The 106574-nt window shown below is 56.8% G+C and carries 99 protein-coding genes and 1 tRNA gene (1 of these 100 only partly in view); 48 read left to right on the top strand and 52 right to left on the bottom strand.

Going from position 1 to position 106574, the window contains the following annotated elements:
* Window positions 1-484: 484 nt before the first annotated feature.
* The 11 genes from AB1L30_RS14225 to AB1L30_RS14175 all read right to left on the bottom strand — a co-directional run bounded on the left by AB1L30_RS14225 (window position 485) and on the right by AB1L30_RS14175 (window position 7084).
* Window positions 485-1072 (bottom strand): hypothetical protein, encoded by a 588-nt coding sequence (locus tag AB1L30_RS14225; RefSeq protein ID WP_367014091.1) that lies wholly within the window; start codon window positions 1070-1072, stop codon window positions 485-487.
* A 117-nt stretch (window positions 1073-1189) separates the two neighbouring features.
* Window positions 1190-1468: a hypothetical protein gene (locus AB1L30_RS14220; RefSeq protein ID WP_367014090.1), complete on the bottom strand. Its 279-nt coding sequence runs from the start codon at window positions 1466-1468 to the stop codon at window positions 1190-1192.
* Between the two features lie 56 nt (window positions 1469-1524).
* Entirely contained in the window at window positions 1525-2121 is a 597-nt protein-coding gene (locus AB1L30_RS14215; RefSeq protein WP_367014089.1) for a hypothetical protein, read from the bottom strand.
* Window positions 2122-2335: 214 nt separating this feature from the next.
* Window positions 2336-3211: a hypothetical protein gene (locus tag AB1L30_RS14210; RefSeq protein ID WP_367014088.1), complete on the bottom strand. Its 876-nt coding sequence runs from the start codon at window positions 3209-3211 to the stop codon at window positions 2336-2338.
* A 56-nt stretch (window positions 3212-3267) separates the two neighbouring features.
* Complete coding sequence (locus AB1L30_RS14205) at window positions 3268-4278, bottom strand: hypothetical protein (RefSeq protein ID WP_367014087.1); 1011 nt, start codon at window positions 4276-4278, stop codon at window positions 3268-3270.
* 47 nt (window positions 4279-4325) lie between these two features.
* On the bottom strand, window positions 4326-4493 hold the full coding sequence (locus tag AB1L30_RS14200) for a hypothetical protein (RefSeq protein ID WP_367014086.1): 168 nt from the start codon (window positions 4491-4493) through the stop codon (window positions 4326-4328).
* 94 nt (window positions 4494-4587) lie between these two features.
* Window positions 4588-5808 carry a hypothetical protein gene (locus AB1L30_RS14195; protein ID WP_367014085.1) on the bottom strand — a complete coding sequence of 407 codons (1221 nt, stop codon included), beginning with the start codon at window positions 5806-5808 and terminating at the stop codon, window positions 4588-4590.
* A gap of 75 nt (window positions 5809-5883) precedes the next feature.
* Window positions 5884-6141: a carbon storage regulator gene (locus AB1L30_RS14190; RefSeq protein WP_367014084.1), complete on the bottom strand. Its 258-nt coding sequence runs from the start codon at window positions 6139-6141 to the stop codon at window positions 5884-5886.
* A gap of 66 nt (window positions 6142-6207) precedes the next feature.
* Window positions 6208-6453: a hypothetical protein gene (locus AB1L30_RS14185; RefSeq protein WP_367014083.1), complete on the bottom strand. Its 246-nt coding sequence runs from the start codon at window positions 6451-6453 to the stop codon at window positions 6208-6210.
* Between the two features lie 24 nt (window positions 6454-6477).
* Complete coding sequence (locus tag AB1L30_RS14180) at window positions 6478-6699, bottom strand: hypothetical protein (protein WP_367014082.1); 222 nt, start codon at window positions 6697-6699, stop codon at window positions 6478-6480.
* A gap of 70 nt (window positions 6700-6769) precedes the next feature.
* On the bottom strand, window positions 6770-7084 hold the full coding sequence (locus AB1L30_RS14175) for a hypothetical protein (RefSeq protein ID WP_367014081.1): 315 nt from the start codon (window positions 7082-7084) through the stop codon (window positions 6770-6772).
* 388 nt (window positions 7085-7472) lie between these two features.
* On the opposite strand from AB1L30_RS14175, the gene AB1L30_RS14170 reads away from it, so the two are divergent.
* The 8 genes from AB1L30_RS14170 (at window position 7473) to AB1L30_RS14135 (ending at window position 12333) form a co-directional block, all read left to right on the top strand.
* Window positions 7473-7868 carry a hypothetical protein gene (locus AB1L30_RS14170; RefSeq protein WP_367014080.1) on the top strand — a complete coding sequence of 132 codons (396 nt, stop codon included), beginning with the start codon at window positions 7473-7475 and terminating at the stop codon, window positions 7866-7868.
* Window positions 7869-7908: 40 nt separating this feature from the next.
* Window positions 7909-8439: a hypothetical protein gene (locus AB1L30_RS14165; RefSeq protein WP_367014079.1), complete on the top strand. Its 531-nt coding sequence runs from the start codon at window positions 7909-7911 to the stop codon at window positions 8437-8439.
* Between the two features lie 29 nt (window positions 8440-8468).
* Window positions 8469-8954 (top strand): hypothetical protein, encoded by a 486-nt coding sequence (locus AB1L30_RS14160; protein WP_367014078.1) that lies wholly within the window; start codon window positions 8469-8471, stop codon window positions 8952-8954.
* 54 nt (window positions 8955-9008) lie between these two features.
* Complete coding sequence (locus AB1L30_RS14155) at window positions 9009-9419, top strand: hypothetical protein (RefSeq protein WP_367014077.1); 411 nt, start codon at window positions 9009-9011, stop codon at window positions 9417-9419.
* Window positions 9420-9564: 145 nt separating this feature from the next.
* Window positions 9565-9990, top strand: coding sequence for a hypothetical protein (locus tag AB1L30_RS14150; protein WP_367014076.1), 426 nt, complete (start codon window positions 9565-9567; stop codon window positions 9988-9990).
* Between the two features lie 60 nt (window positions 9991-10050).
* On the top strand, window positions 10051-10998 hold the full coding sequence (locus AB1L30_RS14145; protein ID WP_367014075.1) for a hypothetical protein: 948 nt from the start codon (window positions 10051-10053) through the stop codon (window positions 10996-10998).
* 12 nt (window positions 10999-11010) lie between these two features.
* The gene (locus AB1L30_RS14140; protein ID WP_367014074.1) at window positions 11011-11574 is read left to right on the top strand and encodes a hypothetical protein; all 564 of its coding nucleotides are present in this window, start codon (window positions 11011-11013) and stop codon (window positions 11572-11574) included.
* 3 nt (window positions 11575-11577) lie between these two features.
* Entirely contained in the window at window positions 11578-12333 is a 756-nt protein-coding gene (locus AB1L30_RS14135) for a hypothetical protein (RefSeq protein ID WP_367014073.1), read from the top strand.
* 495 nt (window positions 12334-12828) lie between these two features.
* On the opposite strand, the gene AB1L30_RS14130 is transcribed toward AB1L30_RS14135, so the two are convergent.
* Window positions 12829-14154 carry a hypothetical protein gene (locus tag AB1L30_RS14130; protein ID WP_367014072.1) on the bottom strand — a complete coding sequence of 442 codons (1326 nt, stop codon included), beginning with the start codon at window positions 14152-14154 and terminating at the stop codon, window positions 12829-12831.
* Between the two features lie 140 nt (window positions 14155-14294).
* On the opposite strand from AB1L30_RS14130, the gene AB1L30_RS14125 reads away from it, so the two are divergent.
* Window positions 14295-14840, top strand: a complete 546-nt coding sequence (locus tag AB1L30_RS14125; protein ID WP_367014071.1) for a hypothetical protein — start codon at window positions 14295-14297, stop codon at window positions 14838-14840.
* A gap of 208 nt (window positions 14841-15048) precedes the next feature.
* On the opposite strand, the gene AB1L30_RS14120 is transcribed toward AB1L30_RS14125, so the two are convergent.
* Both AB1L30_RS14120 and AB1L30_RS14115 read right to left on the bottom strand, forming a co-directional pair.
* Window positions 15049-15942 (bottom strand): hypothetical protein, encoded by an 894-nt coding sequence (locus tag AB1L30_RS14120; protein ID WP_367014070.1) that lies wholly within the window; start codon window positions 15940-15942, stop codon window positions 15049-15051.
* Complete coding sequence (locus AB1L30_RS14115) at window positions 15939-16733, bottom strand: hypothetical protein (RefSeq protein ID WP_367014069.1); 795 nt, start codon at window positions 16731-16733, stop codon at window positions 15939-15941. Before AB1L30_RS14115 ends, AB1L30_RS14120 begins: the two co-directional genes overlap by 4 nt.
* A 137-nt stretch (window positions 16734-16870) precedes the next feature.
* Here AB1L30_RS14115 and AB1L30_RS14110 point away from each other — a divergent pair, with 137 nt between their 5' ends.
* Window positions 16871-17017 carry a hypothetical protein gene (locus tag AB1L30_RS14110; protein WP_367014068.1) on the top strand — a complete coding sequence of 49 codons (147 nt, stop codon included), beginning with the start codon at window positions 16871-16873 and terminating at the stop codon, window positions 17015-17017.
* On the opposite strand, the gene AB1L30_RS14105 is transcribed toward AB1L30_RS14110, so the two are convergent.
* The 7 genes from AB1L30_RS14105 to AB1L30_RS14075 all read right to left on the bottom strand — a co-directional run bounded on the left by AB1L30_RS14105 (window position 17014) and on the right by AB1L30_RS14075 (window position 23539).
* Window positions 17014-17934, bottom strand: a complete 921-nt coding sequence (locus tag AB1L30_RS14105) for a hypothetical protein (protein WP_367014066.1) — start codon at window positions 17932-17934, stop codon at window positions 17014-17016. The two genes, AB1L30_RS14110 and AB1L30_RS14105, sit on opposite strands and share 4 nt — an antisense overlap.
* Before the next feature lie 21 nt (window positions 17935-17955).
* On the bottom strand, window positions 17956-18816 hold the full coding sequence (locus AB1L30_RS14100; RefSeq protein WP_367014065.1) for a hypothetical protein: 861 nt from the start codon (window positions 18814-18816) through the stop codon (window positions 17956-17958).
* Window positions 18817-18847: 31 nt separating this feature from the next.
* Complete coding sequence (locus tag AB1L30_RS14095; protein ID WP_367014064.1) at window positions 18848-19690, bottom strand: hypothetical protein; 843 nt, start codon at window positions 19688-19690, stop codon at window positions 18848-18850.
* A gap of 19 nt (window positions 19691-19709) precedes the next feature.
* Complete coding sequence (locus AB1L30_RS14090; RefSeq protein ID WP_367014063.1) at window positions 19710-20558, bottom strand: hypothetical protein; 849 nt, start codon at window positions 20556-20558, stop codon at window positions 19710-19712.
* 30 nt (window positions 20559-20588) lie between these two features.
* Entirely contained in the window at window positions 20589-21431 is an 843-nt protein-coding gene (locus AB1L30_RS14085) for a hypothetical protein (protein ID WP_367014062.1), read from the bottom strand.
* A gap of 168 nt (window positions 21432-21599) precedes the next feature.
* Window positions 21600-21827, bottom strand: a complete 228-nt coding sequence (locus tag AB1L30_RS14080; RefSeq protein WP_367014061.1) for a hypothetical protein — start codon at window positions 21825-21827, stop codon at window positions 21600-21602.
* A 410-nt stretch (window positions 21828-22237) separates the two neighbouring features.
* Complete coding sequence (locus tag AB1L30_RS14075; protein ID WP_367014060.1) at window positions 22238-23539, bottom strand: WG repeat-containing protein; 1302 nt, start codon at window positions 23537-23539, stop codon at window positions 22238-22240.
* Window positions 23540-23786: 247 nt separating this feature from the next.
* Here AB1L30_RS14075 and AB1L30_RS14070 point away from each other — a divergent pair, with 247 nt between their 5' ends.
* From AB1L30_RS14070 to AB1L30_RS14060, 3 genes are all read left to right on the top strand, one after another.
* Complete coding sequence (locus AB1L30_RS14070; protein WP_367014059.1) at window positions 23787-24302, top strand: hypothetical protein; 516 nt, start codon at window positions 23787-23789, stop codon at window positions 24300-24302.
* Window positions 24303-24527: 225 nt separating this feature from the next.
* The gene (locus AB1L30_RS14065; RefSeq protein WP_367014058.1) at window positions 24528-24839 is read left to right on the top strand and encodes a hypothetical protein; all 312 of its coding nucleotides are present in this window, start codon (window positions 24528-24530) and stop codon (window positions 24837-24839) included.
* A gap of 244 nt (window positions 24840-25083) precedes the next feature.
* Window positions 25084-25497, top strand: a complete 414-nt coding sequence (locus AB1L30_RS14060; RefSeq protein WP_367014057.1) for a hypothetical protein — start codon at window positions 25084-25086, stop codon at window positions 25495-25497.
* Between the two features lie 129 nt (window positions 25498-25626).
* Here AB1L30_RS14060 and AB1L30_RS14055 read toward each other — a convergent pair whose 3' ends face one another.
* A complete protein-coding gene (locus AB1L30_RS14055; RefSeq protein ID WP_367014056.1) occupies window positions 25627-26130 on the bottom strand; it encodes a hypothetical protein in 504 nt (167 codons plus the stop codon).
* Between the two features lie 489 nt (window positions 26131-26619).
* On the opposite strand from AB1L30_RS14055, the gene AB1L30_RS14050 reads away from it, so the two are divergent.
* From AB1L30_RS14050 to AB1L30_RS14040, 3 genes are all read left to right on the top strand, one after another.
* The gene (locus AB1L30_RS14050; protein WP_367014055.1) at window positions 26620-27591 is read left to right on the top strand and encodes a hypothetical protein; all 972 of its coding nucleotides are present in this window, start codon (window positions 26620-26622) and stop codon (window positions 27589-27591) included.
* Between the two features lie 160 nt (window positions 27592-27751).
* Window positions 27752-28369, top strand: coding sequence for a hypothetical protein (locus AB1L30_RS14045; protein ID WP_367014054.1), 618 nt, complete (start codon window positions 27752-27754; stop codon window positions 28367-28369).
* Between the two features lie 106 nt (window positions 28370-28475).
* A complete protein-coding gene (locus tag AB1L30_RS14040; RefSeq protein WP_367014053.1) occupies window positions 28476-28958 on the top strand; it encodes a hypothetical protein in 483 nt (160 codons plus the stop codon).
* 55 nt (window positions 28959-29013) lie between these two features.
* On the opposite strand, the gene AB1L30_RS14035 is transcribed toward AB1L30_RS14040, so the two are convergent.
* A complete protein-coding gene (locus AB1L30_RS14035; RefSeq protein WP_367014052.1) occupies window positions 29014-30690 on the bottom strand; it encodes a GMC oxidoreductase in 1677 nt (558 codons plus the stop codon).
* A gap of 40 nt (window positions 30691-30730) precedes the next feature.
* On the bottom strand, window positions 30731-31198 hold the full coding sequence (locus tag AB1L30_RS14030; protein ID WP_367014051.1) for a hypothetical protein: 468 nt from the start codon (window positions 31196-31198) through the stop codon (window positions 30731-30733).
* Window positions 31199-31414: 216 nt separating this feature from the next.
* Between AB1L30_RS14030 and AB1L30_RS14025 the strand changes: the two genes are divergently transcribed.
* A complete protein-coding gene (locus AB1L30_RS14025) occupies window positions 31415-31855 on the top strand; it encodes a hypothetical protein (protein WP_367014050.1) in 441 nt (146 codons plus the stop codon).
* A gap of 52 nt (window positions 31856-31907) precedes the next feature.
* Here AB1L30_RS14025 and AB1L30_RS14020 read toward each other — a convergent pair whose 3' ends face one another.
* Genes AB1L30_RS14020 through AB1L30_RS14010 form a run of 3 tightly spaced genes read right to left on the bottom strand, consistent with a single transcriptional unit; the run spans window position 31908 to window position 34086 of the window.
* On the bottom strand, window positions 31908-32165 hold the full coding sequence (locus tag AB1L30_RS14020; protein ID WP_367014049.1) for a hypothetical protein: 258 nt from the start codon (window positions 32163-32165) through the stop codon (window positions 31908-31910).
* 60 nt (window positions 32166-32225) lie between these two features.
* Window positions 32226-32660 carry a hypothetical protein gene (locus AB1L30_RS14015; protein ID WP_367014048.1) on the bottom strand — a complete coding sequence of 145 codons (435 nt, stop codon included), beginning with the start codon at window positions 32658-32660 and terminating at the stop codon, window positions 32226-32228.
* Window positions 32661-32688: 28 nt separating this feature from the next.
* Window positions 32689-34086: a tetratricopeptide repeat protein gene (locus tag AB1L30_RS14010; protein ID WP_367014047.1), complete on the bottom strand. Its 1398-nt coding sequence runs from the start codon at window positions 34084-34086 to the stop codon at window positions 32689-32691.
* A gap of 384 nt (window positions 34087-34470) precedes the next feature.
* Between AB1L30_RS14010 and AB1L30_RS14005 the strand changes: the two genes are divergently transcribed.
* On the top strand, window positions 34471-35997 hold the full coding sequence (locus tag AB1L30_RS14005; RefSeq protein WP_367014046.1) for a hypothetical protein: 1527 nt from the start codon (window positions 34471-34473) through the stop codon (window positions 35995-35997).
* 124 nt (window positions 35998-36121) lie between these two features.
* On the opposite strand, the gene AB1L30_RS14000 is transcribed toward AB1L30_RS14005, so the two are convergent.
* From AB1L30_RS14000 to AB1L30_RS13990, 3 genes are all read right to left on the bottom strand, one after another.
* Complete coding sequence (locus AB1L30_RS14000) at window positions 36122-36784, bottom strand: ankyrin repeat domain-containing protein (protein WP_367014045.1); 663 nt, start codon at window positions 36782-36784, stop codon at window positions 36122-36124.
* A 271-nt stretch (window positions 36785-37055) separates the two neighbouring features.
* Window positions 37056-37721 carry an ankyrin repeat domain-containing protein gene (locus AB1L30_RS13995; RefSeq protein ID WP_367014044.1) on the bottom strand — a complete coding sequence of 222 codons (666 nt, stop codon included), beginning with the start codon at window positions 37719-37721 and terminating at the stop codon, window positions 37056-37058.
* Window positions 37722-38848: 1127 nt separating this feature from the next.
* A complete protein-coding gene (locus AB1L30_RS13990) occupies window positions 38849-39904 on the bottom strand; it encodes a hypothetical protein (RefSeq protein WP_367014043.1) in 1056 nt (351 codons plus the stop codon).
* 213 nt (window positions 39905-40117) lie between these two features.
* Here AB1L30_RS13990 and AB1L30_RS13985 point away from each other — a divergent pair, with 213 nt between their 5' ends.
* Complete coding sequence (locus tag AB1L30_RS13985; RefSeq protein ID WP_367014042.1) at window positions 40118-41476, top strand: hypothetical protein; 1359 nt, start codon at window positions 40118-40120, stop codon at window positions 41474-41476.
* Between the two features lie 23 nt (window positions 41477-41499).
* Here AB1L30_RS13985 and AB1L30_RS13980 read toward each other — a convergent pair whose 3' ends face one another.
* The 6 genes from AB1L30_RS13980 to AB1L30_RS13955 are packed head-to-tail and all read right to left on the bottom strand — an operon-like array spanning window position 41500 to window position 46192.
* On the bottom strand, window positions 41500-42423 hold the full coding sequence (locus tag AB1L30_RS13980) for a hypothetical protein (protein ID WP_367014041.1): 924 nt from the start codon (window positions 42421-42423) through the stop codon (window positions 41500-41502).
* The gene (locus AB1L30_RS13975) at window positions 42407-43276 is read right to left on the bottom strand and encodes a hypothetical protein (protein WP_367014040.1); all 870 of its coding nucleotides are present in this window, start codon (window positions 43274-43276) and stop codon (window positions 42407-42409) included. The genes AB1L30_RS13980 and AB1L30_RS13975 overlap by 17 nt, the downstream gene beginning before the upstream one ends.
* On the bottom strand, window positions 43266-44126 hold the full coding sequence (locus AB1L30_RS13970; RefSeq protein WP_367014039.1) for a hypothetical protein: 861 nt from the start codon (window positions 44124-44126) through the stop codon (window positions 43266-43268). The genes AB1L30_RS13975 and AB1L30_RS13970 overlap by 11 nt, the downstream gene beginning before the upstream one ends.
* Window positions 44116-44388, bottom strand: a complete 273-nt coding sequence (locus tag AB1L30_RS13965) for a hypothetical protein (protein ID WP_367014038.1) — start codon at window positions 44386-44388, stop codon at window positions 44116-44118. Before AB1L30_RS13965 ends, AB1L30_RS13970 begins: the two co-directional genes overlap by 11 nt.
* Window positions 44378-45280, bottom strand: a complete 903-nt coding sequence (locus tag AB1L30_RS13960) for a hypothetical protein (protein WP_367014037.1) — start codon at window positions 45278-45280, stop codon at window positions 44378-44380. Before AB1L30_RS13960 ends, AB1L30_RS13965 begins: the two co-directional genes overlap by 11 nt.
* 51 nt (window positions 45281-45331) lie before the next feature.
* Window positions 45332-46192, bottom strand: coding sequence for a hypothetical protein (locus AB1L30_RS13955; protein WP_367014036.1), 861 nt, complete (start codon window positions 46190-46192; stop codon window positions 45332-45334).
* A 290-nt stretch (window positions 46193-46482) separates the two neighbouring features.
* On the opposite strand from AB1L30_RS13955, the gene AB1L30_RS13950 reads away from it, so the two are divergent.
* On the top strand, window positions 46483-51882 hold the full coding sequence (locus AB1L30_RS13950) for a HEAT repeat domain-containing protein (protein WP_367014034.1): 5400 nt from the start codon (window positions 46483-46485) through the stop codon (window positions 51880-51882).
* Between the two features lie 58 nt (window positions 51883-51940).
* On the opposite strand, the gene AB1L30_RS13945 is transcribed toward AB1L30_RS13950, so the two are convergent.
* The gene (locus tag AB1L30_RS13945; protein ID WP_367014033.1) at window positions 51941-52723 is read right to left on the bottom strand and encodes an AraC family transcriptional regulator; all 783 of its coding nucleotides are present in this window, start codon (window positions 52721-52723) and stop codon (window positions 51941-51943) included.
* Between the two features lie 588 nt (window positions 52724-53311).
* On the opposite strand from AB1L30_RS13945, the gene AB1L30_RS13940 reads away from it, so the two are divergent.
* The 3 genes from AB1L30_RS13940 to AB1L30_RS13930 all read left to right on the top strand — a co-directional run bounded on the left by AB1L30_RS13940 (window position 53312) and on the right by AB1L30_RS13930 (window position 55689).
* Window positions 53312-54337 carry a DUF1559 domain-containing protein gene (locus AB1L30_RS13940; RefSeq protein ID WP_367014032.1) on the top strand — a complete coding sequence of 342 codons (1026 nt, stop codon included), beginning with the start codon at window positions 53312-53314 and terminating at the stop codon, window positions 54335-54337.
* Window positions 54338-54494: 157 nt separating this feature from the next.
* Complete coding sequence (locus tag AB1L30_RS13935; protein ID WP_367014031.1) at window positions 54495-54698, top strand: hypothetical protein; 204 nt, start codon at window positions 54495-54497, stop codon at window positions 54696-54698.
* 133 nt (window positions 54699-54831) lie between these two features.
* Window positions 54832-55689, top strand: coding sequence for a hypothetical protein (locus tag AB1L30_RS13930; RefSeq protein WP_367014030.1), 858 nt, complete (start codon window positions 54832-54834; stop codon window positions 55687-55689).
* 104 nt (window positions 55690-55793) lie between these two features.
* Here the strand turns inward: AB1L30_RS13930 and AB1L30_RS13925 are convergent, their stop codons facing one another.
* Both AB1L30_RS13925 and AB1L30_RS13920 read right to left on the bottom strand, forming a co-directional pair.
* Window positions 55794-56291 (bottom strand): carboxypeptidase-like regulatory domain-containing protein, encoded by a 498-nt coding sequence (locus AB1L30_RS13925; RefSeq protein ID WP_367014029.1) that lies wholly within the window; start codon window positions 56289-56291, stop codon window positions 55794-55796.
* Between the two features lie 163 nt (window positions 56292-56454).
* The gene (locus AB1L30_RS13920; protein WP_367014028.1) at window positions 56455-57552 is read right to left on the bottom strand and encodes a DUF1559 domain-containing protein; all 1098 of its coding nucleotides are present in this window, start codon (window positions 57550-57552) and stop codon (window positions 56455-56457) included.
* Window positions 57553-58202: 650 nt separating this feature from the next.
* Here AB1L30_RS13920 and AB1L30_RS13915 point away from each other — a divergent pair.
* Window positions 58203-59270, top strand: a complete 1068-nt coding sequence (locus AB1L30_RS13915) for a DUF1559 domain-containing protein (protein WP_367014027.1) — start codon at window positions 58203-58205, stop codon at window positions 59268-59270.
* Window positions 59271-59349: 79 nt separating this feature from the next.
* The gene (locus AB1L30_RS13910) at window positions 59350-59787 is read left to right on the top strand and encodes a hypothetical protein (RefSeq protein ID WP_367014026.1); all 438 of its coding nucleotides are present in this window, start codon (window positions 59350-59352) and stop codon (window positions 59785-59787) included.
* Window positions 59788-60216: 429 nt separating this feature from the next.
* On the opposite strand, the gene AB1L30_RS13905 is transcribed toward AB1L30_RS13910, so the two are convergent.
* Entirely contained in the window at window positions 60217-61764 is a 1548-nt protein-coding gene (locus tag AB1L30_RS13905; RefSeq protein ID WP_367014025.1) for an efflux transporter outer membrane subunit, read from the bottom strand.
* Between the two features lie 441 nt (window positions 61765-62205).
* Between AB1L30_RS13905 and AB1L30_RS13900 the strand changes: the two genes are divergently transcribed.
* From AB1L30_RS13900 to AB1L30_RS13885, 4 genes are all read left to right on the top strand, one after another.
* Window positions 62206-63450: an efflux RND transporter periplasmic adaptor subunit gene (locus AB1L30_RS13900; protein ID WP_367014024.1), complete on the top strand. Its 1245-nt coding sequence runs from the start codon at window positions 62206-62208 to the stop codon at window positions 63448-63450.
* A gap of 9 nt (window positions 63451-63459) precedes the next feature.
* Entirely contained in the window at window positions 63460-66684 is a 3225-nt protein-coding gene (locus AB1L30_RS13895; RefSeq protein WP_367014023.1) for an efflux RND transporter permease subunit, read from the top strand.
* Complete coding sequence (locus AB1L30_RS13890; protein ID WP_367014022.1) at window positions 66665-67429, top strand: hypothetical protein; 765 nt, start codon at window positions 66665-66667, stop codon at window positions 67427-67429. Before AB1L30_RS13895 ends, AB1L30_RS13890 begins: the two co-directional genes overlap by 20 nt.
* Window positions 67430-67579: 150 nt before the next feature.
* The gene (locus AB1L30_RS13885; protein WP_367014021.1) at window positions 67580-68254 is read left to right on the top strand and encodes a class I SAM-dependent methyltransferase; all 675 of its coding nucleotides are present in this window, start codon (window positions 67580-67582) and stop codon (window positions 68252-68254) included.
* Between the two features lie 160 nt (window positions 68255-68414).
* On the opposite strand, the gene AB1L30_RS13880 is transcribed toward AB1L30_RS13885, so the two are convergent.
* The gene (locus AB1L30_RS13880) at window positions 68415-68999 is read right to left on the bottom strand and encodes a hypothetical protein (RefSeq protein ID WP_367014020.1); all 585 of its coding nucleotides are present in this window, start codon (window positions 68997-68999) and stop codon (window positions 68415-68417) included.
* 476 nt (window positions 69000-69475) lie between these two features.
* Here AB1L30_RS13880 and AB1L30_RS13875 point away from each other — a divergent pair, with 476 nt between their 5' ends.
* The 4 genes from AB1L30_RS13875 (at window position 69476) to AB1L30_RS13860 (ending at window position 73025) form a co-directional block, all read left to right on the top strand.
* Complete coding sequence (locus AB1L30_RS13875) at window positions 69476-70351, top strand: hypothetical protein (RefSeq protein ID WP_367014019.1); 876 nt, start codon at window positions 69476-69478, stop codon at window positions 70349-70351.
* A gap of 184 nt (window positions 70352-70535) precedes the next feature.
* On the top strand, window positions 70536-71912 hold the full coding sequence (locus tag AB1L30_RS13870) for a HEAT repeat domain-containing protein (RefSeq protein WP_367014018.1): 1377 nt from the start codon (window positions 70536-70538) through the stop codon (window positions 71910-71912).
* A gap of 214 nt (window positions 71913-72126) precedes the next feature.
* The gene (locus AB1L30_RS13865; protein WP_367014017.1) at window positions 72127-72456 is read left to right on the top strand and encodes a hypothetical protein; all 330 of its coding nucleotides are present in this window, start codon (window positions 72127-72129) and stop codon (window positions 72454-72456) included.
* Between the two features lie 125 nt (window positions 72457-72581).
* Complete coding sequence (locus AB1L30_RS13860) at window positions 72582-73025, top strand: hypothetical protein (RefSeq protein WP_367014016.1); 444 nt, start codon at window positions 72582-72584, stop codon at window positions 73023-73025.
* A 476-nt stretch (window positions 73026-73501) separates the two neighbouring features.
* Here the strand turns inward: AB1L30_RS13860 and AB1L30_RS13855 are convergent, their stop codons facing one another.
* Window positions 73502-74143 (bottom strand): hypothetical protein, encoded by a 642-nt coding sequence (locus AB1L30_RS13855; RefSeq protein WP_367014015.1) that lies wholly within the window; start codon window positions 74141-74143, stop codon window positions 73502-73504.
* Window positions 74144-74442: 299 nt separating this feature from the next.
* Between AB1L30_RS13855 and AB1L30_RS13850 the strand changes: the two genes are divergently transcribed.
* Both AB1L30_RS13850 and AB1L30_RS13845 read left to right on the top strand, forming a co-directional pair.
* Complete coding sequence (locus AB1L30_RS13850) at window positions 74443-75372, top strand: metal-dependent hydrolase (RefSeq protein WP_367014014.1); 930 nt, start codon at window positions 74443-74445, stop codon at window positions 75370-75372.
* 2 nt (window positions 75373-75374) lie between these two features.
* Complete coding sequence (locus AB1L30_RS13845; protein ID WP_367014013.1) at window positions 75375-75770, top strand: hypothetical protein; 396 nt, start codon at window positions 75375-75377, stop codon at window positions 75768-75770.
* A gap of 191 nt (window positions 75771-75961) precedes the next feature.
* Here AB1L30_RS13845 and AB1L30_RS13840 read toward each other — a convergent pair whose 3' ends face one another.
* From AB1L30_RS13840 to AB1L30_RS13830, 3 genes are all read right to left on the bottom strand, one after another.
* Window positions 75962-76114, bottom strand: a complete 153-nt coding sequence (locus AB1L30_RS13840; protein WP_367014012.1) for a hypothetical protein — start codon at window positions 76112-76114, stop codon at window positions 75962-75964.
* Between the two features lie 190 nt (window positions 76115-76304).
* Window positions 76305-76484 (bottom strand): hypothetical protein, encoded by a 180-nt coding sequence (locus tag AB1L30_RS13835; protein ID WP_367014011.1) that lies wholly within the window; start codon window positions 76482-76484, stop codon window positions 76305-76307.
* A gap of 505 nt (window positions 76485-76989) precedes the next feature.
* Window positions 76990-77559 (bottom strand): hypothetical protein, encoded by a 570-nt coding sequence (locus AB1L30_RS13830; protein ID WP_367014010.1) that lies wholly within the window; start codon window positions 77557-77559, stop codon window positions 76990-76992.
* A gap of 310 nt (window positions 77560-77869) precedes the next feature.
* On the opposite strand from AB1L30_RS13830, the gene AB1L30_RS13825 reads away from it, so the two are divergent.
* Window positions 77870-77943: transfer RNA gene (locus AB1L30_RS13825), tRNA-Ile, on the top strand.
* 86 nt (window positions 77944-78029) lie between these two features.
* Here AB1L30_RS13825 and AB1L30_RS13820 read toward each other — a convergent pair.
* Window positions 78030-78899, bottom strand: a complete 870-nt coding sequence (locus tag AB1L30_RS13820; protein WP_367014009.1) for a GIY-YIG nuclease family protein — start codon at window positions 78897-78899, stop codon at window positions 78030-78032.
* 480 nt (window positions 78900-79379) lie between these two features.
* Between AB1L30_RS13820 and AB1L30_RS13815 the strand changes: the two genes are divergently transcribed.
* Window positions 79380-80168, top strand: a complete 789-nt coding sequence (locus tag AB1L30_RS13815; RefSeq protein WP_367014008.1) for a GIY-YIG nuclease family protein — start codon at window positions 79380-79382, stop codon at window positions 80166-80168.
* Between the two features lie 21 nt (window positions 80169-80189).
* On the opposite strand, the gene AB1L30_RS13810 is transcribed toward AB1L30_RS13815, so the two are convergent.
* The 4 genes from AB1L30_RS13810 to AB1L30_RS13795 all read right to left on the bottom strand — a co-directional run bounded on the left by AB1L30_RS13810 (window position 80190) and on the right by AB1L30_RS13795 (window position 86804).
* Window positions 80190-81242 (bottom strand): S1 RNA-binding domain-containing protein, encoded by a 1053-nt coding sequence (locus tag AB1L30_RS13810; protein ID WP_367014007.1) that lies wholly within the window; start codon window positions 81240-81242, stop codon window positions 80190-80192.
* A gap of 193 nt (window positions 81243-81435) precedes the next feature.
* Window positions 81436-83250: a hypothetical protein gene (locus tag AB1L30_RS13805; RefSeq protein WP_367014006.1), complete on the bottom strand. Its 1815-nt coding sequence runs from the start codon at window positions 83248-83250 to the stop codon at window positions 81436-81438.
* The gene (locus AB1L30_RS13800) at window positions 83250-85571 is read right to left on the bottom strand and encodes a hypothetical protein (RefSeq protein WP_367014005.1); all 2322 of its coding nucleotides are present in this window, start codon (window positions 85569-85571) and stop codon (window positions 83250-83252) included. The genes AB1L30_RS13805 and AB1L30_RS13800 overlap by 1 nt, the downstream gene beginning before the upstream one ends.
* Before the next feature lie 57 nt (window positions 85572-85628).
* A complete protein-coding gene (locus AB1L30_RS13795; RefSeq protein ID WP_367014004.1) occupies window positions 85629-86804 on the bottom strand; it encodes a patatin-like phospholipase family protein in 1176 nt (391 codons plus the stop codon).
* Window positions 86805-87111: 307 nt separating this feature from the next.
* Between AB1L30_RS13795 and AB1L30_RS13790 the strand changes: the two genes are divergently transcribed.
* Window positions 87112-90540 (top strand): hypothetical protein, encoded by a 3429-nt coding sequence (locus AB1L30_RS13790; RefSeq protein WP_367014003.1) that lies wholly within the window; start codon window positions 87112-87114, stop codon window positions 90538-90540.
* A gap of 92 nt (window positions 90541-90632) precedes the next feature.
* On the opposite strand, the gene AB1L30_RS13785 is transcribed toward AB1L30_RS13790, so the two are convergent.
* A complete protein-coding gene (locus AB1L30_RS13785) occupies window positions 90633-93320 on the bottom strand; it encodes an MBL fold metallo-hydrolase (protein ID WP_367014002.1) in 2688 nt (895 codons plus the stop codon).
* 783 nt (window positions 93321-94103) lie between these two features.
* On the opposite strand from AB1L30_RS13785, the gene AB1L30_RS13780 reads away from it, so the two are divergent.
* A complete protein-coding gene (locus AB1L30_RS13780) occupies window positions 94104-95021 on the top strand; it encodes a hypothetical protein (protein ID WP_367014001.1) in 918 nt (305 codons plus the stop codon).
* 166 nt (window positions 95022-95187) lie between these two features.
* Here AB1L30_RS13780 and AB1L30_RS13775 read toward each other — a convergent pair whose 3' ends face one another.
* Window positions 95188-96480, bottom strand: coding sequence for an aminopeptidase P family protein (locus AB1L30_RS13775; protein WP_367014000.1), 1293 nt, complete (start codon window positions 96478-96480; stop codon window positions 95188-95190).
* A gap of 229 nt (window positions 96481-96709) precedes the next feature.
* On the opposite strand from AB1L30_RS13775, the gene AB1L30_RS13770 reads away from it, so the two are divergent.
* The 9 genes from AB1L30_RS13770 to AB1L30_RS13730 all read left to right on the top strand — a co-directional run.
* Complete coding sequence (locus tag AB1L30_RS13770) at window positions 96710-97762, top strand: AraC family transcriptional regulator (RefSeq protein WP_367013999.1); 1053 nt, start codon at window positions 96710-96712, stop codon at window positions 97760-97762.
* Window positions 97763-98229: 467 nt separating this feature from the next.
* Window positions 98230-99171, top strand: a complete 942-nt coding sequence (locus AB1L30_RS13765) for a DUF1559 domain-containing protein (RefSeq protein ID WP_367013998.1) — start codon at window positions 98230-98232, stop codon at window positions 99169-99171.
* Window positions 99171-99653: a hypothetical protein gene (locus AB1L30_RS13760; protein ID WP_367013997.1), complete on the top strand. Its 483-nt coding sequence runs from the start codon at window positions 99171-99173 to the stop codon at window positions 99651-99653. Before AB1L30_RS13765 ends, AB1L30_RS13760 begins: the two co-directional genes overlap by 1 nt.
* 65 nt (window positions 99654-99718) lie before the next feature.
* The gene (locus tag AB1L30_RS13755; protein WP_367013996.1) at window positions 99719-100822 is read left to right on the top strand and encodes a thioredoxin fold domain-containing protein; all 1104 of its coding nucleotides are present in this window, start codon (window positions 99719-99721) and stop codon (window positions 100820-100822) included.
* Between the two features lie 854 nt (window positions 100823-101676).
* Entirely contained in the window at window positions 101677-102645 is a 969-nt protein-coding gene (locus tag AB1L30_RS13750) for a DUF1559 domain-containing protein (RefSeq protein WP_367013995.1), read from the top strand.
* A gap of 39 nt (window positions 102646-102684) precedes the next feature.
* Entirely contained in the window at window positions 102685-103632 is a 948-nt protein-coding gene (locus tag AB1L30_RS13745; protein WP_367013994.1) for a DUF1559 domain-containing protein, read from the top strand.
* 29 nt (window positions 103633-103661) lie between these two features.
* Window positions 103662-105185, top strand: a complete 1524-nt coding sequence (locus AB1L30_RS13740) for a DUF1549 domain-containing protein (RefSeq protein ID WP_367013993.1) — start codon at window positions 103662-103664, stop codon at window positions 105183-105185.
* Between the two features lie 10 nt (window positions 105186-105195).
* On the top strand, window positions 105196-106482 hold the full coding sequence (locus tag AB1L30_RS13735; protein ID WP_367013992.1) for a DUF1501 domain-containing protein: 1287 nt from the start codon (window positions 105196-105198) through the stop codon (window positions 106480-106482).
* Window positions 106482-106574, top strand: partial view of an EF-hand domain-containing protein gene (locus tag AB1L30_RS13730; protein ID WP_367013991.1) — the 5' end (the start) only. It continues 1320 nt past the right edge of the window; 93 of the gene's 1413 nt are visible here — the first part of the coding sequence; the start codon lies at window positions 106482-106484; its stop codon lies off the right edge, out of view. The genes AB1L30_RS13735 and AB1L30_RS13730 overlap by 1 nt, the downstream gene beginning before the upstream one ends.

The following is a 106574-nucleotide window of genomic DNA, read 5'->3' as shown; positions in this document are numbered from 1 at the left end:
ATCGTCGAACGAACGATCTCGTGGATCGGCAACTTCCGTCGACTGGTCGTGCGGTACGAACATCACTCGTGGATTTACCAAGCCTTCATACATGTAGCGTGCGGGCTCATTTGTTTACGTAGGTTTTGAAACAGCCTCTAGTGACAGGTATAGCGTCGTGTCTTGGACTGCTTGATATGCTAGTGGGGTTTTCGGTTTATGACTTCAGGACGTGGTTCAAGGGCTACATTCTGAAAAGACTGTTAGAACGTGAGTCTGTCGCTACCGGCATTAAGTTTAAATAGGAGCGTCAATCGCCCTGGCTACCTAACTCGGCCAGATCGTACAGTCGACGATGCCTTCCAGCACCCGCATCTTAGGTGTGCCACTGGCCTCTGGCCAGTTCCTTGATGACTAAAACCGGTTGCAACCTCTTCCCCACGTCGCACTGGCCAGAGGCCAGTGGCACACGTTGGCTGGTCGTCACCTCTTCAATCAGCTCCCCTCACTCCCCTTCCCCGGCCCTCAGCATGCGCAGCACCGCTTCGGCGGCTTGTTGTTCTTCTTTTAGCCACTCGGGCGGGGCGATTTGGAGGGCCTGGCAGAGGTCTTGGCTCGATTGCAGGCGGGTTTCGATGCAGCGTTTCAGGAAGCATTGTTGGTCGGGCGGGATCGGTTGTTGCAGGTCGGCCGGAAGTGGGATCGGCGTTGGTGTGTGGATGGTGCCGTCGATTTGCCAGTCGACGAATTCGTCAATCATCGTTTCGATGGCGGCGTCGAGTCGGGCGAATCGTTTCGGGCCGATGCCAGGGATGCGGCGGATGAACGTCTCGGTCGCGGCGCGGTACTGACCGACGGTGCGGATGCCGTTGTCTTCCAAAGCGTTCTCGACATCGAGTTCTAAATCGGCGAGCGCCAGCGGCACGACGTTCACGTTCTCGAAGCCGGCGAACTTGCTGACCGGCACGATCAACGTGTCGATGAAACATTCCAGCCGATGCATGCAGCCTGACAACGCTCCGGCTCGCAGTAGATTGAAGATCTCGCGACTGACTCGTTCGGCGTCGCGTTCGGTGGCACAAGCTTTCGGCATTTGGTTCTCGTAGATGTCAGGCCTGGGGAAAGGCGGCACGCCGCGAAAACAACTTGTCGGCATGCCGCCAGAAACTTCGCGCCGCCCACGTCGGCCGCGCGAAACGAACGAGGGTCGTTACAGCTCGCCGGGGCGAAGCTTCCGCACGCGGACGAACGTTTTGCTGCGCCGCTGCAGCTTCTCGCCACGCTCGTTCAGCGGAATTTCGGTGAGGTTGGCCTGCAGCATGTGCAGCAGAAGTTGCCCGCGCAGTTGGCGTTCGACCGCTTGTTGATCGCGGCGAGCATCACGGGCCGCCAGGTATCGTTCGACCAGGGTTCGCAGTGGGGCATCCGTTGCCGGCGGGGTCGATGGCGAAACGCTGGGGGCTGGTTTCGCATCGGTAGGGTCAAGCATTCAATCGGTTCCTTCAAGGCAAGGCGGCAATCGGCCAGGCATCGTGCAGGGGTCGATCACAGCAGAAAAGTTTCCAGCGGTTCGCTGGTTAGGCACATACATGCCGAATCAAAAACAAGTCGTGGCCAACGCATCCGCTGGCCTTTTTCGCAGTGGCAGCGAACACATTCGCGTTGATGCGGCGGGGTGATCGGCGGCAGGCATTGATCGATCGAATGTCGCGCGGCGTACATCGCTTCCAGCGACCAGATCAGCAGCACGCCGCGATCGTCGCACAAGGGACATTCGACCTCGACCGCCCATCGACGGTCGTCGCAAAAGAAACACCGCGGCTGCATCCGAAACCGTTTGCCGCACGCCGGATTCAAGCAGCGGCACCAGTTCGGCCGCCTGTCGAGATCGCGCGTGCGGCGGCTGAGCAAACGTTCGCGCATCGTCCGGGGAAGCTGGCTCATGTGGCTGGGTGGCTCGGCGATGCCGTCGTACATCTGGTCGAGCAGGTCGCGGGCCGCCTGATAGTCGAGCGGCAAGATCATGTCGGCCCACCGCCGCTTCAACTGGTTGGGGTCCTTCGCATGATCGAAGAAGTACCGCACGCTCGGGAAGAAGTCGTGTGCCCGATCAAACCAGGTTTCAAACTGATCCGGAGTCATCAGCAAATCCTGAACGAAGGAGAAGGAAGTGGTGAAGAACGGGTGATGTGTTGGTAATGAAAACTCTTGTCCCCTCGCCCTTCCCAAGGGAGAGGGTTGGGAAGCGAGTACCTCGGCTGCCCCTCACCCTAGCCCTCGCCCCGAAGGGGCGAGGGGACCGGAGGGGGGACATGAACGTCGTTTGATGGTACGAGCCTGGGTGTTCGAGGCTCAACTAATCGAAGGTTCGATCGGCGAGCAGTTCGGCGACGCTCTTCAGTTCGCCAGAACCACGTGGCACGTTGGCTGGGCGCGGGGGTTCGAAGATGCCGAGGTAGCCCGCCGTGAGCGAATGTTCGATCGCGGCCAGGGCTTTGGCTTCTCCCATCTGCTCGAGCTGCTGCAACTGCTTCTGGGCGGAACGGGCCTGCAGCGGCATGCGGCGTTCGAGCCGATGCTCGCACCACTGCGTCCAGGCCTGGCGAAACGGCTCGCCGGCGAACGGCATCGGCAAGGTGGTCGCGTCGAAGGTCGCCTGGCGAGCTCTTGCCGGCGGAGCCTTCTCCCCTTCCCCCCGACAGGACAAAAGGGGCCCCGCCGGGGCTTTTGTTTCTTCTGGTTCTTTTTGTTCTTCTCTTTCTTCTTCTATAGGGACCACCTCTGGTACACCGCGCGGTTCACTTGGTGGTACAGCTGCTGGTACACCCCGTGGTACAGTTGGTGGTACAGCCACTGGTACATCGCGTGGTACACCTGGTGGTTCACTTGCTGGTACAGCGGTTGGTTCCCATGTCGGATCGAGCTCTTGGTAAAGCGGATAGTTCTCGACGGTGACGCGCGTCGTCTGCGTCAAGTAATCGACCTTCAGGCATTCCCACTCTTCCAAGATGGACATCCACCGAATCAAACTAGTCCGCGAGCAACCCAGTTCTTCGGCGAGTGCTCGCTGGGTTGTGATAAACTGCCCGGCTTCGACCAGTTCGCCTTGGAAGTAGCCGGGGCGGAAGTTGGCTCGCAGCAGGCACAGCGTGAACAGTCTCCACAGGTTGGCGTCGCTGAAGACTCGGCTGTCGAGCGATTTGCGGTGAAGCTTGATCCAGCTACCGGACATGGTTGAACTCCTGCTTGATTGAGTGGAACAAAGTGCAGCGATCGGTTCGCCACGGTTCACGAAAACTTCCAACGAAACGTGGCGACCGCGCGGCCGGCCGATGTCTTCCAGTGGGGATGCTGAAGGTACATCCCGCTTGGCTTGCGGCCGGTCTTATACAGCCGGCGAAACTCCCACTTCGCCGAACGATTGCAGTGACCGATCACGGCCGGGTGGCCTGCGTTGATGGTGATCGACTCGGCCCCTGCCTCGCTCAGCAGCGAGCCCATTCCATCGAGCATCGCGCCGCCAAGGCCGACGCCTTGAAACTTCGGCAGCGTCACCAACCGGCTGATCCGCAATCGATCAGGTCGAAAGTGATTCAGCGTCGCGGCGAAGGTTGCCACCTCGCCATCAACCAGGCCGGCGTAACAGCGCGCGGCGTGATTCAGCTTGCTGGTCAAATAGTGATGCGGTGCAAACATGGGCCACACATCGTGGCGACAACGGAAGATCTCCAGGCGAAGTCGCGGTCGCCGAAGACACCTCCGCGTCAACGTTCCCGCTGGCATCCGCAGCACCCAGTCGGGCCGCAGCCAACGGGCCACATCTTCATGGCAGGTCACCGCGATCAACCGCTTGGCGAACGTCTTCCGGTCGAGCGCTCTTCGCACGGCATGACAAGCGAGCCTCGCGGCGGGGCGATCGACCACGCTGGTGAACTCATCCAGAACCAGCAGTTTGCCAGGGGAAGCGAGCCCGCGAGCCAGGTCGGCGCGAAACTGTTCGCCGGTCGACAACGTGTGATAAGGCCGACACCAGGCCGGCGGCGAACCTAAGCCACACGCGACAAGGGCCTGGGTGATGGCACGCGTCGACAAGCGGCGATCGAACCCGTCGACCACCGCCCGATCGCGCCGCCAGCGGAGTCGTTTTCGCAACCGGCGACCATACGCGGCGGCCGCCACGGTGGTCTTGCCGGAACCGGAAGGACCGACGATCAAGCCAACTTGCCACGGCTGATCGAGTCCCGGCAGTTCGACCTGAAATCGCCGCTCGGTGTGAGGCTCCGGCGGCAGATCGAACATTCCAGCAAGCTGCGAAACACGAAAGGTCGGCGCGATCGGGCACCGCACTACAGCATCAACAGTCGGCATACCAACCCCCGGGCAACCAGTTCTTCGAACAAAGCCCGCTGCTGCTCCTCGCAGTCGCACTCGACCACAACCTGAAGCAACTCTGGACAAACAGAATCAGGCGGCGAACTGCCAGGCAAACGCCTCTCGTCAGTCGGACGAGTCATGAAGAACTCCTGGAGACTAAGTGGATAGGTGTTGGAAAAATGTTCTGTCCCCTCGCCCTCTCCCCGAAGGGGCGAGGGGACATGATGGGGATGCTTAGAACGGGATGTCATCCTCGGGGATGGTTCGGATTGGTGGCGTTTGGAAAGCCTCGTTGGCTGGGGGGATTCGTTCTGGGTGGTCGGTGGGGCGGGCTGCTGGTACCGGCGTGGCGATGACATCTTCGGGCCTGGTGGCGGAAGGTGGTTGGCAGCACGAACCTTTCGGGCGATCGAATTCTCCCTGAAGCTCGGGATGCACATCGTCGAGGCGGACGAACCCGCGCGGGGTGCCTTGCTGCGGATCGAACTGCGACGTGCAAAGCGTGAGGAAGCTGCACAGCGAACAGGTATCGCGGCTGACCGTCTTGAACCAACGCTGTTTGTTTTGAGCGTCGCGGATCGTTTGCTGCACTTCCCACGCCTCGGACTGCATCTCGGCGATCTCTTCGTCGCGGCGCGAGATCACCTGGCGGGCGTAGTAAAACTCGGGCCGCTGGCCGATGTCTTCCAGCAGCTTCTCGCCCCATTCCAGCGGTGTCATCGGTCGCGTTTGCAGCGTGAAACCTTTCGCCGCATGGGCCGTTTGCCGTGGCTGGCCGTTGGGATTGAAGACGCGATGACCGCTGCGATCGACTACCACTTTGTGGCCTGCTTCGTCCAGCATCGGCAGCGTGCCAGGTCGAATGAGCGGCTTGCGAATCACGTCGAGCAGCACGCCGTCGAGCGTGTGCCCGAGCTGGCGACCGGCGTCGAGCAGATGCGTCACGCGATGATCAAGCTGCTGCCGCGTCCAGAACGAACCTTCGCTCGAAAGGTCTTCGGCGGTGAAGCGATGCTTGACGACCACCGTCTGCCCGTTGGGCATTTTCGCGATGCCATCCCACTGCCCGGCCGTGTCCCAGATGGTCGACGCGGCGCCGGTCTGCGGATTGATTACCGGCAACTGAAAGCGCTTCGGCCGGGCAATCATCGTCAACGGTTCGCCCCAACGCCAGCGATACCCGGCGATCAAACAGGCCACCGTCTCGCGTTCGTAATCCCACTCGCGACGATCGCTCGCCGGTGGGCAAGGTTCGTAGAAAGGTCGCAGCGCGTCGAGCGCCGCCACCAACGAACGTTCGTGCTGCAAGGCATGCAGCGCGGCACGCCCGGCGGTGGTGATCCGCAAGGACCGGGCATCGACCTGCTGCCGCAGACCGAGCTCGTACTCGAAGTAATGCTTGCGGCGACACATCTTGAACGACTGCATGCGATTGGTGGTCAAAATCTGTTTCATCGCGAGATTCCCTGGGCAAAGTGGCGAACGAGAAAGGGGCGAACCGAAGAAGCCGACAGCCTTCACGCGGCAGCGTTAATCGGTCTGCGGAGTCTCGTTCAGCGCCGGCGAATCACTTGCCGGTCGATCGATGGAAGCAGATGGGACAGAGCCTTCCAAAGCCGCGGCCGGTCCGCGAGCAGGGGGAGGCGTGAAGTCGTGACGTTCAATCCGCAGCGCGTGCGGAGCAGTGATCCCAAGGCGAACCTGGCCGCCGCGAACCGAAAGGACCGCCACGCGAATCTGGTCGCCAATACGGATCTCTTCCTGGGCACGTCGAGTAAGAACAAGCATGGTAATTCCTGGGGGAGAAAGAAAAACGAACGAAACCGAAACGAACGAGCACAGCCGGCCCAGCCATCAAGCTGGCGAGCCGTGACAAGGCGATTTCAATGCGGAACAACAACGGCTCTCCGCACCATTGGCCATCGCGTGAAGGTGTTCCTCCAGCGACTTGAGTGTTTGCTCGGCCTGATCCAAAGCGACCGGATCGCCCAGCGTGCGAAACGTGGCGAGACATCCCTGGGCACGCAGGGTCAGCTTCCAGCCGGCATGGGCTTTCTCGCGAAGCTGATGAACGCGCTGCTGCGAAATCAAATGCTGCATCGAACCAACCATCCTGAAGAAGAGTTAACGAGTCGGACGCGAACATTCATCTGCCGGCGGTACCTGTTGGCGCCGATCGGCCGAGGCTTCCGGCTGCTGCGCCTTCCACTCTTGGGTGAACGACTGCCGACGATGCCGACCGCCGGAGAATGTTTGCCCATCCTGCATCGCCAAGGCATCGTCCCAGGCCTGTTGCAGCCGCTGACGATCTTCCGCGAGAGGTGGATTGGTCGACGAATCAGACATGGGCGAGACCTTTCAAACCAAGGGACGAAACAAAACAACCGCAGCAGGCAAGCGAACCGACGCGATCGAGTCAGGTCGCTTCGCACGAAGGAGAAGTGCCAGCGGCGATGTCGTTGCTGTCGCCAGCTTCCGTAGACGCAGCCCCGCCGGTAAGTCGCTGCGCCAGCCCGACCAACCGACGGGCAAACCGGCAACGACCGCGACCTGCCTTGGCTTGCTGGCGACACATGCCAGACTGGGCGATGACCTCCCAGGTGAGCTCGGTCTGCTGAATGACACGCAGGGCGGCCTGGTAGTGGGAAGAACACAGCCCGCGAGCGTGAGCCGGCCGCTGGCAATCGTCCGCCATGCAGCGTGGCGGCAAGTTGGGATCGGTACGAGGCATCAAGAAGGCTCCGGTGAAAGAAGGAACGACCCTGAAACCGGCCACGCTGCCTGGCAGACAAAGCGAGTCGCGCGACAGGCCAAACAGCCCGGCCAAGGGTGTTTCGAGGGTCGAAAAACGGCGATCAACGAAGAAAGAAAACAACGTGAAAAATACCCTTCCAAATCAAGCCCAACGCGGGGCAACGTTCACTTAAAATGCCGCAAAATCCAGGGCCAAACGAAGGTTGCCACCGGCTGTTAAAAGCGTGACGCTTTAGCGACGCGTGTGTCATGATATGGAAAAGCGTGACGCTTTGTCAAACGCTTAGGTTTACATTGCGTAACGAAAGTGAGAACATGGTTTCAGACCAACTTCGGCAGCTTCCAGGACGAAAGCAATCCGCCCCATGGCCACCCGCAAAAAGAGCACCGCCTCCCCTTCCTCTGCCCCGAAAACCACCTCGGCCAAAGGGACGCCAGCGACCCCTCGCAAAAAGAAAGCCGCCAGCAAAGACAAGCTCGGCCGCGCGATCGCCAACCGCGCCGAGACGCTGACCGCCGAAGAGTTGGAAGCGCTGGCCGGGGAGTTCTATAAGGTGTACGACGTCCTGCACGAGTGCGCGTCGCTGATGAAGATGACCGAAGTCAAACAGATCGAAGCGATCGTTTCGGGCTTGAAGAAGAAAGCAGTCGACGCCCAGAAACTAGCCAACAGTCAGATCGGCCGCAAACTCGACGCGCTGGCCATCCAAAAAGGTTTCGAAGACCGCATGAAAGACTTCCGCGGGACTGGGAAGTCGTGAGCGTGACCGAGGCGGGGTCAATCCCAAACGAGATGATGAGATGCAGGGTGAAAACTTGAAACCAGAACAACTGCTGGCCGAAGCGCTGATGGAGGAGTCTTCCGCGGACGAAATCCATCGCTGGGCATGTCACCGTTTAGCCCTGGGGGACACATCCCAAGTCATCGAGTCGATGGTAGCGTGCGACCCGTGTTCACCCGACGCTCGGCAAACGCTGGTCGGCTTTCTACGGCAGATCGTCGCCACCGAGGTGCCAGCGTTCTCGGACATCGGAACGGAAGTCCAGTGTGTCGCCCGGCGGATTCTGGCGGAGCGGCTGCAGATGTTTCTCGATGGAAAGATTCGTCCCGCGGAGTTGTGCCGGACGGTGAACCGTTTCGATGCGCAGTTTCTCGAGGCAACGCCGGCGGCGACATGGCTCGGAGATCTTTATAATGGTTGCGATTGGATCGACGGCACTAGCTACGATCCTTCGCCAGGCGAGGTGCCTTACCTTGTCGAAGAAGCGCGACGAGTCTTGGCGAGCCTGACAAGCAGCCCAATATCGACGGAAGATTGCGAACCGCAGTAGCCGGCTCTGTTCGCGGAAGGAATCGATGGATGAACAACCTCGAAGGCATTCTGAACGAACAGTATCTCCGCTTGTACGATCCCAATCACTGGGAGCGTATCAACCAGCAATATCAGGCATCCGTTTATATTCCAGGGTATACCATCATTGGTTCGGTCGATGGCCCCGCAATACCGGGCGATGCCTTGTGCCTGGCAGGCGACCAGTCGGTATGGGCGATCCCTTTCATTCCGATGACTGCCCGACATGCGACCCCGTTTGCCTCTTCCCTCCAGTCGCTGCGTGACGCGACCGAGGCCCAGCTGATCGTGGCCGACGAGACGCACGCCCACTTCGGAAAGGAGCTTCACTTCGTCCAGCCGCTGGCGCTGGGAGGCAGCCCGACCGATCCACAGAACATTCAGTTGGTTGCGCCAGAAATTCATGCCGAGGCGTGCTGTTTCTGGAACAAGTTCTACTTCGAGAAGTTGAAAGAGCAGACAGCGAACGCGAACAGCGCCGACGAGAGCCGCTGACCTGTCACATTCATTAAGTGTCGCCGCCATCCCATTGCAAAAGGGAAACATGTCATGTCGTTTAACCTTCCGAAGGCGGAGCTGCTTCAAACCGTCATGCTGGTCCAAGCGGCATTGTGCGATGAGGCTGGTCCGCACACGCTTAGCAGCGGACGGTCGACGCACTTTACGATCGACGGCGGTGTCATGCTGGAAAACGAGGTTGGCTATTCGTTGCTGCAGCGGCTATTTGCGTTGCCGACCGGCGAGCCGTATCGTTGCCATGTGCCGCGCTATGCGATCTCGGCCGGGTTCGCCGACGGGGAATTTCTGGTGGTGGCGATCTGTTGGGAATGCAACAATATCTCGCTCAACGACTCCGGCCGATACGACTCGCGAACTTTCGATGGCGAGAGTCAGCAAGCTCAAGAACTGCTGCGGGACGTAAAGCGATATTTTGCCAGCCCAAGCGAAACAACCCCGTAGCGACGCCAGTCACAAAGTGCGCCGTGGCACACAGCAGCCGGAGCGTGTTGCCGAGGAAGCAGGCGAGTTGTTTGCGTGATTGCCGGCGCGGTAGAATCGTGCGTTTGGCGGAATGGCGGAAGTCGATCATGTGAAGGAACCTGGGATGGAAATGCCCGACGAGATTTACGACCAGTTGAACGAGCATTGCGAACGGGGCGAGGCGCTGTTGGCCGAGGGAGATGCCGACGCGGCGCTCGAGCAATATATGGCTGCCGAGGCGTTGATCCCCAGCCCGAAGCTGAACTGGGAAGCGGCGCTGTGGGTGTATGCGGCGATTGGCGACGCGTGGTTCGCGAAGCAAGACTTCGACCGGGCCCGGCAAGCGTTCAGCAACGCGGTGCTGTGCCCCGATGGCCTGGGCAATCCGTTCATTCACCTGCGACTCGGCCAATGCCAGTTCGAAGCGAACAACCTCGACAAAGCGGCCGACGAACTGACACGCGCTTACATGGCCGAAGGGCTGGCGATCTTCGACGAAGATGACCCGAAGTACCTCGCCTTCCTGCGAACCCGCATCGATTTGACGTAGCAAGCGATCGTCGCCAGGCTGTTGCCGGCCGACTTACTTCCCTCGGAGAGAGCAGCGTCCATGTCCCAGTGCCTGATGGTGCGATGGTTTGGCGATGGCGATCATCGCTCGGCGGGGGCGTTGTTTACCCAGCTGACCGAGTGCGTCGAAGCGTGGGAGTCGAAGCGGGACGCGTGGGAATCGGCGCGGATTCGGGACGGATTGAACCATAACGTTCGATTGCAAAGCCGCGAGACATGGACCTTGGCGGAACTGCACAAGGTGGCCGCGTGGAAGAAGACTCCGGCGGATGGATCGATCTTCGCCAGTGTGCCGATTGCTTGTCGGCGGAACGAAGGGGACACAATGGTCGACGGCTGGGGATGCCTCGACGTCGAGTGCTGGAACGAAGAGCACGCCTGCCGGCAATACGACATCTCGCTGGGTGGCCGGGCTGAGCTTTCGATCACGCCGGCCGAAGCGTACGTGCCGCTGCACGACGCAACCAAACATCCCGCCAGAGAGGCTTACAACCGCGGCGTCGCCGACAACATCGAAGCCCTGCGAACGCTACTGGTGCGAGTGATCGAAACGACCCGGCCGAGTTCGCTCAAGCTGTTTACCGAAGGAGGTTGGGACCTGCCGTTCAATGCGCATGCGACCTGGTTCGCCGACGAATCGGCCCTGCTCGACGACCTGGCCGTCATCCAGCGGCTGTGGGACGAAGGGCTCGAAACCTACCCGGTCACGCCCCCGCTCAAGACGTTCGATTCTCAGCAGCAGCGACTCGCGTGGCATACGTCCCGCTCGACCGTAGCGCAGCACGCGTTGTGGCAAGACTTCGCCAGGCTGTTGCCGGCCGCGAATCAGGTAACGCCCGAAGGCGTTCGCGAGACGCTCGACACAACCACGCTCGATGTCCAGCGCATCGGCGACGGATGGTTGCTAGGCAATCAGCCGTACCTTACCGATAAGTTCGTCGCGCAGATTTACCTGGAAGTGCTCGAGAACGCCCAGGGTCCGGCGTGACGGGGATCCACCATGGAAACGCGTGCTGAGTACGAAGCAAACTTGAACCGCCTGATGGGGTTCGTGATCGAACGGGTTACTTACTTCGAGCTCGACTATCAGGATGGCCAGTCTCACTTCCGTGATCGCGCGGAGACCGGCCACTTTCTGGACTTTGGTGTCGAACTGTGCGATCGCGCTGGCCGGTCGGTTTGCCTTGCCTGGGATGCGACCTTCTACCCATACGGGCTGGGCGTTTCGATCGATGTGCCTGTCGACAACGTCTTGGCCGGCGTGGCGTACGATGTCACCTCCGATCCGGAGTGGCTCCCCTTCCTCGGAAGCAGAATCAGCGCCGCCGCAAGCTACTGGTCGTGGGTGGGCGAGAGCATGGAGGCCGATGCGAAACGGACGTACTATCCGCAAGATATATGTCTGACGTTCGAGAATCAGCGCCGTCTCTATTTTTCGGCGGCGCAGTTTCTGGACGACTCCGATAAGCTGTATGGCATGGCGGACAACGTGCTGGTTGTGTTTGATGAGGCCGTCGCTACACGCCATCAGATGGGTCCCTGGGCAGAAACCTTCGATCGGTAACTCATGCACATGAAATCGCTGCTGCCCGCCATTCCGACCGTTTGCATCGCGGCGTTACTGGCGATCGATTTTGATGGCATGGTGTCGGGCTGGTACCTTTGGGCGATCGTGATCGTGCCAGGCTTTAGCCTCTTGGCGCTACTGCTTTATGGTGCTTGTGCGCTGATCACCAAGCGCTATCTCTCGACCGCGGCAACCACGTTTCTGACGCTGTTTCTCGCGTCGCTCGTGTTTCATGCCTGCTACGTGCCGGCGGCTGGCCTGGTGCGGAATCTGACTCCGTACAACGACGTGGTTGTGTCGGTGGAAGAGACCTACAAGAACCAAGACCAGGTCGATTGGACGATGGTGGCCCGCGGAAAGGGTGGTCACGATGACTTCACGTTCCGTTCCGGGTATGCGAATGGGTTCATCAATGGCAGTTACCAGCAGCAGGTGTCGCTCGACTTTTCCCTCAACCCGCAGATGCAGATCGAACTGCAGGCAGCGCTGGTTCCGGCCGACGAGCGAGCCATCGTGGCGGCTTTCGCGGCAAAAGGATTGGAAGCGTTTGCCTCCCCGGAGTACGCTTCGCAGTTTCAGGCCCGCTTGCGGGAACTTGCCTCGATCCACAACATGTCTGCTGCCGATCGAGCGCACATCGAACCGGAATTCTACCCCGATCGCAACCTCGTTTATCGCCTGATGTTCGCGACGGCGTCGGTGTTCGCTCTGCTGTTCTCGGCACTGGTAACCGCCAACCACCAAGGTGTGTCTTGACGCACGATGGGATAGACTGGAGACGAACGAAGCAACTGCCGGTCGTCCCCAATTTTAAGCCCAAAATAGGGAATCCTCCGTTCTCCCAACTCTTGAATTCACTATCAGGTTTGCGAAAATACGCTTGCTAAAAAAGGGCAATCCGCCTGGAGATTACCTACTTCGAACCAGCGGTTGGGCAGAAAGCGGCTTCAATCAAGAGGCTCCTTCCTCCTCAACCGCTGGTTGCCGATCAACCACCTTAGGGCTGGGGGGAAAGGAGTGCTTTGATAAGCATAGATTTAGGTAGCTTTAATTTAGAAGAGGTGCTACTTGTAATTACTTGGGTATTCTTTTTAAGAATTTTGATTCTTGTCGTCGAGAAATCCTTGGAAAACAAGTAACGCTGTACGAGCCCGTTCTCGTTGGGGACGGGTGACTTTTTACTCTCCTCTCGCTATCTATGCCTTAGCGACTTATTTGTAGGATTCTTCTAGGACCGATTCTCGGTTATTCTCACCCCAATAGTTCACGAAGCTGCTTTTCCGCTTCATGCAGAAATAAAATGGGACCACCTGAGGGGCAACCATGTTGCTCCCACAACTTCCCGGCCAATTGCTGCGACTTCTCCTGAAACACCCTTTGCCGCTTGGCTTCCACCTTCTCAAGCTCCCCAAGTCCAGGGTTTCGGAGTCGGATCGAATCCAATACGTCAGCAGTGACTTGATGTGTTTCGCAGTATTGCCGGAACCACCAGTTCATGACCTTGCCACCGTTTCCAATCTTCAAACTCGCTCCCCAAATTTCGGAAAGAAAAAGCCAAAACAACAACGGCTCATTCTCTTCAAGTTCAGTTAGGCATTCTCTGTATTGACGCTGCCTTCTTTCGTCTGGTTGATGAGCATATTGCGTATACAAGAAAACATCGATCAAACGCTTCTTGCTAAACTGGCACTCTCGAACCGCCTTGGACATTGGACAGTAGGGCGGTTTTGATAGGGATTGTTCATACGACTCCGCCAATCCCTTGACCCATGCCGCCAGAGGGTGCCCATTAATGGCTTTGCAAAAAACATCCACGGCTTTCAGAAAATTAGCTGGCTCTTTCTGCATATAAAGGCGACGAAAAATCGTTACGAAAGAACGGATCTCGTCATCCGATACAGCAGTTTTGATTTCCATCTGACCTTCTGGTAGCGAACCTCCTGCATGAATAGAGCCCGGCCCATCTTTCATGAATGCTGAGTCGGACAGTTCCTTGAGATCTCTACAGAAATAGCCAAGGATGCCAATGTCTTCAATTGAGAGTGAGACGGTATCAACTGGAACAGGAATTGACTCCGAGTTCATATACTCGATGTCGTGTTGCTCATATCCGCTTCGAATGAAGCGAGCATTGGGGTTGCCCGTCAGGATTACACCTATTTCATCGAGTGAGATCTCTTCACCGTTTTCGTCCTCATGATAGTTCTCAAGAGGAACTCCATTTATAGATCCCGTACGCTCAACTTCCGCATGAAGTGTGTTTGAATCGACTTCTTGAAACAAGGATCGAAATTTCAATATCGTGCGATCTGAATGTCGAGTTCTTGTTTCAACGAGCAATTCAATTGCTGCTTTGGTTGCAGGCTCCAACTGAGCGGTATCAAGCCCCAGATTTCGATCCTTAAATTTCTTTTCGTTTCTATCGAAGTATCTTATTTTCCAAAACAAGTACACCGCTGCCCCTTTCTGCAACTTGGGAATCTTTCCGTCTTGCCAATATAATGGTTTCACCAGCGAAGAAATAATGTCCGCAACTTGGAGGTGACATCTGATGAGACAGCAAGGTTCGCGTGGCAAGCTGCCAGTCTTGCGGGAATTGCCTCCGGACAACGTCGCGGGATAACACCGCTCGCACACGAAGCCGCAGGCCGCGCGGGTTCTTCCATCGACATCGTTCTTCGCGGCCTGGGGAACGGTGGCAAGAGTCGGTCGAAGCCATGCTCGCCAATGATGTTCATTCGAAGTTCCCGCCTGGGGCTGGTCTGCCGCTGGGCGTTCGCACGCTATGCGATTACTTGGACGCCCATGGTTACCCGATCAGCGGCTGCTTCGAGATCAGCACGATCGGCGATCAAGACATGGCGGCCTGGTTCCCCAACGATGAAGCGATGCAGCAGCAATTCGCCGTGTTTGGACGGGGATCGACTGGCTCGGTCTATGCCCTGTGGCTGCGCGAGGGAATCGAGGCCGATAAGGCCCCGGTCGTCGTGCTGGGGTCGGAAGGAGAAATGCTGGTCTTGGCGACGAATTGCAGCGAGTTCTGTCGGCTGCTGGGATGTGGATACGACGAATTGGAATGGGATGATCTGACGAACCCATCGCCGGAATGGGAAGCCGCGCAGCCCCTTCGCGATTGGCTGAAAGCACGCCTGAATGTGGATTGCCCGCACACCGGGGAAGATATCGTCGCCGCGGCCACCAGTCAGTATCCCGACTTCGAAGACTTCGTCCGGCAGTGGCAAGACGCGAACTTGGATGGATGACCGCAAAGTAAGATGGTGCGTCGAGACGCACCCTACGCATGCTCCAGCTTGAACCAAGATCTTGTCCCCTCGCCCTTCCCAAGGGAGAGGGTTAGGGTGAGGGTTGGGAAGCTGGTACCTGGGTCGCCCCTCACCCTAGCCCTCTCCCCGAAGGGGCGAGGGGACCGGAAGCGGGAGGTGCATCTTGACGCACCTTTCTTTGCGGCGTTCAGCCATCGGGGAAGAGGCACAGCGTGATCGCGTTCGGGCCGGCTTGGATCGCCTTGATGGCTTGATCGTCGTCGGCGTCGTACTCCGGTGTCCAATAGATGGTCAGCGTCTGGATGCCTGACTGGCGGAGCGCTTCCAGCGGAAGGTTGGCAGGCTTGCAGGGCACGGCCAGGACTTCCAGCTTGCCGGCGGCCAGCCGGGCAATCGTTTCTGGGGGAAGCGTTCGGGCCGAGTCGGCCGGCCAGCGATCGTCGACGATCTCGTTGCGTTGTCCGCGGATGGACAGCGAAACGAGTTCCGGCATCTGCGCGATCGCGCGAAGGCTCGCTTCATCGATCATCGTCGTGTCGAGCCACAGCCCTTGCAGGTTCGGACAATCGGCCAGCTTCGCGACCCCGTCCGGCGTGACGCGGCTTCCCATCAGCGAAATGCTCTTCAGCTTCGCGCTGCCCGCCAATCGCGAAAGCACGCGATCGTCGACCAGGGTGTCGGACAGCACGAGGTTCTCAAGTTCGTCGAGCGAGTTCGCCCCCAACAAGTCATCGCTGGTGAGCGTGGTTTGAGGAAGTTCCAAGATATGCAGCGTCTTGCACCGCTGCACGTCGGCGATCAGCTCTGGCGAAAGGACGATCCGGCCATCTTCGCGCGGCGGTGGAAAGTTGTCGGGCTCGATCCGAACGACGGTCACCTCCATCACGGTTTGACGAAACAGTCCCTGGTGCGTGCCGATGAACTTGCCGACCGCCAGGCCATACCCTTCCAAGCGGATGCTGAGGGCCTTTTCGTCACGCGGAATCATCGCCAGAACACAAGCCAGCAGCACCGCCGCCACGGCGACCAGGCCGAACAGTCCTTTCAGCGAAAGGCGAAATGGAAAGGGACGCTGGGTCATGGGTTGGCTCGGGCGTCGGCGAACTCGGGCGGGCCGAAGTTGACGCGGCACTCGGTTTGGTGGCGAGTGGTTTGCAATGTTTCGATCACCAGGCGATCGGCCGCGTCGAGGGGTTGCGGGCAGAAGAAGTTAATGTTGTAAAGGTTGGACTTCAGCAGCGATTCGACCGGCAGCGACGAAGGCTTGCAGGCCACCCACAAAATATCAAGTTCGCTATCGGCCAGACAAGCCAGGTAGCGCGGCTCGAGCGGACCACTTTCGATGTGCAGAAAGTGAAGCTGCGGCAGCTTGGCGATGACCGGCAGAAACGACCCGGTCACTTCGGGCCCACCCACTTCCAGGTGCATCAGTCCCTGGCAGCCGGCCAGCTTCCGTAAACCGGCGTCGGTGACGCGGGTGCCATGAATGTCGAGCGTGCCGAGCGTGTTGTTGGGGGGAAGCTGGTCAAGGAAGCGGTCGTCGATCGCTGTATTGGAAAAGGAAAGATGCCGGATTGTTCGCGTCTTGAGCGCGGCCAGGTCTTCGCTACGAAGGTTGCAATCTTCCAGCTGCAGCGTCCGCAAGTTGCCGCAAGCCTGGATCGCGGCGATCGCCTCGCGATCAAGCGGAAGCGGCGGGCTGTCGGGAGAAAACTCTTGGGAAGATCGAGCGAAGTAGATCTTGGTGACGATGGTGCGGGTGGTCCATGGCAGACCCCAGTAGGATTCATACGCGACCTGGACGTCGAACCCTCTTTCGACCAGCAGTTCCGCTTCGGCCGCGTCGTCGTCAGATGGCGTGGTCCATACCACGAACCCAGACGCCAACCCCGCGACCGCTACGAGGCCGAGCAAGGTTTTTAGCGAAATTCGAAACGAAAAATGGTGAAAAATCATTGAAAGCTCAGAGTTTCGGCATAGTTCTCCTGGGGTTATAAAACGAACGAGCGATGTTGTCACGTAATTTGCGAGTCGCCGGCTGGACGATCCCTGCTCCGATTGTGACGACTGAGCTAGCACATGCCGCAGCGCGAAGTGAGCTACATGAAAGCGGCTGCAAAGTGGTCCAGCAGCGCACGCAATGCGGCGGCGTTTAAAAGGTGTCGCGTGGACCGACAATGTCGACGCCCACCTGTCGTTGGAGTTCGGCGATTACGGCGTCATCTTCGGCATCGAGGGGCTGATGCCAGATCACGGAAACGCTGATGATCGACGATTGCATGAGGGTATCGACCGGCAACTGAGAAGGTTTGCAGGGCACGGTCAGAAAACGGATGCTCGTCTGAGAGAGAAACGCCAGGTCTTCTGGCTGCACCTGGCCATCGACCAGATGTAGTTCCTTCAGGGAGGGAGCCGCGGCCAGGTGATGCAGATCTTCGCCGGTCAGGTTCGTTCCGCCGATCCACAGATAGGCCAACTTCGGACAGGTTGCCAGATCTTGAAAGCAGTCGCCGGTGACGCCAGGGCCTCGTACCCACAAACTTCTTAAATGGGGCGAGCCGCGCAGATGCGATAGCCCCACTCCCGTGACGAACGTGTGTCGCAGGTCGAGTGTGAGAATCGGGTTGCCGTCCAAGGCCTGCAGGAAGCGGTCATCAACGGCGGTGTCGATCAGCGCGATGTGGCGAAGGTACGGCAACCGCAACAAGGGTAACACGTCGTCGGATTGAATTTCGGAATCGCTCAGCGCGATTTCTTCCAGAAATTGACAATGTTGCAGTTCGTCGAATACCAATGGATTGGGCACCGAAAGGCCGTTTCGCCGAGTGCGAGGGAAAGGTCGCAGCGTATGCGTCGCGCGAACGATCCTTCCCTCCTTCGACCAAGGCAAGCCGTACACGTTTCTGATTTCAAGATCGACATCGAGTCCCGCTTCGCGGAGCGCCTTCGCCCGAGCAGCATCTTCATCGCGTGGCGTCGTCCAGACAACAAACCCCAGCAAAAGAGCCACCGCCATCACCAGCACGAGCAGTGCTTTCAGCGAAAGGCGGAAGTGGCTTTGGCGTTGGTTCATGCGAGGGAGGCTTCAGGCGGGTTAGGGATTGGTGGTGATTCCGCGCGGTTCTCGCGAGCACTTGATCTCGAAGCGGCTGTCTCGGATCGCGTTGACAAACTGCCAGTCTTCTTTGTCGAAAGGCTCGGGCGAGGTGAAGATGATATCGTAGAGAAAGGAACGCTGGAGGGCTTTCAGTGGAAGGGCCGCTGGCTTGCAGGGAACTGTCAGTGAGACGACCGGCATCGCCCTCAGGTGCACCAGGTGCTGTGGATCGATCGCGTTCCCGCTGAATGTCAGCGTGGTCAGTCGGCGATGCCGATTGAACGCTGGGAGAAATGATCCGGTGACCTGGGGACCACCGACATGCAGCGACATCAAATGCGGACAGGTCGCCAGATGCTTCAGTCCTTCGTCGGTGACTTGGGTGCCTTGCAGCTCTACTTGCATCAGCCATTCGCGATCGCGAAGTGCCGCCAGAAAGCGATCGTCGACGGCGGTATGGGCCAGATGATAGGTTTCGAGATGGGGCGATTGAAGTTTCAGAAGATCGTCGCTGGTGACGCGACAGCCGGTGAGGTCAAGCGTCGCCAAGTGGCGACAACTTTGAATCGCCGCGAGGGTCGATTCGCTCAACGTGCGCCGCGGTGGATTCTGGGGATCGACCGTTTGCTTGAATTCCAGAGAAATGCCCGTGATCTTTGTCGCCGCCGACCAGGGAAGGAAGACTTGGTCGACCGTGCTGACCACGTTAAATCCCTGGGCCAGCAGCAAGCGGGCCTTGGCAGAGTCGTCATCGCGCGGCAACGTCCAAGCGACGAACCCAAGCAGCAGCCCGACCAGCGCGATCAAGCCGAGAAAAGTGTTGAGCGAAATACGAACGTGGCGCAAGCTGCGGATCATGACGGTTCAAGTGTCGAAAGGCTGGTCAGGATTACCCTGGGTTATACACGTCGAACACCGACATCGCACGCTTCGGGTCACTTTTCTGGAAGGCATCGATCACCGCCTGGTCTTCGTCGTCGAGCGGCTGTTGCCAGTGCAGAACGACCGTGACGAGCGTCGAACGAAGCAAGGCGTCGATCGGTAGCTTCGATGGTTTGCACGAGACGTTCAGCGTATCGAGCTGCATCGATTCGACCACCGCCAGATCTTGCGGATCGATCGGGCACTCGTTCAGCGAGATCTGCCGCAGCGACTTGACGCCGGCCAGGTGTTTCAAGCACGCCGAAGTCGCCTTCGAGCCGCTAAGATCGAGATGGGTCAGCCGGGTGCATGTCGCCAGATGAGCGACGCCCGCATCGGTGATGTCGGTCTTTCTCGCCTCGAGGATGAAGAGGTCCGCGCTGCCGGCCAGCGGCGGCAGCGCGCGATCGTCGATCGCGGTGTGCGACACCTTCAGCACTTCCAGTTCGGCGAAGTTGGGCAACCGCAACAGGTCGGCGGTCGTGATCGAGCTGTGGGGCAAGTCGATGAACTCCAGGTGTTCGCACTGCTGGATCTTCTCGAGCATCTCAGGCGTCAGCACCACCTTGCCACCGGGTCCCAATTTTGGGAAGTCCTTCGTAGGAAACTGGAGACGATGAATTACGGTCTGGCTGTTTGGTCCCTGGATGGTACCGACGACGAAGCCATGCTCCTTCAGCCAGGCAGCCCGCGCGGCGCCTTCGTCGCGCGGGGTCATCCAGACGTACAAGCCCAGCCCAGCACCGATCAGGGCGATGGTCAGCATCAGGGTCAACAGTGACCAGCGAAAGACTTTGGGGCGTGCGTTCATGAGGGGAAGCCGTGTGGGGTTAGTGGAAGCTCGGCAAGATTTGAACCTGGCGGCCGCTGCCGGAACGCGTCAGGGCGTCGCGGTTGGCTCGGTCTTGTTCGTCCCAGCGACCATCCCAGATGATCGAAATCTGCTGCAGCGAGGTGGGACCCAAGATGTCGACCGGCACGTCGGACGGCTTCATCGAAACGCTCAGAAACAGCACGTTCATCTCCTGCAAAGCGACCAGGTCTTGGGGATCGACCTGGCAGTTATATAGGTGCAGTGCTTCCAGCGACTTCAGTCCGGTCAGGTCTTTCAGACAAGCGCTCGTCACGTTCGGCCCGCCAATCTGCAGGCGGCGAAGATTCGGCAGCGTGGCAATCCTTTGCACTCCATCCGGCGTGACCTGGGTGCTGTCGACACCGAGCGATTCGATCGTTTGGCTACCTTCGATCGCCTCGAGCAAGCGGTCGTCGACGTTCGTCCGGCCAACTTGGATCACGCGTAACTGATCGAGGTTCGGTAGCTGCAACAAAGCGTCGGTTGAAAGCGAACTGCCGGCCAGGCTCAGTTCCTTCAAGTGACCGCATTGCAGCAGCAGGTCGATAAACGGCTGATCGAGCACCACCTTGCCATCGACCGGATCGGTCGGGAAGTGTTTCAGATCGAGCATGATCCCATCGACGACGCTATGAGGAAGCTGCCCCGAGTTAATGCCGGCGTGCGACTTCATGTCGACCTGGACGTTGTAGGGCTGAAACGCCTTCACCAAATGAGCCTCGCTGCGGGTGCGAAAGAAGAGCACCGCGAAGATGATCAGCGGAATCGAGACGATCAGGGCCAAAACAATCGGTAACGTACGACCAAAATAACGGGACTGGCTCACGGAAGAAATCCTAAGTTGCAAAGGGGGAGGTTAATACCACGAAGCCGCGACATCGACTAGGATGCCACGGGAACGAAGTGTTTCGAGTGCGGCCTGATCGGCTTCGTCGAGCGGTTGATCATCAATGAAAAACAACTGAAGGCCTGAGGGGTTCGGCATCGCCTCGACTGGAAATGCCGACGGTTTGCAGGCCACCGTCAGCGTGAGGTTCGGCATCCCAGTCAAGGCGGCCAGATCGTCAGCATGGAATGGGCCGCTTACCAGATGCAATTCCTGCAAACGCTTCAGGTCGACCAGGTCCGCCAGGCAGGCAGTGGTGACATGCGGACCACCGATCGTCAGAAACCCCAGGTTGGGCAACCGGGCGATATGCCGGATGCCCGCGTCCGTGATTGGAGTGTTGCCGAGGTTGAGCTCGTCTAGCGCTTCGTTCTGCTGTATCGCTTGCAGCAGGCGATCGTCCACGTTGCTACCGGGAAGCCAAATCACGGTTAGCTCGCTGAGAAACGGCATCGCCAGCAGGTCTTCCGAGCGGAGCGAACAGCTATCCAACGCAATCACCTTTAAGCCGTGGCACTGCTGCATCGCGGCGACCACCGCAGGAGGCAACTGAGCTTGTCCGTCGACGATATCGCCTTGAAATTCGGTGTGCTCCATGGTCACCGCACTGGCGACCATCGACTTGGACCAAGGCCACAAGCGGGACGACTTCCATTCGTAGAAGACAGAGATGCCATGCTTCTCAAGAAGTTCGATCTGCGCCGAATCGTCGCGCGGCATCGTCGCGATCACCAAGGCACACGCGCCGGCAACCAACGCCACCAACAGCAGCAAAGTCCTCAGCGACCACCGGAATGCAAGAAGACGAAACAACAAAAACCTGGCAACGAAAACGAACGGCGAAACGTGTTAAAGTGGCCGGTATCATAACCTATCACGCGGAACGATGGGGACTCTATGCGCTAAGAATTGATGCTTTATGGTGAATCGTTATATGATAGGACGACTTGGCCAATAGACAGCCGTGACGGTGCGTCCGGTTCATTCCGCATGGGGGAACGCCGTCCGTTTCTCGTGGGCGGTTTCCTCGAGCGTTCCGTGATAGAACCATTCCGATCGGCCATTCGGTTGCAGCAGCAGGCGGCTGCCGAAGATGAGGCCGAAGTAGAAGAGGAAGAACCGCAATATGTAAACCGACGGTGGGGCGTTCGTTCCGGAAGCGATACCAGCCAGTAGCGTGCTGAGGACGAAACTTATCAGCAGAAGCATGGTCGACTTCAGGTTGGGACATTCCGACCACGCGACCGGCGCGAGGGTTGAAAGGGCGAATCGCGTCACGAACGTGAATAGCTCGAGAAGTAAGTGACGGAGAAGTTACTTTCCGCAGAATGGATGAGGGACGCAAGGCCAAGCAGCGCGACGGTCAGTATTAGGGAGCCCTGAAAGGACCATCGTGCAAGGTCGAAGGATGGAGCGAGCGTTGCGGGTCAGACTAAATTGCCACCGCAGAACGACCAGGAAACAAGCCTGACCGGTCCCGGCCATGCTCCCAAGTGGGGCAATCTTCAAGGCGAACGCCAACAAGCCGTTGATCACCACTCCCAGAATCAGCCGCAGCATTTCAAGCTTTCGTTCACGCTACGGCCTGCGTGGCCAGTCGCCCTGATGCCAGCCATGCATCACTGGATGTGGCTGGTGCGGGGGAGTTGCCAGATCCAGAGACCGTCGCGGTGGAGATAGCCGGTCGGACCATCTTTGATTTCCACCCACGCCAGGTTTCCGTGGAAGTAGGTCGACTTCGCCAGGTCAGGCAGTGGCCGCAGCAGGTTACCGGTGCGGTCGATGATGCCCGAAAGGTTCGAGTCGGTATGAATGACAAACGCGATCCCATCTTGAAACGCACCGATATATCGGAATGCAGGTTGGACGCTCCATTCCCCTTCCGGGTTCACGAAACCATACTTGCCATCGAGTCGGGATGGGGCGAGCCCTTCGTGCATCAGGCCGTAGCTGCCATCTTCGACGTTTCGCAATTTGTTGCCATCGATATCGATGAGATACCGTTGGGCCTGGCCGTTCCCGAGAACCATCGCGATCCCTTCGTCAAACGGATGGGCCTCGGCGAACCGCGGCTCGATTCGCATGGTTCCGGTCGCGTCGATATAGCCCCACGAACCGTTGAGCATCACGGCTGCCAGGCCATTGCTGAAGTGGAGCGCGTTCTCGTAAATCGGTTCGATCACCAACTGACCCTGGCGATCGGCATAGCCAAACTTGGAACCGCGCGACACGACGATCAGGCCTTCCTGAAAGAAGTCACGCGGCACGATGTCGGCCGGGGCCTGCCACATCTCGTAAGGATCATACAGCATGTCGGGGCAAAACGGAGAACGGTGACTCGCGCCACCACCGAAGGGCAGCTTCGGGTCAGATCGCTCGAACTGGTGGATGGCGAACAGCGACTGGCCGAGGTTCGTGACCCCTTCGACATGGCTGGCCGGGGGATCGAACGAAATGAGTTCCGACCCCGACAACATCACCCAGCGCTCCGGCGAGTGCAGCAGCAACCCCTGCTGACCAAGCGATTGCCCCTGACCCCAGGTCGACGTGGGACCATGGATCCCCCAGGAAACGTTGGGGTAAGGAAGCCCGACCTGCAGCACACCTTGGCTGTTGATGGCCTGCCACTGGACGTTGTCGCCATCGGGCCAGGCAGTCGGAATGGGATAGATCCAGTCGAACCGCTGCTGCTTGTCTTCGATCGCCGCGTGCGGATGGATGTGCTTCACCGAGCGAATCGACGAGGGCGCCGGCTGGGGCGCTGGCACGTTCGCGGCGACCGGTTTGGGTCGGCTCGAAGCGGCCGACTGTGGTGGATTGATCGAAAATCCGCAGCCAAAGATCGCGATCACACCAAGCATTACCATGGCGACTGACAGGCACAATCGCCGCATGGTTATGGTTTGCCAAAACGGTTTCATCTCGCTCGCTTCCCTCGACTGACGTTCGTTCTCAGATCCATCGAATTTCAAAGATAGGTGGCCGGACGATCGGTTCCGCCTGTGGTGTCGTTCGCCTCGGCACGATCAATATTCGAGCAGAATATGTGGAAATGTGCAAAAAGGATGCGGGTATCTTTTTTGAACCGATCGTAACTGACTGGCGTCTCCCAAGTTAAGGCGACGATTATACCCCTTTCAGGCCGTTTGTTAACAACCTTAGAAACGCATGCCTTTTCGAAATCACCCATTTTCGTATGTCGGACCGGCCGAAATCGCCGCCGACGCCCGCCAATCGGATCCAGGCTTTCCGATCGTTACGCCGGTAGACCTGGCAAGCTGGAGAAGCTCGCAGGCAGCCGAGATCGATGCCGAAGGGAACCTGACGGCGACCTACACGATTGGCCTGGACGACCGGCTGCGGCTGGCATCACGGCGGTCCGAGCATGTCGCGTGTGCTGCCGGCGGACCGGTCTGGGGAGCCGGCGAAGTGACCTTCGACGCGTCGGGCAAGGTGGTCGCGATCAGCAACTACTCGACCGGTTTCTGCCCGGAAGCGAAGTGGTCGTGGCCGAGATGCCAACAGGTGCTCGACCAGATCGGCCTGCCCCACCCTGGGAAGTTCACCACCGAAGTCATCTTCCGCCGCTGCCCTGCCTGCCACGAGCGCAACGTCGTGAAAGATGACTACTACGCCTGCGACCTCTGCGGCTGCGCCCTGCCGGCGATATGGAACTTTGGTTGATGCAGAGAGCGTCGTAGATGGAAGTGGCGATTGTGAATGTTAATCGAAATCAGACTGGAATCGTCTCTTGGGACCTTGCCCAGTGACCAGCGAGGTTGGAACCTACGAAATGCCGTGTTTCATTGAATTGCGGCACCCCAAATGTTCATTCCGCTAGTTGCCGCCAGGGTGTTTCTGGCGGCAATGCTCTTAGGTAAGTTCGTTTCGTCAAAAAAGGACGCTCCAATGAACGAAGAATCGGACAAGAACGATCGTGAGTCGAATAGCCCACATACCAATGGTCCCGAACTACCCGAGCAGGATCGTGATAGCGAAGCAGGTGATGAACGGCCTGGTGGCCCTGGATCTCATGAGCGAATGATCGATGGTAGACGCTACTTCTGCACGCCCAAAGTTGATGGTCGGACGTACGTTCCACCAGGCCGCACCGAACCTGACGAGAACGGGAATGAGTATTGGTGTGTGCCTTACGAGATCGCTTTTCCTGACCGTCAGTTCGATCAAGGTGGACGAAAAGACCCAAATAACATCGACTAACGGAACATTCGTGAGGTAGGCGCGAACCGTCTGACCAAACAGCTGGTTGTCATGGAAAGAGAGCGTGATCAGGGGTAATCCGCCAAAGCAACCTGCCACCAACTTCGCGCTGGCGGGCTGGCCGTGGCAGGCTTAAGATGAGGGGCGCGTGATTCTTTGTGTTGGGCGGCACGCTGACGGGCGGCGGTTCGTGGCGATGTCGCAGCTGTGGCACGCATCCTTTGGTGAAAAAGGAAACGGAAAAATGTCAGACGGACGTTGTATTAACGCCACAGGCGAAACCATTCTGGTTTATGGGCCCAAATCTGCGACTACTCCTCAGGACAAGGACAACGCACTCTATCGCTTGCCGAGTTCACGAAAGACACCGGATGGCTGGGATTGCGATGGTATCTATGTTCCGAACGATCGTACCGCAGATCAGTTGTTGGGTTCCGACATAGCTGGGCCGGTAGCGATCAAGTACGTCGGGCTTCTTTCGTTCGAGATTGAACGAGATGGGACGAAATACAAACTGCCTGGCAACCAAGGAGCCTTTCGTCCGTCCGAGACATGCTGTCCTTCTGACTTTCCGAACTGTGTGTGCTGGGAGATTCCCGATCGGTCGCATGAAGAATTCGCTGGTTATCCCGAGGTTCCGGGCCACCTGCCTGCATAATATATGAGCGCCGGTGGACAACATGATTACGATCCGCACCGACTCAAATCACATTGGCCCGAAATCGCTTATGTCGCTAACTGCCGAACCTAATGTTCCCATTTGGTTCGCATCTTCAATCACGGATCGCTAAGGTTCCGTCTCCGATGGCTCGTGACTTGCCGCGACCAGTTTCCAGATCACCGGCGCGTCGGTTGGCATGATAAGCCCTGGTGCGTGGGGCAGATCCGAGACGGCGATCGTTTGCGTCAAAGGCTCCCCATCGTCGATCGAGGAAACGACCAAAATTCCTTGCTCAGGCGGAATCAGCGGCTGGCCATCGATCAGGACGATCGGGCCATCGCGCGAAGACTTATCCAAAGAAAACCAGGCGGGGAAATGATCTTCAGGAAGCATCGCTTCGGAATGAATCTGCGACAAGACAATCACGTGGACACCATCCTTGTCGTGCAGGAAGCCTGAGCGAATCAAAGGATACTTACCAGCCGCAGCATCGCGGATGAACCAAAAATGGGGCTGCGTCTCGCCAGTCAGCAGCGGCCCCCAGCGCGTCACCATGAAAGCCAACACCGCCACCACGCCAATCGCCAACAACATCTGCCGCATCGAGAACGACTTGAAAGTCTTAATCAACCTGCCTCCGATGGGGACGGTGAAAATGGAACGCCCATTGATGATATGCGATGCCCCTTGGATAACGTGATCCATTGCCACCAAGGTAACGTCTTGTTAGAAGAGAAGCGAGTATTGTGGAATCGAACGAGGCTGGTGAGTTGGTGGTGAATGGTTCCCAGATTTCAGTTGGGATTGGTGTGCCTAGCCAAGATGCTTCGACAGACGGAGCGCGAGTCCGACGAGTGTGCCTTGCCTAAGAGTATGGCTTTCAGGTAGCACTCCTTTGTGAATCCTCGCCAGATCTTGTGGGCAATGTGTACATATGCGGTCCCAGAGCATTCTCAAAAATGCGAGTTTGGACAAGGGAGAATCGTCTAAGAAAATCCTGTAAGATCATCAGTAATATTTGGACGGATAACACGAAAATGGTACTAGTGTAAAATCAATCCCTAAGACTATTTAATCTGAAAAGAGAGCCAATAGTCGCTCGCACGAAATGGAAGCAGGATGTCTGGTGACACAAAGAAAGCTCGGACTGAAATCGTAGCAGTGTTAGTGTCTGTCGTGGCTTTGGGGGTTTCCGGACTGACGTGTTTCGAAGCACATCGGTCTACCGAGTCAGCAATAAATCAAGCCGAATATTCTAAGCGACAAACTGAACTTGCCGAGAATCAGTTTGATTTCGCAAAACAGCAACAAGATAAGCTTGACGCTCAGCAACAGAAGCTTGAACAGCAGCGATCTGAGTTCGAGAAAATCCGTGAGGAAGAGAAAGTAAATGCAGCGAGAGCGGAATTTCTCCGTGTTTTGCAAGAGATTTCTCGCACTCAGGCTGAAGTCTCGGAGGCGATCGTTATCTATGGAAATATTGATGATGCAGCGTTGATTAGCCTCAATCTAAATAGTGCACATGCGATGCTCGTTTTAAGAGCCGAACAGCTGCTTCAGAAGTTTGAGAGCGATAACAGAATTACGGCCGAAGAGTATCTCGTGCTTTGCCAAGCTGCTTTTTATCAAGGATGGTACAAACGTGCTAAGAAGTGGGGAGAGTCTGCGCGAGTGTCAGAAGACTCCAAAATTCAAGCAGCGGCATTACAAAAGTTGGCCGATATCGAGTACGCACAAGGGAACAAGAAGTCTGGGGCTGATTTGTACGAAACAGCAATTGGACTAATTGATGAGGCAAAGAATTTGCAGAAGCAGGAGAAAATGCAGATTCGAGTCCAGTACAAGATCTTTTGGCACAACGTTGAAGCATCGAATGGAAACATTGAGGACGCAGAGTTGATTCTGAAAAGTGCGGAACGTGACACCGAAATGTTGCGGAGGGGACTGTTTAAACAACTAGCTCTCGCAGCAATTAGTAACATTAAAGGTGATCCACAAGATGAAAACGGCGGTATTGGGACCAGCGATTTGCAAATCAGTTCGGGCGATTCGGGAGAGAAGAGTTCCTCAACGGAAGGCAAAGAACAATAGGCATTTGGCCCGTGAAATGTTGGTGATAACGCACGGGGGCAAGGCCAAGTACGATCATTCAAACGAACGACAGCAGATCGAGCACGGACGCAAGTTGTACGAAGGGTAGCATGTCGGCCGAGGTCCTACCGAACGACGCATCACCATGACGAGATAACCCGTGACGCAAAATTCAATTCAACAGTTCTGGCAATGGTTCCTTGCCAAATCTTCAGAAATTGAAGCCTGTCTGCAGGCGGGAGACGCAGATAAAGCGTCCTGGCAAATGAGCGATCGAATCGGGGTGTTCTTCCCGGAGCTTGGTTGGGAAATCGGTCCAGGCACCGACAAGCAATTGTTTCTGGCATTCACCCTGAATGGCGATCCAGAGAACATCGCGAAAGCAGAAGAGATCATCGCGGCTGCACCTGGGATCGAGAATTGGGAATTTCGGGTAGGTCGACCACGTCGCGAATTTGACGGTCAGCTGCGATTCGTCCATGAGCATGGTCAACAGATTGAAATCGATTTAGATCGATGGCGATATACGCTTACCGCGTTTGATGGAGGGCGATTCTTCGACATTGAAATCGCCAAGCCTGAGATGCGAGAAGCGGATAGTCGAGTGAAACAACAGATCGCGTACACGGCGATCCAAGCTGTGCTGGGCGAATTTGACACGATTACCTATATCGACCGGATCTCATTTGAGGAACATCCTGACACGGATTGGGACGAACGCTCGACGCCGTTTCTGCATTTAGCGGAGCACTTAGACAGCATTAAGATCGGGCAATAGACACTTGCGTCTCTCTAGGCTGCGGTGCATGGGGCACCTAAGATGCACAACCGTTCCCTCAGCCCACTTGTTGATGTTTTGCCCAGGTCAATTGCGTATGCTCTCTATGTCTTCAGAAGCGGATGTCCTTTGCTCAGGGTACGACGTTGGATATTTCGATAAGGCGGACGTTGCTCGGTGGGCGGATCGTTGGATTGAGGCGACTGACGTGCCGTGCGATGTGTTGTTCGATCTGTCGCTGAACCGCAGCCTTCACCCGGTCGACTTGAAGAGGGCTTTGCGTAGCTTGGGTTCGGCAGAACCGGATCAGGTCGCGTCGACCACTATCGGCTTCCTGGGACTTCTCTACGAGCAGAAAAAGGTCTCGGCGCAATCGGTCGTGCAGCGACTGTTCTTCCTGGTTCACGAGCCTGGTTTGACCAACGACGAGACTTCGTACATCTACTATTTAGATGACCAGGTTTATCATGTCGCAGCCGGAACCTGGTTGCCGCTACGTGACGTGGAAGAAGAAGTACGCGGTTTTCTGACGCCCTACGCCGAGCGACTGACGGTGAAGTACCCTGAGATGATTACACCGGGCAAGTAAAGTCAAATGCTCTTCATCTAAGCAGGTTGCCAGACTTCCGTTGGGATTAGTGTGCCTAGCCAAGATGCTGCGACAGACGGAGCGCGAGTCCGACGAGTGTGCGTACCGGATTGGCTGCGGTACTGATCGGCATCACGGACATGTCACACACGTACAAGCGATCCGCACCAATGACCCTCAAATCTTCATCCACCACGGAGTGCGGTGAGAACGGTTGATCAACGGCTGGTCGTGAAGGCATGCGCAGCGAACCTGCCGCATGGTGCACCGTCCCATAGCCGAAGCCTTTCCAGTTCTGACCATACCAGGCCTCATCGGCAGGCCGAGCACTCTGCCCGTGAACACGAAACTGGGAAAAGATCCGATGCGTGACATCGTTCAGGATATCCCAGATTTGATTGGTGCCTCCATGCCAATTGGCCAATGCTGGCAATCTCGAATGGGCGAGTCGATCGGCCTTCTTCTGGTTATGGAAGTTAATCTTCGGGACGTACTCGAAAGGTGGCGCGGGCTCGATAAGATTGTCATCGTCAAGGCAATTGCCAAAGCTAAACTTGATATCGATTCGGGCGAGCCCTTCCGGGGAAGGTGGCACGGATTCCGAGGGATCGTTGTCGCGAAGATGCCAGCGTTCGTGATTCAAGTTCATCTCAACATTGAACGGATAGCGAATCCGATTGCCATCACGCAGTCCCCGAGAATAGAAAACAATCTTGGCGTGGTCGGTTGGATCGAGATTCACATCACCAATTCCGTCGACGAACGTATGCGTTCCATCGGTTGTCGGATGATCGGTCAGGCCACGACCAACAAGCCACTTCACCTCGTTGGGAAGATTCGGAAACAAGCTTGATCGCCGTAGAAGTTTAGGGCTTTCGATTGAACCAGCCGCCAGGATGACGCGGCCAGCTTTCAGGGTGCGGATATCCCCCGTCGCCAAATTTCTAGCCACCACTTCCATGTGACCGCCATGGTTTTGGATATCCTCCACGAAATGGCGAAGCAAAATATGTAGACCGGACCCATCACCATGGCTTACCCCAGGACTTAAACCAAGCTGATTCACCAATAGTTCTGCAGTATTGAAGACGCCGGTTGGTTCCGTAAAGAACTCATCTTTAGGGATGCCGTTGGGTTCGAGGTAAGGCTGGTGAAGTGCACGGGGCGTCTGCTGAATCGAAAAATCGGCTGCCAGGCTGGAAGCACGCAAGCGAGTGACCACGGCTTCGGCGGCGGCCCCGAGGGAGCGTGACTCATTCATCACTTCACCGGCACGATTCAATAGGCCGGAAACGAGATCTTGCCGTACACGATGGGGAAAGAAATCAAGTTCCCAACCTTGCAGTGTGGGAATCAAACCTGACCAAAAGATCGATCGACCGCCAAAGTTTAGTTGAGGCTTCTCGCCGATAAACTGATCGGCGTCGGAGGAGTTGCTATCTTGCCAAAACGTATCGCAACCGAAGTGCTTTGCGACGCTGGCATTGGGGAACCGGCAAAAGTTGTAGACATGTGTCGGATACAGAAACGATCCCGCCTCCAAAACGAGAATGCGCTGATGGCGTCCCAGTCGTTCGGCCAGGTCATCGGCAAGCACGCCGCCTCCCATGCCGGAACCGATCACGATTAAGTCAAAATCGTCGCGTGGCCCCATGTACTGCAGCGTTAACCGTTCGCGTGCGGCAGTATCAGCGGATACGAAATTCACATACTTCGAGGCGTTGAATGTCATTCGTCTTGCCCTTATACGGATGATAAAACGCGATGATCAATTAAGTACGTAATGTCAACGACTGGGTGGGGCGATGGTCTGGGGCGAGCACCAGGCAATTGAGAACCAAATGCCCAGGCATGTTGTGAAGAAGATCAGGTCCGATATAGAGCGTGAGATTAGTTTCCAGCTCGTACACGAAGTAGCTTGGTGACAAGCCTGGGTTGTCCTTCTTCGCGACGTACAGCGTGACCATCCCGGTCGAGGCATGTCCTTGAGAAAAATGCCCTGCAGCCAGAGGCGTTTGACTTTCCAAGAGATCGTAACGCTCGCCAGGCTGTCGAAGCGTATGATTCAACTGATTCAAAGAACCAGGATCGGACACATCGTGAACAGCTCCCCAGCCTTGAGCGGGACCAAAATAGAAACGGAGCGTCGTAAGGACCATCTCCTTTTCACGGAGATTAATCCCGCCATGGACATCGCTCGGATTAATTGCCGCCAAAAACGATTCGTCAAGAGGAAACATGCCATTGACCTTCCGTGTGGGTAGCACTGGGGTGTGAAGTCATGCATGCTGATGGGCATACGCAATATACAGATAAGTAGACATCGGCAACATTGAATCTTCTAAAAAAAGAGAAGAAAGCCGAACGTTACTAATGATGGAAGAATAGGCGTTCCAAACCTACCCTGTAACAAGGGGCATAAAACCCGCAAAATCCGGTTGGTGAGGAGACAGAAGTTGAAAATCACGATGGGCGATATCGAATGCGAGCCCGGTCGGGTTACTTATCGCCAGCTTGGCTTTGGCGAGGTGACGGTAGGCGACTTCGAGTTGCTCCCTTATCGCATCGAGCTTTCCCCGGCGGAATTTCAGTCTGCGATTCAGCAGGCGTTCGATGCATTCGTCGAGGAGACTGAGCGCGACGATCGGCGAACAGATGGATCGTTAGAGATTCCTGCGCTGAAGCGTCATGGCTATCCTTCTTTCGATGCGTTCTACGAAGTCAGTAAGGCAGATCTGTGCACGATTGTCCAAGACTTCTTGTTCCTGGAACTGCTCGACGGCCTGCTCGGCAACTCGCTGCCGACGGAATGCCAGTTCGCCATCAACAGCCTGGACGCGATTACCTTCACCGAGAACAACGTAGTCGTCACCGGCACCGCGTATTCGATCGGATGAAACGACTTGCCATCGCGACAGATTTGCCCACCGATTAAAACTCGTCCGAGCGTTAGCCTTGCAGCCAGGTCTCGATTCTTGCGCGGGTGTTTGCAGGGCCTTGTTCCGGTTGCAGCGAGTGTGGGCGGTCGGCGTAGATTCGGACGAGCGCCTGCCGTGTTGGTTTGGTGCAGTTGTTCAGAACCGTTTCGACGTCGCAATCGTTCAAGCAATCGGCGACCTGATTCCAAACCTCGGCTGGGCAGATGATGCCGGCATCGTATGCCTGAACGATCTTCTGCAGGAAACTGGCTGGTGAGTTCTCGTTCATTACGGTGATCGTCAGGTGTTGAGAAATAGAGGACGCATTGGGAACGCTTCGCCAGCGAACTCACGAATCGCGACGGGATACCAGGCAATCTCTCCAGAGGGTTAGCATGTCGCCGACCTGGTCGACCATGGCAAGGACGCGGAAGTTGCCGTGGGCGTGGCAGGCAGCACGGCATTCTGAAAGCAACTGCTCGAGGTGTGGCAGCTTGTCCAGCGTGAGGCGTTCCGTCTCGGTTCGCTCTGGCGCATCGGTCAACCAACCATCGAGCACGACGGTGAACGAGACGTACATGTAAACGAAGCCAGAGAACGTCCATTGTCGCTGGTCGAGCTTGGACCACCAGGTCTGATCGATGCCTTCGCCTAGCGGTGGCGGAAGTTCACGACCGCTACATGTTTGCCGGCAAGCGACAAATGCTTCCAGAAATTGCCGAGCCGGGTGGGAGCCTGGCAACGCGAACAAGGGGCGATTTGCGTCGTAGATATCTGCGATCATCGTGCGATCTTCTTGGTTCCCCGGCCGGTCAATCCTCGATCACTTCGACCTGAACGACTTCTTCGGTGGCTTCGGTTGGGGGCTCGGTTTCTTTGGGCGGGTCGTAGCGGATTTCTCGGAAGAAGGTCAGCATGCCTAGCCAGCCGATTACGTTCAACATCACGTGGGTGGCGACTGTTTCGGTGGTGTGGTCGACGAAGAACACTTTCACGCCAACGACGACGGCCAGCACGAAGGAAGTGACCACGTACTTGGCGACCGGAAGGGACTCGGCCCAGGTATCTTTCAACACGAACTGGGCCGCGGCCAGGTAAACGTACGCGGCGGTCAAGGCCGAACCGAACACCAGGCCATCCCAGGTCACCAAACCCCATACGCCGGCAACGACGATCGCCAAGAGCGACGCCGCCAACAGCCGCAGCCCGAGCCGCTTCTGCCAGACGAACTGCTGCATGTTCGTTTCAAATGGAAACAGCGTGTGCGAAATCGGCAAGATCCAGATCGGCAGTACCGCGTAAGGAATGATCAGCGGCGCGATGCTTAAGATCCAAGCCACCACGTCGTTGTCGCGATGCCAGAGCCACATGGCGAGGTAAACGACCGTCAGCAGCAACACCAGCCAGATGGTGGCCTTGTCGTTGAGCACGGCCTGCAGTCCTTTGGAATAGAGCCGCAAGCCGGACGCATACCATTCAAACGGCGAGTACACACTTGGGAGCAGAACCGAATCGAGCCTTCCCAACTGCCACTTGGCCAGCACGTCGGGCGGGTCGAGTCGTAGTGTTTCTTGAAACTGATGACGGGCCTGCTCCCGCTTCCCTTGCATGAAGAAGCAGACGCCCATCTGATAGTGCGTGTTGGCGTGGTTCGGTTCGCGGCGAAGGGCTTCCCGCAGCGCCACCAGCGCCGGCTCTGGCTGCAACTTCTCGATCAGCAGCCGACCCTTCAAATTCCATGGGCTGGCCGCCGCAGGGTTCAGCGCGATCGCGCTTTCGCAATGCGTCAAGGCGGTGTCGTACTCTTCGGTATGCAGATAGCACTCGGCCAGAATTTCATACACGGTGGCATCGTTCGGATCGATGGCCAGCGTCGGCAGCAGCGCCTCGATCGCTTTCTCAGGCTGAGCCGTGTTGTGATAGCAAATGCCCAGATTGACCTGCATGAAGTGCGAACTGGGAGAGATGGCCAGGGCGGCCTGAGCGTTCTCGATCGCCTCGCGAACCTTGAACTTCCGCGAATAGCAGTAGCCAAGCTGCGCGAGCGCGTAGGGGTTGTGCGGCTCAAGCGAAGCCCACCGCTGTGCCTCGATCAGGGCCTCGTCCAAACGGTTGAGATCCAAAAAGAACTCGACCCGCCCCGAAGCCACGTCCCCCGCAGCCCAATCCCCATCCCCCACCGAACCCCGGCCCGCCGAAGAATCGTCCATCGCAAACCGCCTTGGGAAGTGGGAAGAAGTGAAGAGATTACGAGCAGTTCATGGTAGCGCACTGAGCAGCGGAATGGTAGGGTGCGCGAGAGAAGAGAAGCCACCTTGACCGGAAGAACCTGTCCGGGGAGCTGTTAATTCACGAGCCTTAGAATCATTTGAATCAGGCGGATATCGGTCTTCCAGCAAAGATCGTTCACGGAACGAAGGGGGACAAACACCGGTTAGGTACCAGAGCTTATCAGGCAGGTTCGTTCGGGGCTTTTGACTTCTTCCCTATAAAAGTGGTCTCATTGATTGCGTGCCGACTGCCAAAGATTTAACCTGACCCTTGAGTAACCCTGGTTGCAATTTCGGTCAACGCATGTGAGGCAACACGCGCAGATGAATATTTCCATTCTAAGTGGTCGTATACAACTTATCGGCTTAATGTTCTTCTTCGCGCTTAACGTTTGTCATGCGGTATCGGCGGCGGAGCCCTCGTCTTCCGATACGAAGTATTTGGAAGTCGTCCGTAACACGGTCGACAAGATCTTAGAGAACGGGCGAGATAGGTACGGGGAACAACAATCCGGAATGATACTTTCCGTTCTGGATCGAAAGACCGGAAAGCCATTGCGGTCGTTGCCCAAGGCCCCGGAAGGAGTCCGGCATAGCGATCGGACAGGGCCAGGCGGTTCCAATGCGAATCTTCAGCAAGACCTCTACCGCACGATGTTGCATCTTAGCCGAATGACGGGGGAAGAACGGTACGAACAGGCAGCCCAAACGGCATTGGTAGACTTCGTACGTATCACGCAGCATCCCGAAACCGGCCTGCTCGCTTGGGGCGAGCATCTTTACTGGAACTGCGTCGACGATCGGTTGGGAGACTTGGACCCAAATCAAACGCACGAGCCGAAAGAGAAATTTGTCGTCTTCGATTTGCTTTACGATGCCGAGCCTGAGCGAACGTTAAAGTACGCCTATGGACTTTGGGAACATCAAATTGCGGACCAGAAAACAGGTAACTTCAGTCGGCATGCCAAGTATCACCGTCATGGTCCTGGGCGAGACTATGACTTTGCGAAAGAGGGCGGGTATTTTATCGATACCTGGTCCCGTGCCTACGCCGCAAATCATGACGAGCAGTTTGCCACTGCGGTTCGCGTGCTGACACAAAGATACCTTGACCGCATGAGTCGGCTGGGGCATCTGTCGCTCGACAGTTCCGACCGCGAAGGCTGGTTTCAAACATCGCCTTCGTTGTATGCCGTCGCCCTGGCGGCCGAATGTACCGATGCCGCACAGCGGATGGATGATCAATCGGCAACATTGTTACGACAATTGGCCAGCTCTCAGGACAAGGCGTTCCTTTCCATGCCTCACAAGCCAGCGGACCCTGAGTTTGGCTTTGTCAGCTATGCCGATACAGAGACCGGTCAGCCGAAAACGGTCGAGGCGAAACAGTCCAACGGATATTCACGCCATTGGGGGCTGGGATATGGCATCCACTCAACAGCCATGATTGCTTTGCAGTGCAACACGCGGCAACAGCAACTTGGCAAGTCCGAAATGGGTGACCAGTATCGAAAGCTCGTCGTCGAAGCAGGAACACTCTATCTCGAGGAACTTCCCAATCCTCGACAGGATGATCTGTGGGCTGGAGAATACGGGACGGTCATTTTCACCCTGCTCGCAGCGCACCGCATCACTCAAGACGAACGTTACCTGGATCGCGCTCGCCAACTGGCAGACGAGGCGATTGCCGTCTTCTGGGACGAAGGCAAGCCTCTGCCGCGGGCTAGTTCGCGAACCGGATACTATGACGTTGTCTCTGGTTCGGATACGTTACTCCTGGCGTTGCTCGCCGTTCACGAAGAGTTCAACAACCCGCGAACGACCATCGAATTTAGCGATCTGGTTCGATAGGCGGAGAACCTGCCGTTGAAATCGCGCTCGTAGGCGTTGTTGATCGGCGATTCTCCCCGCCGAACAGCGCCGTGCATCGCTTGGGCGTGGGGCCAGGTTCCTTGGAACCGTTTGCAACGAGTTCTTACGGGCGATAGTCTTCCCCGGACCAGCCACCATGGTTGGTGAGCAGGGTCATCAGTCGGTGCCGCACGATCGGTTGTTCGATGTCCCGTGCGTAGTCGAGCGCGGTTCGGAACGAGTGGTCGGTGGCGTTAACGCTGGCACCGTGGTGGATCAATGCCGCGGCAACCGGCAGGTCTTGGTTTTGCACGGCCCACATCAGCGGCGTGATGCCTCCCCAGGGCTTGTTCACGTTGCCCCCTGCATCGATAAGAATCAATTGCACTTCGAGGGCCGGGTTCGGATGCGACCGCTGATCGTTCGTCACCTGTCGCAATTCATTGGGGGATCGGCAGAAGAACAAAGGGGTCATACCGTCGTGCGTTTCAGCGTTGACATCGGCCCCCAGTTCGATCAGGTACTCGACCACTTCGGCCTGGCTGCCACTGGTCGCCACGTGCAGCGGCAGGCCCCATTGCTCGTGATGCTGGTTTAAACGCAGATGATGCGATGCTTCCAGCCGGTTGCGGATCTGGCTTCTGACCAGCCGTATATCGCCGTTGGCGAGTGCCTGGTGAACCGAGTATCGCGATTGAGCATACTTGTAACCGCCAATCGCAAGGCCGATCAGCAGCATCACAAAAATGACGATCAGCGTCGTCAGGCCATTGCGTCGCGTGAGCATGAAACGTCTTCGAAAGAAACGTAAGCGTGCGTGCCGAAAGGACGGTCCCTTCGAAAGCTACCACTAAAAACCTACTACCCCGTCCACCAGCGACCGAAACCATTTCCATAGTCGCGGTCATCCACCAGCCAACGGAGACAACCACGATCGCGTCGGTCTGCTTCCGCTGGTGGGCGTCGTGCTTCTGCCTCGGCCGGCGAGGCAACTTCGTCTTATGAAGTCATCACCGATGCTTCCCCGGAACATGCAATCTCCGCGGCGTGCCGACCGCTTAATTCGTGGTGGCGGCTTGGGCCGAAATTGCTCCGTGCTCGGTGAGCATGGTGACCAGCAGATGTCGAGTGACTGTCGGTTTGATTTCGTTCGCGTGATCGAGCGCTGTTCGTGCGTTGTAATCGATCAGGTTCATCGCCGCGTTATGATCCAGCAGCGAGCGAACTACTGGCAAGTCGCAATTCTTCACCGCCCACATGAGCGGCGTGATGCCGTTGTAGCGATGGTCGATGTTGGCACCAGCAGCCAGCAGTACTTCTTGCACCAGCACGGCGTGATTCGGAAAAGCGCGATTCGCCGGATCGTTGACCAGCAGCTTTTCGGTGCTGTGGCAATAGAACAGCGGTGTCATGCCGTCGTCGGTTTGGGCATTGGGGTCCGCGCCAAGTTCTAGCAAATACTGAACGACTTCCGGATGGCGGGCCGCCGCTGCCAGGTGAATCGGCTCTCCCCAATTCTCTTCAGGGCCAGGCACGCGAAGACGCTGCGTGGCATCTTCATGCGAGCGAACGAGTTGCTTCAGCAGCACCATATCGCCGTGGCGAATCGCATACTGCACCGTGTCGGAACGGTGAGCATAGAGGTAGCCTGCTGCCGGCACGGATAACAACAGTGCCAGCATCACCAGCATATTTCGCGTAGCAATCGCCTGCCCACGAACCATTGAATTTCAAGCTCCTGTTGATTAAAGGACGGTCCTGCACAAACCACCCTGCCCCTCCGCTGTGCCCCGCATCGATGGAATCGATGCCAGCGTGGGTGGCTTGTGCCGACCTGGACCGTGTTGCCCCTCGTCTAGTTGAGAGTCTAACACCATTGTGCCGGTCGGCAGCAGAAGCGAACGAACTCGCGGAGAACCGCGACCCGGATGGGCCAAACCTCATTTCCCCGACCGCAACGGCCCCCCAGCAAACGACCGAACACAACGATTATCCCGCCCCAGAACAGCCCGCAGACGCATACGTTGTCTTCGCACAACATGCCACGGGCAAGCTGGATGATCGCTGGGCGAGCACGGGTTGGGAGGAGCGAAAAGGTGACTACCGATGGATGGTGTCTCTTCCAATCGACGGAACGGAAAACGTCGCATCGATAGGCTGACGCATCCCCGATGAGATGTGCACGAGAAGACCAGCCCAATATTGGACCGTGGGATGCGGTGTGGTGAGCTCAACTAGCTTTCTGCGGCACTTTCTGAAAAGCCCACTCACCTAAAAATAAGCCCGTTTAGCCTGTTCTTTAGGGATGCGGGGCCACGTCGTGAGAAATGACGAAAAACATGATGAAAAAAACGTGGAGACTACTATATAAGTATGTAAGCAAGACCTGTTGTCTTGAGTTTTACAAATTCCTGTCACCCAAGAAGGTGCCTATGGAGCAAGAAATCTAATTGAAATCGAAGGAGAACTCTCAAATGGAGAATTCAAATGTAGATCTAAACCGGCTGTTGTGGTTTGTTTTCGCAACGGTTGTCATCACACTGCTTTTCGTAGCGGTCGTCATTATTTTCGTCGTATCGATCATCACTGGCCGAAATGGCAATACGTACGGTGGCTGGTTGAATACGGCCATCAATACGGTTGTTACGTTAATCGGAACCGGAATCACGATGTTGTTGGGATGGAGGATTTGGTAATCGACCCTCCGAAACAAGGTAAAAGAACATGCGTTGTTTGTCATTGAGTCGATTGATTGACAATTGACCCTTGAGCGGCACACGCTCAAGGGTCGTGCCATTTCTTGGGCGAGAAGGAAGCATCTTCTTCTGCTAACCATTTCTTTGGCGACACACTACCGTCGGCCAGGCCGCTTGCTCTGCAGCTCGTCGAGTTCGTTCTGAATAGGGGGTGATTTGATGGTGACTTCCGACCAGTTAAGCCAATACATCATTCGCAGCGTGTCGACTGATTTCTGGGTGAGTTCGTCCGAATAGAAGGCCAGCGAACGCAGGGCCATTAAGTTGAGCAGGCTGCGGACTCCTTGGTCGGTGATTTGCGTGCGATCGAAACGGAGTGTGGTCAACAGCCCGCCTGTTCGGACGATCGTGGCGATATCTTCGTCATCGATTGGGCACTGCAGCAAAGCCAATTCTCTTAGCGAGAAGTTGTCGGACGTGTTCGGCAGTGATTCCGGCGGCAGGTCGATGCCACGCAGGGTGAGCGTCTCGACACGCGCCAGCTCTCGCAGCCCTGCCATCTCGGTTGGATCGACTTCCACGAAGTTCATCTCCAGCATCTTGAGTTGGTGCATCTGCCAGATCGCGTCGAGCTCGGTCGAATCGACTTGTCCGCGCGTGAGAACCAACGCTTGTAGCTGTCGTTGCGGCTGTGCCGGGTCGTAGCCAGCCAGTGGGTGATCGCCAACGTCGTTGAGTTCAAGCTGTTGAAGCGTGGGCCCGGTCCACAGCTCACGCTTCGGCTCTGCTGGCAGAGGTGTGTGATGCATGGCAACCTTCGTGACGTTGGGCAGGCGCGAGAAACTCGGCCCGGTCGCGTCGATGGTGCATTCCCACAAGACAAGCGATTGCAGCCCCTCCAGTTTTGAAAGAAGTTCCCAGGCCCGATCATCGAGATGAACGCTGTTGAACCGCACGGTATGGACCGGAACGTGAAGCCGCCCATGCTGAAGCTGGCTCCCGTCGGGAAACGGGATGTCAACGTAGCTGCCGTGTGAGCCCCACGCCGGTGCGGCCTGCAAGAAAGCCTGATACTCGGAAAAGAGCGCCTCAGCCGCGTCGTTCTCGGCATGGTAGGCACTCCGCAGCGAAACAAGCCACCCCGAAACGCAGGCAACCAGCAGCACGAAAAGCATCAACCCCCGTAAAGACCACCGCCAAGTCGAACGCATGTGAAACCTATCTTTCTGATCACTGCCCCTCGCCCTAAGCAGCGACGGGGAACCGAATTGTAGCGGATCAAAACGCAAGTGTCCCTCTTCCAGCCGCAGGCTTTTCCCCCGGTGGGCTTCGCCGCGGGTGTGGCATGGTTGGCGGGCGGCGGTTGTTGGGGGATGATATAGGGCAGATCTGTGGCGCGGTGCAAAAATGGAAGGATGCTTGTGGTGGAAAGTGCTTGGCAGGGGCGGTCGTTTGTCGAGACGGCGATTGGGCTCTTGAAAGGGGGCGATAGCAACCGCGCGATGGCGGTTGCCAAGGAAGCCTTCGATCTCGGGCAAATCCATGGCGACTCGCAGCAGATCGCGGTCGCGCTGATCGTGAAAGCGATGGGGTGCGTCCATGCGGGCGATCCGTTTGGCGCGGTCTCGTCGTTGGAAGCCGCCCATGCTGCCGACCCGGACCGCATGCTGAACGCGTACGCGCAGATTTCGCGGCGGCTCTTCCCGATCCGCAACTTCCCCCCGACCGATGACCTGAGCGAGCTGGCCATTCAACAGGCCGAAGTCGATCGGCTGGAAGAACTGCATCGGACCATTCTGCAAGAGCCGACCGATTATCAAGGCTACGTCGATCGGTCGCTCGAACTGGGACAGATCGATACCGAGATCTACGGCGAAGCGGACGAAGAATCGCTGGCCCTGGTGACCGAGAGCGGAATCCGGCAAGACTTCATCTTGTGCGATGCCACCGCGGCGATCCTGGCGGCCGACGATCCGAGCGCGAAGGAAGGCTGCTATATCCAGCGCTCGACCTGCTGGTCTTCGCGTCCGCAGCTGTGGGCTGGCTTTGAAGAGTTCGACCTGCGTTGTTATCAGCAGGAAGTGGCCGACGTCCGTCAGGCGATCGCGTGCGACATTCCGCCGGGGGGCGCGTACGATCTCGACCTGGCCCGGGCCTTGCTGCATACGAACCAGTTTGATGAGGTGATGCACCTCGTTCCGAACAATCCGATGGAGCTGGAACCCGACGACGTCGAAGCGTGGCTCGCGATTCAGGCCGACGCCTTGCAGCGCAGCGGTCAGTACGCCGAAGCGGTCGAAGCACGCTCGCTGTTGGTGGTGATGCAGGAAGATGCCTATTCCACGGCGCGCTCGCTGCAACTGCTCGACCGGGCCGAGTGCTACCTCGAGCTGGGCAAGTTTCAAGAGGCACTCGACGACGTCGAACGCCTGTTACAAGTCGAGCCGCAACAGATCACCAGCGCGGTCTTCTTGCGATACCGCATCTGGCTGCGGATGGGACGCTGGGACGAAGTGCAAGCGACGATCGAAGGAGACGAGTCGGAAATGGCCAGTGCCTGGATCGCGCGGCGGGTGCGGGCCGAATACCTGATGAAGCTCAACCGCTGGGAAGAAGCCAAGGCCGACCTGTTGGCCCTGATCGAAGCGGTGCCTGACGTGGAATGGGAAGCGCATCGCGACCTGGCCGAAGTCTATTCGCAGCTCGGTCAGGCCGACCGGGCCGCCGAGCACGCGGCGCAGTCGAAGGCAATCTTCGACGCGCTGGAACCTTGGGATCGCTAGTGTCGATCGCTCGCCCCGGCTTGCTACGAAGTAGGGACTTCGCCGATCAGTTGAAGAACCTGGCGGACGAGCACCATGATCCAGAAGACGAAAAACCATAAGATTACGAGCGCAATTGTCAGGCAGAACACCACGATTACCACCGGCAACAATTTGAAACCGTGCTGCGGTTCCCAACTAAGAAGGTAGAGAACATGCGCTATCGCGAACACCATCGCAAAGATCACGCTGGCAATGCCGGAACAAATCCAGACTTTGCCGATCGGTTCTCGCGAGACCAATGGCCAAGCGGCCAAAGCGACTTGAGCACCGATTGCCAGCGAATTAATAATCAGCTCGATCACTTCGCGATTAACGTAGAGGTTGTTTCGTTGGCTATAAGGGTCCCCAAGGTGGAAGTCGGTCAGTTCCAGACATACGAAGCGAAGGAAGGCGATCATGATCGCGATCGCTGCGACAAGCATCAGCATGTCGAAGATCGAAAGCTGTGACGAGAAATTCTGGGGCGACTCTCGCCAATAGACCAAGGTTTTCAAGATCTGCATGCCGAAGTAGATTTCGAATAAGAAGACCAATATCGGGAGAGTCATTCTAGGCGTTATGCCGCCGCTGCTGTGCAAAAGGAGCCATGCCCCGCAAACGGGTACGCACCATATGATGGTGCGGGCCCCTAGCGACATTCCACGCAACTGGCTGGTCGCCATGACGACGGTAAACAGGACGAGCGCGATCAGCAGCCCCAAGTTGATCAAGAAACCAAAGATCAGAATCGTTGCTGGCGCTGTCGCCAGGAGTGCCGCCAGCATGCAGCCGAGCGAGGTCATGGCATCGGTGGGCCGGAGCGCGGAAGGTGGCGCCGGCTCCATCTCGGGACCTTCGCCCAATTCTTCGAGCGGTGTCGCAGCGAGATCCGATTCAGGTTCGGACGGTTCAAGGTTGTGAGACATGCGTGGGCCAGATACGGAAAAAATCTAGTAAGGTCCGAACCGACAGAATCGTCAAGAAGATGCTTCCCCAAAGCGCGAACTGCACCAGGGCCATAGGCATCCATCCGGCTTGGTAAAGCGCACCAGCCGATGGCAACGTCGGATCGGTGATGACCCAGATGATTAACAGCTCGAGTAGCAACAGAACCTGGGACGTGACCATATAAGTCACCAACGAGATGAGCGTCAACTTCCAGCGCGGTGTCCGATCGTTCAGGATCAGCGAGGCGATCGAAACGCCAACGCTTACGCGGATCGCCCAGCACCAGATCACAACGATCGTGTCTGCCGATATTTCGCTCCAGGCCTGGTGGAACTCGGTGAGGATATAGTTCCCCCAGGCAAACGACGCCGCCAGCCACGCAACCACCAGGAAGAGCTTGGACAGCGAAAGGTGACCCGGGAACAACCGATCGCCCTGCCACCAGTTGCAGTAGCGCTGCACGAGCAAAACCATGGCAAAGGTAAGAATCGTGGTGCACGTCATCCATTGGATTTCGAGATGGCCCTGGTACGGCGAACGGGATCGTAGTGACGCGGCCAGGAGCGGAAGAGAAATCACGAGTAGGGCCAGCCCCACAAGCCGAAGCTGAAAATAGCGATGCATCGGAGGCCAAGCCGCCAGAAAGACAACGATGGTCAAAACGCCTACGGCAAGCATAACGTGGGGCGTATTGTTTAGGCTGACTGTCAAGATCGCCAACCAGGCAGCCGCCAAGAACGGCGGACCGCAGCCAACCAGTTCATCGGGGCACTCTTCTGTCGGCTGCGATTCTGCGGGAGGTAATTCGTCGGGCAGAGGTTCAGTTGGCATGCTTCGGTTTCCCCACGCAGAGGCGATAAAGCGTGTGCAGTGCCAGGATGGTGGGGACACTCAACGCCCACAAGATCATGGCGGCCGCCGAGTTATCGATCCACGACTGCAGCGTAAACTGCGGACCTGAAAGCTCCGGTTCATCGAATATCAGCGGACCTCCCACTGCCAGCAGCAAGTAGATCCCCTGCGACGTCAACAGCAGCAGCAGGCCTGAGCCAAGGATGGCCTGCCACCACTTTCGTCGGCTGTCGATCACCAGCGAAGCGATACTGAGCGACAGCGTCGCCACCCCGATGCCAACCAGCATCTCGACAATCGTATCGCGGCTCGAATCTTGCCAGCCTCGGTCGAAGCCTTGGACGATATATTTCCCCCACAGCAGCGCCACCGCAATCAAGGCAGTCGCGAGAAACAGATGCGCCAGCGAGATCTTCTGACCGAAGGCTGGCTCGCCGCGCCACCAGCGCCGCACGGCATGCAGCAGCCACGCACTGAGAAACGAAACCAGCGCGGCCCAGGTCATCGACTGAACAAGATAGTCGCGGTCAGGCACGCTCAATTTCACCATTTTGCTGAAGATGGTTGGAATGATCAGCAACATCAGGGCAAATAGGCCCAGGCGACGCTGAACGAAGCCACCGCTTTTCGGTAACGCCCCCAGCATTACGGCCACGACGCAGGCAATCAGGTACCAACACAGTTCGCCCCAAAGCTCGAACTGGACCAATTGGCTCACGAAAAACGCCAGCCAGATTATCGCGACCAGCACCACCCAGATCCGAGGCCGTACCTCGGCGGGCGAAGCTTTGTGCTGGGCGGGCATTTCTGCTTCTAAATCAAGTGACATCCCTAGGCTTTCGTGAACAGCAGCGATCGATCGTTCCGAGCGAAGCCAAGGTCAGCACAGCGGCCAGCCACCAGGCCGTTTGCGTTCCGATCTGCATCAGAAACCAGTGTTGACCATCGGGCAGCGCAATAAACTGATAGTACGGCTCTTTTCGCTCGACGTAGTAGCCCGTCTGGTAGAGCGTCAGCGCGGTTGGGATGGTTTGCTCGGCGAGAGGGGCGACCTCCGCCGAACACGTTTCGTCTTGCGATTCACGGCTCATCGGTTTCTGCCCGTTGGATACGAAGGAAAAGGTTGTGGAGCGCACCGAGGGTGATTGCGGCCACCGACCACCATTGAATTTGAACGAGGATCGACTCCCAGATCCAATAGAACGCGAAGTTCGACTGCAGGACGCTTCCTCCGGCGGTTCCCCTATCCAAATCCAAAAGGACGCCGTTCAAGATATTCAACGGGAGCGAAGCCAACAGCAGCAGTCCCGAACCGAACAGCGTTTTTGTCGGGCGACCGTACGGTTCCAAGACGACACTGGCGAAACCGAACTGCAAGCCGGTGATCGCGACAACCGACAAATAAAAGAGAGGAAACCAAATCACCGCCCCCCCTGACAGAAACACGTCGGCAAAGCCTTCCTGGTGATAGAAGTGAATGATCAGGGCAAGCCAGCCTGCAATGGCCGCGGTCAGCCAGAACAAGTTTGCCATCGACATCTGCCAACGGTGCCCCTCGCGGTTTTGGTTCCGGCGACGAAGCTCTGCCAGAAACCAACTGCAGGCGAACGCAAAGGTCGCGACCCATGTCATCTCGAACGCGTAGGGACGCCCGGAGTCGATCAGCACCGGTGGGTTCTCGTACAACGAGTTCAGCCAGCGAAACACCCACGGCGCCACCAACATCACCCCAACCAGGCACAACAAACGCCCGCCGAGTGAAAACCTTCCCTGACGCTCTACCGCCAACAAGGCCGCCATGGTGCAAAGCAGCAGAAGATACGAGGGGTGAAACAGTTCTGGCCGGACGATCGGTACCACGACGAACACCGCCAACAACCAGCCGCCCGCCACTACCCTGGTCGCAACTGGGAGCCACGAAGGCTCAAGGCGTGCCCCAGCGCGGCGAACCAGCGAGTCGTCAGGTTGGGTGTCGGTGGACATGGAAAAGCGTTCTAAGAAGTTGACGGGGACGATGCCATTCATCGAATCAAACTACATCGCGCGAGCCAGGGTGCGGAACGATCCGAGGGTGAGCAGCATGAAGACCCAATAGAACGTCGTCGCGCCCATGGCAAATGGGAAGGCGGAAAGCAGCATGTGTTCATCAAACGCCATGCGCATCATGGTGATCAGATGGAAGTCGGCATCTTCCAGCAGGATGCCCAGCATCAACAGCCACGACCCGGTCACCGACAATGTCAGGCTGATCAGCAAGGCTTCCTTCAACGAACCTTTGGCGAAGAGCATGACCGAACTGCTGGCCGATTGCCACGACACCCCGAACACCAGCAGCGAGATCGGAATCAGTTGGGGCAAGCGATGAAAGGCGAAGGCATGGCCGACCTGTTGAAAGACATAGGTTCCGCTGGCGGCCAGCACCGCGAAACCGGCGGTGGTCAACAGCAACGTTTGAATCGAGAGCTGTTTCGGCAAGTGATCGGTAAAGCCGGCCAACGACAGCAGCGTCCGCACACCATAGGTCAGCCCGAACGTCGCCACCATCAGCAGCACGGTGCCAACGAGTAGATGCGAGTTCTCGAATTTCGTCAGTAAGGTCGGCGTTGAACAAAGCAGCGCGGCCAGTCCCATCAGACGAACCCCCAAGCGAAACAGGTCCGCGGCGCAAACCGCCAGCCCGATTGCCAGCAAAACGATGAGCAGTCCGCCCCAGGGAATCAGCGCGTGTGGGTCTTCAAACAGGCCCAGCGCGAGCGGAAGCAGAAACAACACAAACCCCAACCAAAAAGTGGCCGCCGTATGCCGTAACCACGTGGGAGCATTGTGCGAGTAAGCTTCCGGAGGAATCGCTTCGCGTGGTTCTTTGGTTCGGGCTGGTGTCAGTTGGGGTGCCATGTTGCTTTGCTCGAATTCATTTCGACTAGGTTTCCCATCCTGGCATTTGGTAGAGGGGGTTGCCGGGGGCTAGGCGGAGGTGACTGTACCCCATTTCCACCACGAACGCCAGAATAACGACGCTTTCCTGACGTTCGACCTTCAGGCCGTTTCGTTGGTAAAATGAGGCCAGGTGTTTGCAGGCCCCTGCAAAATCAGGAACAATGCACACTTCCTTTTTTGGGGGGCCCAACTTTAGCCAGCGGGTTGGCCTCGAAACTTCTCCCCTGCTCCGCTTTTGAGGTCTCGTGATGGATCGATCTACTCTGGTTCGCTTCGGTTGGTTGGTACTGCTGGTTGGTTGTTCAAGTCAGAACGATATCGCGAGTAATGATAGTGATCCACCCAAAGATCGACCCAGCGGTGTTTGGACCGAACGGGCCGAAGATCTGCAGCAGCAGAACGACAGCCGAGGGACCTTGAACGAGCCGATCCGGCAGGCCTCGATCAAGGACGGCGACGCCAAGGTGGAAGCCTCGGAAGACGATGCCGAATCGTCGATGAAGGAGCCATCGACGACCGAGCCAGCCGACCCGAGCGGTACCGAAGCGATGGAGGCCGAACAGCCGCCCACCGAAACCAACGGGGACGGCAAGGTCCCCTTCGTGCTGAAGGTGGCCGACGCCCCACCGATCGCCGCGGCTTTCTCAGGCGAAGAGATGCCAGCCGACCAATCGGTCAGTGAAGAAGTTCAGCGGACGCTCGAAGAATACGACGAGCCTGACTTCGATAAGCTGAAAGAGATTTTCCTCACCTACCCGCACGCCGAGTCGCGTAAAGATGCGCTGTGGCACATGGTGCGCTGGGTGAAGGGTCGCGACGCGGAGATTGTCTCGTTGCTGCGGACCGGCACGCAAGATCCAAGCGACCTCGTCCGCGGTGCGTCGCTCGAATTGTTGTGGGATGTGCAGACCAGCGAAGAGCGGCAATTGGATATCAGCTCGGCAATGGGGGAAGTGGTGCCGTTTCTCCAGAGCGATCACTCGCGGCGGGCCCTGACCATTATCAAGTCTTCGGGCCCCGATGCCTCGGCGACGATGCCGATGTTGATGCAGCTTCTCGAAGACGACGACTTCATCCACGGGGACCTCGTGATCGAGACCATTAGCGAGATGGGGGATTATGGACGGCAAGCGACCAAACAGCTCAGCCAGATCGCCGTCACCAGCTACGGCCGCAGCGAGGCGGCTGCGATCGCGCTCGGCAAGCTGGGGGAAGAGAAGCCGCTGCTCGAAGCGACCAGGCACAAAGATAGTTGGTTCTCGGACCGGGCCATTCGTGGTTTGTCGGAACTGCCGGCGAAAAGCCCTTGGGTCGTCAACGCGTTGATCGAAGCGACCAAGTCGGAAAGCAACTCGGCCAAGAAGTACGCCGTGCCAGGGCTCTGCAGCATTCAGCCACCGACCGAAGAGGTGACGCAGGCGTTGTTGACGCTCATGAAAGATAAAGACAACTTCGTTCGGGCCGAAGTCTACGAAAACCTGCCCAACATGAAACCACTTCCGCCCGAGCTGTTAGACGCCCTAGTCAGTGCGGCCGAGAACGAAGAGCCTGGCTACAGCAAAAATAAAGCGAAGGATGCCCTCGCGAACTGTGATGGTGCGGACGAGATTCGCTTGAGTTTGCTGCTGAAAGATGTGGAAGAGCGTGACGGCAGCTATTATGGCATCTTCGGAGACGGTGGCCCGACCTTCTTTCCGATGCTGAAGAAGATGGCGGTCGATCCGGAACTGCCGGTGCGTCGCCGCATCAGCGCGTTGATCGGATTGGAAAGCCTGGCCGACGGACTCGACCTGAATCTCGATGGGGACGACGGCGAGCAACTGGCCGAACTGGCCCGCAAGGTGGCGCAGGAGAAAGACGAGCCGCACCTTTATGTTGCCGCGATCGATCTGCTGATGCGGGTACGCGGGGCGAACCCTGATTACGACGTCTATCTGGAGGCGGTCTCGACCGACGGTCCGGTGGTGACCTACCGCGAAGCGATCGACATGCTATGCAGCGTTCGCAAACCGGAAGCCCTCTCCAAGTTTCAAGCCTTGATCGAGAATGGCAATCCGAAGCTGCTGGAAACGATCTTGCGACAAGTCCGCGTCTACGAAGACGACGCCAGCAGCCTGGTGCCGGCGATCATCAACGTTGAACTCGATCCGATGGTGTTCGACGATACCGAGAGCATCCGCACCGTACAGCTTGAAACGCTGGCCGCGATCGGCACCCAGCGCGACTTGATCGAGCCGTTCGCCAAGAAGGTGATGGCCGAGGTCAATCCTGAAAGCTATTTCTATGCCCTAGTCATGGAGCAGAACGCCGCGCTGATCGCCAAGTTCGATTTGCCGGCCGACGACCTGGTCGCCGCGATCAAGAAGCAACTGGAAGAAGCACCTTCCGATCAGAAGCGAGCCCGCTGGATCCCGACGCTGGTCAAGCTCGGCCCGAAAGCCGCTTCGCTCACGCCGCTGGTGGCCAGTTACTTGCAGTCGGAAGATTATGACCTGAAAACCGATTCGGTCGACGCGCTGGTTGCCTTCGGCCCGGCGGCGAAGGAGGCGGTTCCGCAGCTTATCGAATGTATCAAGACGTGGGATTACCCTTCCGCCCCGATCCAAGCCCTGGGCGCGATCGAGGCTGGCGGTCCGGAGTTCGTCAAGCTTGTCCCTAAGCTGCTGGAAGACATCGACAACCGCAATGTCGTTCTCGACACGATTGCCAAGCTGGGCCCCGCCGCCAAAGATGCGATCCCGGCGATCACGCCACTGCTGTCGAGCACAGATGATAGCGACGTCGAAAACGCGATCATCGCGCTCGGAGCGATGGGGGCCGAAGCGAAGTCGACCGTACCGCAGTTGATCAAGACCGCCCAAGAGAACGACGCCTACGGCATCCCCGACACGGCGGTTGCCGCGCTGGCGAAAATTGACCCCGCCAACCCAGCCGTGGTGGAACTGGGCCTGGGGCTGCTCGATCTGGACGACGACGAAGCGGTTGAGACGTTCCTGACGAACCTGGGCGAGAACGCGCCGGCCGTGCTGCAGCAAGGCCTACAAAGCGAAAGCCCGAAGGTGAAAGCGAACTCGCTTGCCCTGCTGGACAAGATTGACATCTCGGACGATCAGAAGCGCGAGATCAGCCAGACTTTGCTCGACGACGACGACGAATCGGTCCGCGCCAAGGCGGCCCAGCAGTTGTTTGCTCTGGGAGATCGTTCTGAAAAGATCCTGGGCCTCGCCTTCATCGCCGCGATGAACGATCAGAGTGGTCGCCAGAACCAGCAACTGTGGATGCTGCGTCGCGCGGTCACGCCTCAGGCCATCGACTATCTGCTGTCGGCCGATATCGAAGACCATCAGCGTAGCAATGCGATGGGCTGGCTCGACTCGACCGTGCCTCCGCAGTACACCGATCGCTTCCAGAAACTGTACGACGCCCTGGCATCGGAAGACGCCGTGCAGCGAACCTGGAGTGCGATCGCCCTGAGCCAGCTTGGCGACCGAAGCGACAAGGTGATGGACATCTTGGTGCAAGCGGCCAGCGAAGAAGGCCCGGCTCAGTTGAACGCGATTTACCAGATGCCGTACTACGAAATGATCTCGCCCGAAACTCAGGCGAAGGTCGAAGCCGCCATGCTGATGGTGATGAACACCGGCAGCCCCGAGATTGCCGGCGCGGCCCGTCAGGCGCTGGAGCGAAGCAGCCTGGAAAGCCCTGCCACACGCGAGGCGTTGGCCGTGATGCTGGAAGAGGAAGCGACCGTCGTTCCGGCGGCTCATATCGTGAGTGCCAGACTGAAAGACTTCGTCTTCAGCCCGAAAGCGATAGAAACGCTCGCCTCGCAGCTCGGAACCTCCGACGACGAGGTCGGCCGATACCAGCGCCGCGAGAACATTCGCGCTATCGGCAAGTGCCTCTTCCTGGCAGGCCCAACCGGGGTCGAGAAGCTGGTCGAAGGGATCCGCGCGTCAGAGCTGTCCGATGAACTGCGTCTGGCCGCGCTGACCGCGAACATTCAGAACCGCTACGGTGGCCAGGAAGTCGAACCACTCGACCCCGCCGTGCAAGCGGCGCTGAAACCGCTGCTGGAAAGCGACGACCTGTCGATCGCGACGACGGCAGCCATGCTGTTGGCCTTGGGGGACGCCGCCGATATCGAGCTGGCACCGAAGCTGTTGGCAGGTTTGTACCTCGAACAGTACGACTTCACCGACGTGCTGGTCGAAAGCATGTTGCTGCGGAAACAGGAAGCCGACGTCATCGTCCCGGGATTGATCAAGCAATTGCCGGACCTGCCGGAGCAAACCCAATCCCAGGTAGGCCGCCGGTTGGCGGAATCGGATAACGATTCCCAGGAGCTGACGGTCGTGTTGATCGACACGCTGGCGAAGATGGAAGACGACTATTCGCGAAGGCCGATCGCGCGGCACTTCAACGCGGCTCAGCTGACCGAACTGGCCAAGCGGATCGACACCGAAGAAGACGCCACGGTGAAAGCTCGCCTGATCAATTCGTACATGACCGGCATCACCCACCAGGCTCGGAAGGACGAACCGTTCTCGCAAGAGCTTGTGCCGGCCCTGACGAAGGGACTTCAATCGCCGGACGAAGCGGTGAAACGCGAATCGCTCTTCTTGTTGGCCGTGCTGAAGCCAGATGCTCCGGAACTGCTTCCTCCGCTGCAAGCGATGCTGAAGCAGCCGCCTGAGAACTGGGACTGGCGTCTTTCGCGGGTCCTGGCAGAAATGAAAGAACATGCCGCGCCGGTTTTGCCTCGGCTGCAAGAGGTGTTGCAGTCGAAGACCGATGAGGCGGCGATGGCCATGGGCATGTTGCACGCGATCGGTCCGGCCGCGGAACCGGCGGTCGACGACATCGTCGCAGCGTTCGAAGATCTGGAACTGGACTACGATACGATGGAAGCGTTGCGGCAGATTGGACCCGCTGCGAAAAGTGCCGGGCCAAAAATCGATGCGCGGTTGCCGCAAACGGAATCGCTGCTCGAAATCGCCCAGACGATTATCAAGATCGAAGCCCCAACCGACGCACTTGTCGCTGAGTTTCAACGCCGTCTGGATGATCCCGTGCTTAAATATGAAGCACTTTCCGAGGCTTACGTCATCGAAGAGCGGTTCAAGCTCTCCCCGATCGTAGTAGATGCGCTGGCCACAGAGGACCCAGAGTGGCAATTGGCGGCTGAAAGAACGATTCGTTCGATGGACCACTACGATCCAGCGTTCACGCCACCGCTGATGAAGCTACTCGATTCAAAGATTGACGAACAGCGCGTCGCGGCAATCGGTGCGCTTTCCACCCAGAAAGAGGCCAATGAGCAGCTTTTAACCGCGCTCAATGGGAAGCTCGATGATCCGAGCGCCGACGTACAGCGCGCGGCGATCACTGGCCTGGGGAACTATCCCGAGCAGATCGTCGACCTCGTACCGAGATTGGTTGCGCTGCTGAATGAAAGCGAGCAGACGCAAGCGGCCGCGATCGAAACGCTCGGCAAGATTGGCCCGCCCGCCAAGGTCGCGCTGCCTCGGTTGCTGACGCTCTATGAAAGTGTGACCGACTATCGGAAGCGGTACCTGAGCGAAGCGATCGCGAAGATCGATACCGAAGCGGCCAAGCAGGCCGGCATCGAGTTGCCGAAAGAGTAACCGCCCGGAAGAACGTTCCCCTGACAAACGTCAACGGTCAGGGGAACCTTGCGGCAGGTTAGTGGCGTTGACGGCTCGAATGCCGATAGGTCGTGCGGTATTGGGCCGGCGTGGTGCCGGTCGCCGCTTTGAAATGCCGTGTCAGCGAGGCCTGGTCGTAGAAGCCACAATTCGAAGCGATCACGCCAAGGGCGTCATTCGTATCACGTAAGGCGACCGCTGCGGCTTCGACTCGGGCCTTCGTCAAAATCTGCCGCGGTGTGAGTCCCGTCATCACGCGAACGCGACGGGCAAACTGGCTTGCCGACAGCCCCGCCTTGTTGGCGAGTTCCATCACCCGTAAAGGTTGGGCATAGTTCTCGTGCAGCAGCGAAATCGTCTCGGCGATCGCGTCGAGCTTCTTCTCTTTCGGGGCCGATGCTGTGAGGGACAGGTCGCGCGAGATGCCGCAGATCGCGAGGAATTCGCCGTTGTTATCGCACACCAAGGTCTTCTGCGAAACGAACCAGCCGATGTCGCCGTCGCGGCGGGTAACCATCTCTAAGCGGTCGCTCAGCCCGTTGCCGTTGGCCAGGATCTCTTCGTCCTGCTGCTCGTAGCATGCCGCTAATTCCTGGGGAAAGAGATCAAATGCTGACCTGCCGAGCAGCTCGGATCGCGATCGAACGCCGGCCGAACGGATAAATGCGTCGTTCGCGCCGATGTATTGGAGATTGCGATCCTTGACGCAGAAAAGCACGTCATCGAGCGCGTCGAAGAGCTTTTCCGCTTCGGCGATCCCAGGGAGCTTCTGGAATATAAGTTCACGAGATTTCAGCCCGTGAGGCTTGAAGGTTCGCATGCGTGATTTGATAAGGGAATTATCGAATGCGCAAAAGAGCGCTAGGACAAATTGTATGAATTCCGCACTTCTGGTCCGTATTTCCGCTAAGCGGTACGCCAAAAGTGGGGATAAAAGTTGGGTTCGCAGCGAGGTGACTTCATCCTAGTCACAGCAAAACGCGAGCCAAAATTTCTTGCGGATATCCACTTCAAAACGCATCGAAGAATCTAAGTTCGACCGTGATTGCTTGCGAAATCAGCGGAATTGCCGTGTTTTCAGGCAGCTCGCCCGAAATAAAATTGCCCGACTGGAAGCTTATTGGTCAGCAGCGTGCTGAGATCAGAGGCAAGGCGACGAAGCGCTTCGAGGAAAGAGGGGCAACATTGGGGAGAGAAAATCGACGAGGCCCCAATTGTACAAATTCCGCATCGTGGATAACAAAAATCGCCACGACATTTTCATAAAACAAGCACAAACTAGTTAAACACTTTGTGGAGTCCGCCCCCAGGCAGCGACCAAATCGTTGGGTGGCGGGCACACCCATCTGCAATTCGCCCCATCATTCCGACTCGTTATCTTTTTCTCTCTATTTGTTAGGATGATGTCATGATTTTGCCTCAATCAGGACCTACTGCCGGTGTGCGCCGATCTGCCTTTACGCTGGTCGAACTTCTGGTGGTGATCGCCATTATTGGCGTGTTGATCGCTCTTCTCTTGCCCGCGGTACAACAGGCTCGTGAAGCAGCTCGTCGAACCGAGTGCCGGAACAACCTCAAGCAGCTCGCCTTGGCTTCGCTTACGTTCCACGACACGTTCGGTTCATTCCAAGCCGGTGATATTTCGGCTGATGCCAACTGTGGCAATGGAAACTCGTTCACGTACAACAGCGGTGTGAGCTCGCTCGGTCTGTTGTTGCCTTACGTTGAGCAAGACGCTCTCTACAACCAGATGGATTCTTGGAAGTCCATGGAACAGCGTCGCGCTGGTGCCAAGGGTACGGCCTCGTGGTGCTACGGCAACGACGGCGACTGGATGTACCACTGGTACTACAACTACGATCCCGGCACCAATGCTGCCGCGAAGATCAAGGTCAACGCATTCACCTGCCCTTCGGATACCTTCCGCGGCGACTCGTCCTTCTTGAACCTGCAAGCCAACTGCGAAGATGGTGGTGGTGAAGGTGCCAAGTGTTCGTCGACCGGTTCGGGCTATGGCTTCTCGGGTTATGTGACCGGCAACGGCGACTACCAGTTCACCAGCTACCTGCCAACGGGCGGCTACCTGGGTCGTCTGGAAAACCAGCAGAGCCGTTACGCTGGTATCTTCGGAAGCTGGACCAAAGTTGGTCTGCGTGACGTGACCGACGGTTCGAGCAATACGTTCCTGTACGGTGAAGCGACCGGCGGCGACGGCAACAACTACTTCTGGCTCGGTGCCGGCCCACTGCCAACCGGCTGGGGTCTGAAGGGGCCACGCGAAGCTTCGTGGTACCACAACACCTCGGAACACCCAGGTGGCGTTCAGTTCGCAATGGCTGACGGTTCGGTTCAGTTCATTCCGCTGACGATCGACTTCAGCACCTACGTCTACCTGTCGGCATGTGCCGATGGCCGCGTGATTGGCGATTATTAAGCAAGCCTGAAACCCTCGCACGTCGCGCCGATCCAACGAGGCGTGCGAGATTTCTTCCGGCGTTGTTGAAAGTACGAAGGTCGGGAGGCCGTCGTCTCTATCGTCCTCCCGGCCTTTGTGCCCTTTAAACTGACTACCTTTAGACCTTGACTATAAAATGATTCGAATTGCTGTCTCGATGTTGATGACTGTACTGCTGCTCGGCGGTATCGGATGCTCTGGCTCTGCCTCGACGCCACATTCGACCTCCAGCACCGGTAGCGGTGACGCCGCAGGAAGTGGCCCTCAGATGCTGGCCCCGCCAGCTGCCACGCCAAGCCAGGTGCCTCCTAAACCATCTGGCCGACCTTCCAGTCGATAAGCCTTCATTCATCGCTCGGAGATGAGCTTTGAATTCAGGCTGCTGCCTCTTAAACGGGACTGTCGGACAAAGACCTACAACGCTGCCTGCGGGTCGGAGTTCAACACCCAAGAAAACCGAAGGACTTGTCCGTTTGAAAGTCACCAACCACGCCGACGCTTTGATGGATCGCAAGCGCAATCCGGGCTGGGGCCAGCAAGGTCTGACGTGGTGGATGGTGATGATCGCGGCAAGTCTTTTTTCATTTCCGGCCGCTGCGGAAGAGGTTGTTTTCCTCGAACCCCTCTTCCCGGCCGAGCTGGATGGCAAAGTCCCCTTCACGCTGAAGGTGGCCAACGACACGTTTCAGGTCGATTGCTCGTACGGGGCGATCACCGGCGAAGCGGTCTCTGAAAAAGAGCGGGACGATTACCTCAAGCTGTTCCTCCCGGAGATCATGCTCTATCCCTCCGAGTTTCTCCGCAAGGCGAAGATTCAGCACGTCGTGCTGTGCAACGGACTGAAATTCGCCGGGCAGAAACGCAGTGCGATACCCAGTTGGGAAAACAACACACTCTATTACGACGTCGTGCCGGGCAAGCTGGCCAGCTACAAGCAGTTGGTGATCCATCACGAACTGTTTCACATGGTCGATGTCCACGACGACGGCAAGCTGTACGCCGACGATGCCTGGTCGGGCCTGCTACCGGAAGGCTTCCGTTATGGAAGCGGCGGCAAGAATGCCCAAGGCGATGACACGATGTCGCTGCTGACCGACGCCGTGCCGGGGTTCGTTTCCAAGTACGCGACGACTGGCGTGGAAGAAGACAAAGCCGAAACCTTCGCCCACATGCTGCTGCACCCGCGGTACATGGCTCGCCGAGCTGAAAAGGAAGGCTTGCTGGAAGCGAAGATGCACCAGATGCGGCGGCTGCTTTCGGCGATCTCGAGCGAAATGGGAACCGACTTCTGGACCCAGGTCGAAGCCGTTTCGCGCCCCGACGACCAATAAGACGCGGCGCCGGGAAGTGATTCTCTCGAGGTGAGTCGTCACCCGCGTATCGCGAGCCCAACGCACGCGATTTTCGTTGGGCCCTTCTTTGCGATACGGTGTGGTTAGTCGACCAGTTCCAGGAGGAACTCGTTCGCGCCTCCCACAGTGACTTCGGCCGTCAGACCTGATTTGTCAGGCTGAGCATACTTGGCCGGAAGCAAGTTCTTCGGACCTGGGGCTGGTCGGGCGTTGTCGTTCGGCGGCGTGTATGCCTCTTCTTCGTTCTCGCTGGCGGCTGGCGGCTTAGCGGCAGGTTTGGTCGATTCGTACTTGAAGACGGTGACCTGGTACTTGCCTGGCATGACGCCGGAGAACTCGCGGGTTGTCATCTCGAACTGCCCTTCGGCATTGGTTCGACCCACTGCCCCTTCGGCCTTTTCGCCACCGTTGGGCTTGAACTGCACGATCGCCGCTTCGACCGGTTTGCCATCGTAGGTCACCTTGCCCGAGACCGGCACCGTGCCAGGACCGGCGGGGCCAAAGCTGCAGCCCGACCAGAGTGGCAAGCTGGCGACAAAGCAAAACGCAACACGCGCGAGGCGAGATTCAAGAACGTTCATCAGGAAGGAACCTAATCAAGGTCGGAAGGAAGGTGTTGGCAAGGAAGATGCCACCGGCCTACGCCGGGGCGAAAGTGAACCGTGCGGCAAGCTGGCCGGCGATCGATCGGCCGGCCAGGCCAAGGTGGGAAGGTAATTCGTCCGCAAGGACAAGCCGAGCGAACTAAGGAGCGCTCAAGGGTTCGCCGCCCGACTTCGAGCCGAGGGCACCCCAGACGCCGTAGTTGCTAGGACCGCTGGCAGGCTGTGAGACGCTCAGGTTGCCGGTGTCGATCGTTTCGGTAATGAAGTGAACCGAACCATCGGCGTACAACGCGTTCACACCGCCTGGGTGTTCGCTGTTGGGCGGAATGCAGACGTCGTTGCGATCGCCGTTGTTACCCGTGTCGTCGGTGCATGCCGGAGCGTTTGGTGGCAGGATGGTGGTCAGGCCGACATACATCGGCTGGGCATCAGTCCACGCCACACCCCAGCGTCCTTGGACGAGGGTGCCCGAAGTGTAGTAGCGACCACTGACCGCCGTGTAACAAACATTGGGTGAAGCCTTCGTGCCGGAGACACCGACGGCAACGGCCAGCTTGTACTGGATCTCGTCGTTGCCGGCCGTATGCCCTGCGGAAGGACGTGGCGTGGCGGCTTCGCAAAGGCGTTCGCTCATCATCAGCGTGTTGCTGGTACCGTCGGTGATTTCGGCGAAGCGGGTCGTGCGTACCCGACCGAAGATCCCGCGTGGGTTCATGTCGTTGGTGGCACCATCCATCCGGTCGCCGATCACAAAGCCATAGCTGTTGTAAGGACCGTTGTTGTCAGGAACGCCGGCATCGGAAGGACATACGAGCATGTCAGGAGCGTTCCGCCAGCCAGCCCAGCCCGCCTGCCAGCCGGAAGGACCTTCCGGGTTACGGTGATCGCCGGTGTTCGACAGATTGGTACCGCCTGACTTGATTTGTTCCCACAGCGCGTTCTGTTCAAAGAACGGCAACAACGAAACAAATCCGCTGCGTCGTCCGAAATTCGAGAGGTTGTAATCGGTCGTGCCGGACGGGCTCTCGGTGCCCCCTTTGCGATAGACGAGCGAACCAAAGGTGTCGTGATAGTTGTGCAGGGCCAGACCCAACTGCTTCAACTGGTTGTTGCACTGCATCCGGCGAGCTGCCTCGCGGGCCTGTTGCACGGCTGGCAACAGCAAGGCAATCAAGACGCCAATAATCGCGATCACAACCAACAGCTCGACGAGCGTAAATCCGCGTGTTTTCGACATGAGGTGGGGTTCTCTGAAAGGCATGATTTAAGAGGGGGATTATTCGGATTCCCTTTTCATAGCCCCTCTCTTATGGGATGAAAACATCAAAAAACAAGGTATTACTCATTTTTGCTGTGTTTTCTTGCTCTACTCTGACGGCGACCTTGATTAGGCAAATTTCAGTTCCCTTAAACAGCAAACTGCCCCTTTGGGATTTAAGTAGAACACGCAGAATGCAGAGCCAGCAGAGGATGCGCAGTCTCGGGCTAGGGCCTGGTAGAATAACGGATTGTTGACCAACAAAACTGGCCGAACGGAGGCGAGAGCGCACCAGGGGCAGCGAAGTCTCAGCGAGTCCGCCATGCGCCCGAACCTGACCCAAAGCACGCTTCCCGCAAACCCAATGATTTGGCGTGTGGAAAATATATCAATTCGAGTGAAAAATAACTCCGATTCGGCTCCAGGCTTTCGGGGGTAGTGGCGACCTCCCACCCGTTAATCGCGCCAAACAAAAGATTCAGGCTTTCTGTTCGACGCAAGCCAATAGAAGATCTTCCCACATTACCCCGGAATAGTGGGTTGATAAATTATTGACATCGATTTGAACAAATCTTTAGAATCCTGCAGCCATACCTCTTCTATATCTCATCGCTTCGCAGGGTCAACTTATGAGAATCTCAAGCCGAACCGGTTTCACACTGGTTGAGTTACTTGTGGTGATTGCCATCATCGGGGTGTTGATCGCCTTGCTGCTGCCCGCCGTGCAACAAGCACGGGAAGCAGCTCGCCGGATGCAATGCACCAACCATCAAAAGCAGTTGGGTATCGCACTGCACAACTATCACGACACCCACAACGCGTTTCCCGCGCTGCGTGCCGGGAACCCTCAAGGGGCCTCTTCCTACGCAGGTAACAATCGTTTAAATGCCCGCTTCGCGCTGCTTCCGTTCATGGAACAGTCCGCGCTGTACGACAAGGGGATGGCTTCCGCGGTCGGTCCGTACGATTCCAGCGACGCTGTCTGGCAAAGCACCGTCAGCTCGTACTTGTGCCCCAGCAATGCCGGTCCAGAACAGTCGCCAGAAGCTCCGACTCAGACCGCAGGGATCGCCGACTATTACTTCTTCGTCGGCGATCGTCCTTACCGCTCGTACCCAGGGGGTACCTATACCTCCGGCACGATGAACTCCGGCGTGTTCCTGAACGATGCCTGGTCGAAGATGTCGTCGATCACCGACGGCACCAGCAACACGATGGGGATCTCGGAAGGGGTTCGTCCGCAAAGCAATCGCAGCTACGGCGCGGTGGTGACCAAGCCTGGTTCGACCAGCTGGTACCCAGTCGCTTTAACGCCGCTGCTGAATAAGCAGACCAAGGAATACATCTCGACGGTCGGTGTCTTCAGCAGCCAGCCTCTACGTGGCTTCCGAGCATGGGATGGGGCGATCCTCTTCACCGCGGTGATGGCCGCCACACCTCCGAACTCGGTGTTGATCTCGGACGGAACCAGCCATGGTGGCAGCCAGTACCTGCTGTCGCCTACCAGTTATCACCCAGGCGGCGTCAATGTTGGCCTGATGGATGGCTCGGTGCGGTTCATTTCTGAAACGGTCGATACCGGCAACCAGGGTTCCGGCTATCGCGGCTATCCCGACACCGGATCGGCCAGCCCTTACGGCGTGTGGGGTGCCATGAGCACCAAGTCGGCCGGCGAAGCGGTGAGTTACAACAACTAAGCCTTCCCCCTACCCTCGACCGGTCGGCGCCTGCTGGCCGGTCGTTTTTCTGCCATGGCAATCTGGCAAGGAGAATTCCATGATGCGACATACGTGTGTGGGGATGGCGGTGCTGCTGTTGGTTTCGTTGGTGGGCTGTGGCCGATCGCTGGAACCAGGCAAGATTCCCTTTCAAGTCACCGTGAACTACAACGGGGCTCCGATTTCAGAAGCGGTGGTGATCTTCGTCAGTGACGGAGGGACCTACGCCAACGGTCTGACCGACAGCAACGGCGTTGCCAACATGGGAACGCTGGAAGCTGGCGACGGCGTGTTCGCCGGCAGTTATAAAGTGGCGGTCGACAAAAGCGAGTTGATCTCGGAAAGCGACCCCAACGATCCGACTGGCAACCGTATCCTGCGGAGCGAAGCGATCTTCCACGTTCCGGCCAAGTACTCCGACTTCATCAAGTCGGGCCTGACGGCCGAAGTGACCGAAGAAGGTCCGCACGAACTGACGCTCGACCTGGTCGACTAACCCGGCGCAGAATCGCAAGCTTCATTCACTCGAAAAGCCCTTTCGCGCGATACACTCCCGAGGCGATCGTAGCCCCCACTGGACTGCGATCGCCTTCATGCATTCTTGGGGCAGCGTTGGCCGTTTCGGTTCAACGCATTGAAGGGCTTCGATGTGAGGTCCTTTTCGTGGCGTGCCGACCGTGCAGTTGGGGGGGAGCGCGAAATCGCTTGGAATATTCTTTTTCCCCGTTATTGGCCCTAAGGCGAAAACGGATCGCCCTCTTCGAGGCGGAATGCGGATTGCTTTCAAAGGCTTGCCCGGAATTCCCTTTATTTGGGGGCACGTCGGGTAATGAGAAGGCTTGAACCGGCCAGAAGTTCGTGTGAGGATGAACCGAATGAGGACGCGCCGGCAACTGCCGACGCGACGGAAGTCGTAGCGAGGCCGTTAGTTATCGGTTCCGTTATCGACCGGTTGCTCCAGTACAGCATCAATCATCGGCAGCGGCTCATTGGGCTGCGGCGCGTCGACTGGTTCCGGTACTGCCGGCGGGTCAACAGGCTCTGGCACATAAGGATAAGGCTGCGTCAAGTAAGGCGACGGCCAGCCTCCACCCAGGGCTCGATAGATCGAGACCACCCCTTGGGCGACGGTACCTTTTGCCTGGGCGGCCGCAACTTCTTGCTGGGTTTTGGTGTTTTGAACACTAAAGACTCGGTTGAAGTCGATTTCCTCCCCTTCCTCGAATTGCAAGGTGATCAACCGGTTGGTCTCGTCGGCGGCCTCGGCGGCTTCCAACTGCAGACGAAGTTGTTCCTGCGATTTGAGGAATTGAACGATCGCGTTTTCGGCTTCCAGGTTGGCATCGAGCACCGACTGGCGATAGATGGCCAGCAGTTCCTGGAAACGAGCATCCTCGAACTCGATGCGTCCGCTGATGCGGCCATAGTTCAAGATGTTCCAGTCGACCGAAGGCCCGACCGATCCGAAACCCGACCCAGCGCGGAACAAGTCCTTGAACTGGTTCGCGCTGCGGCCGACCGTTCCTGACAGAGTAATGTGTGGATAGAGTTCCGATTCGGCGACACCAATCAACGCGCTTTGTGCGGCCAGGTCACGTTCGGCACGTCGAACGTCCGGACGCTGCAGCAGCGTGGTGGCAGGTATGCCCAGAACAATTTCCGGGGCGACATCCGGGATGGTACCGACGCCGAGCATCGCGTCGATGTCTTCCGGGGGCCGGCCCAGCAAGACGCACAGTTGGTTTTGCGTTTGCCGCAACGTGATTTCAACTTGGGGCACCAAGGCCTCGGTTTGCACGAGGCTCGACTTGGCCTGCTGGACGTCGACTTCGCTCGACTCGCCATTGCGGAAACGAATTTCAGTTAGCTCGTAGGTTTTGCGTTGGTTCTCAACATTCAACTTGACCAATTCCAACCGCGTTTGCAGCGTGCGGATATCGATGTAGTTCGAAGCCACATCGGCCACCAGCGTCACGACCACATCGCCATAGTTGTACATCTCGGCGTCGAGGTCGGCGTCGGCCGCTTCGACCGCGCGGCGATAACGCCCCCAGAAGTCGATTTCCCACGCCAGGCTGAACTGCCCTCGCCACGAACTGAAGTGCCGGTCGAAACCACTTCCCGTCGTCAGGTTATGCGAGTAGTCGGCACCCACCGCTTGTTGCTGCGGAAAGACATTGCCGACCGCGATCTGACGCAGGGCGCGGGCCTGCATGATACGAGCGACTGCCTGCTGCACGGTCAGGTTCTGCGAATAGGCCTCGGTCACCAGTTGGTTCAGCACCGGGTCGTTGAACGACGTCGCCCACCAGGCGGTGGCGTCGACCGGGTCGCTGATCACTCGTTTGTCGTTGGCATCGATCCAGTCAGGGGCGACATCGGCGACCGGCGTGCAGTAGTTGGGACCCACCTTGAATCCGTTGGCGATCCATTGTCGCGGACTCGTGGTGCATCCCGAGGCGGCGAATCCCATCGACGCAATAGCCAGCGACAACCCCCAAAGGTGGAAGCGGCTTGCGGATTGGCTTCGAACTCTTCGCATCATATTTCTCGGAAAACCATCAACACTGGAACAGACCGCACTTGCCAAGCCATCGGAGGATCCGGTGCGAGTGGTACAATCAATCCCGGTCTGCCGGAACAGCTTAACGCGACTCTGCCCGCTGGCTCCGTACACTCGATACGACCCGAACGACCGGTAGAGTCGCCGCTGGCACTTGCTGTGGGCAACCGCTGGCCCAAGCGCAGGGGAAATCAAGCTTTCCGAGCGAAGAACACCTACCCGACTTCCCCAGATTTAATGCCCACCTTCCGCCCCGATGAATCATACTTTTTTGGGGGCGCTGCCTGACTGACGGCTCCCCCTCCTGCAGACGATTTCCTGCTGATAGCGATCCAACCTGGTTCTTGATATATGACAACGTCCTCACACAAATCTTTTTCCCTTCTAGGACTGCTGCTGCGGCTGGCGATTCCGTGCGTGATTCTGGCGGCTGGTGTCGTCGGTTTTCAGGTCCTTTCGGCGAAGGTCGAGCAGCCACCGCGACAAGAACCGAAGAAGGTCTTGCTGCGGACGCGCGTCGAAGAGATGCACACCACCGACTACCCCGTCGTGGTTCACACGCACGCGGTTGTGCAGGCCCACAACCAGGTGACCCTGACCGCGCAGGTCTCGGGAACTGTGGCGCAGATCAGCCCATCGTTCGAGGTGGGGGCATACTTCTCGAAAGGTGACGTGCTGGTTGAAATCGACCCGACCGATTACGAAACCGCCCTGGCCGTCGCCGAGTCGGAACTAGACGCCGCCAAGTCGAACTTGAAACTCGCCCGGCTGGTGCACGAACGCAAGCTGCGGCTGGTCGAATCGAACGCCGTCTCGCAAGGGGAAGTCGAAACGGCTTCCGCCAGTAAAGATCAGGCCGAAGCCAACGTCTCGCTCGCCGAGATCGCCGTGGAAGCCGCCAGGTTGAATCTCTCGCGCACCAAGATCATCGCGCCGTTTGACGGCCGCGTGATGTCGAAGCTGGTGGGTATCGGTCAACTGGCCGGAGCCAACACGCCGCTGGGTGAAGTCTTCGCGGTCGATTACGTCGAGATCCGTTTGCCGATCTCAGGCGAGCAGCGAGCCTTCCTGGAGTTGCCGGAGTTTTCCGAAGATGCTCCCCTGGTGGTCGAGCTTCGCGATGGCATCCTGCAAGGGAGCGACACCGTTTGGGAAGGGAAGATCGTCCGGACCGAAGGGGTGCTCGACGAGAACTCGCGCGACTTGTTCGCGATTGCCCGGGTCGAAGATCCCTTCGGCCGACTTGCCAAGAAACGCCCCCTGCGGGTTGGACAGCCGGTGATCGCTTCGATTACCGGCAAAACGTTGAAAGATGTGGTGGCACTGCCGCGCGGGGCGGTGCGACAACTCGATCAGATCGTGCTGGTGAACCAGGAAGATCAAACCTTGCTGCCGATGAAGATCGACGCAGTCTGGTCCGACGCCGAGAAGGTGATCGTGCCAGCTTCGGTGATCCCGCCTGGCATGTGGCTGGCCACGACGCCAATGGCCTTCACGCCGAAAGGTGCCAAGATCGAGATTATCCCGTCGGCCGATCCGTCGATTTCGATCGCCGAGTCGACTTCGAACGAAAACGATACCAAAGCCACCAACTAACGCGCCCTTATGATTCGCTGGTTTGCCACTAACGGAATTGCCGCCAACTTCATGATGCTTGCGCTGCTGGTCGCAGGCGTCTACACGGCTTACTTTCGCATCCCGCTGGAAGTCTCGCCTGAGCGGACGATGGAATATGTCCGGATCGAAATGACCTATCGTGGTGGTACCGCGAAAGATGTCGAGCAAGCGATCCTGATTCCGATCGAAGAAGCGCTCGAAGGGACCGAAGGGATCAAGAACATCAATGCCCATGGTCGCCAGGGGAACGGCAGCATCTGGGTCGAAGCGGAACCAGGCAGCGACCTGCGGCAGTTGATGGAAGACATCTCGGCCCGCATCGACACCATCACCACTTTCCCCGATGAAACCGAGCGTCCCCAGATCTCGATTCCCGACTCTTCCAACTGGTGGGAAGTGCTGAGCATCGCCGTGACCGGGCACCTTTCCCCGCACGAGCTGCGCGAGGTGGCCCGTCAGGTGCAAGAGGACGTCATCACCTTGCCAGGCGTCAGCCGCGCCCAGGTTCAAGGGGATCGCGAATACGAGATCGGTGTCGAAGTCGATACGGCCAAACTGTTGGCGTACGGCTTGAGCCTGCAAGATTTGACCAGCGCCATTCAGCAGTTCTCGATTGACTTGCCCGCCGGTTCGATCGAAAGCGCCAGCGGAACGTTCATCGTCCGGACGCGCGGTCAGGCCTATTCCGAAGCGGAGTTCGCCGCCATTCCGATCCGCGCGTCGAATGGTTCCGACGTGCTGCTGGGGGACGTGGCAACCATCAACGATGGTTTCGAGGAAGGCGAGAAAATCGTCGAATTCAACGGCCGTCCTGCCCTGTTTGTCGAAGTGCTGCGCACCGGCAAGGAAAGCGCAATCGACATTTCGGACAAGGTGCACGAGTACGTCGCCAACGCGCGGACGCGCTTCCCTGAAGGGATCGAGCTGTTCATCTGGGATGACGAGTCGGTCGAAATCCGCGGCCGGTTGTCGACCCTCATCGAATCGATGGTCCAAGGTAGCCTGCTGGTGATGCTGCTGCTTGGTTTGTTTCTGCGACCAGGCCTGGCGTTCTGGATCGTGGCAGGCATTCCGGTTGGCTTTGCCGGCGGTGTGCTGTTGATGCCCTGGTTCGGCGTGACCGCCAACGTGATGAGCTTGTTCGGGTTCATCATCGTGGTGGGGATCGTGGTCGACGATGCCATCGTCACCGGCGAAAACGTTTACCTGAAAATGAAGGAGGGACTCCCTCCACTCGAAGCGGCCATTGAAGGCACCCACGAAGTCGCCATCCCGGTGACGTTCGGTGCGTTGACGACGATGGTCGCGTTCATACCGTTGATGTTCTTCGAGGGCAGCTGGGGCGATTTCGCCTCGCAGGTTCCTCCGATCGTCGCGCCGGTTCTCTTCTTTTCGTTGATCGAATCGAAGCTGATCTTGCCAGCTCACTTGAAGCATCTCCGGCCGATCCCGCACGATAACCCGATCACCCGGGTGCAAACCAAGATCGCCGACGGTCTGGAATATTTCATCGAGCATGCCTATCAGCCAGCCCTGGTGTTTGCCGTGCGGCATCGTATGTCGGTGCTGGCGTTGTTCGCGACTTGCATGCTGCTGATGGCCGGTTATTGCTTGAGCGGGCGGATGGAGTTCGTCGCGTATCCGTCGGTCGAAAAGCAGCGAATCTCGGCCGAGCTCGATATGCCGGACGATACCTCGATCGAAACGACTGCCCGCTATATGAAGCGGATCGAAGACGCCCTGCTGCAGGTCCAGCGCGAATTCGTCGACGAAGGGACCGGCAAGTCGCTGGTGCTGAATATCTCGAAGATCGTCGGTGCCGCCCGAATCCATCAAAGCTTCGACAAGTCGCGCGGAGCGATCACGTTTGAAGTCCTTGCCCCTTCGCTGCGAAGTGCCAGCGGTCCGAAGAACAGCGATCTCTCGGCACGTTGGAACGAACTGATCGGCCCGATTCCCGAAGCGACCGAGTTCCGCATTCGATCCGATTCCAGCATCAGCCGCGATCGTAACATCGACAACGAGAACCTCAACATCGAACTGCGCGGGCCAATGTCGCCTGAGAAGGCCGAGGTGGCCCGGAAGATCAAAGCGATGCTGCAGGAATACAAAGAGTTCGGCACCGTCTGGGCCAATATCAACTACGGTCAAGACGAGCTGGAACTGCGGTTGAAGCCGCAAGCGGCCGAGCTCGATTTGACGCAGCAGTTGCTCGCCCAGCAAGTGCGGCAGTCGTTCTTCGGGGCGGAAGCCCAGCGGCTGCAGCGCGGCATCGACAGCATCCGCGTGATGGTTCGTCTGCCGCAAGAGCAGCGCGAAACGTTGCACACCCTGGAACAGATGCGCGTCCGCACACCGCGCGGGGCCGACGTTCCGCTGTCGACGATCGCCGAGGTCGTCTTCACCCAGGCCCCTTCTTCGGTCGAACGGAAGAACGGTGCCGAGATCCTCCGCGTCGGTGCCGCTCCGGTCGACGCGGCGGTCGATATCCTGGCGATCGCCGATCAGCTATCCCCCAAGATCCATGAGCTGTGCCAGGAACATCACCTCAGTTATCAATACGTCGGCTATGTCGCCGAAGCGGAAGATGCCCAGCGAATGACGCTGATCGGCTCAGGCCTGTTGGCCTTCGTGCTGTATGGTCTGCTGGCGATCGCGCTCAAGTCGATGGGGCAGCCTTTCTTCGTGCTGCTGGCGGTGCCGTTCGCGATCATCGGTGCCCTGCTCGGCCATATCTTCATGGATATCACGCCGTCGTACCTGTCGGTGTTTGGTATGCTGGCCCTGGCAGGGGTCGCCGTGAACGATACGTTGGTGATGGTCGACTACGTGAACCAGAAGCGTTCGGAAGGTGCCAGCTTGAAAGAAGCGGCCCTGCAAGCCGGTGCGCGTCGTTTCCGTCCGATCATGCTCACCTCGGTGACCACCTTTGTCGGGCTCGTGCCGCTGCTGATGGACAAGTCGCTGCAAGCTCAGTTCCTGATCCCGATGGCGGCGTCGCTCGCGTTCGGGGTGATGTTCGCCACCGTGGTGACGTTGTTCCTCATCCCATGTGCCCAGCTGGCCGCCGACGACGTGGGGCAGACGCTCGGCGCGATCAAACGCTGGTACTTCCGCCCGTTCGTTTCCGAATCGGACGACGAGCCGAATCGGATCACTAGTCGCCCACGCCGCGACGGAAGGTTTTCAGCCGATGCAATGGGACGATCCTGAAAGCCTGATCTACGCGGCCTTATACTGCGACGACGAAGGCGACGTCATCGGTCTGGACGAAGTGCAACTGCTCGATGCGCCGTCAGAAACGCGGGTCGAGATCTTGCTCAAGACGCTTTCGCACGAAGACTGGGAAGCCCGCAAGCAAGCGGCCCGGGTATTGGCGGCGTGGGGCTTCGATGCCGGGCTCGACACGCTCGAGCAACTCATTGATCTGCGGATCGACCAGCATGGCGTCGAAGTGCGGCATTCGATCTACGGCTATAACTACGTCTTCGATCAATTGGCCGAAGCGGTTCACCTGTTTCAAATGCTGGGGGAATCACCCCGCCGCGAAGAAGACCAGCGGCGGATCTATTCCAAGTTGCTGGCGTTGTACGGGGAATGCGACTTTCGCTCGGACCTGAAATACGCGTTGGCCCGCAGCGGCTATGCCGAATTGCTACCAGAGGTCGTCGCGGCGATCGAGCGAGCCCTGGCTGCCGATAAGGTTTATCAGGCCAGCCAACTGCTGCCGGTCGTGGCCCGCTGGTCCCCGGCGATTGCCTGGGATTGGACCGCGAAGTTCTGGTCGGAAGAGCGTCTGGTCCCCAGCCCGTTGGCAAACGTCGCCGAAGCGTTGGGCGAGATCGACACCGACGCTTCCCGCGAGATGCTGCAATCTCTAAGCACGCACGTCGACACCGTGGTCCGCGACGAAGCGGCCCATTCGTGGGAAAAGTTACACCGGCCCAAGCCGGAGTGAGCACAGCCGATCCATCGCTCCTCTTTAGGGTGGTTCTGGCGAAAAATGGGACACCCGATGGTCTGGTTCACCGCGGGAATACGCATTGCAAGAATAGAAGGGATAACCTTCCACGCCACACCCACGACGCGCCAGCCAGGAGCCAACTTCGTGACCTGTACGATCACTTCCCCTCGCATCCAGCGGTTGCTGGACGACTTGTATGCCGACGCCGAAAAGTCGCCTCTTTCACCGCGCGCTGGCGGACCGCAGCCTCCTTACCCGCGCGGGTCGCGCGAGTTGTTCCATGCCTTGCGGCACGTTTACATGGCGATCGGTCCCGAGTTCGGCAACTTGCTGTACACGCTGGTTCGCACCTCGCAGTCGCGCAACATCGTCGAGTTCGGTACCAGCATGGGGATCAGTGCGATCTTCCTGGCGGCCGGGCTGCAAGATAACGGCGGCGGACAACTGATCACGACCGAGTTCGAGCCTGAGAAGATCACCCGGGCCCGGCAAAACCTGAGCGACGCCGGCCTGGTGGAACTGGTGCAGTTCCGCATTGGCGACGCCTACGAGACGCTGCAGAACGATATGCCGCCGGCGGTCGACTTTCTGTTCTTGGACGGGGCGAAAGAGATGTACCTGGATGTGCTGAAAGTGGTCGAACCGCACCTCCGCCCCGGCGCGATCATCGCCGCCGACAATACCGATCACGACGGCATCGAAACGTACCTGAGCTACGTCCGCAACCCAGCCCACGGCTACGCCTCGTCCGCCATCCAAACAACCCGCGACGGCCACCCCAGCGGCCACGAAATCACGTACCGCACGCTGGGCGAGTGAGCTAGGCAACGCGGTTTCTGCCTGCTTGTCGTAGAGCATGGTCGTGAAACGCCACTGGGCGGTGAAGCTTCTGCCCGCTTCTCACTGGCCAGAGACCAGTGGCGTCCTAGCGGTACCGGAATTTGAGGCTGGCCAGGTGCTTCACCTCGGCACTGTGCCTCTAGAATTGGGAAAGCAGTTCTAGCTCTCGCGATTTAACGCGAAGAAACTCTGATTCCCCGTCATGAAGATCCTCTAATTTTGAAAGTTCAAAAATAATAGTAGAGTCCGCGACATGCCCCATAGATGCGATGCGCTTGAAAAGAATCTTTCGAAAACCAGCAAGAGATTTGCGACTGCTTGCAAGCTGAAGGATGCTTCGAAAATCCTCAATTGCCCGATTAGCATCCTTGAGACGAATTGCACATTCAAAACGGAGTGATCTAAGCATGATTTGACATCGCAAGTCAGGCCACTTATCGGATGCCACGAGTGCTGTAATAAAAGCGCTCGCCTGTTCTCGTCGATAGGTCCTCGAAAGCGCGTTTGCATATGCATAGTGACATTCAAACGAATCGGGAAACTGCAAAGTCAGGGAATGGATAAATGCAATCCGCTCCTCCTGGGCAACACTGGAATACTTCGCAACGCTTTCAAGACTAGGCTCTGAACTCATCATGGCCCGTCGAAGGAATGCAACCGCGCCTGAATAGTCTTGCATGTCGAAACACCTGTCAGCATCACCGTAGAAATCAGTGGTATTCATGTCTGTTAATCATCACTAAACAGGAGGTGCAGCGCAAATCGACACTAGCTCGGAAGAACGCGTTCTAGACCCGTGCTGCTAAAAAGGCGAATCGTTCCATGCGTGCCACTAGGCACTTTCGCTTAAACATACAGCAACAGTCGCCGCATGGCAGCGACCTGCACAAAGTCTAGTTAGGACTAGATTCGTTTGTCGTACCGAATGAAGACACGGCGAGATTCTCTGAGCCAACCGATGGCCCGCGACGGCCACCCCAGCGGCCACGAAATCACGTACCGTACGCTGGGCGAGTGAGCTAGGCGACGTGGTTCTTCCTGCTTGCCGTAGAGATTCTTCGTGAAGAGCCACTGGGCGGTGAAGCTTCTGCCCGCTTCTCACTGGCCAGAGGCCAGTGGCATACTTAAGATGCGATGCTGGTGTTAGGCACTAGTTTTGCGCAGGAACCTCTACATCGTTGGGCGAATCGAAACGAATTCATGAGCAGTGTAAAAGCAATCCTGGCGTTGGAAACGATCGACGAGCTATCGACCTTTCTGGAATCGCAGGACGTGGACGAGGTTCGGGTGGAGATGCTGGCGAGATTCGATCAACTGATCGAATATTCGGACGCCGACCAATGGGCCGTGGCCGTTCGAGTTTGTGAAACCCTTGCGATGATCGGATGGGGCGATCGCGAGCCGGTTGACGCCATCAGTCACTTCAATGGCGACTGCTGGGAAACGAGATTCGTTACGGCTCAAAATGAATTTCGCTTCCAGCTCGCAAGATGGTCCAAGCGGAAGGCAGGCTGGACGATTTGCAATCCGGAATTTCGCCCAAGCCCTGATTTTCCCGATCGGCCTGCCATCGACTGGCAGCAGAACGCCGGAAAAGAGTATCCGATTGTGGACCGTGACTCGCTTCCGTCGCAGAGAAACTATCGGCGTCAAATGCCGATCAGTATGGGAGTCTCCTGCGGACGTTCGGACGCCGCGCGATCGGTTGTTGTGTTGCGGAAGGAACTGGCCGAGCATCTTCGCGCGACGATGACGCCAGATGCCTATGGCGACGCGATCGAGAAGTTCTACTTCACCCTCCACCGTCCCGATTCCACGGACGAAGAGCATTCGCGATTGAAGGTCGGGGCGTTCAACGCAAAACAGAAGGCGTCCTACGCAGACCTCTACCTCCACCGCGACTTCGCCGAGTTGCCGGTGGCCGAGCAGCGTGTGTTCCTGGGCGAGCAACTGCTGGCGGCGGTCGATGCCTTGGCGGTGAAACTGAAGAAACGCAAGTTGTCGTACGACATCGCCAGCTTCCGGTCGCACGTCGAGCTGGCAATCCAAGTATGGACAGACGATCACAGCGATTAATGCGTGTCAGCAACGAGTGCATGACGATCGGAAGCGTCCGCTCGTCGGCTGGTTTCTCGAACCATCCTAAATATTTGCCCACGACCGAAAATTGGACAACAATAGGCTCGTCTGACTCATTAGCCCCACCACTTCAGCGGCGCGCTGAACGTCGCTGTTCCGTCGCCAAGGTCGTCGATCTCCGATGCGATTCCTGCTGATCCCTGTCGTTGCCATCCTGGCATGCCCGGTCCTTAGTTTCGCCCAGGCCCTGCAGCCTTCGCTGGAAGATCTTATTGCGGTTGTGCAAGGCGAAGACGCGATCAAGAGCGCCGAAGCCATCACCGCGATTGGGCAGCGCAAACCGACTTCCGATCTCGCCATTAAGGCGGTGGTCAATTCTTTGGCCGATGATCGCCGCGCCGTTTACATCCCTGACTATGTCCCGATTACGTTCCCCGTCGACACGGTGGGAACGACGGCGGTCGAGGCGTTGGCCGAGATCGGCAGGCCTGCGGTGGTGCCGATTTGCGAACTCCTGAATCGCAGCCAGGCCCCAGACGTCCGCAAGCTGGCGATACGATCGCTATCGAAAATGGATGAGGCCGCAGCGGACGCCCTGCCGACGCTCGAGCGACTTCTCGGTGACCCGGACAAAGCGATTCGATTGGAAGCGGTCGCGGCGATTGTTTCCGTGCAGAAAGATCCGCAGGCCTTGGCGTTGGTTCTGGGGACTGCCCTGAACGACGCATCGCCCGATGTCCGCGCGGCGGCGATCCAGGCACTCGGAGAGCTCGGCGAAGCAGGCTCGCGGAACGTTCCTCGCCTGGTCGAACTGCTGGACGACAAGGAGAACCGTTGGCATTACTATGCACCCGATGCGGCGGGAACACGCCCGGTCCGATACGATAGCGCGATGGCCTTGGCAAGCATGGGCAAAGAAGCAAAGGTCGCCCTGGTCAAGCTTCGCCCAATGATGAACGGCGATTCGGACCCGCTCGTCCGCGTCGCGGCGGCGTTTGCCATGGCCAGGCTCGACGACGATTCGACGGGAGCGATCGACCATTTGATCGCGGCCGTTCAAGATGACGAAAGTGCCACCGATGTCCCTGAGGAAGCCGCGGAGGCGTTAGGCAAGCTCGGTCCCAAAGCGGAAGCGGCTCTGCCTGTCTTGGACGAAGCGCTTCACAATCCGGAAACCATGGTTCGTTTTCAAGCTGTGAAAGCAATCGTTTTGATTTCCCCGGAGACAGCCGAATCGCGATTGCTGAAATCGCTGAAAGACGAAGACGCCCTGGTGCGGTCGTGCGTGATCGAAAGCTTAGGAACACTCCCCAATCCATCACCCCAGCTCCTGAATGCCTACATCGCCGCCTTGGATGACAACGATGTCGCGTTCGGGATCTACGTACGACACGCCGCCGCCGTCGCGCTGGGTAACCTGAAAGAGCAAGCGGCCAGTGCCCTTCCCCGCCTGAAGAAAATAGCCCAAGAGGAAGAAAACGACTGGGTAAGAGAAGCTGCGGAGGCTGCGGTTCAGCAGATTTCGCAAGGGGAAGCGGGAGAGGATGGAACGAAGTGAGAAACCAGAACAGCGACGATGAACTAGCTCCAGGTGCCTCACCTTCGCGGTCCGTTCTTTGAAGTGGGATAACTTAGTGCTCATCGGCAGAAGGTATCGACAGGACATGGCGCAAAGTGTAAAGACAAACCACCCCAGATCAACGTTTTGCTTCTATGCGAGCGGACAGAATTTGAGCGATGACCTGTGGCATCAAATGCGAAGCGTTGTCACTATGCTGTCCGAAAGTCGGACATGGGTGATCGGACCACCGACGCTGGCAGACGAAAATGATGGCGACGTACGATGGATTGGCGGCAGTTTAGAGATCTACACGGCACTTCCACCATTCGGAGCCGACTTACCCAAGGAAGTCGATCGACGGCACCTGGAAGAAGTGACAGCGATCGTGGATGCAATGACGAAATTGTCACGGCAAAACGACTTGGAGATTAGCTGTACGCTGGACCAAACGTACGTTGGACGGATCAAGAGCGGCAAACCGGACAGCTTGATCGAAGTTGGCTTGCTGGGTGAATGGAAGAAAGCACTTGGGATTGCCTAAGCCCCCGGCAGGCTGGTACATTTAAGATGCGATCCCGGTATCGACGGTGGCCAGCGCGTCGCTACCGAATAGCCGAACGCGGCTCGTTCTGACTTACGCAGCGAAATACGGTGGGAGTTCTAGACGTGAAAGTGAATCAATTGGCGGTGTTCTCTTTCGCGACGACATCGCTGTGCCTTGTCTGCGTAGCTTTCATAATGCTCCTTGGGCGGAACTCAGAGCCGAAGGTTCGTTTACGCGAGACGCCGAGTAGCGAAGTATCGGTAAGAGGTGGAGGCAATTCTGTAGCGCAGGAGATGACCCTTGATGAATTCATCAAAGTGCCCAAATTCCGAGGAGTCCTTTGCAGAATCGAACCCTCCGTCATGCCCGAAACGCATTTTATCATCCCGAACACCGGCCCTTGCGTTACGCTGGTGATTCAGTCAGACGACGGTGCGAAATATGTCGTCAAAGAATTTGTTTGCGGTCTGCACGCCAAGACGAGACTCTCGGAGCTTGTCGGCAAGCGTGTTCGATCATTCCCGGCTGTTTTGCTGACATGGACAGATTGGGCTATTATTAGTTAGCGACTTCCTCTCGCAGCTGACGGAAACGGGCATATTAAAGATTCCAACCTGGTATTCGTTATTGCTGGAGAACACCAGCCAGTTCTATCTCCCTTTCAGTCAATCTCGTTTCTGTCGTGTTGTTGATACCAACGTCTAACAAGAGCTACTTGTTCCTCGGTTGGCATTTCTCCTGTCGACCGCAAGTGCGGATCGAAGGTCCGGGTGAATTGACGAAGCTTTGAAGCCAGTTCGGTATCGAGATCCGCCAATTCGTCGACACGCTCAGGATCGAGTGTTCGAAGGATTTTGCAGATGGCGTCATGGGAGGTTAACCTCCCTTGATCGTATTGGTGTTGGACCGATTTCAGTGTCATTCTTCATCTCGATTACGGTCATTCTGGTCGGGATAACGGTAATCTCCCTTTCCCTTTTAGGCCAGGGAAAGATATGCGAGACAGCGTCCATTGTAAGCCGCTGTCCGGGCCTCGAAATGACTATTCAACTGATGTGACGTTGTAATGTTTCAGTGTGAATAGCCTTGCCTTGCGCTGCAGCCTTGAAACTATAGACTCAGAGGTCTTTTCATCTCCAGGTGAAAGTCCGCGGATTTTCTCGTAACCTTTCGCCGGTTCTAAATGGACCTTAACCGTATGGAGTCGAAACGAAGCAGGTAAAAAGGTGCGGAGACGTTTCAGCTCATTTTGAATTGCATCCTGCGAAGCCCCAGAGCTGAACCCTTCCACCTCAAAGAGAAAATAGGCCACGGCTGGACAAGTTCCCGCTTCGGCGGCTGAGGCTGCACGATGCACCATTTGGTAAATGAGTTTCTGGTAGTCAACAGGAAAACTGTTTCGGCCTAGCTGCGTAAACCAGCCTTGCAGCACTTTGGATTTGTTATCGCCTTTAGCGCCGGCAAGCCATTTCTCAACCGTTTCATACATTGGTTCCGTCCACTTCGCTTCGATCGCCAGCGACTGCTCAGCTTTTTGAAGCATGACATCAGTGTGGGATGCCGTGCCACGACCTGCAAATGGCCCGGCTTTGTATTCCAGAGTCAGGCAATCAGGCTCGCTCATGCCTAGCTCTTGGATGATCTTCTGAAATTGGTCCTCATGGTGAATCATCAAGTCGAGCATCGGGATCGTCGAAACGGTCGGGCGATTCAGTTCGCTTGGGGCGAGTTTCGAAATCGCTTGCTGAACAGTCGTGTATGGTTTTGGGGAGCAAACATGAACATGCATGGTGGGGCCACTGGGGTTTGCGGGGGCTATGGTCGATGAACGTAGCTTCAATGCTACGAACGATAACGCAACTGCGAGAAGTTCAGATCATACGTTCCGCGTTGACTTCGTTCCAACAAAATCGCCCCACATCCATCGCGTCCCACTTTGACCAAACCGGCGACCAAATGAAATCTTTCGCGTACGATGCAGGGATGGACATCGTAACGCATGCTTTGATTGGGGCGACTTCGGCGGCGGGGCTTTTGGCCTGGCAGCCAGAGCTGGCTTGTGGCGTGGTGCTGGGGAATGTCGCGCCGGATCTCGATGCGTTCTCGCGGCTGGGAGGCAAACAGGCATTCATTCGCTTTCATCAAACGTATACCCATTCGGTCGCCGCCGTTGCGCTGGTTGGCCTGGCGTCGGCTGGTTTGTGGATTGCCTCGCAGACAGAGTGGAGCCTACTGCTGGTGGGCATCGCCATCGGCATGGTAATGCATGTGGGGCTCGACCTGACGAACTCGTACGGGGTTCGCTGGGCGTGGCCGTTCCAGCGAAGCAGGATGGCGCTCGACTGGATCTTTTTCATTGATCTGCCGATGCTGCTGTGGACGCTGATCGGCCTGTCGCTGGTGACGTGGGCATGGGGAAACGGACTCTGGCTGGCGTGGATCTCTGGCGGCTACGTCGCAGGATTGCTGCTGATGATCACCGTACGTGGAATGATCGCCATGCGAGCCAGGCGACTTGCCGTATCGTTATCGAAAGCGGCGAACGATCGGCAAGCCACACGCATCTCGGTGATCCCGACGACCTGGCTTCCATGGCGGTTTCTGGTTTGTCGCGATTGGGGCGACGCCTGTCTGACGTCGACGCTTAATGTGTGGCAGGGTGAAGAGCAAGACGTGCAACGCATTCCACTTCACGACGATGCCATGCCAGCCGCCATCGAAGAACTTCCACCCTGGCAAGCGATGCGCGAGCTGTCGACGTTTTATCATGCGGTCGAAAAAGAAGTCGAAAACGGACAGACAACGTTTGTCTGTCGTGACTTGCGCATCCGCAACTACGCGACGCGGTTTGGCACGTTGACCTGCCAGGTTGATGCCGCCGGACAGATCGTGCGCAGCGAGTGGGAGGTGTAGCGATGCCTCGACACTGGCCAACCCACGGATTTCGCTTTTCGATGACCGATGCGTTGGCGATCACGATCTGCGCCGCGGCGACCATCTTCGCGCTGGGCCTGGTCGGTCCGCTGGCGTGGCTGCTGCCATTCGTGCTGGGGCACTTCTTTCTGTTTTGCAACGTGTTCCGCATTCCTCGCAAACCGGAACTGGTGTGGGCCGGCGGCTTCCTCGTGCTGGTCGGCCTATGCCTGATCAGCGGAACGAACGTGCTGCACGCAATGTGGCTGGTCTTGCCGCTAACGATCGGCGTGCTGGTCTATTCGATTCGGCTTCCGTCGTACCACGGCATCGGGACCGGTCACCGCCGCCACGATCCAGAACGTCCGGCTCCGGACCAGTTGCACGGCCGCGAATAAACGAAGTTGCCGTTGAGCATCAAGGGAACGTTGAAGGTGCGAGAGACTAAGATGGTCCGTGCGAGAAAGATTGGCGCGGCGTCCCCATTCGTGCCTGTCCACTAAGAAGGTGAATTGGATTCCTCTATGCTCGCGTTGATTGAGGCTGTGATTTAGAAATAGCAGCAGAGCATTACGAAACGTGGATGAGGTTAGGCGTTACCTTGATCGCCTGAAATCGACTTCCAATCAGAATCGTTATCGAGTGTGACTCGCCAGCCGAGAACGATGCCGGTTGCCTTCTTGAGCTGGTCGACGTTGCTGCTTGTCATCAGGACATGGGCGACGCCTAGGTGTTGGCCCACGGGACAGCGTTAGTTATTTGCGAGTCTTGCGGCAGACGGGTAGAGTACTGGATCGGCCAGGATGCACGGCAGGCCATCCAGGGTAAGAGAGCTGGCGAAGCGAGAGAGTGCCATTCTTGCTGGTACCTTGAATAGGTCTCATTTGACTTATCAAGGTGATAGTTCTTTGCGGCGTTTTAGCAATGCCGATTTAGGTGGCGGGTGGCGAAGCTTTTGATTCCGGTGTCTCCTTGGACTGATCAGACGTGTTTTCTGTATCGCCTTCGCTTTTTCCTTTTGAAAATTTGGCAACTTCGGAGCGTTTCATGACATCCACTCGGACCCCATCGATTTCGATGGATTTGACAAACCGATCTTTGGCAATACCCATTAGCTGATCACTCCAGAGTTGCGAAGGAGATTTAGTGATTTGGGAAAGTGGTTAACTAAATCTGCCCTATTGAGTAAGTATAGCTCTGGATGACAATAGGCCGCAAACAATTCCGCGAAACCTTCGGATTCATCAGTCGCGGAATCATCGTTAAGTTGCGCGAGAAACAAATTTTTCGACCAAATGTGCTTCAGTTTATCCTTAGTTGAGATCGCACCTTGGCGGTCGATAGCAAGGGCGAATTTGTGGCAAAATGTCGACGAAAACTCAGATTGATCGTCCACCAAGATTTCGTTGACTTGCAATATTCCCAGGTCATCGAAAAAGTACCAGCCAGCGGCGGTCCATTTAATTCCTGAAAGATCGCTTCTGGTGGGTAAAGTGCATCGATGTTTCGGATCGCCTTTGAACCCAACTCATAAGGTGTTGATCGGCAGTGTGCTCCCAGCCTTGTCTTTACATCTTTCGAGTACCTGACGTGCTAGTCCCTGGGTGACGGCTGCGATCAGGGCCATGGTAGTGCGATCCCTTCGAAATCCAGGTCGAAAGAGGCCCACGAGAGACTGGCACAGTCGTTGTTTCCGAGGCCGCAATTGATTGCGAGATAAATCATGGCCCGAAGCAACGGTGTTGCGTGACGAATTAGCTGGTGGACCTCATGAGCCTCTAACATCATGGGCCCCTTCTTCTGTTTCTCGCGTCGAAGTACCCGTTTCGCTGGCCTGGTGAATTGCTTTCCAAATCTCAGCGGACGATCAATGAGCTCTTCGTCGCATGCATATTCGAAGACGATCCTGATTCGGTTGATCTCATTCCCAAGACTGCGAAGCCCTAATGTCTTTCCGAGTTCCCTTTTCAACTTCGCGAAGTCTTCAACCTGCAGGTCGTCGACTGCCTGGCTTCGGCCGAAGAACTTCACCAGTGCGTCGCAGGTGTCGATGTAGTCCTTGTGCGTGCTATCCGCAATGATTCCCATTTCGAGTTTGTGGTCTTGCGTGTCACAGAAATGGTTGCACAGCTCGGCGATATTGAGGCAATCCGGTTTGGGCTCCCGAGGTACCCATCCAGCGTGCAAGTCATTCGCTTGAGCTTGGTATTTAGCGAGTGCAGCGTCCGGATCTCTCTCCAGGGCCCAAAGAAGTGAAACTAACGGCGGATCTTCTTGGTCGCTCGCTCTGATGCATGAGGGAAAGTCGGGTATGGTTCAGATGGCATTTCGCCGTTAGACTTAGTGACTTGGCACCAACTCAGCAGGGGCAACAATAAAGAACCGAACAAGGTTCGTCAGTCTGCCCTGACCTGGCGTCCAGGTGTCTTCAAGTGGTGTCAGCGAGGCATTGAGGACGTGCAGAGAATGGCCTTAAGTCTTTGTGCGACAACACCTTGGGCCAGTAGCTCAGTCGGTTAGAGCAGGGGACTCATAATCCCTTGGTCGCGGGTTCGAGTCCTGCCTGGCCTACCTTTTTATTTTGCACAGCTTCAGTCCGAAGTTGTTATTTCGCGGCCAACTTTGTTTTGAGCTTTGTAGGGAGTGTCAGGGAGGGATTATTCCGCAGCGGCATCATCCGGATCGCGATGGATATCGCTGAGCGTGCTTCCCTGCTTGTCCTTCCATTCAGTCCAGCCATTGGCCCTGGCGCCAATTACCATTACTGCTGCTGCACTTGGACTGGAAAACAGATAGTCCTGCAGAAACTCGAACACACCTTCGCGTTCTTCGATGACGCCAGCTTCGATTAAACGGTTGCGTTGCGTCTGCAGTAGTTCTGGTGCTGAGGGGGTTTGCTCAATACGACACTTGCTGCCTTTTCGGACGACAAATCCCTCTTCGACCAGTTCGCCCGATGCGTTACAACCGCGGGTATTGATATAGAATAGCGAACGCTTGTCGTTGCTTCGCGAGACTGGCTCAAACACCGGATACCCCAGCGTTGAAACCAACGTGCTGATCGTCTCAAAGACATCGAGCAACTCCGCTTCCATGGGCTCTGGCACGTAGGTCGAGTTCTCTGGTACCTGGCCGTTGTCCAGAGTATACCGATTCACCTTTTTCACCTGATGCATGCAGAACCACTCCAAGTATCGGATGTGGGCCTGGGTGAAATTCTGGGTTTTCGAGATACAGAAGACGGCGGTCTTCCAAAACGTCTTTTTGCGGTTGTGATCGTCGAAGCGTTTTGCGGCGTCTTCGGTCTGGCCGACGTAAACAATCGGCTTAGCTTCTTCCTCATCTTCGCCAAACAGAAAATAGATCCCGGGGAAAGCCAATTCCCTTCGCAGCTTGCCAAGTGTCAGGTCGCTACGCGGAATGAGTACGGCTTGGACGATCCGCGTGGTGATCTCGGCAATGCGGATGCCTCGTGGTTCGCCGGTCGGCAGATAGATCTGAATGGTCTTGGCGGTGGGACTGGTCATTGGGTGTTCCGTCATCGGGCCCGGCAGATTTGGCCGGCATTCTCGACTAAATCCATCAACTCGATCGATCATTGCGAATCAATGTGAAGGCTCGCTAAAATAGCACGGTTTACCCACTCTCGCTACCGTCTGCAGGACCCCGCCGTCGGATGGTCAACGGGACCGTTAGATCGCAAGTCAACAAAGTGCGGAACGCCAGTTGATCAGGCGGAATCTCCAAGTGGCTGACTGTCACCGAGTAGGTCACCTACCTGCTGTTTGCTCGGCGCCTGGACGATATTCACACCGCCAAGGGAGCCCAGGCCAAATCTGCTGGGGCAGCTGATCGAGGAGCCGATTTTCTCTCCACGGAAGAGCGATTGCAAAGTCATGCACGAGAGACGTCGGATTGCTGAAACCAGGAAACTCGAAGGGCGATTTAACACGTCATTATCTGCCCCTTGGTTATTGACGTAGGCACCGGATTCCTCTGGGGACAACATGAATCGTCTCATCGAAATTGGTTTTGAACCCACCGGGCACTGGCGAACCGAAGGAGATCTTCTCAGGTTCGAGCTACTTCAGAATGCCCAACAGAAGAACGTCTTATATGCCTTCGTCTGCGATGGTGAAATCATGTACATCGGCAAGACTGTTCAGAAGTTAAAGACGCGAATGGCCGGCTATGCCAATCCGGGGGCAGGGCAATCGACCAACATTCGTAACAATCACCTGATCCGAGAGCTTCTAAAAGCGGGCAAAGCAGTCGAGATTTTGGTGCTGCCTGATTCGGGGCTGATGCACTACGGGCAGTTTCATTTGAACCTGGCCGCCGGCCTCGAGGATTCGTTGATCAAGGTGATCGATCCTCCATGGAATGGCGGAAGGATTCGAGACCTTCAGGTCGATGAAGCGTCAGAACTGGATGGTGAGGAACCGGAACAGCTGATCGGTCGATTCCCGATCACTCTACATCCCACCTACATGCGGTCTGGCTTCTTCAACGTTGGCGTCGAATATCAAATGCTGTTGGGCCAAGACGGGGAGACGATTGAGTTTTTCCTGGGTAATGCTGAGACCCCAATCATGGGAACGATCAACCGTTCGGCAAACTCGAACCACACTCCAAGGCTTATGGGCGGTGTCGGTTTGCGGGATTGGTTCCAGGGAGAGTTCGCTGTGGGTGAAGAGATGGCGGTTGAAGTCTCATCTCCAAGGTCGGTACGACTAAGAAAGTTCCACCGGCCGGATGATGGTTACGATCGCGAAACCGGGAGGGCTCGGTCTTGAGTTTAAAGATCCCGCACTCCGTCATTCCCCTGCCCTTCCCTCCGCCAGCTTCAATAACATCTTCCGCGCGGTTTTATCGATGCTGATGACCTCTACGGTTACCTGGGTGTTGAGATCGAGATCGGCGATGGGCAGTGTTTCGTTGCTGGGGCCCTCGTTGGGGATCAGGCCGATAATGGTTGGGGCAAGCTCGATAAATGTTCCGTACGTCATTTGTTGATAAACCGTTCCTGTAGCTGTTGAGCCGATGGGGAAACGGTCTTCAATGTTCTCCCAGGGATCAGGCGAAAGTTGCTTGAGGCCGACCGAAATCTGGTTGGTCGCCTGATCGATTCGAAGGATGACGACTTCAACTTCATCGCCGATTGAAACGAGATCGCTCGGGTGCCGAATCCGGTCCCAACTCATATTGGTGATCAACAACAGGCCGGTGAGCCCGCCCAGATCGACGAACGCTCCGTAGTTGGTGATCCGGTGAATGATGCCGCGGCGGACCTGGCCTTCGGCAAGCGCTTGCAGCAAAGCTTCGTTGGGGGCTGCCGGCTGTTGCTGAAGTAGCTGGCGGCGGCTGAGCACGAGGATACGGCGATCGTGATCGATCTGCAGGATCTCACATTCCAGATCGCGGCCGATGAAATTCTCGAGCTCAGGCGATGGCTCCGTGTCGAGTTCAGTTTCTGGCAGAAACGCGTTCGCACCAATATCGACGATCAGGCCACCTTGAATTCGACGCACGACGGTTCCCTGAACGATCTGCCCAATCGAGAACGAATCGACAATTTCCTCCCAAGTGACCGTCTTGGGGGTCGACCGTTTCGACAACAGCAACGGCTCTAAACGAACCTGGTCGCCATCGACCTGTTCGACCACCACGATTACGGTCTGCCCGACCCGCGGCACATCGTCTCCCCAAGCCGCACGCGGAAGAGACCCTGCAGATTTAGCTCCGACGTCGACAAACACCACCTCACCCTCAACCCGAACGACCTGCCCTTCGACAATCTGATTCACATCGACCGAGTTGTCCGCGCCGAGCAGGTCTCGTTGCCAGTGATTGTCGGGATGATTCGTCATGGATCCGAGGGTTTACATCCTTTACGAGGCGAGGAAAATTGCGGAAGACAGGAAGCATCCGAAGGATTGCTGTGGCTACATTACCAGATGACACCTGAACCTAGTTGACGTGCGTCAGCTAAGACGCATTCTATTCTGGGAAATCGGAAGCAAGCAAAGGCAAACGGTAGGAATGTTCAGTTGTTATCCGTTCTCAGCGCGGCGGAATGATAACGTCGTAGTAAAGTGGGTCGCTCGTTTCGCCTGTTTGCATTGGATTGAAATCCGATTTTGAACGTTTCCAGGTCCATCCTTCGAACACCCTATGGGGAGAGGTGTCGGGGATCCGGCTGGCTTTTGATGAATCGGGACGGCAATCGTCGAGTTCGTTGTTGCTGAGCGGGGTAATTTGACAATCCGAACGCAAGATGCGTAATCGTGATTTCTCACGCAGGCGCTCGTAAAGCGGACGATGCGGCATTTTCCATTCGACAGGCCATTCTTTAACCACGGCATAGTAGCTGACAGGAATCATGGCAATGATGTCATCCATCAACTCCAAGCCATAAGGCGCATCATTGTCTCGGGTCTCATCCTTGTGATAGTACCGTTTGGCGGTCGCATTGTGGCTGCCATGATGCCCAACTTTGTATAGGCGTGTCCGCGTAAAAAGATCTTGGGTGGTGACCGTCGTGCCCTCGACATCAAATTCCAGACCGTACCACGACATCCAGTTGCCTACCTGGGCGTCCCCGACAAAGAACAGCACATCTCCTTTTCCTGGCGGGCCAATTTCCAGAGCGAACGCGAGCGATGTATTGTTTGTGTCGCTGTCGAGGTTCAAGGCAACATTGCTTGCCGCACCCAACCAATCACCATCGATTCTTCGCCAAGGTTCTTTAAGGTAGGCATTCTCGAGAAAGGTCTGGTCTCGTTCTGGGAGGGGGGCATCTGGACAGACCGAAGGTTCGGAGTCGGCGGGCCGCGACGGATAATAGCTATCTTTAATCGCTCGGATGTCGTAACCCTTCTCCCCGAACGGAAGACGCACCGATTGTGGGAGTTCTGTCTCATCGTTATGAAGAGCCGGGCTAAACCCAAAACCATTAAGATTCGAGGCGGGCGTCAGATAAGTCTCGTGATAACTCGCGTGTCCATGTTCGTCTTTTTCACCGCGAACCTTGGAAGGGAGGTCTTTCTTCAAGAGATACTCGTCGCGCGGCGGACCGAGGATATACGCCCTCACTTCCGGTTCGTCCGATATGGGGATTACCTGACCCGGTTCGCAGTACGATGTATCACTCGCCAGCAGTCGAAGCAGGTTAATTGCTTGCTCGCAGGTTGATGGCTTGGTGCGGTCGGCCGCCGCCAACTCACCAGAGAAGCCAGTCGTGCCTTGTCGAATGACACGATCTCTTTCGAGTTCCCGGGTAACATCCGGCTTCGCCTTGCTCAGTTCTTTGATCACGTTCTCAAAGTTTGAATCACGGTCGATTTCATCAAATGTTGAAAACTCCATCGCCGCTTTCAAATGAAGTTTGCCGTTGTTGAGGGTGTCTTTCAGGCCACGGTCATGGAGGTAATCGTAGTGTTCGAGAGCCTTTTCGATGATCCGCTGGGCAGTGCCATGCTTTTGACGGAGCGTATCCGCTTGCTGGTTACCGATTTTTTCGGTCCAACCTAGCCAGAGTTGTTGAATCGCGAACCGATCTGCCTGTTTGGCATTTAGGAAGGGAGTTCCGGACAAGACGAAGCCTGACAGGTGATCCACATGCTCGTGCGTCGCAGCCACGATGTCGAGTTCTCCTGCCGTCGAACGATGAAGATCATTCATCACCTCTCGGAGTCGATCGTTACCGTTATCTTGTCGCCGATGGACACCACAGTCGATCAACATATAAAACGGCTTGCTATTGCGTTTCTTACCGATCGCAATCAGGAAACAATCACCGAGACCTTGACGATACATTCGAACGACGATCTGCCCAGGCTTAGGCTTCAGCACGGAAGCGGTCGATGTCTTAGCCATTAATATCCTCTCGAGTGATCTTCAACGCAGTGGACGCCCACCAACGATTCATGTTTCCGACGACGCTTCTGTGCCTGGGCCGTCAAGCCGTAATGTTCGACTGCCTTAGGACCTGCCATCGCCACCGCTTGCCGGAAGAAGTTCATGGCTCTTTCCAACCGACGTTTACTCAGGATGTTTTTAGTGATGCTGTATTTAATCTTGGCAGATTCCGGATCGAGGATCAGTGTGCAACCTCCGCGATGATAAAATGAAAGTGTTCGATCCTGGTTCTCGGGGTTTGGTTCGTCGCAGTCATTTCGTATCGGTTCGCCGTGTTCGTCGGTTAGCGTAACTTTCACTCGCTGGGTGATCGTGATTAGCAGCTCGGTTTTTGTCCTCCCATCTTCTCGCAAACGAACGGTAGGCTTGATTGCAAACACTTCAATTGGTGGAAATTTCGAACTAGCAGTCATTGGTGCGTTGACGGCCGTGACATCGTAACGCGATTTTAAATAGCTGCGGACGTCGATCCCGAAGGTACTCGCGATCCAGTGGACAGCTTCCGCCACGGAAGCGGGATCTTCTGGCAACTGCCAGGTGCGGAACCGCTCTTGGATCCAGTTATGGAGAAATCGCTTGAATAGCCGTTCCGAGATGTATGTCGCGCGGCGAATATCCCGAATGGCAGACGAGGACGCGGTGAAATTGGACAGTTCGGTGGTTGTCGTTGTCGACATGTTGTCTGGTTGTCCAATCCAGATGGTTTCTAATAACTTGTTGACGGCGGCATCGGCATTACCAATCCTGAAATTGTTGAGGATTTCATCGGCGACCGACTGCATTTCCTCATGCCTACTCGTCATAGCGAGAGTTCGGGGCGTTTCTGCTTTCTCGTCTTCCTCATCGGTTTCCGGGACAAGAAGGTCAGCTAACTCGCCTAAGCCTGAGTCCGTCTGGAAGATATCCGCCATCGATCGCAATAGTTTCGAAGGAGGTGTGAAATAGGTGAGTGGTGAGCTATCGGAAATTGGCCTCTTGAAGTTCGACCAGCAAAGGGAGTCCTCAGAGAGTGAGTAGACATCGAGTGGATAGATCCCGCGGGAGCGAAAGGCTTCGATAAAGGCGACGCGATAACCGCCTGAGTCATTGGGGTAGAGGTCTTTATCGGCTGTGACCAGGGCCCGGAAGTAGTCACCGAAAGTCAGATCGACGGGGGGAACATAGTCGATCGCTCGAACGCATATGCTCAGGACTCGCTGTGCAGATCGTGTGGCCTCATCAGCAAATCGTTTCGCGAGATCGGGATGGATATCACCATCGGGAAGGATTCCGGTTCCTTTTGTCGCGATGCGACGTAGATCCGCGACGCGTCGTTCATAAATTCTAATAAAGGCGTCGAAGACTGCGGCCACCAGGATGGCACCGCGCGCATGTGGTTCGTAGGTCCTTGCAAGTTCTGAGGGATCAGGCGGCAAACGATGCCCGTGGTCATCGAAGACTCCCAAAGCATTTCGTAGCGCCTCGCCTTGACCCGTTGAACGAGCAAATTGGACTGCCAATTGTGCCAACAAGCCATCTTGCTGTAGATCACCACGATTGGCTTGGATCTGTGAATGCAGCAGGTCGGGTAAAGTGAAGTGCTGGAAAATTGCCACGATATCGGCGAATGCCTCATGGAAGGCGAGCATATCGATGTTAGAAACGGAATCGAGCAGACGGCGATTCATACCATCAAGAATGGCGTGTGTCGTTTCGTGAGCGATGATATCGTGCGATAAGCAAGTAAATACTAATCCACCCGGTAATTCCGCCAAAGTATCATTGGTCGATGCGTTGAAGTAGCCGAATAATAACGCAAGTTTCGACGGCGAATAGTAAGCATTTTGCTGCCGTAACGCATGCGGATAAATGCTTAGGCGGGGAACGAACCGATCGTCTGTATTTTCTATTCGCAGACCGTTTTCGTCCCGATAGCGTTCTCGCCAGAGCATTCGACGTCCCAAAATGCGTTCGAAATTCTCGATCGTTTTCATCGTCACCGCATAGACCATTTGCTGGTGAAACTGCGGGTTGCCCAAGGAAGGGGAAAGTCCGTTTTCGGCGAGAATCGTGGAATGATTCAGATCGACGGGTGCATAGAACCGTTGACTGGCAGGATCGATGTCGACGACCTGAACATATTCGCCAACGGGACCTGCCGTCAGCAGTTCTTCCCATCGCACACGAAGTTCGGCGACGCTGACATCCATGTGCTTGAGCTGGGTCGCTAACGATGGATCGAGAGTGAAAACGCGGAGTCGCCGTGTTGCGGGTGCTGCAAGATCGTTGCTGTTCGCCATGGAGCCAGTTTTCAAAAACGACGTGGATTAAACGAAACCAATTCTTCCGATGCCACTTTAGATTCCGACGTCCTGGTAAGGAAGCGTTTCTGCTCTGGGCAAATCGGAGCGGTAGTATTTTCGGATCGATGCATCGCCGATCGCGAATCCCAAGTTGATCAATTGCTGCTGAGTCAGGCTATCGATTTCTGCCAGGCGGGTATCGATGCCGGAAAGCTTGTCTTGTGCGTCGTCGTCAATCGAGAATGCAGAATCAATCTTGAAGTCGCGAATCCTTGATTCGACACCCCAGTAGGCGCCAGATCGAAGTTTTTGGTGGAACGCGCCAATCAATTGCCGACGGCGAATACTGGAGTTTTGCTGCTGCAAAATCTGAATCACCCGGTACGAATGGCGAGGCCAATCATCCTTTGGGTCGGCCTCCGGAGGAGTTCTCCTTCCGCCGTCACTGACCAGCAATATCTTGTATCGTTTGTAGGCGGTCTCAAGTCCCAGGTTGTCGTATACACCACCATCGGTCAGCAGCGCGTCACGGCGATGGGCGTCATCGATTAGTCCAACCTTCCCACGTGAAGTGAAATCACCCGGATCGACCGGTAGCAGAAAGGGGGACAGGTAAGGTGGGAATGCGGTCGACGCGGCGACAGCATCGGCTAGGGCGACCTTCGGGTTGTTAACCAGACCGACAAGGTAGTCGCCCATGTATGGCTTCGAGAATCGCCAGAGTACGCCTGTCTTGACGTTCGTTGCATTGAAGACCCAGCGTGGTTCATCGGGCAGATCTTGAAGAGTCTTGCCCTGAAAAACCGTGTCATAATGGCTTGCCACAATGTCGCTGATTCGTCGAAACGGGTTTAGGCTACCCCAACCCACGGCGGGCACATCGATCGTGGTCGAGCATAGCCCGCGGATTGGATTGACCACGTTTTCAATGAAGGCTTCTTCAGAAAAGTCGCGTTCCACAAGGCGATACCAATTCATGCCCAGCACGGCTGAGGTAATTGAGCCGCCGGAGACGCTTGAGAACCTTTTCACCTCGCGGAGTAGCCCGGCCTGGTTCAGCCGCCATAGCCCACCCAGGTGGAAGATTGTCGCTCGAAACCCTCCGCCGGAGAGACAGCAGGCAATTCCCTCTTCCAGCTGACTACCATCATGCGATGCGTCTGGCTCCGAGAAGCGATCCTCGGTGGGGCGAACTGGGTCGTGATCGAGGGGGGTAGGTGTAGGCTGCACCAAGATCTCCAAACTGTTGGAACGTCTCATGTTGAATGCTATCAACAAACGCTGCTGCGAATGCGTGTAGCTTAAACTAGGGGGTCCTAATCGCTCCTGTCAACCATTTTGGGGGTTAATTCACAGGATGATATCAATTGAGGTAGGAAGAATGGGTGGTTTGGGCAGAAACGACATGTACCCCCTTAAAGTGGAAAGTTATCCCAGCTGATTGGCGATGATCATTCTGAGTAATCGCTAAATACCTCATAGGAGGTGAGTTCGCGAATGTTTCCTCGACCAGCTTTGAGAAATTAGGACGCCCCCAATGTCTCGTTTGCTTATCGCATCAGTTCTGTCAGTGCTGATGAGTGTTTTGTCGAACGGCTCGCCGGCTTATAGCGGCGACCTGTTCTTTATGCATCTGTTTCAACAGCAGAAGCCCAAGACGGGTGAAGATGGATGTGTTGAGAAGGTTGCCAAGGAAATCGACTATCTCGAGGCAATGATCGACACCTACGGAACCATTGTTCCGAAGCATCCTGATGTCTGGGGCGAGGCGCGCCTGACCAAGCATCGCCAAGAGGTCGAACGAGAGTTAGAGAAGGATCTGGGACTGTTTCAGGAAACACTCAACGGCGCCCTGCGGCGAAGTGATCAATCGTACTTGAGCGCCGCCATGACCATTAGTTCGGCTTCCGGCGGGGGAACAGCGCCGAGTCTAACGAATAAGATCGAAGTGATGGAAGTACCTGAAGGTGCCATCAGCCGTACGGCACCAGGTCGAGTCATCAATAGCTTTGGTTCGAGTCTCGCGAATGGGAAAATAGAGTCGATATCGCTGGAACCAACGGTAGTTCTGGAACAAAAGTTCCGTTACCTGAACTTGCTGAATGAGCTACGGCGGATCAATGAAGGAGATGATACAGCCGACTCGCCAGGCTACTCGCTTAACCTGGTTCGCATTCCTATTTCGGTACTGCCAGGTAAGAAGACGCAAAAAGGCTTTGGGGCCGAGATCACGCTGACGGCAGAAGCTCACCTCACCGATCAACTTATGCCATCTACCTTCCGCAATCTTGTCATCAACGATGTTGTCGATATTCTGGCGCTGCCAGGTCGAAAGATTCTGGATGATAAAGATCTGCTGGACAAGGCACGCTTGTACTTGCAGTACAAACGCGGCGAGATTTCGATCGAAGAAATGCTGCCGAAATTCAATCTTAATGTCTCGAAGATTAGGCCCATGAAAGACCATCCAGAGCGGTTTGAGACGCTGACGCAGTTGGAATGGTTGGCGAAAGCAGACGCAAAGATTACAGAGGCAGCGACGACGTCGTTGAATAATGTCGTTCCTGAAACGTATACCGGGGCCATGGTGTCCGGGCGATCATCTCAACCACATGCCGCAATCACTCCAACGGAAGTGGTCGATGTTTACGGAGTCACGCCGATGCATGTCGTTGCCGTGGCTGGACAGAATGTTTTTCAGCGTGATCCGGTCAATCAGCATGCTCCGCATTTGGCTGATATTGAATCATTTTTGTCTTGGGAATTGAATAGCGCTTATGACTTCCTGTCGCGGCCAGACACGCAGTTTCTATGGGATGCGTATTGCACCGAGGAGTTAGTCGAAGCCGTACGACAACGCCGGCGTTTTCTTTCTGGACCTCACTACGAAAAGTATCACGATAGAATCGAAAGACTTGAAGGCAATCAACGCCAGCGGTCAATCGATGACATTCGCGATGATTACTTCCGCGATATTGCACAACAATTCCCTCGTGCAACGTTCACCACAACGACTTCGTTGGCCTGGTGCATTCTGGTCAATTCGGCGCTGCTGAATGATCGGTTGCTTGAGGACATGCGAAAGGTGTCGGCCGAGTCTGGTGCGTTTCCTGCTCCGGAACGTTGGCTGGAATGCTTCCACCCAATTCCACGAGACTCGGAAGCGACAATGCTGTTCAATCAATATGTTCAGGCCCGCTGGCCGGTACACGTGTTTGCGTTAGACCCCGTCAATGACGAACAAAACATTGCCGAAGTGTTCAGCCAGCGACGTGAAATGCAATTGGCCATGGCGGCTGGCGTTGCTTCTGGCAATGTTTCCGCTCGAACTGCGATGAACTTTGCACGACGCATGGAGCTCGATCTCGAGACCATCGATCTCAACCGCAAGACGGTGGCATTTGCGCATGGGCAAAATGTTTTCGGTTGGAGATTCTATCCGCGATTCCAATCGCCACGTGTGCCGAGCACGGTCGGAGCGATGGCACAAACGGCTCTGGGGCTGGGGCAAAGCGACCATGCGTTGCTCAATGATCGGCGTCTGGAGCCTGGCATCCGTGAAGTAACGGCCGTGGTTCTGATGCCCTCGTTCGTGTCGCATGTCACCTTCGACAGTCGTGCCAACTGGTTCAAGCTGACGAATCCTCGCCACAAAGAACTAACGATGCACGATTCGATGCAGATCAGCAAAGTCTGGCAGTCGATTGCTACCTGCATGCCGAACCTGAAGTCACCCCAATATTATCGTGCAGAAGATGTGGCCTGGCTGTTGAAGTCGGTCGAGCAGATCGAATCGCGCTTGCCGCTCCAATCGATGATGGTAAGCATTCCTTACGAAAACACGTTGGGTGGATTCGAGATGTTTAATAGTGGTGTGACCGATCTGGCACCCTCGCTGAACGGTTGGTACGGCGCCCCTGGGATCAATGTCACGACTAGCGTGGTAGGCTGCTTGTGCGGCGAAGACAAGTGTCCGAAAGAGGGTGGGTTGCCAGCGGAGGGTGTTCCGAATTATGGCACTCCGAATGCTGCGGGAACCTGCTTTGGAACGACCGTGTTCCTGGTCGGTACGAATTTCAGCGTGCATGATACCCGTGTTATTGCCGGTGGGCGTTCGGTTCCGTTTCAATTGCTAAGTCGGCGGATCATGCAGGTCACCGTTCCACCGAATGCGAACCAGTTGATCGAATCACTGCCTGGTGATGGCAAGCGAGCGGTTGTGGATCTGCACGTCGCGACGCCGTATGGTGTCTCGAATCACCTTCTGATTCCCGCGGTAGCGCCGGCGAAGAAAGATACTCCAAAAGAGGCCAATGCAGAGGGCTTCGCATGGAAAAAGACCGATTTCAAGGCGGTTGCCGTTCCGCAGTACGATCCTGTGGCTGGCAAGCTCGCCTATGCCATTGTGGTGACGGAAGGATCACAAAAGGAAATGGTGATTCAGAACAAGAGCAATCTTCCACTGCCGGAACGTGGCAAGATCGTTGCGGTTCTGAAGCAAGACGGTAAGTCGTTTGCCCAAACCAGCCAGTTTGATTTCTCGATGAACGAAAAGAAGGAGTTGATTCTTCACGCAAATGTTGTCGATGGGCCTCCACAAACGTTGCGAGTCATGCTGGAAGAGGTCACCGCAGCGATGATGAAAGTGATCAAGCCAGATTCTCATCCTAAGAAAGTGACGATCGAAGGCTTTCTCCTGATTGCCGATTGGCCCCCAGTGCCGCTGCTCAAGCCGATCGAGATCGAGTTGACGGTCTTGCCAGTCCCGTTGGAAGTGGAAACGCAGCTGACGCCGGACGCAAAGCAACCGGCGGAAGCAGTTGAAAAACCGATTCCGGCGGAAGCGAGGTTCGATAGTGGCAGATCGATGTTGCGAGTCCACCCACCACAGCGTTTGGAGCAGATTCCGATCCGCCCTGCCTCGCATGAATCGGTAATATTGCGACGCCTTCCAATCCCTCAGTAGCCTTTCGGCGGCAGGAATGAAATAAGAAAGCCCCACCCGCAACTCTGGTGTGCCGGTGGGGCTGTGACGTTTCCAAACGATCCGATTTCGTCTTACGGGACATCCGTGATCGAACGAACACCGCGGATGCCGGGCAGGCCGGTATATTTACCACGTGTTCCGGTGATGACGACACTCTTGCCAATCGCTCCCGGATTTAACTTAGGAGCATAGACAGCACGCTGCGATTGAGGAAGTTGGACATACAACACGATGCTCGGATTCTGGGGATCTGCCAATTGCAGGCCGTACTGATCGTTGTGTTCTGCAGCAATCTTGCCTTGGACTGAAATCAAGGTTCCTTCGGCAATTCCTAAAGCGTCAGAGACGCCGACTGTGGTTGTCGGAAGACTACCACCGCCATGGTGTCCTGCTCCTGAATTGCTGGGGAATGGGGCTCCGTACGATCCTGGGGCAAATGTGTCGGAATCCCACGGATCGTAGTTGCCCGAGGGCTGCGACCAAGGACGCCCATCGGCTGGATCGTCTTGCTCGATCGGTGCCATCGCGTTGGGAGTCTTAACCCCAGGAGCATGACCATTTGTCCCATCGAAGTGCGTGTAAGACTCCGGTGTAGCCAGCCAATCGACAATATTCAACATGATGACTTTAGCGGAACCACCATTGTTCCAACCGTTGTGTAACGGTTTGTTGGTGCCACCACGCTCGTCGCGGTACTTGGGCGTGATGTCTTCGATAGGCGACGAATCTCCAAAGAAGGCAGCTTTGCCGGCACCCGACTTCGATATTGCGACGAGGGGGCCTTCGTCGCGGCCACCAAAGTAAAGCCCGTTATTGGCTCCTTCGATGGCCTTTCCCCAGCTCTTCGCAGGATCGGAATCTGCTAAATATATCAAGCCTTTTGCGCGATCGGGATCGACAATGGCAAGCGTAGCGCTGGCTGCCATCAGCACCGGCGTGGCACCCACCGTCAGGTTTTCTGCATCATTTGGGGCAACAATGTCAGAGGCACCCGCCAGGCAATTAATGGCATTGAAACGGAAACGAATTCCAAACTGTTCTACCAGCCATCCTGCATCGGCACTTCCAGGATTTCGTAAATCGCCGTAGGGACTTCCCATATCGAAAACAGGTTCGGTCGAGCGGTTATAGCCGTTGAAAACCTCAGTCGCGTCCCACGAGTTCAAGTTGCGATCGGCGTTGTAGTGATCGCCAATAAACAGCAAGCCTTTGCCAGCGGCCACGTACCTTTCCAAGGCGGCACGTTCGTCCTCGCGGAAAGGCCGATTCGATTCCGCCAAGACAAAGACATCGCTATCTTTAATGGCGTCGAAATCAATGATAGCTTCATTTTCCGGATTATTACTGGTTCGATCATCGAAGAAGCGAATGATTCCATCCTGGTTCTTGTCGACGCCACGGTATTCTTTCACTTCGTATCCCTGGGCTGCCAACGCATCCGCGAAGTCAGAGAAGCCGCCATCAATCACCCAGTCCGCATTGCCCTGGGTACCACCATGCGAGACATCGAACAGGATTGACTTTCCGTTGGCAGTTGTTGTCGGCGTCTTCACTGGTGGAGGTTGGTTCCAGTGATAAGGGGTGTTTGCCGGTGCTGCGGTTGGAGACGCCATAGGTGCCATTCCAACTGGAACGACGGCCAGCATTGCAGCCGGTTGGGAAGGCGCTGGCGACACCGCAGGGGTGATCTCGTCGGTCTTGCGCGTCGTGACATGAATACTTCCATTCTGCCTGCACGACAGCGTGATTTGACCATCCCAGCCCGTGGCATAGATATGCTTCGTTACCTGAAATAACGAAAACCGCTGCCCCCCTTCCCCGACGCGAACATCCATCGGTCGTTCGCGCTCGCCACTGATGGCGTTGCTGAGCATCTCGATTACATTGCGATTGGGATGCCCATACGAAAACGTATTGAACCCACGTTGCCGACCTTGACCGAACTGGGGGATACCGACTGAGATGACTGCCACTTCAGGCGACATCGCATCGACAAGCGACTGGATCGTTCCATTCTTGGAGCCATGGTGGCCGACCAGGTAAGCATCGACATTCAAAAGGTCGGTGTCTTTGTAGAAGGCGACCAACGTCTCTAAAGCGGGCTCTTCCAAGTCGCCTGTAATCAGAAGCGATGACTTACCAAAGTCGACACGAACTACCAGGCTGTGATTGTTCAGATTGTCGAAGTCGCGGTCTTGCCAGCCTGGGTTCTGCTGCAGACCACCCGACAAAATGCGTATCTCGGGATCGCAATCAGTGCAATGAATTGGGTCAATGTCTCCATTGGTCAAGCCATAGCCGGCAGCCGTCACGTCGGTATCGGAGACGCTAATCACATTCAGATTGTGGGTCGCTGCGTTGTTAATGGCATATTGAATTCCTTCCTTGCCCGAGCCCCGGACAAATCCGTTATAGATGAAGTTTTTGACACGGCAGGTTTGCAGCACGCGCTGAATACCACGCGTATGATCAATATGGGGATGCGTGATTACCACGGCGTTGAGCGTATTATTCAGGTCCGCTCGCCGCGCAAAGAAGTCGCGCAGCGAATCGGCGAGTTCATCGGGGCTTTCGTCATCCTGGCCACCGGTATCGATTAGAATTGCACCGCAAGGAAATTCTAGTAAAGCACTTGAAGCTTGCCCTTGATCAAGGAAGTGGACGTGCATCTCGGGCTCGGCGGCCTGAGCAGTAGTCGTCCAGCAGAAGCACCAGATAAGAAGGGTGACTTGTAAACCGTACCTGAGTCCGCGAAACATGGAATAAGTTCCCTCTGAAATAAGTAGATGGCTGTCCACATTGCGAGGGATTCTCTCACAGTGCAAATGTAGCGGCAACTATATCGTGACCTCATGATAGTAATGAAACAGTGAATATATGTTAGCGCGAATATACAATGTGGAAGGTGGAGTATGATGCGGACATGGGGGGATCGGAGGGATAGGGTAATTGCGTCAAGGTGATTGGGCACAAAGAACGGGGATGCCCGAGTCCGGCGTTTCAATCTCCTGGATAATCAGAACGATAGGCGGCTCCTTCTCTTCCGAATGAAAACTTCGCACCGATTTCTCAATGCTGGGATCTCAAATCGTTTCCCGAGGCAGCAACATTTCAATGCTTTTCCGAAACACCTGAGCCGATCCGACGGCCTGCTTTCAGCGAGGGCAAACTGACCTGGCTATCTACAGTAGGAGCCTGCTGACTTGGTGCTATGGCTAACGGGTGGCTCAAGTCGCGATGCGAATCGGTTAGAAGACAAACGCTTTCGAGTCGGCGATTGAACAGCCAGGATCGATGTTGCAATAGAGTTGCCTGTTCTCGATGAGATCGAAACACCGGTCGCTCAAATGGCCTCAGCATATTCGGCTCTTGTGTTGGGGAAGTGGATCGCTGGTCGCATCCTTTGACAGAGTTCGAATATGCGATCACAGGGATCTTTTATTCATCAAACATTCAACCAGATTCGTTGCGATCAGGCAGGCGACGCGATTTAATGTGCCGGAGGTTTTGTTCGAGACATTACTCTGGTGGAGATAATCGCGATGGGACGACGAACATTCTTGAGCATGCTGCTCACTTTGGTGCTGGCCTGTCCGGCACTGGGGGCCGACTTTGTGACGGTGGGCTTCTGGAACATCGAGCACCTGGGGGCCACAAATTCGGCTCAGCGACCGATTGCCCTGGCCGAGTACATCGCTGCTTCCGGCGTCGACGTGTTGGGATTGTGCGAAATCTACGATACCGATGATGGCCCAGAGCGGCGGAACGAACAACTTGATACGGCGTTCGCAATTCTGAACGAAGAAGATGACGTCGAGTGGAAGTACGAGTTGCTTCCGAATCGAGACGCTGACGACAGGTCGCAGTTGTGCGCGATTGCCTGGAATGCGAAGCAGGTCACACGAGAAGGCAACGCGTTTCCGATCGACTTCGACGACGATCCCAACGACGAGTTCTTCCTGTGGGATCGTAAGCCGCATGCCGTGAAGTTTTCGACCGGTAATGGGCGGACCGATTTCGTCGTGATTCCGGTGCACATGAAATCGAACGTCAAACCGCGTGACCAGGCCCGAGCACGCGGGCGGACCGGCGAAGAGTTCGGTGCGGGTCAACGAGAACTCGAGGCAGCGGCATTGGTCGCGAAGCTGAACGACGTGCGGACACACTTCGGCGGCGAACAAGACCTGATCATTCTGGGCGATACCAATATCAAGCGTCACACCGAGAAGGCGGTCGAGCTGATCACCGACGCCGGCTTTGTCGATCTCAACATCGAAGACTTCGACACGTACCTGGGGGATGGGGCTCCCTTCGATCGGATCTTCGTCTCGATCTCGAAAGAATTTGTCTTCACGCGGCAGCGCGTGCTGGTCGACAGTGCTCCGAAAGAACATCGCGAGTACCTGTCGGACCATTACGCGATTTCCACTACGTTCCGCACCAAAACGGACGACGACTAAGCGACCGATCACCCTGGGCGCCGCCGGACTTTGACAAACCGGACAGTGTCGCCCAGGGAAAACCTGACCGGTTGTCAATTAGGCCCCGACCTACAGCCAAGAAAAAAGCTGCTGCGGAACTAGGTCGGCAGCAGCTTTCGGTGTTGAATTGGTCGATTGAGAAGGACTATTTACCTTCAGCCATCAAGGCTTCGATTTCGTCCGCTTCGACCGGGATGTCGCCCATCAAGTCGACCGGGCCGTTTTCAGTAACGACGATGTCGTTCTCGAGTCGGACGGCAAAGCCTTCGTCCGGCAGGTAGATGCCTGGTTCGACCGTCAGCACCCAGCCTGGGGCGAACGGCACGTGCGGCAAGGCAACGTCGTGGACGTCGATCCCGATCGAGTGTCCCAGGCCGTGCATGAAGTATTTCTTACAGGCAGGCTGGTCGCGAGTATGCTTGGCGACTTCTTCCTTGGTCAGCAGACCGAGGCCGAGCAACTCTTCGTTGATCATCTCTTGGGCTTCGTACTGCCAGTCGCGGTGTGACTTGCCGACCACGGCGCCAGCGATCGACTGCTTCATCACCCGCAAGACGGCGTTATAAACGTCGCGCTGGCGAGGCGTGAACTTGCCGTTGACAGGAATGGTTCGGGTCAGGTCTGAGTTGTAGTTTGCGTAGTTCGAGGCAACGTCCAGCAGCAGCAGGTCGCCATCGTTACAAACCTGATCGTTGTCGATGTAATGCAGGCCGCAAGCATTCTTGCCGGAAGCAATGATTGGCGTGTAAGCGAACGCACCACGATTGCGGATGAATTCGTGCGCCAATTCTGCTTCGACTTCAAACTCGGTAACGCCTGGTTTGACGAACTTCAGCAAGCGCTCGAAGCCCTTCTTGGTGATCCCGCAGGCATGGCGGATCAGTTCGACTTCCAGTTCCGATTTCTCGGCCCGCAGGGCATGCAGCATCGGAGCGAGCCGTCGATAGGTATGCAGGGGGAACTGTTCCTTGCACTGCTTCACAAAGCGATCGTCGCGCGTTTCAACCAGGTTCGAGGCACGACGATGTTCGTTCTGATTGAGGAAGACCTGTTCGGCGCTGATCATCAGATCGCGAAGCACGGCCGGGAACTCCGACAGCCAGCGAATCGAGCTGACGCCCGAGACTTCAGTGGCTTCTTCCTTGGTCAGCTTCTGACCTTCCCAGATCTGCATCAGCTCGGTCGGCTCGCGCAGGAAAAGGATCTCGCGATTCTTGGCCTCGTAGGCATCGGGGAACAGCAGAAGGATCGATTCTTCCTGCTCGATACCGGTCAGATAAAACAGATCCGCATTCGGTACGACTTTGAACGTGCCATCCGCGTTGGTTGGCAAGACGTCGTTGGAATGCAGAATGGCGAGCGAGTTCTCCGGCAGAAGCTGCTTCAGTTTGGCCCGGTTCTCGACGAACAATTCGGACTTGATGGGAAGATGACGCATCGAGTTGTTTTCCTTCGAACAAGTTAGAGGATCGACGAAGCTGCAGGGGATGCTCTGTGTCTATTGTAGCAATATGCGCACGGTCCAGAACTGCCCGGGTGGCTACATTCTGTTCAATTCTCCCCCGAATGAGAGGGGCGCCAGAAAACGTTTTTCAGTTGGCGGCAAACTAGCGAGCTGCTTCCCTTGGCCCAGTCTCCCTTCGCATGGGTGGATGTGACGGTTTCTCGTGAAAAAGTCGCTTTTCGATCAGAGCAACTCGCTGTATCCTCGCTGGCAGCAAGTCACTGTTCTTGCCAACCGGGGAGCCAAAGTTTCGATGCACGATCTGGTCAAATTCTTGAAGTTGCGACGTTCGCTGAACTCGCACATCGATTCGTGCAAGATCTTTCGGGCCTCTCCTGGCTGGTTTCGAGACCGTGTCCTGGGAATCGACTACCGGGTCGACCCCGATACCCCGTGGGAATACTCCGAGATCCTGCTGTCCGAGGCCTTTCACGATGGAGGCCGTCGCGACTACTTCTTTGTTTCTCTGCTGGAAGACTCAGACGACTCAGGCCAGATGGAAGCTGATTTCGGGGCCGGAAAGTTCCTTCGCGAGGCTCGCCCTGGGAACATGATCTTCGGCGACGAAGAGTCGGTCCAGCGGCTGCAAGGCAAAGGGCCGTTCCACTCGAGCATGATCTACATCAAGAAAGATGTGGTGCAGAAATACTTCCAAGAGGCGTCTCAGGGAGCCGATCTTTCGCCGGAACGGATGCTCAGCCAATCGTTCCGCGACAATGCGTTACGCGTCTTGATGAAGCAGTTGATCTATCACTTTCGCCAGCCCGTCGAGACCGGTCAGCGGATGGTGAAAGAGCATTTGCAGGATCTGATCCTGCAGCGGCTAACGCAGTTAGCAGGTCGCCCGGCCGATATTGTCAGCGATACCGATCGACTGCGCGATCAGGCGATTCGTACGGTGATCGACTACATGCACGCGCACTATACCGAGGACCTGAGTCTCGACCAGTTGGCGATCCTGGCGGGGGTGAGTCGAAGCCAGTTCGTGCGTCTCTTCCGGCAAACAACCGGACAGTCGCCCAAGCAGTACCTGATGGGGCTGCGTGTTGAACAAGCGCGACAGCTTCTCAGCGTCGCCGATGGTAGGCAATCGGTGCTGGACGTTGCCCAAAGCTGTGGCTTCTGCGATCAGTCGCACCTCGCTCGCGAGTTCCGCCAGGTTTACGGAACCACCCCTGCGGTGTATCGCCGCGACCAAGGTAAGTGGTTTTCTTAACCGCGCCGCGTTCGATGTTGGCGCTGGCGTCGTGATTGGCTGCCTACGATTTGGTCAGCAATCGGTTGCCTGCCCGTGGTTGTTGCCTCTTTTTTGGTCGAAGCATGTCATCGAAAAGTTGGGGCATGCGCCGTTTATTCTCTATTGATCAACGCCCACATCTGCCACAGGCGGTCGCGGTGGCTGACTTGAGCGTGGACCAGAAGCTCTAACGCGTTGTCTGAAAGGTAGTTATGGTCCTTTCACCCTGCTGGTTGCGGCAAGCAGTAGTTCGTCTGAGAAGTGAGGCGGCACCGACTTTGCAAAATCTTTGGCATCCGCCGGCCCACGTGGCACGGCGACTCGAAGACGCCATTGTTCAACTTTCCAGATTTCATCCTTGAGCCCATCTCGGACTCCGATCGCTAAATGCGGGAGGCAATTGTCTGAGGCGCGGTCGATTTCGATACCCTGGATTCGGAGGTCTCATGAAACGAAACGCTTTTACTCTTGTCGAGCTTCTGGTGGTGATTGCCATTATCGGCGTGTTGATCGCATTGCTGTTGCCTGCCGTGCAGCAAGCCCGGGAAGCGGCCCGGCGGATGGCATGCACTAACAACCTGAAGCAAATCGCGCTGGCGAGTCACAACTATCACGATACGTTCGGTCGTCTGCCGCGGACCGGTACCTACGCCAACTTTCAGTTGACCCACAATGCCGGACCGAACGTGGCGCTGCTACCATTTTTGGAAGCGAAGAACACCTACGAACTGTACGACCAGAATCAGCTTTGGTCGCACGCCAACAACCAGGTGATGAAAGACCTGATGCCGGGCATGTTCACCTGTCCTTCCACGCCGGAAGGTGGTGCTCCGATGAACAGCGGCAATCCCATGTTCCAGGGCTGCCAGACGTCCGACTACTTCTATCCGCTGGGTGCTGCTTCGGATGCCATTCCACCGGTGATTGCCAACGCAATCTTCTCGAACATCGGGTCAGGTGAATGGCGCAAGTTTGCCGGAATCACCGATGGGCTCTCGAACACGATGCTCATCTATGAAAGTGCTGGACGCAAAGACTGGTGGGTCAATAACAGCAAGATGAACGAGAGCATTCGCCCTTCGATCTGGGGACAGATGGAGGCCTGGTACACGGTCGCTCCGTTCGGCGGTTTGGCTTCCAGCTTCATGCGACAAAGCTTCACCTTGAACAGCAGCGATCCGACCGGAACGGCACCAATGATGGTTCCCTTTACCGGCGGCATTGTGAACGTGACCAATCAGTTCGGGGCTCCGTACGGATTTCACCCAGGCGGAATCGAGTTTGCCCTGGCCGATGGTTCGGTGCGGTTCCTGCCGGAAAGCACCAGCCCGGCGATCATCGCTGGCGTGGTGTCGTGTGACAATGGAGATGTGACAGGAGAATTCTAATGCGTTGCGATCGAAAGAAAGCGGCTCTTTCTGTCGCGTTGACATGGATGATGGTGGCAATGCTGCAGGCAGGCTGCGGGCAGCATGACTGGCAGGCACGGACGTTCCCGACCCGAGGCACGATCACCATCAATGGAGAGCCACCTGAGCAAGCGTTCATCAAGCTGATCAAGCTGGGCGAACCGGTCGACGAGCGCGAGTCCGACTGCTGGGCCCTGGTTCAAGCAGACGGAACGTATGAGTTTTCGACGTACGAGAGTGGCGATGGTTGTCCGCCCGGCGAATATGCCTGGATCCTGCGTTGGCCTGCCAACCTGGCGACGATGATGCCTGATCGACTGGGCGAAAAGTATTGGAATCAGGACGACCCCTACATGACCGTAACGATCGTGCGCGGGCAGAACGACTTGCCGGCGGTCGAGCTTACCGGTGTCGCCGTGAAACCCTTGTCGAAGCCGGCCTCGAAGGTCGAGCCTCGGTAACCCTTCCCCTCCCTAGTTCCTTCCGCCTTGGAAGGCGAACCCCCTAGCAACAGAGAAAGTTCGTAATGACCAAGTTCTTCCATCTTCCTCTTTTCAACCTGTCGAATCGTGCGTGTTCGGTCGGCATGCTCCTGCTGACGATGACGATTGCTTCGACCGCCTGTATCACCGAATCGGTCGCCGCCGACGCACCCGCGGCAGAAACAACCAGCGAAGAAGCCCCTGCCGAGAAGACCCCGCAGCATGTCGACTGGACCAGCGACCTGGCCGCCGCGCAAAAACAAGCCCAGCAAGAAAACAAAGACCTGCTGTTGTTTTTCACCGGTTCGGACTGGTGCGGCTACTGCATCAAGCTGGAAGAAGCGGTGTTGACCAAACCAGAAACGGCCGAACGCATCGGCAAGCACTACATCCCGGTCGTGCTCGATTTCCCCAATAAGAAAGAATTGCCAGAGGACGTCAAAACCCGCAACGCAGAACTGAAGGCCAAGCTCGGCATTCGTGGCTTTCCGACGCTGGTGGCCGTCGATGGCGACATGCTGCCTTATAGCACCATTGTTGGCTATCGCGAGCCAGATGCCTTCTGGGAATCGTTCGGCGGCATGACCGAAGTTGCCGACAAGCTGACCGCCGCCAAAGATGGCACCTCGGTCGCCCAGATCGAAGACGTTGCCCAGCTCGACGCGGTGCTGAAGAGCCTGCCGGACGAAGTGCTGAAGAACGGCTGGAATGCCCAGATCGAACGCGCTGTCGCGATGAGCGAAGGCAAAGACGAAACGATCCATGAGACCTGGAGCGACAAGCTGGCGGAGATCAAGAAAGAACAAGAAGACGCGCGCTTCATGTCACAAATGGTTGCCGATTACACGAAAGCTCGCCGCGAAGCGGAATCCCCCGAGATGGTGTTAGCGTTTCTCGACAAGGCTCGCGATGAATCGCAGGATCGTCCGGATCGTGTGACCATCATCGATACGCTGAAGGTTCGTTATCTCTTCGACCAAAAGATGTTTGACGAGGCGACCACCTTGGCCGACGAAGTGATTGCGTCAGAAGTGGCTCCGGCAAACATGAAAGCAACTGTCGAAGCGCTAAAGCGGCAAATCAAGTTTATGAAAGCTCGCGAAGCAGATGGAAAGCCAGCTGGAGTGCCGCTGCGGACGATCAACTAGCTAACGGCTTATTGAGTGCCGTAGCATTGCTGTTGGGGTGCGTACGGGAAGATGCTCATACCTCCCAGTCAGCATGCGACAAGTTCGTCGCCTAACAATCCCGGTGTGTTTGGCAGAAAAAATGCCAAACATCCCGGGATTTTTGCTTGGCTGGTTGATATCACGTGGCATAGAATTCATTCGCGGCTTCTTCAAATCTTCATGGAAAGAGTGATTTAGTCGCCCATGGTTTTTGACCCACGATGGGGTGCGCGTGGTCGAGGCTTCTCAAGGATTCAAGGGATCGAAGCTATTGTTCGACTGCCGTGAGCCGCAGATCCCACCGGTATCACCACCTCTCGCAAAGCCAACTTTGCTGCCGCTGCCTGGGGAACGTTCGACCGGGGGCAGGTACGGTTCGCCGTACGAGTCCGTAGAGCTAACCCGGGCAGCAGCGGCACCTTCTATCCGTTGGCATTTCGCCCACGCGATCCTGCATGGATTGCCCTTCTTTGAGAAATGTTCCGCCCATAGATCTTGGGTCGTCAAAACGAACGGCAGCGACGTTGCCTGCGGTTTGATTTCCCCTCCGATGTCGTATGAAGCGACACATCGTGAGTGAGAATCGACAACGCATCCTCTAGCCAAATAATCATTTACAAAAATGTCGGCAATCCGGGAAGAAAACGCCCGCTTCGATGCGATTACGGTTGATGAGGGGCCGCTTCTGCCTCAAAATATGGCCTTTTCGAGCTAGCAATAGGCACCCAGATCGGTTCATCCAGATCAAGGCACCAAAAGTCGCGACGCTTGGCAACTGTCTTTTTACGTAGCCAGCCCGTACAGACCCTGCCTTCCATTTGGAGTACCTTACCGTGCCACGCCCACGCCATTTTGGGTTTACGCTTGTCGAACTTCTGGTGGTGATCGCCATTATCGGTGTCTTGATCGCCCTGCTGCTGCCCGCCGTCCAACAGGCCCGAGAAGCTGCCCGACGGATGTCTTGTTCGAATAACATGCGCCAAGTCGGTTTGGCGTGTCACAACTATCACGATACGTTTCGCACGCTGCCGCCGGGGCGTCTGCTGTGGAACGGCGTCGATTCGAGTGGCAACAGTAAGAAGGTCGTCACTGGCTTCCTGGCGATGATCATGCCGTTCGTCGAACAAGGCAACTTATCCGATCAGTACAAGCAGCACTTCGGTTTCGACGACATCGTCAATCGCCAGGCCGTGCAGACCCAGATCCAGTCGTACCTTTGCCCAAGTGCCCCTGGCAGCGATCGTCAAACTCCACTGTATGCTGGCTGGAACGTCAGTTGGACGACCGATGTCTCGTCGCTCGATCCCGATGTCGTCGGGGCGCCGACCGACTATCAAGGTGTTCGCGGTATCCATATGCTTGATGCGAGCGGAGCCCATACCGACGTGCCAGGTCGCGACGTAGGGATCTTGCGTGAAACGGGAGCGACCAAGTTCGCTGAAATCACCGATGGCACCAGCAACACGCTTCTGTTGTTTGAAATGGCCGGCAAGCCAACCAATTGGCACAATGGTCAGCAGCAAGAGACCACCAACGCGCAGAACTACGGCCATGGTCCCTGGTCCGGCAACAACGGCGTAATGATCTACAACTGGGCTGCCGATGGTAGTGCCAAGGGATGCGATGATTGTCGAGCCTACGTGAACATTGACAACACCGCCTCGCCTTACAGCTTTCATCCCGGCGTGATGACCATTATGCTGGCCGACGGTTCGACTCGTAGTCTCGCGGAAACCGTCGAGTACGAGACGTTCGTCAACTTGTGCAACCGAGCCGACGGCAACGTCCTGGGCGATTTTTAAGCCGACGGGCAACTTTCATTCTGAGGAGCTTTTTCCCTTATGGATCGTCATCGATCGTTCGGTTTGTCGGACCTGCTGGTGATCGCCACCGCCCTGCTGTTGCTGGCTGCGATTGCCGCGCCGTGGGTCGCGATGGCGCGGGACGAGGCTCGGGCCAAGGGTTGTCAGGATCATATGCGAACCATCGCCAAGGCGTGCCGTGGTTTCGCCGAGGTGCATCAAGATTCGCTTCCCAGCAATCGGCGTCAGCCCCACACCGGCTGGAACACGTTGGTCCTGCCATTCATGGATCAGGCCAAGCTCTACGACAAGTACGACTTGAGTCTCGAATGGTACGAAGGGGGAAACCGCGACGTCGGCATGAACGCCCTTTCGACGCTCGTTTGTCCCGCCGCACCACATGCCGATCGCGTGATTCGTTTGCTCGATCCCGACGGGAAAGAGTTCTCGGCGAAAGCGACCGATTACGTCGCTTCGTCCGGGGCCTATCTGCATACGAACCAGCCAGAACGCCTCTATCGCGGCGCGATGGCTTCGCCCGGTCGGCACTACGGCGCCTCGAACGTGACCGCTGGCCATGCGGTTCGCTTGAACGAAATCACGGACGGCCTGGCCAACACCTTCCTGGTGGTCGAGATGGCCGACAAGCCGAACGGTTGGCGAGCCGGAAAACTGCACGACGACAAAACAGCTGACCAAACCCATCGGCCGCTGGTCGATGGGTTCAGTTTTGGCCAGTGGATCGCGCCGAATTGGAATCATTTGCGTTCATACGATCAACAAGGCCAGAATCAATTTGGCGACTGCGCGGTGAACTGTTCCAATGAAGGTTCGATCTACTCGTTCCATCCTGGCAAAGCGTACGCCGCCATGGCCGACGGCAGCGCCATGCCGATCCGGGCCGGTTTAGAGCAGGAAGTCTTGATCGCCCTGGTCAGCATCGCCGATGGCGAACTGATCGCGACCGAAGACTTTCAGGCCGACTAATCTTTCACCGCGAAACGCAAAGCGACTGGATGAAGCACACCTGGACGTTGGCGATCTTGCTTCTGCTGCTGGCGGCACTCCCCTGCTCTGCCAACGAGATCGCTGCGCAAATCGACAAGCAACTCGCCTCGATTCTGCCGGAAGGCACCGCTGCTACCACGCCATGCGATGAAGCGACCTTCCTCCGGCGTGTCTCGCTCGATTTGATCGGGCGGATACCAACCGCGGCCGAAGCCCAGGCGTTTGCATCGCAGAAAACCGCAACCGCTCGGGCCGAAGCGATCTTTGAACTTGCCAACAGCCCGGCGGCTGCCCAGCGACTGGCGACGTTCGTGCGAAGCTTATGGTTTCCGCAAACGTCAGTCGCTCCCTACGAATACCTGGCCCCCGATACCGAGGCCTGGGTCGCTCAGCAACTGCGACGTGGCGAACCGTTGAACGAGATTGCCCGGCAGTTGATTTCTGTTTCGTATGCACCCCATACCGGAGCAGGCCAGAACGAAGCATTGCTTTCGGTTCCCAAGACGATCATCGAAGCCAACGACCATCGACCCGAGCGAATGGCTGCCAACGCGACCGGTGAGTTTTTGGGGGTCGACTTGAGTTGTGCCCAGTGCCACGATCACCCGTTCCATGCGTGGTCGCAAGATCAGTTCTGGCAAACGGCCGCCTACTTCGAGCCCCTCAAGTCAGGCGAAACCGCCCACGATGCCTGGCAGAAGCAAACCATCGCGATTCCTGACACCGATCGAACGGTCTCGCCGGCGCTGTTCACCGGTGAAAGCTGGTCGCCTAAAGTCGCGCCGGCAACCGCGATCTCAGGCCGAGAGGTTTTCGCCCAGTGGGTCAGCCAGCAGTCAAACCGCTACTTTGCTCGCTGGACGGTCAATCAATTGTGGGCCGAGCTGCTGGGCCAGCCGCTGGTCACGCTGCACCCGGAACAATTCTCGCCTGCCGCACGCGAGGAAACGCTCGAGTTTCTTTCGGGCGAGTTCGTGAAGCACCAATTCGATCTGCGATGGCTCGCTTCCACGATCGTCGCCACGCAGGCATACCAGGCTAAATCGCTGGCTGCCAGCAGCATCGAAGGCGAATACCCTTACGTGCAAGTCCGAGGTCTGACAGGGCCGCAACTCTTCGATAGCCTTAGCGTGGCGGCAGGCCGTCCGCCGCTTCGGACCGATCTGGACTCGGCCGAAACGATCGGCCGGCGAAGTGACTTTGTCGCGGCGTTCCCCGCGTATCGAACCGTCGACGCTCAACGTTCCGCGACGCAAGCCTTAGCCTTGATGAATGGCCCGATTGTCGAGCAGTTTTGCGTGCCCCAGTCGAACCCACTGGTCCAAGGCCTGGCGGCCGCGCCGTTTCTTTCCGAAGAAGAATGCGTGAGCAGCTTGTTTTGGTCGACCCTCGGCCGAGCCCCGCATGACGAGGAATGGAAGCGACTATCGCAGCATGGTTTTCTGCAGGAAGATGCCGACACGCGAGCCCGCCGGTTGAGCGAACTGTTCTGGGTGCTGATTAACACCGTCGAGTTCAACACGAATCATTAAAGGAGAGCCTGTGCTGCAAGGAATTAGTCGACGCCTGTTCTGCTCTTCGCTAATGGCCGCTTCGACGGCGTCCGTCCCCGGCGGAAGCTGGCTCCGCAACCTGGCTGCGGCTGGCAAGAACGACACCGCCAAGGTGCAGCGGGTGATCTTGTTGTGGCTACATGGTGGCCCGGCGACGATTGACCTGTGGGATGTAAAGACCGATCATGAGAACGGCGGCCCCTCGCGCGAGATCGCCACGAAGACACCAGGCCTGAAATTCGCGGATCATTTCAGCCGCCTGGCGAACTGGTCGGAGAACTGCGCGGTGATTCGTTCGATGACGACCCGCGAAGGAGATCATCGCCGCGCGGTCCATCTCGCCCGAACCGGTTACGTCCCGCAAGCAGGGATCGACTTCCCAGACTTCGGGGCCTTGGTTGCCAGCGAACGCTTCTCCGCCGAGGCGGCCCTGCCCGGCTTCGTCAGCATCGCTCCGCCGCAGCGACCGGCGATCGCCAACAGTGGCTTCCTGGGGAATACCGCCGCGCCACTGGTTGTCGGAGAGATGGCCAAGAGCATCGACGACCTGACCGTCCGCGATCTGGAGCCATTCGCGGCGTGGCGATCGCACGATCAACGTCGCCGAGTCGATCTGCTGCAGGAAATGAATCAGGAGTTCCTCGGCGGAAAGCCAGCGACGAAAGCAACAGAAATCGGATCAGCGACGCAGCGAGCCTTACGGATGATGCACCCCGACGTGCTCGCCGCGTTCGATTTGAATCAGGAAACAGGCTCGACCCGCGATCGCTATGGCCGCACCGTCTTCGGCCAAGGGTGCCTTCTCGCGCGGCGGCTCGCGGAACGAGACGTCCCCTTTATCGAGGTTTCGCTCGGCGGCTGGGATACGCATAGCGACAATTTCAATCGCGTCGGCAGCCTCGCTCGCCAGGTCGACGACGGATTCGCATCGCTGATGCAGGACCTGCACGACCGGAGTATGCTCGACTCGACACTCATTCTCTGCCAGGGCGAGTTCGGGCGAACGCCGAAAATCAACGCCAACACCGGCCGCGATCATTGGCCGCGGGCCTGGGCGGTGATGATGGCTGGCGGACCGAATTGTCGCGGGCAGATCATCGGCAGCACCAGCCGCGATGGAACCACCGTCGAAACGCAGCCTCACTCGGTGCCAAACCTAATCGCAACTGTCTGTGCGAACCTTGGCATCGATCCGATGAAACAAAACGCCTCGAACGTTAACCGGCCGATTCGCGTTGCCGACCCAGACGCCCAGGTCATCGAGGAACTGGTGTGATGCGGCGTCTCGGTTTCTACGGCGTTGGTCTGCTGGGATTGATCGCGGCGACAAATGCTTTCGCGGACGAACGCTCCTCGGAAGTAACGATC

The organism is Bremerella sp. JC817 (genome assembly GCF_040718835.1).
GTDB lineage: Bacteria > Planctomycetota > Planctomycetia > Pirellulales > Pirellulaceae > Bremerella.
This window is presented reverse-complemented; position numbering and strand designations above follow the sequence as displayed.

Excerpts from the sequence above, each read along its gene's own strand:
- AB1L30_RS13915 (WP_367014027.1), top strand. The coding sequence starts at position 58,203 with ATGAGAATCTCAAGCCGAACCGGTTTCACACTGGTTGAGTTACTTGTG.
- AB1L30_RS13845 (WP_367014013.1), top strand. The coding sequence starts at position 75,375 with ATGCCTCGACACTGGCCAACCCACGGATTTCGCTTTTCGATGACCGAT.
- AB1L30_RS13740 (WP_367013993.1), top strand. The coding sequence starts at position 103,662 with ATGAAGCACACCTGGACGTTGGCGATCTTGCTTCTGCTGCTGGCGGCA.
- AB1L30_RS14170 (WP_367014080.1), top strand. The coding sequence starts at position 7,473 with ATGGCCACCCGCAAAAAGAGCACCGCCTCCCCTTCCTCTGCCCCGAAA.
- AB1L30_RS14190 (WP_367014084.1), bottom strand. The coding sequence starts at position 6,141 with ATGCTTGTTCTTACTCGACGTGCCCAGGAAGAGATCCGTATTGGCGAC.
- AB1L30_RS13940 (WP_367014032.1), top strand. The coding sequence starts at position 53,312 with ATGATTTTGCCTCAATCAGGACCTACTGCCGGTGTGCGCCGATCTGCC.
- AB1L30_RS14080 (WP_367014061.1), bottom strand. The coding sequence starts at position 21,827 with ATGCTTCTGCTGATAAGTTTCGTCCTCAGCACGCTACTGGCTGGTATC.
- AB1L30_RS13895 (WP_367014023.1), top strand. The coding sequence starts at position 63,460 with ATGATTCGCTGGTTTGCCACTAACGGAATTGCCGCCAACTTCATGATG.
- AB1L30_RS14160 (WP_367014078.1), top strand. The coding sequence starts at position 8,469 with ATGAACAACCTCGAAGGCATTCTGAACGAACAGTATCTCCGCTTGTAC.
- AB1L30_RS14005 (WP_367014046.1), top strand. The coding sequence starts at position 34,471 with ATGAATATTTCCATTCTAAGTGGTCGTATACAACTTATCGGCTTAATG.
- AB1L30_RS13990 (WP_367014043.1), bottom strand. The coding sequence starts at position 39,904 with ATGCGTTCGACTTGGCGGTGGTCTTTACGGGGGTTGATGCTTTTCGTG.
- AB1L30_RS14060 (WP_367014057.1), top strand. The coding sequence starts at position 25,084 with ATGTCAGACGGACGTTGTATTAACGCCACAGGCGAAACCATTCTGGTT.
- AB1L30_RS14010 (WP_367014047.1), bottom strand. The coding sequence starts at position 34,086 with ATGGACGATTCTTCGGCGGGCCGGGGTTCGGTGGGGGATGGGGATTGG.
- AB1L30_RS13925 (WP_367014029.1), bottom strand. The coding sequence starts at position 56,291 with ATGAACGTTCTTGAATCTCGCCTCGCGCGTGTTGCGTTTTGCTTTGTC.
- AB1L30_RS14180 (WP_367014082.1), bottom strand. The coding sequence starts at position 6,699 with ATGTCTGATTCGTCGACCAATCCACCTCTCGCGGAAGATCGTCAGCGG.
- AB1L30_RS14175 (WP_367014081.1), bottom strand. The coding sequence starts at position 7,084 with ATGCCTCGTACCGATCCCAACTTGCCGCCACGCTGCATGGCGGACGAT.
- AB1L30_RS14220 (WP_367014090.1), bottom strand. The coding sequence starts at position 1,468 with ATGCTTGACCCTACCGATGCGAAACCAGCCCCCAGCGTTTCGCCATCG.
- AB1L30_RS13815 (WP_367014008.1), top strand. The coding sequence starts at position 79,380 with ATGAATCGTCTCATCGAAATTGGTTTTGAACCCACCGGGCACTGGCGA.
- AB1L30_RS13900 (WP_367014024.1), top strand. The coding sequence starts at position 62,206 with ATGACAACGTCCTCACACAAATCTTTTTCCCTTCTAGGACTGCTGCTG.
- AB1L30_RS14155 (WP_367014077.1), top strand. The coding sequence starts at position 9,009 with ATGTCGTTTAACCTTCCGAAGGCGGAGCTGCTTCAAACCGTCATGCTG.
- AB1L30_RS13970 (WP_367014039.1), bottom strand. The coding sequence starts at position 44,126 with ATGTCACTTGATTTAGAAGCAGAAATGCCCGCCCAGCACAAAGCTTCG.
- AB1L30_RS14075 (WP_367014060.1), bottom strand. The coding sequence starts at position 23,539 with ATGAAACCGTTTTGGCAAACCATAACCATGCGGCGATTGTGCCTGTCA.
- AB1L30_RS14210 (WP_367014088.1), bottom strand. The coding sequence starts at position 3,211 with ATGTCCGGTAGCTGGATCAAGCTTCACCGCAAATCGCTCGACAGCCGA.
- AB1L30_RS14000 (WP_367014045.1), bottom strand. The coding sequence starts at position 36,784 with ATGCTCACGCGACGCAATGGCCTGACGACGCTGATCGTCATTTTTGTG.
- AB1L30_RS14215 (WP_367014089.1), bottom strand. The coding sequence starts at position 2,121 with ATGACTCCGGATCAGTTTGAAACCTGGTTTGATCGGGCACACGACTTC.
- AB1L30_RS14185 (WP_367014083.1), bottom strand. The coding sequence starts at position 6,453 with ATGCAGCATTTGATTTCGCAGCAGCGCGTTCATCAGCTTCGCGAGAAA.
- AB1L30_RS13775 (WP_367014000.1), bottom strand. The coding sequence starts at position 96,480 with ATGCGTCATCTTCCCATCAAGTCCGAATTGTTCGTCGAGAACCGGGCC.
- AB1L30_RS13880 (WP_367014020.1), bottom strand. The coding sequence starts at position 68,999 with ATGAATACCACTGATTTCTACGGTGATGCTGACAGGTGTTTCGACATG.
- AB1L30_RS14195 (WP_367014085.1), bottom strand. The coding sequence starts at position 5,808 with ATGAAACAGATTTTGACCACCAATCGCATGCAGTCGTTCAAGATGTGT.
- AB1L30_RS14225 (WP_367014091.1), bottom strand. The coding sequence starts at position 1,072 with ATGCCGAAAGCTTGTGCCACCGAACGCGACGCCGAACGAGTCAGTCGC.
- AB1L30_RS13955 (WP_367014036.1), bottom strand. The coding sequence starts at position 46,192 with ATGGCACCCCAACTGACACCAGCCCGAACCAAAGAACCACGCGAAGCG.
- AB1L30_RS13995 (WP_367014044.1), bottom strand. The coding sequence starts at position 37,721 with ATGGTTCGTGGGCAGGCGATTGCTACGCGAAATATGCTGGTGATGCTG.
- AB1L30_RS14120 (WP_367014070.1), bottom strand. The coding sequence starts at position 15,942 with ATGACCCAGCGTCCCTTTCCATTTCGCCTTTCGCTGAAAGGACTGTTC.
- AB1L30_RS13800 (WP_367014005.1), bottom strand. The coding sequence starts at position 85,571 with ATGGCGAACAGCAACGATCTTGCAGCACCCGCAACACGGCGACTCCGC.
- AB1L30_RS13810 (WP_367014007.1), bottom strand. The coding sequence starts at position 81,242 with ATGACGAATCATCCCGACAATCACTGGCAACGAGACCTGCTCGGCGCG.
- AB1L30_RS13960 (WP_367014037.1), bottom strand. The coding sequence starts at position 45,280 with ATGTCCACCGACACCCAACCTGACGACTCGCTGGTTCGCCGCGCTGGG.
- AB1L30_RS13785 (WP_367014002.1), bottom strand. The coding sequence starts at position 93,320 with ATGTTTCGCGGACTCAGGTACGGTTTACAAGTCACCCTTCTTATCTGG.
- AB1L30_RS14070 (WP_367014059.1), top strand. The coding sequence starts at position 23,787 with ATGCCTTTTCGAAATCACCCATTTTCGTATGTCGGACCGGCCGAAATC.
- AB1L30_RS13850 (WP_367014014.1), top strand. The coding sequence starts at position 74,443 with ATGGACATCGTAACGCATGCTTTGATTGGGGCGACTTCGGCGGCGGGG.
- AB1L30_RS13935 (WP_367014031.1), top strand. The coding sequence starts at position 54,495 with ATGATTCGAATTGCTGTCTCGATGTTGATGACTGTACTGCTGCTCGGC.
- AB1L30_RS13905 (WP_367014025.1), bottom strand. The coding sequence starts at position 61,764 with ATGGGATTCGCCGCCTCGGGATGCACCACGAGTCCGCGACAATGGATC.
- AB1L30_RS14200 (WP_367014086.1), bottom strand. The coding sequence starts at position 4,493 with ATGACTCGTCCGACTGACGAGAGGCGTTTGCCTGGCAGTTCGCCGCCT.
- AB1L30_RS13755 (WP_367013996.1), top strand. The coding sequence starts at position 99,719 with ATGACCAAGTTCTTCCATCTTCCTCTTTTCAACCTGTCGAATCGTGCG.
- AB1L30_RS13805 (WP_367014006.1), bottom strand. The coding sequence starts at position 83,250 with ATGGCTAAGACATCGACCGCTTCCGTGCTGAAGCCTAAGCCTGGGCAG.
- AB1L30_RS13765 (WP_367013998.1), top strand. The coding sequence starts at position 98,230 with ATGAAACGAAACGCTTTTACTCTTGTCGAGCTTCTGGTGGTGATTGCC.
- AB1L30_RS13890 (WP_367014022.1), top strand. The coding sequence starts at position 66,665 with ATGCAATGGGACGATCCTGAAAGCCTGATCTACGCGGCCTTATACTGC.
- AB1L30_RS13875 (WP_367014019.1), top strand. The coding sequence starts at position 69,476 with ATGAGCAGTGTAAAAGCAATCCTGGCGTTGGAAACGATCGACGAGCTA.
- AB1L30_RS14165 (WP_367014079.1), top strand. The coding sequence starts at position 7,909 with ATGCAGGGTGAAAACTTGAAACCAGAACAACTGCTGGCCGAAGCGCTG.
- AB1L30_RS14150 (WP_367014076.1), top strand. The coding sequence starts at position 9,565 with ATGGAAATGCCCGACGAGATTTACGACCAGTTGAACGAGCATTGCGAA.
- AB1L30_RS13965 (WP_367014038.1), bottom strand. The coding sequence starts at position 44,388 with ATGAGCCGTGAATCGCAAGACGAAACGTGTTCGGCGGAGGTCGCCCCT.
- AB1L30_RS13950 (WP_367014034.1), top strand. The coding sequence starts at position 46,483 with ATGGATCGATCTACTCTGGTTCGCTTCGGTTGGTTGGTACTGCTGGTT.
- AB1L30_RS13780 (WP_367014001.1), top strand. The coding sequence starts at position 94,104 with ATGGGACGACGAACATTCTTGAGCATGCTGCTCACTTTGGTGCTGGCC.
- AB1L30_RS14050 (WP_367014055.1), top strand. The coding sequence starts at position 26,620 with ATGTCTGGTGACACAAAGAAAGCTCGGACTGAAATCGTAGCAGTGTTA.
- AB1L30_RS13920 (WP_367014028.1), bottom strand. The coding sequence starts at position 57,552 with ATGTCGAAAACACGCGGATTTACGCTCGTCGAGCTGTTGGTTGTGATC.
- AB1L30_RS14135 (WP_367014073.1), top strand. The coding sequence starts at position 11,578 with ATGCACATGAAATCGCTGCTGCCCGCCATTCCGACCGTTTGCATCGCG.
- AB1L30_RS13790 (WP_367014003.1), top strand. The coding sequence starts at position 87,112 with ATGTCTCGTTTGCTTATCGCATCAGTTCTGTCAGTGCTGATGAGTGTT.
- AB1L30_RS14030 (WP_367014051.1), bottom strand. The coding sequence starts at position 31,198 with ATGTTTCCTCTTGACGAATCGTTTTTGGCGGCAATTAATCCGAGCGAT.
- AB1L30_RS13945 (WP_367014033.1), bottom strand. The coding sequence starts at position 52,723 with ATGCGAACCTTCAAGCCTCACGGGCTGAAATCTCGTGAACTTATATTC.
- AB1L30_RS14105 (WP_367014066.1), bottom strand. The coding sequence starts at position 17,934 with ATGAACCAACGCCAAAGCCACTTCCGCCTTTCGCTGAAAGCACTGCTC.
- AB1L30_RS13910 (WP_367014026.1), top strand. The coding sequence starts at position 59,350 with ATGATGCGACATACGTGTGTGGGGATGGCGGTGCTGCTGTTGGTTTCG.
- AB1L30_RS13745 (WP_367013994.1), top strand. The coding sequence starts at position 102,685 with ATGGATCGTCATCGATCGTTCGGTTTGTCGGACCTGCTGGTGATCGCC.
- AB1L30_RS13870 (WP_367014018.1), top strand. The coding sequence starts at position 70,536 with ATGCGATTCCTGCTGATCCCTGTCGTTGCCATCCTGGCATGCCCGGTC.
- AB1L30_RS14020 (WP_367014049.1), bottom strand. The coding sequence starts at position 32,165 with ATGAACGAGAACTCACCAGCCAGTTTCCTGCAGAAGATCGTTCAGGCA.
- AB1L30_RS13820 (WP_367014009.1), bottom strand. The coding sequence starts at position 78,899 with ATGACCAGTCCCACCGCCAAGACCATTCAGATCTATCTGCCGACCGGC.
- AB1L30_RS14100 (WP_367014065.1), bottom strand. The coding sequence starts at position 18,816 with ATGATCCGCAGCTTGCGCCACGTTCGTATTTCGCTCAACACTTTTCTC.
- AB1L30_RS14040 (WP_367014053.1), top strand. The coding sequence starts at position 28,476 with ATGTCTTCAGAAGCGGATGTCCTTTGCTCAGGGTACGACGTTGGATAT.
- AB1L30_RS14015 (WP_367014048.1), bottom strand. The coding sequence starts at position 32,660 with ATGATCGCAGATATCTACGACGCAAATCGCCCCTTGTTCGCGTTGCCA.
- AB1L30_RS13975 (WP_367014040.1), bottom strand. The coding sequence starts at position 43,276 with ATGCCAACTGAACCTCTGCCCGACGAATTACCTCCCGCAGAATCGCAG.
- AB1L30_RS13980 (WP_367014041.1), bottom strand. The coding sequence starts at position 42,423 with ATGTCTCACAACCTTGAACCGTCCGAACCTGAATCGGATCTCGCTGCG.
- AB1L30_RS14205 (WP_367014087.1), bottom strand. The coding sequence starts at position 4,278 with ATGTTCGATCTGCCGCCGGAGCCTCACACCGAGCGGCGATTTCAGGTC.
- AB1L30_RS13855 (WP_367014015.1), bottom strand. The coding sequence starts at position 74,143 with ATGCTCGACTTGATGATTCACCATGAGGACCAATTTCAGAAGATCATC.
- AB1L30_RS14145 (WP_367014075.1), top strand. The coding sequence starts at position 10,051 with ATGTCCCAGTGCCTGATGGTGCGATGGTTTGGCGATGGCGATCATCGC.
- AB1L30_RS14065 (WP_367014058.1), top strand. The coding sequence starts at position 24,528 with ATGAACGAAGAATCGGACAAGAACGATCGTGAGTCGAATAGCCCACAT.
- AB1L30_RS14110 (WP_367014068.1), top strand. The coding sequence starts at position 16,871 with ATGTTGTCACGTAATTTGCGAGTCGCCGGCTGGACGATCCCTGCTCCG.
- AB1L30_RS13835 (WP_367014011.1), bottom strand. The coding sequence starts at position 76,484 with ATGGGTATTGCCAAAGATCGGTTTGTCAAATCCATCGAAATCGATGGG.
- AB1L30_RS14125 (WP_367014071.1), top strand. The coding sequence starts at position 14,295 with ATGCTCGCCAATGATGTTCATTCGAAGTTCCCGCCTGGGGCTGGTCTG.
- AB1L30_RS14035 (WP_367014052.1), bottom strand. The coding sequence starts at position 30,690 with ATGACATTCAACGCCTCGAAGTATGTGAATTTCGTATCCGCTGATACT.
- AB1L30_RS14095 (WP_367014064.1), bottom strand. The coding sequence starts at position 19,690 with ATGAACGCACGCCCCAAAGTCTTTCGCTGGTCACTGTTGACCCTGATG.
- AB1L30_RS13865 (WP_367014017.1), top strand. The coding sequence starts at position 72,127 with ATGCTGTCCGAAAGTCGGACATGGGTGATCGGACCACCGACGCTGGCA.
- AB1L30_RS14140 (WP_367014074.1), top strand. The coding sequence starts at position 11,011 with ATGGAAACGCGTGCTGAGTACGAAGCAAACTTGAACCGCCTGATGGGG.
- AB1L30_RS13760 (WP_367013997.1), top strand. The coding sequence starts at position 99,171 with ATGCGTTGCGATCGAAAGAAAGCGGCTCTTTCTGTCGCGTTGACATGG.